108 protein-coding genes and 1 riboswitch (2 of these 109 only partly in view) are annotated in these 115,343 nt (G+C 37.0%); of the genes, 52 read left to right on the forward strand and 56 right to left on the reverse strand.

The window, feature by feature from the left end:
• Both ASG21_RS07845 and ASG21_RS07850 read left to right on the forward strand, forming a co-directional pair.
• Positions 1-605, forward strand: the 3' portion of a protein-coding gene (locus ASG21_RS07845; RefSeq protein ID WP_047445419.1) for an Mrp/NBP35 family ATP-binding protein. It extends 499 nt beyond the left edge of the window; only the last 605 of its 1,104 coding nucleotides appear in the window; the start codon falls outside the window, past its left edge; the stop codon is at positions 603-605.
• Positions 606-647: 42 nt separating this feature from the next.
• On the forward strand, positions 648-896 hold the full coding sequence (locus ASG21_RS07850; RefSeq protein WP_056077944.1) for a NifU family protein: 249 nt from the start codon (positions 648-650) through the stop codon (positions 894-896).
• A 206-nt stretch (positions 897-1,102) separates the two neighbouring features.
• Here the strand turns inward: ASG21_RS07850 and ASG21_RS07855 are convergent, their stop codons facing one another.
• From ASG21_RS07855 to ppk1, 7 genes are all read right to left on the reverse strand, one after another.
• Positions 1,103-1,636 carry an alpha/beta hydrolase gene (locus ASG21_RS07855; RefSeq protein WP_056077947.1) on the reverse strand — a complete coding sequence of 178 codons (534 nt, stop codon included), beginning with the start codon at positions 1,634-1,636 and terminating at the stop codon, positions 1,103-1,105.
• Between the two features lie 491 nt (positions 1,637-2,127).
• Positions 2,128-5,181 carry a choice-of-anchor I family protein gene (locus tag ASG21_RS07860; RefSeq protein WP_056077950.1) on the reverse strand — a complete coding sequence of 1,018 codons (3,054 nt, stop codon included), beginning with the start codon at positions 5,179-5,181 and terminating at the stop codon, positions 2,128-2,130.
• Positions 5,182-5,334: 153 nt separating this feature from the next.
• Positions 5,335-5,775: a hypothetical protein gene (locus ASG21_RS07865; protein WP_056077953.1), complete on the reverse strand. Its 441-nt coding sequence runs from the start codon at positions 5,773-5,775 to the stop codon at positions 5,335-5,337.
• A gap of 4 nt (positions 5,776-5,779) precedes the next feature.
• Positions 5,780-6,355, reverse strand: a complete 576-nt coding sequence (locus ASG21_RS07870; protein ID WP_056077954.1) for a Panacea domain-containing protein — start codon at positions 6,353-6,355, stop codon at positions 5,780-5,782.
• A gap of 107 nt (positions 6,356-6,462) precedes the next feature.
• Positions 6,463-6,933: a hypothetical protein gene (locus ASG21_RS07875; protein WP_056077958.1), complete on the reverse strand. Its 471-nt coding sequence runs from the start codon at positions 6,931-6,933 to the stop codon at positions 6,463-6,465.
• A gap of 31 nt (positions 6,934-6,964) precedes the next feature.
• Positions 6,965-7,849, reverse strand: a complete 885-nt coding sequence (locus ASG21_RS07880) for an exopolyphosphatase (protein ID WP_056077961.1) — start codon at positions 7,847-7,849, stop codon at positions 6,965-6,967.
• A gap of 125 nt (positions 7,850-7,974) precedes the next feature.
• Positions 7,975-10,047, reverse strand: coding sequence for a polyphosphate kinase 1 (ppk1, locus tag ASG21_RS07885; protein WP_056077964.1), 2,073 nt, complete (start codon positions 10,045-10,047; stop codon positions 7,975-7,977).
• A 672-nt stretch (positions 10,048-10,719) separates the two neighbouring features.
• On the opposite strand from ppk1, the gene dnaK reads away from it, so the two are divergent.
• Positions 10,720-12,600, forward strand: a complete 1,881-nt coding sequence (dnaK, locus tag ASG21_RS07890) for a molecular chaperone DnaK (RefSeq protein WP_056077966.1) — start codon at positions 10,720-10,722, stop codon at positions 12,598-12,600.
• A gap of 201 nt (positions 12,601-12,801) precedes the next feature.
• Here dnaK and ASG21_RS07895 read toward each other — a convergent pair whose 3' ends face one another.
• From ASG21_RS07895 to ASG21_RS07910, 4 genes are all read right to left on the reverse strand, one after another.
• Positions 12,802-13,671 (reverse strand): helix-turn-helix domain-containing protein, encoded by an 870-nt coding sequence (locus ASG21_RS07895; RefSeq protein ID WP_128414249.1) that lies wholly within the window; start codon positions 13,669-13,671, stop codon positions 12,802-12,804.
• A gap of 86 nt (positions 13,672-13,757) precedes the next feature.
• Positions 13,758-14,873, reverse strand: a complete 1,116-nt coding sequence (locus ASG21_RS07900; RefSeq protein WP_056077971.1) for an alanine/ornithine racemase family PLP-dependent enzyme — start codon at positions 14,871-14,873, stop codon at positions 13,758-13,760.
• 1 nt (position 14,874) lies between these two features.
• Positions 14,875-15,321, reverse strand: coding sequence for a GNAT family N-acetyltransferase (locus ASG21_RS07905; protein WP_056077973.1), 447 nt, complete (start codon positions 15,319-15,321; stop codon positions 14,875-14,877).
• A 9-nt stretch (positions 15,322-15,330) separates the two neighbouring features.
• On the reverse strand, positions 15,331-16,236 hold the full coding sequence (locus ASG21_RS07910) for a universal stress protein (protein WP_056077976.1): 906 nt from the start codon (positions 16,234-16,236) through the stop codon (positions 15,331-15,333).
• A 387-nt stretch (positions 16,237-16,623) separates the two neighbouring features.
• Here ASG21_RS07910 and ASG21_RS07915 point away from each other — a divergent pair, with 387 nt between their 5' ends.
• The 4 genes from ASG21_RS07915 to ASG21_RS07930 all read left to right on the forward strand — a co-directional run bounded on the left by ASG21_RS07915 (position 16,624) and on the right by ASG21_RS07930 (position 20,374).
• A complete protein-coding gene (locus ASG21_RS07915; protein ID WP_056077980.1) occupies positions 16,624-17,727 on the forward strand; it encodes an acyl-CoA desaturase in 1,104 nt (367 codons plus the stop codon).
• A gap of 156 nt (positions 17,728-17,883) precedes the next feature.
• A complete protein-coding gene (locus tag ASG21_RS07920; RefSeq protein WP_056077982.1) occupies positions 17,884-19,062 on the forward strand; it encodes an acyl-CoA dehydrogenase family protein in 1,179 nt (392 codons plus the stop codon).
• A 2-nt stretch (positions 19,063-19,064) separates the two neighbouring features.
• Positions 19,065-19,790, forward strand: a complete 726-nt coding sequence (locus ASG21_RS07925; protein WP_056077984.1) for a PIG-L family deacetylase — start codon at positions 19,065-19,067, stop codon at positions 19,788-19,790.
• Positions 19,790-20,374: a class I SAM-dependent methyltransferase gene (locus ASG21_RS07930; RefSeq protein ID WP_056077987.1), complete on the forward strand. Its 585-nt coding sequence runs from the start codon at positions 19,790-19,792 to the stop codon at positions 20,372-20,374. Before ASG21_RS07925 ends, ASG21_RS07930 begins: the two co-directional genes overlap by 1 nt.
• On the opposite strand, the gene ASG21_RS07935 is transcribed toward ASG21_RS07930, so the two are convergent.
• Entirely contained in the window at positions 20,344-21,525 is a 1,182-nt protein-coding gene (locus ASG21_RS07935) for a glycosyltransferase family A protein (protein ID WP_056077990.1), read from the reverse strand. The genes ASG21_RS07930 and ASG21_RS07935 overlap by 31 nt on opposite strands.
• 243 nt (positions 21,526-21,768) lie before the next feature.
• Here ASG21_RS07935 and ASG21_RS07940 point away from each other — a divergent pair, with 243 nt between their 5' ends.
• The 3 genes from ASG21_RS07940 to ASG21_RS07950 all read left to right on the forward strand — a co-directional run bounded on the left by ASG21_RS07940 (position 21,769) and on the right by ASG21_RS07950 (position 25,184).
• Positions 21,769-22,194, forward strand: a complete 426-nt coding sequence (locus ASG21_RS07940) for a hypothetical protein (protein ID WP_206743169.1) — start codon at positions 21,769-21,771, stop codon at positions 22,192-22,194.
• 519 nt (positions 22,195-22,713) lie between these two features.
• Entirely contained in the window at positions 22,714-23,622 is a 909-nt protein-coding gene (locus ASG21_RS07945; protein ID WP_056077995.1) for an ABC transporter ATP-binding protein, read from the forward strand.
• Positions 23,619-25,184 (forward strand): ABC transporter permease/substrate-binding protein, encoded by a 1,566-nt coding sequence (locus ASG21_RS07950; RefSeq protein WP_056077998.1) that lies wholly within the window; start codon positions 23,619-23,621, stop codon positions 25,182-25,184. The genes ASG21_RS07945 and ASG21_RS07950 overlap by 4 nt, the downstream gene beginning before the upstream one ends.
• 106 nt (positions 25,185-25,290) lie before the next feature.
• On the opposite strand, the gene ASG21_RS07955 is transcribed toward ASG21_RS07950, so the two are convergent.
• Complete coding sequence (locus ASG21_RS07955) at positions 25,291-26,142, reverse strand: phosphatase PAP2 family protein (protein ID WP_056078002.1); 852 nt, start codon at positions 26,140-26,142, stop codon at positions 25,291-25,293.
• A gap of 690 nt (positions 26,143-26,832) precedes the next feature.
• Here ASG21_RS07955 and ASG21_RS07960 point away from each other — a divergent pair.
• The 3 genes from ASG21_RS07960 to ASG21_RS07970 all read left to right on the forward strand — a co-directional run bounded on the left by ASG21_RS07960 (position 26,833) and on the right by ASG21_RS07970 (position 31,891).
• Positions 26,833-29,727 (forward strand): TonB-dependent receptor, encoded by a 2,895-nt coding sequence (locus ASG21_RS07960; RefSeq protein WP_056078005.1) that lies wholly within the window; start codon positions 26,833-26,835, stop codon positions 29,725-29,727.
• 12 nt (positions 29,728-29,739) lie between these two features.
• Positions 29,740-31,275, forward strand: coding sequence for a RagB/SusD family nutrient uptake outer membrane protein (locus ASG21_RS07965; protein WP_056078007.1), 1,536 nt, complete (start codon positions 29,740-29,742; stop codon positions 31,273-31,275).
• A 115-nt stretch (positions 31,276-31,390) separates the two neighbouring features.
• A complete protein-coding gene (locus ASG21_RS07970; RefSeq protein WP_056078009.1) occupies positions 31,391-31,891 on the forward strand; it encodes an SgcJ/EcaC family oxidoreductase in 501 nt (166 codons plus the stop codon).
• 7 nt (positions 31,892-31,898) lie between these two features.
• Here the strand turns inward: ASG21_RS07970 and ASG21_RS07975 are convergent, their stop codons facing one another.
• Complete coding sequence (locus ASG21_RS07975) at positions 31,899-32,537, reverse strand: hypothetical protein (protein ID WP_056078012.1); 639 nt, start codon at positions 32,535-32,537, stop codon at positions 31,899-31,901.
• 120 nt (positions 32,538-32,657) lie between these two features.
• Here ASG21_RS07975 and ASG21_RS07980 point away from each other — a divergent pair, with 120 nt between their 5' ends.
• Together ASG21_RS07980 and ASG21_RS07985 are read left to right on the forward strand one after the other, a co-directional pair.
• A complete protein-coding gene (locus ASG21_RS07980) occupies positions 32,658-33,149 on the forward strand; it encodes a cupin domain-containing protein (RefSeq protein ID WP_241773475.1) in 492 nt (163 codons plus the stop codon).
• A gap of 753 nt (positions 33,150-33,902) precedes the next feature.
• Positions 33,903-35,600 (forward strand): helix-turn-helix domain-containing protein, encoded by a 1,698-nt coding sequence (locus ASG21_RS07985; RefSeq protein ID WP_157844522.1) that lies wholly within the window; start codon positions 33,903-33,905, stop codon positions 35,598-35,600.
• 122 nt (positions 35,601-35,722) lie between these two features.
• On the opposite strand, the gene ASG21_RS07990 is transcribed toward ASG21_RS07985, so the two are convergent.
• Complete coding sequence (locus tag ASG21_RS07990; RefSeq protein ID WP_199767873.1) at positions 35,723-35,974, reverse strand: nuclear transport factor 2 family protein; 252 nt, start codon at positions 35,972-35,974, stop codon at positions 35,723-35,725.
• 255 nt (positions 35,975-36,229) lie between these two features.
• Between ASG21_RS07990 and ASG21_RS07995 the strand changes: the two genes are divergently transcribed.
• The 4 genes from ASG21_RS07995 to ASG21_RS08010 all read left to right on the forward strand — a co-directional run bounded on the left by ASG21_RS07995 (position 36,230) and on the right by ASG21_RS08010 (position 40,092).
• Positions 36,230-36,916, forward strand: coding sequence for a hypothetical protein (locus ASG21_RS07995; RefSeq protein ID WP_128414251.1), 687 nt, complete (start codon positions 36,230-36,232; stop codon positions 36,914-36,916).
• Between the two features lie 137 nt (positions 36,917-37,053).
• A complete protein-coding gene (locus ASG21_RS08000; protein ID WP_082482398.1) occupies positions 37,054-38,109 on the forward strand; it encodes a serine hydrolase domain-containing protein in 1,056 nt (351 codons plus the stop codon).
• 24 nt (positions 38,110-38,133) lie between these two features.
• Positions 38,134-38,955: a prolyl oligopeptidase family serine peptidase gene (locus ASG21_RS08005; protein ID WP_206743170.1), complete on the forward strand. Its 822-nt coding sequence runs from the start codon at positions 38,134-38,136 to the stop codon at positions 38,953-38,955.
• Positions 38,956-38,973: 18 nt separating this feature from the next.
• Positions 38,974-40,092, forward strand: a complete 1,119-nt coding sequence (locus ASG21_RS08010) for a lactonase family protein (protein ID WP_056078027.1) — start codon at positions 38,974-38,976, stop codon at positions 40,090-40,092.
• Between the two features lie 86 nt (positions 40,093-40,178).
• On the opposite strand, the gene ASG21_RS08015 is transcribed toward ASG21_RS08010, so the two are convergent.
• A complete protein-coding gene (locus tag ASG21_RS08015) occupies positions 40,179-40,577 on the reverse strand; it encodes a hypothetical protein (RefSeq protein ID WP_056078030.1) in 399 nt (132 codons plus the stop codon).
• 347 nt (positions 40,578-40,924) lie between these two features.
• On the opposite strand from ASG21_RS08015, the gene ASG21_RS08020 reads away from it, so the two are divergent.
• From ASG21_RS08020 to ASG21_RS08050, 7 genes are all read left to right on the forward strand, one after another.
• Entirely contained in the window at positions 40,925-41,938 is a 1,014-nt protein-coding gene (locus tag ASG21_RS08020; protein WP_056078033.1) for a nucleoid-associated protein, read from the forward strand.
• A 222-nt stretch (positions 41,939-42,160) separates the two neighbouring features.
• Positions 42,161-44,368 carry an ATP-binding protein gene (locus tag ASG21_RS08025; protein ID WP_056078036.1) on the forward strand — a complete coding sequence of 736 codons (2,208 nt, stop codon included), beginning with the start codon at positions 42,161-42,163 and terminating at the stop codon, positions 44,366-44,368.
• A gap of 20 nt (positions 44,369-44,388) precedes the next feature.
• Positions 44,389-44,940, forward strand: coding sequence for a biliverdin-producing heme oxygenase (locus ASG21_RS08030; RefSeq protein ID WP_056078038.1), 552 nt, complete (start codon positions 44,389-44,391; stop codon positions 44,938-44,940).
• A gap of 110 nt (positions 44,941-45,050) precedes the next feature.
• Complete coding sequence (locus tag ASG21_RS08035) at positions 45,051-45,977, forward strand: malate dehydrogenase (RefSeq protein WP_056078041.1); 927 nt, start codon at positions 45,051-45,053, stop codon at positions 45,975-45,977.
• A gap of 122 nt (positions 45,978-46,099) precedes the next feature.
• Positions 46,100-46,975 carry a helix-turn-helix domain-containing protein gene (locus tag ASG21_RS08040; RefSeq protein ID WP_056078044.1) on the forward strand — a complete coding sequence of 292 codons (876 nt, stop codon included), beginning with the start codon at positions 46,100-46,102 and terminating at the stop codon, positions 46,973-46,975.
• 918 nt (positions 46,976-47,893) lie between these two features.
• Positions 47,894-50,044: a thrombospondin type 3 repeat-containing protein gene (locus ASG21_RS08045; protein ID WP_157844523.1), complete on the forward strand. Its 2,151-nt coding sequence runs from the start codon at positions 47,894-47,896 to the stop codon at positions 50,042-50,044.
• A 59-nt stretch (positions 50,045-50,103) separates the two neighbouring features.
• On the forward strand, positions 50,104-50,640 hold the full coding sequence (locus tag ASG21_RS08050; protein ID WP_056078051.1) for a hypothetical protein: 537 nt from the start codon (positions 50,104-50,106) through the stop codon (positions 50,638-50,640).
• Between the two features lie 86 nt (positions 50,641-50,726).
• Here ASG21_RS08050 and ASG21_RS08055 read toward each other — a convergent pair whose 3' ends face one another.
• The 4 genes from ASG21_RS08055 to ASG21_RS08070 all read right to left on the reverse strand — a co-directional run bounded on the left by ASG21_RS08055 (position 50,727) and on the right by ASG21_RS08070 (position 53,869).
• Positions 50,727-51,116 (reverse strand): RidA family protein, encoded by a 390-nt coding sequence (locus ASG21_RS08055; RefSeq protein ID WP_056078053.1) that lies wholly within the window; start codon positions 51,114-51,116, stop codon positions 50,727-50,729.
• Between the two features lie 72 nt (positions 51,117-51,188).
• Positions 51,189-51,767: a Crp/Fnr family transcriptional regulator gene (locus ASG21_RS08060; protein WP_056078056.1), complete on the reverse strand. Its 579-nt coding sequence runs from the start codon at positions 51,765-51,767 to the stop codon at positions 51,189-51,191.
• A 223-nt stretch (positions 51,768-51,990) separates the two neighbouring features.
• The gene (locus ASG21_RS08065) at positions 51,991-52,788 is read right to left on the reverse strand and encodes a hypothetical protein (RefSeq protein WP_128414252.1); all 798 of its coding nucleotides are present in this window, start codon (positions 52,786-52,788) and stop codon (positions 51,991-51,993) included.
• A gap of 172 nt (positions 52,789-52,960) precedes the next feature.
• Positions 52,961-53,869 carry an NAD(P)/FAD-dependent oxidoreductase gene (locus ASG21_RS08070; RefSeq protein WP_056078062.1) on the reverse strand — a complete coding sequence of 303 codons (909 nt, stop codon included), beginning with the start codon at positions 53,867-53,869 and terminating at the stop codon, positions 52,961-52,963.
• Between the two features lie 82 nt (positions 53,870-53,951).
• Here ASG21_RS08070 and ASG21_RS08075 point away from each other — a divergent pair, with 82 nt between their 5' ends.
• Entirely contained in the window at positions 53,952-54,326 is a 375-nt protein-coding gene (locus ASG21_RS08075; RefSeq protein ID WP_056078065.1) for a transcriptional repressor, read from the forward strand.
• Positions 54,327-54,351: 25 nt separating this feature from the next.
• On the opposite strand, the gene ASG21_RS08080 is transcribed toward ASG21_RS08075, so the two are convergent.
• Positions 54,352-55,413, reverse strand: a complete 1,062-nt coding sequence (locus ASG21_RS08080) for a tetratricopeptide repeat protein (RefSeq protein WP_056078069.1) — start codon at positions 55,411-55,413, stop codon at positions 54,352-54,354.
• Between the two features lie 250 nt (positions 55,414-55,663).
• Here ASG21_RS08080 and pafA point away from each other — a divergent pair, with 250 nt between their 5' ends.
• The 3 genes from pafA (at position 55,664) to ASG21_RS08095 (ending at position 60,546) form a co-directional block, all read left to right on the forward strand.
• Complete coding sequence (pafA, locus tag ASG21_RS08085; protein ID WP_056082246.1) at positions 55,664-57,307, forward strand: alkaline phosphatase PafA; 1,644 nt, start codon at positions 55,664-55,666, stop codon at positions 57,305-57,307.
• Between the two features lie 101 nt (positions 57,308-57,408).
• Positions 57,409-58,314, forward strand: a complete 906-nt coding sequence (locus tag ASG21_RS08090; protein ID WP_056082247.1) for an ABC transporter ATP-binding protein — start codon at positions 57,409-57,411, stop codon at positions 58,312-58,314.
• Between the two features lie 3 nt (positions 58,315-58,317).
• Positions 58,318-60,546 carry an ABC transporter permease gene (locus ASG21_RS08095; protein ID WP_056078072.1) on the forward strand — a complete coding sequence of 743 codons (2,229 nt, stop codon included), beginning with the start codon at positions 58,318-58,320 and terminating at the stop codon, positions 60,544-60,546.
• Positions 60,547-60,619: 73 nt separating this feature from the next.
• Here the strand turns inward: ASG21_RS08095 and ASG21_RS08100 are convergent, their stop codons facing one another.
• From ASG21_RS08100 to ASG21_RS08120, 5 genes are all read right to left on the reverse strand, one after another.
• Positions 60,620-60,934 carry a barstar family protein gene (locus ASG21_RS08100; protein ID WP_056078075.1) on the reverse strand — a complete coding sequence of 105 codons (315 nt, stop codon included), beginning with the start codon at positions 60,932-60,934 and terminating at the stop codon, positions 60,620-60,622.
• 41 nt (positions 60,935-60,975) lie between these two features.
• Positions 60,976-61,587, reverse strand: coding sequence for a matrixin family metalloprotease (locus ASG21_RS08105; RefSeq protein ID WP_128414253.1), 612 nt, complete (start codon positions 61,585-61,587; stop codon positions 60,976-60,978).
• Positions 61,574-62,059 carry a ribonuclease domain-containing protein gene (locus tag ASG21_RS08110; RefSeq protein WP_056078081.1) on the reverse strand — a complete coding sequence of 162 codons (486 nt, stop codon included), beginning with the start codon at positions 62,057-62,059 and terminating at the stop codon, positions 61,574-61,576. Before ASG21_RS08110 ends, ASG21_RS08105 begins: the two co-directional genes overlap by 14 nt.
• Before the next feature lie 107 nt (positions 62,060-62,166).
• A complete protein-coding gene (nadE, locus tag ASG21_RS08115) occupies positions 62,167-62,958 on the reverse strand; it encodes an NAD(+) synthase (RefSeq protein ID WP_056078084.1) in 792 nt (263 codons plus the stop codon).
• 11 nt (positions 62,959-62,969) lie between these two features.
• Positions 62,970-63,500: a GNAT family N-acetyltransferase gene (locus ASG21_RS08120; RefSeq protein WP_056078087.1), complete on the reverse strand. Its 531-nt coding sequence runs from the start codon at positions 63,498-63,500 to the stop codon at positions 62,970-62,972.
• A gap of 43 nt (positions 63,501-63,543) precedes the next feature.
• Between ASG21_RS08120 and ASG21_RS08125 the strand changes: the two genes are divergently transcribed.
• The 8 genes from ASG21_RS08125 (at position 63,544) to ASG21_RS08160 (ending at position 70,524) form a co-directional block, all read left to right on the forward strand.
• Entirely contained in the window at positions 63,544-64,530 is a 987-nt protein-coding gene (locus tag ASG21_RS08125; protein ID WP_056078090.1) for a hypothetical protein, read from the forward strand.
• 75 nt (positions 64,531-64,605) lie between these two features.
• Complete coding sequence (gene gldC / locus ASG21_RS08130) at positions 64,606-64,932, forward strand: gliding motility protein GldC (RefSeq protein ID WP_056078094.1); 327 nt, start codon at positions 64,606-64,608, stop codon at positions 64,930-64,932.
• Positions 64,933-65,059: 127 nt separating this feature from the next.
• Positions 65,060-66,199: a cystathionine gamma-synthase gene (locus tag ASG21_RS08135; RefSeq protein WP_056078097.1), complete on the forward strand. Its 1,140-nt coding sequence runs from the start codon at positions 65,060-65,062 to the stop codon at positions 66,197-66,199.
• 60 nt (positions 66,200-66,259) lie between these two features.
• A complete protein-coding gene (locus tag ASG21_RS08140; RefSeq protein ID WP_056082249.1) occupies positions 66,260-66,706 on the forward strand; it encodes a GNAT family N-acetyltransferase in 447 nt (148 codons plus the stop codon).
• Between the two features lie 115 nt (positions 66,707-66,821).
• Positions 66,822-67,325 (forward strand): DinB family protein, encoded by a 504-nt coding sequence (locus ASG21_RS08145; protein ID WP_056078100.1) that lies wholly within the window; start codon positions 66,822-66,824, stop codon positions 67,323-67,325.
• 243 nt (positions 67,326-67,568) lie between these two features.
• Positions 67,569-67,997 carry an IS200/IS605 family transposase gene (gene tnpA / locus ASG21_RS08150; RefSeq protein WP_056078103.1) on the forward strand — a complete coding sequence of 143 codons (429 nt, stop codon included), beginning with the start codon at positions 67,569-67,571 and terminating at the stop codon, positions 67,995-67,997.
• A 65-nt stretch (positions 67,998-68,062) separates the two neighbouring features.
• Positions 68,063-68,611 (forward strand): L-threonylcarbamoyladenylate synthase, encoded by a 549-nt coding sequence (locus ASG21_RS08155; protein WP_056078106.1) that lies wholly within the window; start codon positions 68,063-68,065, stop codon positions 68,609-68,611.
• A gap of 491 nt (positions 68,612-69,102) precedes the next feature.
• Positions 69,103-70,524: an HD domain-containing protein gene (locus ASG21_RS08160; RefSeq protein ID WP_056078108.1), complete on the forward strand. Its 1,422-nt coding sequence runs from the start codon at positions 69,103-69,105 to the stop codon at positions 70,522-70,524.
• A gap of 90 nt (positions 70,525-70,614) precedes the next feature.
• On the opposite strand, the gene ASG21_RS08165 is transcribed toward ASG21_RS08160, so the two are convergent.
• The 5 genes from ASG21_RS08165 to cdd form a co-directional block, all read right to left on the reverse strand.
• Positions 70,615-71,625 carry a T9SS type A sorting domain-containing protein gene (locus tag ASG21_RS08165; protein ID WP_082482399.1) on the reverse strand — a complete coding sequence of 337 codons (1,011 nt, stop codon included), beginning with the start codon at positions 71,623-71,625 and terminating at the stop codon, positions 70,615-70,617.
• Positions 71,626-71,639: 14 nt separating this feature from the next.
• Positions 71,640-72,929, reverse strand: a complete 1,290-nt coding sequence (locus ASG21_RS08170; protein ID WP_056078114.1) for a DUF5074 domain-containing protein — start codon at positions 72,927-72,929, stop codon at positions 71,640-71,642.
• A gap of 39 nt (positions 72,930-72,968) precedes the next feature.
• Positions 72,969-74,093, reverse strand: coding sequence for a DUF5074 domain-containing protein (locus ASG21_RS08175; RefSeq protein WP_056078117.1), 1,125 nt, complete (start codon positions 74,091-74,093; stop codon positions 72,969-72,971).
• A 15-nt stretch (positions 74,094-74,108) separates the two neighbouring features.
• Entirely contained in the window at positions 74,109-76,130 is a 2,022-nt protein-coding gene (locus ASG21_RS08180) for a TonB-dependent receptor (RefSeq protein WP_056078121.1), read from the reverse strand.
• Positions 76,131-76,246: 116 nt separating this feature from the next.
• Positions 76,247-76,392, reverse strand: a riboswitch (cobalamin riboswitch).
• 38 nt (positions 76,393-76,430) lie between these two features.
• A complete protein-coding gene (cdd, locus tag ASG21_RS08185; RefSeq protein ID WP_056078124.1) occupies positions 76,431-76,913 on the reverse strand; it encodes a cytidine deaminase in 483 nt (160 codons plus the stop codon).
• Positions 76,914-77,391: 478 nt separating this feature from the next.
• Here cdd and ASG21_RS08190 point away from each other — a divergent pair, with 478 nt between their 5' ends.
• The 4 genes from ASG21_RS08190 to ASG21_RS08205 all read left to right on the forward strand — a co-directional run bounded on the left by ASG21_RS08190 (position 77,392) and on the right by ASG21_RS08205 (position 79,596).
• Positions 77,392-78,438, forward strand: coding sequence for an NADH:flavin oxidoreductase/NADH oxidase (locus tag ASG21_RS08190; protein WP_056078126.1), 1,047 nt, complete (start codon positions 77,392-77,394; stop codon positions 78,436-78,438).
• Between the two features lie 53 nt (positions 78,439-78,491).
• The gene (locus ASG21_RS08195) at positions 78,492-78,770 is read left to right on the forward strand and encodes a DUF2752 domain-containing protein (protein ID WP_056078130.1); all 279 of its coding nucleotides are present in this window, start codon (positions 78,492-78,494) and stop codon (positions 78,768-78,770) included.
• Between the two features lie 17 nt (positions 78,771-78,787).
• A complete protein-coding gene (locus ASG21_RS08200; RefSeq protein ID WP_056078133.1) occupies positions 78,788-79,114 on the forward strand; it encodes a CCC motif membrane protein in 327 nt (108 codons plus the stop codon).
• A 149-nt stretch (positions 79,115-79,263) separates the two neighbouring features.
• Entirely contained in the window at positions 79,264-79,596 is a 333-nt protein-coding gene (locus ASG21_RS08205; protein ID WP_056078135.1) for a CCC motif membrane protein, read from the forward strand.
• Between the two features lie 54 nt (positions 79,597-79,650).
• On the opposite strand, the gene ASG21_RS08210 is transcribed toward ASG21_RS08205, so the two are convergent.
• Positions 79,651-80,010, reverse strand: coding sequence for a helix-turn-helix domain-containing protein (locus tag ASG21_RS08210; RefSeq protein WP_056078138.1), 360 nt, complete (start codon positions 80,008-80,010; stop codon positions 79,651-79,653).
• Between the two features lie 284 nt (positions 80,011-80,294).
• On the opposite strand from ASG21_RS08210, the gene ASG21_RS08215 reads away from it, so the two are divergent.
• Complete coding sequence (locus ASG21_RS08215) at positions 80,295-81,359, forward strand: NADH:flavin oxidoreductase (RefSeq protein WP_056078142.1); 1,065 nt, start codon at positions 80,295-80,297, stop codon at positions 81,357-81,359.
• A 357-nt stretch (positions 81,360-81,716) separates the two neighbouring features.
• Positions 81,717-82,073, forward strand: a complete 357-nt coding sequence (locus ASG21_RS08220; RefSeq protein WP_056078146.1) for a hypothetical protein — start codon at positions 81,717-81,719, stop codon at positions 82,071-82,073.
• 97 nt (positions 82,074-82,170) lie between these two features.
• On the opposite strand, the gene ASG21_RS08225 is transcribed toward ASG21_RS08220, so the two are convergent.
• Positions 82,171-82,500 (reverse strand): hypothetical protein, encoded by a 330-nt coding sequence (locus ASG21_RS08225; protein ID WP_056078149.1) that lies wholly within the window; start codon positions 82,498-82,500, stop codon positions 82,171-82,173.
• A gap of 410 nt (positions 82,501-82,910) precedes the next feature.
• Here ASG21_RS08225 and egtD point away from each other — a divergent pair, with 410 nt between their 5' ends.
• Both egtD and egtB read left to right on the forward strand, forming a co-directional pair.
• Positions 82,911-83,888, forward strand: coding sequence for an L-histidine N(alpha)-methyltransferase (gene egtD / locus ASG21_RS08230; RefSeq protein ID WP_056078152.1), 978 nt, complete (start codon positions 82,911-82,913; stop codon positions 83,886-83,888).
• 16 nt (positions 83,889-83,904) lie between these two features.
• A complete protein-coding gene (gene egtB, locus ASG21_RS08235; protein ID WP_056078155.1) occupies positions 83,905-85,095 on the forward strand; it encodes an ergothioneine biosynthesis protein EgtB in 1,191 nt (396 codons plus the stop codon).
• Positions 85,096-85,252: 157 nt separating this feature from the next.
• On the opposite strand, the gene ASG21_RS08240 is transcribed toward egtB, so the two are convergent.
• The 3 genes from ASG21_RS08240 to ASG21_RS08250 all read right to left on the reverse strand — a co-directional run bounded on the left by ASG21_RS08240 (position 85,253) and on the right by ASG21_RS08250 (position 89,509).
• Positions 85,253-86,362 (reverse strand): PAS domain-containing sensor histidine kinase, encoded by a 1,110-nt coding sequence (locus ASG21_RS08240; protein WP_056078157.1) that lies wholly within the window; start codon positions 86,360-86,362, stop codon positions 85,253-85,255.
• Positions 86,355-87,149: an alpha/beta hydrolase gene (locus tag ASG21_RS08245; RefSeq protein WP_056078160.1), complete on the reverse strand. Its 795-nt coding sequence runs from the start codon at positions 87,147-87,149 to the stop codon at positions 86,355-86,357. The genes ASG21_RS08240 and ASG21_RS08245 overlap by 8 nt, the downstream gene beginning before the upstream one ends.
• Before the next feature lie 356 nt (positions 87,150-87,505).
• Entirely contained in the window at positions 87,506-89,509 is a 2,004-nt protein-coding gene (locus ASG21_RS08250) for a BCCT family transporter (protein ID WP_082482400.1), read from the reverse strand.
• A gap of 747 nt (positions 89,510-90,256) precedes the next feature.
• Between ASG21_RS08250 and ASG21_RS08255 the strand changes: the two genes are divergently transcribed.
• Positions 90,257-90,490, forward strand: coding sequence for a hypothetical protein (locus ASG21_RS08255; RefSeq protein ID WP_056078166.1), 234 nt, complete (start codon positions 90,257-90,259; stop codon positions 90,488-90,490).
• A gap of 891 nt (positions 90,491-91,381) precedes the next feature.
• Here ASG21_RS08255 and ASG21_RS08260 read toward each other — a convergent pair.
• The 3 genes from ASG21_RS08260 to ASG21_RS20045 all read right to left on the reverse strand — a co-directional run bounded on the left by ASG21_RS08260 (position 91,382) and on the right by ASG21_RS20045 (position 93,981).
• On the reverse strand, positions 91,382-91,657 hold the full coding sequence (locus ASG21_RS08260) for a DUF1294 domain-containing protein (protein WP_157844524.1): 276 nt from the start codon (positions 91,655-91,657) through the stop codon (positions 91,382-91,384).
• A 350-nt stretch (positions 91,658-92,007) separates the two neighbouring features.
• On the reverse strand, positions 92,008-93,630 hold the full coding sequence (locus tag ASG21_RS08265; protein ID WP_056078170.1) for a hypothetical protein: 1,623 nt from the start codon (positions 93,628-93,630) through the stop codon (positions 92,008-92,010).
• A gap of 144 nt (positions 93,631-93,774) precedes the next feature.
• Positions 93,775-93,981, reverse strand: a complete 207-nt coding sequence (locus ASG21_RS20045; protein ID WP_128414254.1) for a hypothetical protein — start codon at positions 93,979-93,981, stop codon at positions 93,775-93,777.
• 135 nt (positions 93,982-94,116) lie between these two features.
• Here ASG21_RS20045 and ASG21_RS08270 point away from each other — a divergent pair, with 135 nt between their 5' ends.
• The gene (locus ASG21_RS08270) at positions 94,117-94,518 is read left to right on the forward strand and encodes a helix-turn-helix transcriptional regulator (RefSeq protein ID WP_056078175.1); all 402 of its coding nucleotides are present in this window, start codon (positions 94,117-94,119) and stop codon (positions 94,516-94,518) included.
• A 36-nt stretch (positions 94,519-94,554) separates the two neighbouring features.
• On the opposite strand, the gene ASG21_RS20330 is transcribed toward ASG21_RS08270, so the two are convergent.
• The 16 genes from ASG21_RS20330 to ASG21_RS08340 all read right to left on the reverse strand — a co-directional run bounded on the left by ASG21_RS20330 (position 94,555) and on the right by ASG21_RS08340 (position 112,203).
• Positions 94,555-94,695, reverse strand: a complete 141-nt coding sequence (locus tag ASG21_RS20330; protein ID WP_185113720.1) for a hypothetical protein — start codon at positions 94,693-94,695, stop codon at positions 94,555-94,557.
• Between the two features lie 26 nt (positions 94,696-94,721).
• Complete coding sequence (locus ASG21_RS20680; protein ID WP_277814177.1) at positions 94,722-94,850, reverse strand: hypothetical protein; 129 nt, start codon at positions 94,848-94,850, stop codon at positions 94,722-94,724.
• 179 nt (positions 94,851-95,029) lie between these two features.
• The gene (locus tag ASG21_RS08275) at positions 95,030-95,788 is read right to left on the reverse strand and encodes a response regulator (protein WP_056078178.1); all 759 of its coding nucleotides are present in this window, start codon (positions 95,786-95,788) and stop codon (positions 95,030-95,032) included.
• A gap of 23 nt (positions 95,789-95,811) precedes the next feature.
• On the reverse strand, positions 95,812-98,844 hold the full coding sequence (locus ASG21_RS08280) for a DEAD/DEAH box helicase family protein (protein ID WP_056078181.1): 3,033 nt from the start codon (positions 98,842-98,844) through the stop codon (positions 95,812-95,814).
• The gene (locus ASG21_RS20420) at positions 98,828-99,598 is read right to left on the reverse strand and encodes an HNH endonuclease family protein (RefSeq protein WP_199767874.1); all 771 of its coding nucleotides are present in this window, start codon (positions 99,596-99,598) and stop codon (positions 98,828-98,830) included. Before ASG21_RS20420 ends, ASG21_RS08280 begins: the two co-directional genes overlap by 17 nt.
• Before the next feature lie 101 nt (positions 99,599-99,699).
• A complete protein-coding gene (locus tag ASG21_RS20425) occupies positions 99,700-100,653 on the reverse strand; it encodes a DUF262 domain-containing protein (RefSeq protein ID WP_199767875.1) in 954 nt (317 codons plus the stop codon).
• Positions 100,653-101,435: a DUF6615 family protein gene (locus ASG21_RS08290; RefSeq protein WP_056078184.1), complete on the reverse strand. Its 783-nt coding sequence runs from the start codon at positions 101,433-101,435 to the stop codon at positions 100,653-100,655. Before ASG21_RS08290 ends, ASG21_RS20425 begins: the two co-directional genes overlap by 1 nt.
• A gap of 24 nt (positions 101,436-101,459) precedes the next feature.
• Positions 101,460-102,533, reverse strand: coding sequence for a DUF4917 family protein (locus ASG21_RS08295; protein ID WP_056078187.1), 1,074 nt, complete (start codon positions 102,531-102,533; stop codon positions 101,460-101,462).
• 30 nt (positions 102,534-102,563) lie between these two features.
• Positions 102,564-103,292: a hypothetical protein gene (locus ASG21_RS20430; protein WP_199767876.1), complete on the reverse strand. Its 729-nt coding sequence runs from the start codon at positions 103,290-103,292 to the stop codon at positions 102,564-102,566.
• A 12-nt stretch (positions 103,293-103,304) separates the two neighbouring features.
• The gene (locus ASG21_RS08305) at positions 103,305-104,591 is read right to left on the reverse strand and encodes a restriction endonuclease subunit S (protein ID WP_056078189.1); all 1,287 of its coding nucleotides are present in this window, start codon (positions 104,589-104,591) and stop codon (positions 103,305-103,307) included.
• A 3-nt stretch (positions 104,592-104,594) separates the two neighbouring features.
• Positions 104,595-106,946: a class I SAM-dependent DNA methyltransferase gene (locus tag ASG21_RS08310; RefSeq protein WP_056078192.1), complete on the reverse strand. Its 2,352-nt coding sequence runs from the start codon at positions 106,944-106,946 to the stop codon at positions 104,595-104,597.
• A gap of 52 nt (positions 106,947-106,998) precedes the next feature.
• Entirely contained in the window at positions 106,999-107,253 is a 255-nt protein-coding gene (locus ASG21_RS08315) for a hypothetical protein (RefSeq protein WP_056078197.1), read from the reverse strand.
• Between the two features lie 78 nt (positions 107,254-107,331).
• Positions 107,332-108,225 carry an exonuclease domain-containing protein gene (locus ASG21_RS08320; RefSeq protein ID WP_056078200.1) on the reverse strand — a complete coding sequence of 298 codons (894 nt, stop codon included), beginning with the start codon at positions 108,223-108,225 and terminating at the stop codon, positions 107,332-107,334.
• Between the two features lie 108 nt (positions 108,226-108,333).
• On the reverse strand, positions 108,334-108,663 hold the full coding sequence (locus ASG21_RS08325; protein ID WP_185113721.1) for a hypothetical protein: 330 nt from the start codon (positions 108,661-108,663) through the stop codon (positions 108,334-108,336).
• Between the two features lie 98 nt (positions 108,664-108,761).
• Positions 108,762-109,019 (reverse strand): hypothetical protein, encoded by a 258-nt coding sequence (locus ASG21_RS08330; protein WP_128414255.1) that lies wholly within the window; start codon positions 109,017-109,019, stop codon positions 108,762-108,764.
• Positions 109,020-110,523: 1,504 nt separating this feature from the next.
• A complete protein-coding gene (locus tag ASG21_RS08340; protein ID WP_056078209.1) occupies positions 110,524-112,203 on the reverse strand; it encodes a DKNYY domain-containing protein in 1,680 nt (559 codons plus the stop codon).
• Positions 112,204-112,512: 309 nt separating this feature from the next.
• Between ASG21_RS08340 and ASG21_RS08345 the strand changes: the two genes are divergently transcribed.
• Both ASG21_RS08345 and ASG21_RS08350 read left to right on the forward strand, forming a co-directional pair.
• Complete coding sequence (locus ASG21_RS08345) at positions 112,513-113,040, forward strand: hypothetical protein (protein WP_056078211.1); 528 nt, start codon at positions 112,513-112,515, stop codon at positions 113,038-113,040.
• Between the two features lie 53 nt (positions 113,041-113,093).
• Positions 113,094-113,549 carry a hypothetical protein gene (locus tag ASG21_RS08350; RefSeq protein WP_056078214.1) on the forward strand — a complete coding sequence of 152 codons (456 nt, stop codon included), beginning with the start codon at positions 113,094-113,096 and terminating at the stop codon, positions 113,547-113,549.
• A gap of 225 nt (positions 113,550-113,774) precedes the next feature.
• Here ASG21_RS08350 and ASG21_RS08355 read toward each other — a convergent pair whose 3' ends face one another.
• Entirely contained in the window at positions 113,775-114,026 is a 252-nt protein-coding gene (locus ASG21_RS08355) for a hypothetical protein (RefSeq protein WP_128414256.1), read from the reverse strand.
• A gap of 639 nt (positions 114,027-114,665) precedes the next feature.
• Between ASG21_RS08355 and ASG21_RS20215 the strand changes: the two genes are divergently transcribed.
• Both ASG21_RS20215 and ASG21_RS08360 read left to right on the forward strand, forming a co-directional pair.
• Entirely contained in the window at positions 114,666-114,824 is a 159-nt protein-coding gene (locus ASG21_RS20215; RefSeq protein ID WP_157844525.1) for a hypothetical protein, read from the forward strand.
• A gap of 161 nt (positions 114,825-114,985) precedes the next feature.
• On the forward strand, positions 114,986-115,343 hold the beginning of the coding sequence (locus ASG21_RS08360) for a TonB-dependent receptor (RefSeq protein ID WP_056078219.1). Its footprint extends 1,976 nt past the window's final position; the window shows 358 of its 2,334 coding nt (coding positions 1-358); it begins with the start codon at positions 114,986-114,988; its stop codon lies beyond the right edge, outside the window.

Raw genomic sequence — 115,343 nt, forward strand, 5'->3', positions numbered from 1 at the left:
TGCTTTCCATCGGATATTTTTCAGGTGCTAACCAGGCAGTAGTCTGGAGAGGTCCAATGGCTTCAAAAGCATTGAACCAAATGATCAGAGATGCAGCTTGGGGAGAACTGGATTTCTTACTAATTGACCTTCCTCCGGGAACTGGAGATATCCATTTATCTATCATTCAGGAAGTTCCGGTAACGGGAGCGGTGATCGTAAGTACGCCTCAACACGTTGCTTTGGCGGATGTGAGAAAAGGAATTGCCATGTTCAATATGGAAAGTATCAACATTCCGGTTCTTGGACTGATAGAAAATATGGCTTATTTTACGCCGGAAGAATTACCTGACAATAAATATTATATCTTTGGAAATCAGGGAGCGCAATATCTGGCAGATGATTTAAATATTCCTGTGTTGGGAGAAATTCCGTTGATCCAGAGCATCAGAGAGGCTGGAGATGTGGGAAGACCTGCAGCACTTCAGGAAAATTCAAAAATTGCAGAAATTTATACAGAAACTGCGAGAAAAATGGTAGAGAGCTTAGTAGAAAGAAACAAATTTCTACCGCCTACAGAAGCCGTGAAAATCACGACAATGGCAGGTTGCTCGCCAAAAAAATAATTAATCAAATTTCAAAATATTTTTTGAAAAGCAAACCCAAATATGGAGACAAATACAACACACGAAGAAACTGTAACTAAGGTAATGGAAGCTCTTGAAAGCATTCGTCCGTTTTTGAACAAAGACGGCGGCGATATCGAGCTTTTGGATGTGAAAGATAATACCGTTTTTGTAAAACTTCTGGGAAACTGTTCAGGTTGCTCTCTTAATTTCTCAACTTTGAAATTAGGGGTAGAAAACACCATTAAGCAACACGCTCCCGAAATTGAAAAGGTAGTGAATGTAGAATAAAAAATACGACGATATATTTTTTAAAGACAGACTTTTTAGGTCTGTCTTTTTTGTTTTAAAATGTTGAACGCGCAACCTTGTCAAGGTTAATCTGCAAGGTGATGGTAACCTTGACAAGGTTTATATTGAATAATAGCTTCAAATATCAATAGGAATGGGCTTTAGCCCGTTTTCTAATTGCTCATTCAAATGGCTTTAGCCAAAATTTATATTTTAGAACTAATGTATGACTCAATCTCAGCAAGGCTTTCATGGAATTTTTCCAGTCGGTGATTGTCATCCACTTCAATTAATTTTACATTATTTAAATCTTTTTCAAAAAGCCAGTTCTGACCTAAAACCGAGTCTTTTTTAGTAGCAATTATCAAAGCATTTTCAGGATTATCAAATTTCTGTAGTTGAGGAATCAATGTTTCTGGAAATTCAAAATCTGCAACTCGTTCGTCAATATTCAGAAGCGGACTGCTTAAAATCAAAATTGAATTTTTGTCCTTCTGTGATCTTCTTTCACGAAGTTGATAAGCGAAATTTGCTCCGGTAGAATCTCCTACTAAGATTGGATTATCAATATTTTCCAATTTCAATTCTGCTTCATCGAGAAGTTCGGAAATGTTGCTGTCGTTTTTCCATTCAATAAAATCGTAATTGAATTGGTTTTTAAAATAGTCCTTTAGATTGATAAATTTTCTGGAGTGCTGGTCTGAGCCGAGACCGTGGATGTAGAGGAGAGTGGGTTTCACGATACGTTATAGATTTTATTAAATTTAAATTTAAAAATACAAAAATTTTCAGATAGAAAAGAGGCTCTATTGTATTTAAAAAACACATAAGATAGTTTTATTCTGACTCCGAAAACCTAGTCAGAGTTTTTCTTTTATGCTTAATTTTCACGTGCTTAATTTTTTGGTTTTTCTCACCTATTTTTCCAAGATTTATCTCAATAGTAAATTATCCTGACAAGTTTTTTTCGGGTAACAAAAAGTGCAGTGTTTAATTTTTTTTAATAGAATTTTGCTTTTTAACGAGCATAGAGCGATCATATAGCAATGATATACCGATCATAGAGACGTAATAGGGTTTAAATCTTTTAAATTTAAGAACTGTTTAACTTTTTTTGATAGCTGAAATTTTTTAAGATAACCTTGACAAGGTTGATTCGCAACTAATTTTTAATCAAACAAAAAAGCCCCGAAAAATTTCAGGGCTTCAACAAAATCAAATATGAAAATTTTTACTTTACAATAACTCTTTTTACTTCACCTTCTGAAGTCTTAATTAAATAAACTCCGGTGTTAAGTTTTGAAGTGTCGATGGTTAAGGCAGATTTTTCTTTGCCAAGAAGTTTGCCGCTCATATCGTAGAGTTCATAACCCTGAGCTCTGTTGAAATACAGAGTATTTCCTTTGTTCACAGGATTTGGGAAGATATTGAAAGTTGCTTTTTCAGTTTTTACTTCACCTGTAGATAATGTTGGTGAAAGGGCAACTTCGTACATCGATAATGTCCCACTGATCTCGTTGGCAACGATGACGTAGGCTTTTCCGTTGGTCATATTGGCGGCAGGAATGAAAGTGATTCCTTCCGGACCGTTGTCGCCACCAAATGCAGACGTGGATCTTGAATGTTTGTAATCAACAAACGTTACGTTGTTCGGATCTGTCACGTTGTAGACCATCACGCCTCCGGTTCTTTCCAGAGTGATGAATGCGAAAGTCTGTCCGTTGATGGTTCCCAATGTAACGCCTTCCGGCTCAGGACCTTTTGCTCGGCTTCGGGTTTTGGCTCCGTTGGCTTCGTTATCGGCATTGAAAATCAATGGATGGTAGGCTGCGGTGTGTCTTTCAAACTGATCTCCGCTGTCGAAAACGATTTGTTTCGTATCTGCATTGAAAATCGAGAATGATCTGGCTCCCAAAGCATGGATTTCTTCGAAATCTGCGTCTCCATCGGTGTTTCCATTTACATTCGTTACTCTGAATCTTCCTAAATTATGTGAAGCTTTTAGAATCGAAGCATTTGGAAACAGGGTTGAATCTAAAGTATATCCATTTGCTCCAACGGTTGTTCTTTCGCTGAATCCGCCAAGATCTTTTTCATCACCTTCATTGGCTGTAACCAGATAATTGGTGTTTCCAATTTTGTATGAAGCCATTGCATCCGGATTGTAGTACGCTTTCACAGGCCAGTTGGCAATTAAAACTTCGCCGTTATTGTCCGAAGCATCGAAGCCGTTTCCTGGAAGACTCATATCTTTTTTACCTAATCCCCAAATTCCGGTTAACGCTTTTGTCGCTAAATTAACTTCAATAACCGCATTGTTTTCCTGACATGAAACCCATGCTTTCTGGCTGTCCGGACTGATCGCGATATATTCAGGTTCAAGATCCTGAGCCAAAGTGCTGGTCGATTTTACTTTTCTTCCTCCGGTCGCAGCTAAAGTAGCTTCCTGTCCGTTAAACTGAGTAAATCCAAGTGTTGTTACATTCGTCTGCGTCAAAGCCTGAATTCCAGCAACCGTTAAGGTAGGCACATCAATAATACTGATTGAACCTTCCGGATCTACCGTGTACGCATCGTTCGGTTCGCCCTCGTTTGCGGTCATTACTTTTGTTCCATCTGGCGTGAAAGTGATCATATCTGGTAAAACCCCAACATTAAGTTGCTTCAAAAACACGCCGTTGATGTCAAAAAATACAACCGAACCATTTCCTTGTGGATTTGTTCCGTTTGGAGAAGCAACTGCAATAATTCCGTTCTTTACAGCGATGCTTGTAATTCCACCATAAGGAGCCATGTTGATGGTTTGAATAACCGTTGGTGCATTAGGATTTGAGAAATTTATGATATCAAAAACGTCTGTTAAAGAACTGATGGTAAAAAGTCTTTGAGTGGCAGCATCATGAACTACAATTTCTGTGGAACTTGTGCTGTTTCCTGAAGGATCGAAACTTCCGATGTAATTTAATGAAATTTGATTGGAAGGAACCGGTGCCGCTTTATCGTTATCAATAATATAAATGGTAGCATTGGCATCGCCAGTAATTGTTGTACCAACCGGATTTTCAAGTCCAACAACAAAATATTCAGCCTGCTGTTCTTCCAAAGTATCGTCGGTAATTGGAATATTAACGGTAACGCTTGTCGTGGAAGGTGTAATGTTGATGGTTTGATTAGCCAACGTAAAATCACTGCTGCTGGCAGTATTGAATGAAACAGGTTTTACCACTAAATTGACGGTTGCGTTTGAAGGATTGTTAACGTTGATTTTAAAAGCTAACGTTCCCGCATTTTCATTGACTTTAATTAAGTTTTTCTCCAATGCAATGCTCGTTCCTGCCGTAGTAAAAGTACTTGAAGTCGCTGCTGTTACCGCATTGTCGCTAGTATCTTCAACAAGATTTGGTTTTAAAGCTAAATAATAAGCCTGATTCGGAACCAAACCTGCAGTTGGAATTATCGTGATTGCATTGTTCGCAAAAGTTGTAGTGAAAGGAACTACTGCTCCGATAGCATTGTTTAATTTTAATTCAACCAAGCTCTGAGCGTTGGCAGACGTGATTGCAGAATTGTCGATCAATCTTACATTTTCATTGAATGTGATCGTAGGATTTACTGTTGTCGACGCATTGTTCACGTTATTTGCCGGCAAATACGCAACAGAAGGAGGAGTCGTATCAACACCACCTGCTGGTGTGGCATCTACCGTGAAATTATCAAATCTGTTGTTTCCTACGGCGCCTCCTGAGCCAGCTGCAAATTCGACTTTCAGTTTAAAATTAGGATTATTTGAAACTCCCGCAATTGCAGAAAAATCTAAAGTCGTTAATGTAGGTGCACCATCCGGCGGAGAAACAGTCTGGAAAGTCTGATAAGTTGTTCCGTTGGTAGAGTATGACCATGTTTGAGTTCCCGCTCCGGATCCTGATCTTCTGGTGATGAATTTTACAATTACATTATTATAACCCGTTGTAGGAATATTAAATTGTAAATTTCCAAAAGTTGGATAGTTGTATCTCAAATGCGTACCGATTGGATCGCTGTTTCTTGCATTTTCTGCAGTGAAATTCTGCCCAGTTCCGTTTGCAAAATCTACAAAGGTGTTGGGTAAACTTGTCGACGCAGTAATTGATCCTGCTAAAAGGGTAGAAGTGGGAGCCAATATGGCTGCTTCCGATGTACTGTTATTAAAGTTCCAGTAGTGAACCAATGTGGTCTGTGCAGTCAGCGCACCGTGAAACAATGCGGCAATAGGCAGTAAACCTCTCAAAAGGTATTTGTTCCTCATTTTTACAATTTATTATTTGTGCAAAAATGAACGTTACAGGTTGTGAGGGTTTTACGGGAAGGTTATGAAATGGTTAAATGTTTTGGTCAAAAAGTAGGTAGTTTTAAATTATTGTTAAAACCTTGAGAAATATTTCATAATAAATCAATTGATTTACAGCAAATTCCTATATTTTCTTTTTACAGATCTGGAATTTTTGAAACACTCTCTTAATTCTTCAAATAATGCCGACTTCATCTCACCCCAAATAATATAATCACTTCCTTCATTAGGATATAATTCCTTCATTTCAGAAATTTGATAGTCGTCAATCTGATGTCCGTAAAGGTAAGTTGTAAAATCAAAATGTTTACCGCAATTTGTGACCTGCTGTTTAATGGAAATTACAAAACAATTTAAATTAATATCTGATAATTCGATACATCCACTATCAACAGTAGAATTTTCAGGAATAGTATCTTTTCTGGTCGGAAGAGATGCTATAATGCTTTTTTCGCCATCACATTTTAGCACCACATAATATTTAGGCTTAGCCAAATTTCCATTTTTAAAATAAAATGGATCAAAATAAATAATATGACCTTCCTGAAACATTTACTTAATTTGTTTCAATATAATCAGAATAAATTTCCTTTTTTCGCTCATCATGAGCGATCAATTCGCTCATATCGATCAGATACTCAGTATTATTTATTATTTCCTTTTCTAGTAGGTCGAGTACATTTTTATCTTTAGCAGTATTATGCCAAGGAGCATTAATTCTGTGAGTGTAAGATATCAATTCTTTTGCAGACTTATTTCCAAATTTTTCAACCACAAAATTCATCAAATCAATATCATTATCAGAAAATTCATCATCATTAAATTCTATAATTGGGGTTACAAAATTAATCCCATCATCATTATTCTTCTCAATGTAATTTTCTAAAAGCTTCGGTTCTGATGACAAGTCTATAAACAACTCCTCAGATACGGGTCCAAATTTCCAGACTTTATATTTCAGATTTAAGAAAGGAATTCCGCTTTTTTTGATAGAAATTTCGTCTAAAATATAAAGTAATTTTAAAAGCTTAGTTTTGGAAAGGTGTGGTATTTTTTGACTTAGATACACAACAGTATTGCCAATTTTTTCAAGTTGATTCTTACTAAATTTTATGTATGCAGCTGTATTCATTAATTTGCAAAGTTAAATAATAAACTTTTCTAACGAAAATTTTAGCACTCAGATTATCTATAATTTAAAAATAATGCATTCTTCATATTATAGAATACAAATTTGATTTACCATTCCCTCCACTCCTCAGTAATATCTTCATTAGGTTTGCTATAACCTTTCTTCACGCTTTCAAAAATCATTATTTCTGCAATTAGCTCACGTTCAGAAGTCTCAATCAGCCCAGAATTACATTTTTCATTGAGTCTATTCAGTTTTTCGATAGAATTTTTTACAGTATTCATTCCTGCATCTTTCGAAGTTGAAATAGAAAGTTCTGAAATATATTCTTCAAGAATTTTTAAACATTCCTCCACATCAGTTTTTGTGTAGGAAGGACTTGCAACTTCCATATAGTCAAGCATCGATTTCTTGAGAAGAGCAATTTTATCTTTTTGACTTAGTTTCTCATACAGATTTTTCTCATTCATTATTTCGGTTTGCTTTTGTAGAGATTGTGTCTTCTTATCTTGTCCTTCACAAGAATTTGTCGTAAGAATGATTGCTGTAAAAAAAGTTATAAGTCCAAATTTCATCATTTTAAAATGTTTTTAACGTCGAATATTCTTTTTATTCCTCCCCCGAAACCCTCTCATAAATATTATGAATCAACCCATCCGCTACAGAAATTTTCGGAACAAAAATCTTGTTGATGTCCGCCCAGTGCATTACAAAATTGTAGATTTTAAGGGCGTGAACCAAAACATCCGCTCTGTCCTGTCTGAAGCCGTATTTGGTCATTCTTTCCTCAACCGTTAGTTCGTTGAATTCTTTGTAAGCCTTCTTAAGGTAAGCAATAGACATGGGTTTTCCGTCTTTGGTTTTGCTCATCGAGAACACTTTGTTGATGTTTCCGCCGGAACCGATGGCTACAATCTGTTTTTTGCTGCTGATGTTGGCCTTGATTTCCTCTTTCATTTCCTTCCAGTTGTCGTCTGTCACGAGATTGTTAAGAAGTCGGATGGTTCCGATGTTGAAAGATTTTTCGTAGACCATTTTATCATTTTCGTAGAATGTTAATTCGGTAGAACCACCGCCAACGTCTACATAAAGATAGGCAAAATCTTTGTCAAGACCTTCTGCGACGTGATTTTCGTACACCAGAGTTGCTTCTTCGTCACCGGAAATAATTTCAATGGAAAGATCAGCGTAATTTTTTACTTTTTCAATAATTTCCTTGCCGTTTTCAGCATCACGCATCGCGCTGGTGGCACAGGCTCTGTAATGTTCAACTTTATACACTTTCATCAGATCACTGAAAATTTTCATTGAATCCAGGACCATTTGTTCACGCTCGTCACCAATTTTTCCAAGGGTGAACACATCCATTCCCAATCGCAGAGGAATACGAAGGAGATTTAATTTAATAAATTCCGGTTTTCCGTTTTGAATTTTCACCTCGTTGATTAAAAGTCGGGCTGCATTACTTCCTATGTCTATCGCTGCAATGATCATGTTCTTGATTGTGTATTTTATTGAATTTCAGTCAATTAATTAAAAATAAAAGATTTATAAAAACCGAATGTACAAAAATATTTTTGTCTGTTGTGATTTATAAGGCTAAAAAACCTTTGCAGAAGCTATTTTCCACCCGTTTTTGCTTTCAGATATTTGTAGGTTTCAATCTGTGAACGGCATTCTTTTTCACCGTTACTGATGTATTCATTGCTTAATTTTTTATCTAAAATTCTTGCTTTTACATTATCGCTCAGCTGAATGTCAAGTATATCTTTCAGTTCTTTCTTGAGGTTTTTGTCTGTGATTTTTGCCGCAGCTTCAATTCGGTAATCCAGGTTTCGGTTCATCCAGTCGGCAGAAGAAATGTAAATGTCTTCAGCGCCTTTGTTGTAGAAATACATCACTCTAGCGTGTTCCAAATATTCGTCTACAATGCTGATGGCTTTTATTTTTTCTTTAAAATCCTTTTGATTAATGGCACAGTAAATTCCACGTACAATGATTTTAATAACCACTCCGGCGGCGGCGGCCTCGTAAAGTTTGGTGATCAATGCACGGTCACTTACTGAGTTGGCTTTAATGATCATCTGCGCTTTTCTTCCTGCTTTTGCTTCTTCAATTTCTTTATCAATATGATGTACAATTTTTTCACGCATAAACTGCGGACAAACCATCAGATTCTTGCAGGTTTTCAGTACAGAAAGATAATCGTCTTTAGGTTTCTTCAGTACTGTAAAGACTTTGTTGATATCTGCCATAATGCCTCTGTCAGAAGTCATAATCAAATGGTCCCCATAGATTCTGGCTGTTTTTTCATTGAAATTTCCAGTGCTGACAAATCCGTATTGTAATGTTTTATTATGAACACGTTTTTTAATAATACAAAGTTTAGCATGAACTTTTTTATCAGGAATTCCTATTAAAACAGTGATTCCTTCCGGCTCAAACATTTCTTTCCATTTTAAATTGGATTCTTCATCAAATCTTGCCTGAAGCTCGAGCATTACCGTCACTTCTTTGCCGTTTCTCGCAGCATAAATTAAAGCATTGCTAATTTTTGAGTTGCTCGCCAATCGGTACGCTGTAATCTGAATAGATTTCACATCAGGATCCATCGCTGCTTCACGCAAAAGGTCGATGACAGGCGTATATGTGTGGTATGGGAAACTCAAAAGAACATCGTGTTTCAGAATAACATCGGTTACTCTTTCGCCATGCTCAAAAGCTTGGTGCGTAAATGAAGTTCGCTCAACCGGCTTTTTATAGTATTCAAAAACATCAGGAAAATCCATAAAATGTTTAAAATTATGAATCTTTCCTCCAGGAATGATGCTGTCTTTTTTGCTTAAATTTAATTTTCGGATCAGCAATTCAAGCATTGCCTTATCCATGTCTTTATCGAAAACAAAACGGGTAGGTTTGCCTTTCCGTCTGTTTTTCAGTCCTTTTTCTATTTTTTCGGCAAAATTGGTTTTGATGTCGTTATCAATATCCATTTCTGCATCTTTGGTCACTTTAAAAGAGTTGGCAGAAAACTCATCATATCCAAAGTAAGAGAATATATGTGGAAGATTGAAAGTAATGACATCTTCCAACAGCATGACATTTTTTTCTTCTAGATCTTCCGTCGGAAGAAGTACAAACCTTCCCACAAAACGCGATGGAATTTCAATAATTGCGTAATTGCTGCGGTAGTTCCAGTCTTTTTTTCTCATGGCAACACCAAGATATAGACTCTTGTCTCTTAGATAAGGCATCGGCGTGTTTTCATGAAGAAGGATCGGAATTACATTGGATTCCACCACTTCATCAAAATATTGCCTCACAAAATTCTTCTGAATGGCAGTCAGATTTTTTGAAGTTTTAATGAAAACCTTCTGTTCTGCCATTTCAACCTGAATTTTTTTCCACGTCCTGTCGAAATCTGCCTGTTGAGTAATCACAATCTCATTTATTCTCTGAAGAATTTTTGACGGGGGCTGATAAAATGATTCGGCTATTACTTTTTCCTTGAAATCCATCGCACGTTTCAGTCCGGCAACGCGCACTCTGAAAAACTCATCAAGATTGTTTGAGAAAATCCCTAAAAAACGAATTCTGAGGTGTAGAGGCACGTTTTCGTCCATTGCTTCCTGTAAAACTCTTTCGTTAAATGCTAACCATGTAACATCTCTGGGATTAAAATGTAAAGACATATTTGTGTATAAAATTTCTCAAAAATACTAATAAAACCAGTCTTTTTTTTGATTCTTAAGTTAATTCTTAATTAAATTTTTAGTTGAAGAAAAATGAATCTATGGGTGGAAGTTTTTTATATTTTTTTTGTTGGTTCAGACATGAGGATAGATAAGTTTTTTTTGTATTGTGTTTTAGGGAGACAATGGCATTTCAGTGAGCTGAGAATACGAAGTTTTTTGATTAACTCTTTGTGGAATCGACAGTAAGCAAGCTTTAAAAAAAGAGGCTTCGACAGGCTCAGCCTGACACGTGATAAATGCTTATCTCGATTTATATATTATTTTGATCTACAAACGATAAGAATTAGCGCTGTCACGCTGAGCCTGTCGAAGCGTTTTCACGAGGAAAAAATTAAGTTTAAATCCAAAAAAATTCAACAGTAATAAAATTTTAGTTTAAATATTATCGAAACTTTAAAGATTTAATAATAAAGTGAAATATCTTGTCTTTCTTGTGCTAAGAAAACAGTTTCATCACTGTCATTTTAAGTCAAATCTATTTAAAAGTTGTCTGAATTTAAATTTAAAAAATCCAAAACTGTCAATTTGTCATAAAAATTCCCATGGTACAGATATTGAGAAAGTGAGAGTGTTATTACAATTTAAAAAATTAGAAAAAATATAAATATTATGAGTAAAATAATCGGAATCGATTTAGGTACAACAAACTCTTGTGTTGCCGTAATGGAAGGTAAAGACGCTGTTGTAATCCCTAACGCAGAAGGTAAAAGAACAACGCCATCTATCGTGGCTTTCACAGAAGATGGAGAAAGAAAAGTAGGTGATCCTGCTAAAAGACAGGCGGTAACCAACCCGAAGAAAACTGTTTATTCTATCAAAAGATTCATCGGTACACACTTTAAGGAAGATGCGAAAGAAATTTCAAGAGTTCCTTACGAAGTGGTTGCAGGACCAAACGATACTGTAAAAGTAAAAATCGACGACAGAGAATATACACCACAGGAAATTTCAGCAATGACCCTTCAGAAAATGAAGAAAACTGCTGAAGATTACTTAGGTCAGGAAGTAACAAGAGCGGTAATCACTGTTCCTGCTTACTTCAACGATGCTCAGAGACAGGCTACAAAAGAAGCTGGTGAAATCGCCGGTCTTACAGTAGAAAGAATTATCAACGAGCCTACAGCAGCTGCTTTGGCTTACGGTATGGATAAAGCTCACAAAGATCAAAAAATCGCAGTGTACGACTTAGGTGGTGGTACTTTCGATATCTCAATCCTTGATTTGGGAGACGGTGTATTCGAAGTATTATCTACAAACGGTGATACGCACTTAGGAGGTGATGACTTTGATGATGTAATTATCAACTGGATGGCTGATGAGTTTAAATCTGAAGAGGGTGTAGATCTTAAAGGTGACGCAATTGCTTTACAAAGATTAAAAGAAGCTGCTGAAAAAGCGAAAATTGAATTATCAGCTTCTGCTCAAACTGAAATCAACCTTCCTTATATTACAGCTACAGCTACAGGTCCTAAGCACTTGGTGAAGACTTTAACTAAAGCTAAATTCGAGCAGTTATCTGCAGATTTGGTAAGAAGATCTATGGAGCCTGTTGCCAAAGCATTGAAAGATGCAGGTTTATCTACTTCAGATATTGACGAAGTAATCTTGGTAGGTGGTTCTACAAGAATCCCGATCATTCAGGAAGAAGTTGAGAAATTCTTCGGTAAAAAACCATCAAAAGGAGTTAACCCGGATGAGGTTGTTGCAATCGGAGCGGCTATTCAGGGTGGAGTTTTAACCGGAGACGTGACAGACGTACTTTTATTAGACGTTACGCCACTTTCTTTAGGTATTGAAACTATGGGTTCTGTATTTACTAAATTGATTGATGCAAATACAACAATCCCAACCAAGAAATCTGAAGTATTCTCTACAGCTTCTGACAACCAGCCAGCTGTGAGCATCAGAGTAGGACAGGGTGAAAGACCAATGTTTAACGACAACAAAGAAATCGGTAGATTTGATTTAACAGATATTCCACCGGCACAAAGAGGGGTTCCTCAGATCGAAGTTACTTTCGATATTGATGCGAACGGTATCCTTAGCGTTTCTGCAAAAGATAAAGGAACAGGAAAAGAGCAGTCTATCAAAATTCAGGCTTCTTCAGGTCTTTCTGACGAGGAAATCGAAAGAATGAAGAGAGAAGCTCAGGAAAACTCTGCAGAAGATGCAAAAAGAAAAGAAGAAGTTGAAATCTTCAACAAAGCTGACGGATTGATCTTCCAGACTGAAAAGCAGTTGAAAGAATTCGGTGAGAAATTATCTGCTGACAAAAAAGCAGCCATCGAAACTGCTCACTCAGAATTGAAAACTGCTTACGAAGCTAAAAATGGAGAAGAAGTAAAAGCTAAAACAGAAGCTTTAGATGCAGCATGGATGGCCGCTTCAGAAGAAATGTATGCTCAAGGTCAGGGTGCTGACGCAGGAGCTCAGGATAATGCAGGTGGAGCAGAAGATGTACAGGATGCAGATTTTGAAGAAGTGAAATAATTATTGATTGATATTAATCAATAAAACATATAAAACCGCTACGGACGAATGTCTGTAGCGGTTTTTCTTTTTTGGTCTGAATTTTTGAAGCCAAAATCCACTTTTGCTTATTGTTTACATGTTCTCAGAATGGTATTAGGCAGTGTGTGTTTTACATTACTCATCAGTTTTTATTTTAAAAATTGGTTTAGAATTATAATCTCAGGATTTTAGTGAACGGTATCTTGCGGGTGCATAAGCAGTAGCAGACTTAAAATATTTCCCAAAATGAGAATTATCGCTGAAGCCCAATTCGTAAGATATTTCTGTAACGGAAAGTGTAGTGTGAAGCAACAGTCTCTCAGCCTCCAGAATGACTCTGTTTTTGATGAACCGGCCTGCCGGAATATCAAGATTTTCTTTAATCAGTACATTGAGATAATTAGCAGTGATATTCAGTTTTTCAGCATATTGTGAAGTCGTTTTTAATTCTTTGAAATGACGGTTAACCAAATTACTGAAATTCTCTACAATCTGTTTTTTGTGGTCAACAGACCGTTCAATTTTGTTTTTTTTGTCGGAACTGCGTATATATTTTAGAACAAATACTTTGAGCAGGAGACAGATAATTTCTTTCCTTAAAAATTTACTTTTTAAATACTCTGTCTGGAGCTCTTCAAATGTTCTGCCGAGATCTGCAAAATGTTCTTCAGACAAGACTATGTAAGGTGATACGTCGCTGAGGGCGTTATCACTTTTAATCACTTTGTTTCCGGTATAGACATAATTGTAAAACGACCGTGTAAACATCAAAACATATCCTTTATCACAGTGAATATTGTTAAAATGATACACCTGATTGTAATTGATAAAAAAGAACTTTTGAGCTTTTACATCAAATTCCTGACGATCGATAATGATTAAACCTTCAGCATTGTCGAAAAGTAAAAAGCAGTAAAATTTATTTTTAATATGCGAGTCTGAATGCAAATTCTCAACAAATTCTTCGAATTGCAGGATCATAAACTCATTTCGCAGGGCAGAATGGGTTTTGAGTTTGCTTAAAGTCAGTGACTCAATGTTGTGATTCAAAATTTTTAATGTTTATGTTTTAAAATGGATACATAAAAAATACCACAATTGTTATTGCGGTATTTCTTTATAAATTTTGATAAAATTTAGTTGCTGTTTTCCAGTATTTTAAATTGACGGGCATTGATTTTATGCTCAACAACCTTGTCAATGTATTCTGAATTCATCGCCCGCAGAACGGCCATATAATTCATACTGAAATCGATGGTGTCTCCCACGTGATAATCGCATTCGTTAGTCGCAAGATCCAGAATCATCATATCTGAACTTGCCCCAATAATTTCAATTCCTGAAGAAAGTGGCTCGATATGTCTGATATCAACATCAAGAATTCCAACATCAACAATAGCTCGAAAAGAAGTCTTGCCTTTTTTCCTGTCATCGTGCTGAGGGATTTCCCCTGTCAGGTTGGTTCCTGCCTTGCCGGCTGGAATCATAGGTTTTTCTACAATTTCAATGATTTCCGCAGTCAGTTTAAACACATCATGATACATTCCGCTGATCACCGAATCATTGTAAACATCTGTTCCGAAGAACAAAGTTTCGCCAACTCTGAAATGATTAATTCCTTCGGGAATTTTATCTTTAAAAATAAGCGGAATAGTTACTGATGAACCTGCCGATATAAAAGGAATTTTTGTCTGATGGATTTCTTCGGTAATTTCTTTAAAACGGTTGAGTTTGATCAGTTTTTTTTCATCCGGAAGTATTCCGTTGAGACAGTTGAGGTTGGTACCAATTCCCACAATTTCTATGTTTGGAATTTTTTTTGCCTCGCCATAGAACTGCGGAAGATTTTTAGCCATGATTCCTTCTCTTAATTCTCCCATTTCCACCATGATCACAATTTTGTGAATCTTTTTTAGTTTTGAAGCTTCTTCAGACAGCCCTTTGATGGTATCAAGCTCAGTATTAAAACTCACATCTGCGTATTTTACGATGCTTTCGGCTAATCTTTTTGCGGGTGGTTTTATATAAACCGTTTGTGTTTTGGATGAAATCTCTTTGATGTGACGCAAATTGGTCAAACGTGAATCGCAGACTTCCTTGCCACAGATTTTCAAAAGGCATTTCAGAAACTTTTCATTTCCGCAGAGCAGTTTTGCAACAACAGCCCATTCAATATGGTGTTCTTTGAAAAGCTGATTAAGATAATTATAGTTGTGATGTAATTTACTGGTATTTAAAGTGATATATGACATTTTATTTTTTTAACCGCATTTCAAGATATTTACTGGAGAATCCCAGCTTTCTGTATAAATGTATTGCCGGATTTTCCGGTTCACAGTGGAGTGCGATATCTCCCTGTGAAGATTCAATAGCCTGTTGCATCAATTTTTTTCCTATTCCCTGACCCCGCACATTTTTATCGGTAGCGATGTAAACGAGGATGTTTTCAGGGATGTAGCCGCCCATGCCTGTTTTATTAACGACGACGGCACCTGCCAGCTGATCTGTTTTTTCATCACGTGCTGTGATGATAAGTCCGCCGGGTTTGTTGTTAAGTCCTAGCGAATAGCTGACAGCGTCCGAAATATCTTTTTCCGGATCACCGTACTGATCAAGATGCTCAAAAAGAAACTGAACGATCTCCTCTTTTTCGTTGGCGTTGGTTCTGTTTTCATCTGAATATTTTTGTATTGTTATCATAAAATTCTGTTATCCCGGATGCGGCAGTGTAATATCAAGACCAATCTGATCCTGTGAAAAGTTTTTGCTCAGTTTTCTGTTTTTAAGAAACAGCAAAGGCACATCCGTGTAATTAATAATCTGTTTGAAAAAATTTTCCGAGAAAAATGACTTCCAGCTATCTTCATCTTTATAATTAAGAATGATAATATCTGCACTGTCATCCTCCGAAAATTTTGAAATCTGCGTTGCTTTGTTTCTTGTCAGTAGAAACTGAGAATCATAGTCCTGCGATTTTATGGCAATATTAGTTTTGGCGCGTTGATATGCCTCCTTAATTTTCACTACATCCTCATCGTTACTGATTCCCAAAAGACTTATTATGCCTTTGTTTCTTTTGGCAATGGCAATGGAAAGCTCAATTTTATCTGCTAAATCTTCCAGTACGCGAACCGGAACAAGGATTTTGTCGAATGAGTGTTTTTTACAGTTTTCCGGCACGAGTAAAACCGAGCAGTTGGCATCGGTTAAGATTTGATAGGATAAAGATCCCAAAACGAGCTGTACAAAATTCTGCTGTCCCGAACTCCCACAGATAACAAGATCTGCTTTTTCAGAGTAAATTACTCCGTTTATCCCATTCAATAAACGGTCATTTGTGATGATTGATTTTATTTTCAGAGTAGGAAATTGCGCTTTTAAAGAAAGTTCAAGTTCCTTTACCAACATCTGTATTTTTTGATAATTATCGCTGATGGTTTCAGTACCCACGACCTGTAATCCGGTGCGGTCAATGATCGCGTGACTGGTGATATTGTGGAATAAGATGATCTCTGCTTTATGTCGGGCAGCAATGTGTACAGCCATTTCTACTGCATTACGTGATTTCGCGGTGAAATCAACTGCCACTAATATTGTACTGATTAAGTTCTGCATTTTGGTGTGAATAATAATTCAAAAGTGAGGATGCAAAGTTAGAGTGTACCATTTTGAAATCATGTCAGAAATGAATGCGGTTATGGTATATTTTATCTTTTTATATTTTTATGGAAAAGTAGATCAATCAGTTTTTAAAAATGAAAAATTTATTTAAGAAAATATTCATAACTGACATTTCTAGAATATAAATATAAGTTCAAAAAATTATAGTATGGCACTTTTAATCTTAAACTGAATTACAGGAAACTGTAATAGGGAACAATTATTGCAGGTATCTAAATATGTTCCGGTAGCCTGCCGGTGTTTTTTAATCTTCTCCTTATTCCAACTTCCGGTTTTAGCATATCTGTTTGTTCGCGAAAAGTTGATCAAATACGATATCTTATGACTCAAAAAGTTAAATTCTCATCTACATCCAATTCCCGTTTTTATGCGACTGTCAGAGGCCGTGTAGATTTATTTTTCAGCCAGCAGAATTTAAGTCAGCATGCAAATGCATCAATGTGGCAAAAAACAGCGTTCTTTTTAACAGGTTTCGTCGGGATCTATATTGTGATAATTTCAGGATTGACACCGCTGTGGGCACTGCTTCCGCTTTCTGTGCTGTTAGGAATGTTCAGTGCATTTGTTGGTTTTAATGTCTGCCATGATGCGATTCACGGTTCGCTTTCCGGTAATAAAAAGGTGAATAAATTCTTTGGTTTTATCTTTAATCTTATCGGAGCCAATCCGTATGTATGGAGTATTACCCACAATGTGGTTCATCATACATACACTAATATTCCCGGTCATGACGAAGATATTATTGTGGCACCGGGCTTAATCAGGATTGCTGAAGAAGATAAGGTGAATTCCATCCAGCGGTATCAGCACTGGTACGCGTTTCCACTATACAGCCTTGCTTCTTTGTCTTGGGTGTTCCGTAAAGATTATCTCAAGTTTTTTCAAAAGAAAATTGGTGCCCATCAGAGCAAACATCCCAAACTGGAATATTTCAATTTATTTTTTTACAAGGCACTTTACTATTTCCTGTTTATCATTTTACCGCTTTTGGTTCTTGATGTAAGCTGGTGGCAGTTTCTGATAGGCTTTCTGCTTTTACATATTGCTGAAGGTCTTACGATGGGACTTGTGTTTCAGCTTGCTCACGTAGTTGAAGGTACAGATTTCCCGCTACCGAACGAAAAGGGACAAATGGAAGAAGCATGGGCAGAGCACCAAATGCGTACAACAGCAAATTTTGCCACAGACAATAAACTTGCGGCATTCTTTCTTGGCGGACTGAACAGACAGATTGAGCATCATTTATTTCCCAAAGTCTGCCACATACATTACGGAGATATTTCTGAGATCGTAAAGGAAACAGCCCTGGAGTTCAATTTACCTTACAATGAAAATAAGAGTTTTGGATCTGCACTGCGTTCCCATTTTGTAACACTGAAAAGATTTGGCAAGCAAGCCCACAGTAAAATATCAGTAGGTGTCTGATTTTATTTTAAAAAAAAGCTGAATTATCTTTACGTTGAATTTTGAGCAGTTTCAAAATTATTTTAGGCTGCCGCTGAAACTTTCTTTTTTAGAAACCAATTCAAATGGTGGCAGTTTTGCTTGTTCTGTAAAAACACCGAATTATAAATCAAAAGTTTGAAAAATAAATACATTAAAAAAAATAAATCCAGATTGGCAGAATTGGTTATTTCTGCTCAGATCATTGGTGAATCCTCTCTGGCTGAAGCTGCTGAAACCGATTCTGTAAATTTTTTTCCCAAAGAAACATTAGAGAAACTGAAATCTGCAAAACTTTTGACAGCAAGTGTTTCCAGGGAATTTGGCGGGCAGGATTTAGGTCTTAAACCCGGAACCAATTTGGCTTTACTTAACATCCTGAAAAATATCGGACGGGGAAATCTGGTGATGGGAAGAGTATTGGAAGGTCATATTAATGCACAGATTCTGATCAGTCAGTTTGGTAACGACAGGCAAAAAAAGACTTTCGCCAAAGACGCTTTTGATGGCAGACTTTTCGGCGTCTGGAATACTCAGGCTCAAGACGGCACCTCTTTATCTAAGGTCAAAAAAGATATGTATCATCTCACTGGGTCAAAAACTTTTGCAACCGGTACAGATTATGTTTCAAGACCCATCGTGACTGCTGCAAGAAAAGATGGATCGTGGCAGATGTGTGTTGTTCCGCTGGATGAACTCAGTACATCAAGTGATTCCAGCTGGTGGAACCCCATGGGCATGAAAGCGAGCAGAAGTTTTAAAATGACATTTTTTAAAACGCAAATTCCAAAAATAAATCTGTTGGGATCTGCTGGTGAATATTATCAGCAGCCCGGTTTCAGCGGTGGTGCAATACGGTTTGCGGCAGTTCAGCTTGGTGCGGCAGAGCAGCTTTTAGATGAAACAAGAAAATATCTTAAAAGTCTTAACAGAATGGATGATCCTTCTCAGAAAATGCGGTTGGGACAAATGGCTATTGCTGTGGAATCAGGAAATCAGTGGTTGAATGCAGCCGCTTTAAAACTTGACAGATATATGGAAAAGCCGGCTGTGAGTGAGGGAGAAAGCTTTATCATTTATGCCAATATGATGCGGAGTGCAGTTGAGCAGATCTGTACTGATGTGATGAATTTATGTCAGAAATGTGTTGGTGCACGGGGTCTCAACAAACCCTATCATTTTGAACGGATTATCCGTGATCTCAGCACCTATCTCCGTCAGCCCGCACCTGATGCGGCATTGGCTGATGTCGGCAGACATGTTTTGCAGTCAGATATCAGTGCAGGTGAAATCTGGAATTTAAATTTAAATAAATAGAAATGAATCAAATCAATTTTGAAAATATACCGTTGGCACCGGAACAGTGTGTAACAGGTTTCGGAACTACTCTGATTGTAGCACCGCATGCAGATGACGAAAGTCTGGGTTGTGGTGGAGTAATTTCACTGCTTCGTAAATTTGGACAGACGGTTTATATTCTCCTGCTCAGCGACGGTACGTTATCGCATCCGAACAGCAGGGAATATCCGGCTGAAGAACTGAGAGATTTACGTGAGAAAGAACTGCTTGATGCAGCCGAAATTTTAGGTGTCCCAGCTGAAAACATTATATTTTGCAGATATCCTGACAGAAATGTGCCCTCAATCAATCACGAAGGATTTGAAAATGCTGTTAAAAGTATTTCGAAAATGATGGCTATGATTCAACCGCAGAGTATTTTTGTTCCCTGGCGGAGAGACCCGCACCCTGATCATCGGGCGGCCTTTCAACTGATTGATGCTTCAGAAACGGCAAATGCAAAAATATATGAATACCCGATCTGGCTCAGGGAATTGGGTCAGAACGGAGATGAACCGACCACAGATGAGTCAATGCCATTTCGATTAAATATCAGCAGTGTGCTTGCCAAAAAAAATGAAGCGGTTTCACAACACCGATCTCAGATCAGCGGCATCATCAGCGATGATCCCGAAGGATTTCAGCTTTCTCAGGATATGCTTGACCAGTTTAATGTTCCTTATGAAACTTTTTTTATATCAAAATAATGAACGAGAAAAAATCTTTAGACTCAGAATACTTCAAAATGGTCTACGACGCCAACGAAGATCCATGGAATTTTGAAACCAGCGAATATGAGGCGAAAAAGTATGCAGCAACCATAGCAGCGCTTCCACAGAAACACTATGAAAAAGCCCTGGAAATAGGCTGCTCAATTGGCGTTCTTACGAAGATGCTCGCTGAAAAAAGCAGTGATCTTCTTGCAACAGATGTGTCGCAGAAGGCTTTGGATATTGCAGAAAAAAGGTGTGAAAATTTAGAAAATGTCAGATTTGAAAAAATGAGTTTCCCTCAGGAGCTTCCTGATGATATTTATGATCTGATTATGCTTTCGGAAGTTGCCTATTATTTGTCACCAGATGATTGGGAAGTGGCGATTGAAAGTCTGTATGACAGATTACAGCAGGGTGGAAATGTAGCTCTGGTTCATTGGTTGCCTGTAGTACATGACTACCCGCAAACCGGCGACGAAGTACATGAAACATTTGAAAAGCTGATGAGTAACAGAATGAAAAATGTATTTTCAGACAGGGCAGAAACTTATAGAATGGACGTCTGGGCTAAATCATAATCAGAGTATTCCTGAACCATTTTCTGTAAATCTTTAATTGCGTTGTCAATATGTACAGGTGGAAATCTTTTTCTGCCTGTAGCCTGTTTCAGCTGCATCACTTTTTTATGCCATTCACCAAAATAAGTGGTCTGAAGAAAAGATTTATAAATCTCCCCGTTGACAGTTAATTCAGGATTAATTTCTTTCATCGATCTTTTAAAATCTGATTCCGTCAAATTTTTCATTCTCCACAAAGTCATCAGATCTCTTTTTTCAGTAAGTCTGCTGATGATGGATGCGCCTGATTCCACAAAATAATCATCCACATGGTTTCCTAAGTTTTTCCAGACATTCAGCTGATAAGATAAGCCAATTTCCGTCCGGCCCACACATCTTGCAGAGGTATAAACTTTGACATCGTGACTGTGACGTACTCTTGCATCGACGCCTTTCAGTATTTCAAAAAACGCACAGTCTTCGAGATGATCGACTACAGGAACGCCACCTGATCTCGTATAACAATCTGTTGTGATGGCAAAGCTTCCGTTAAAATGCTGATGATGTCTCGGATTTGGATCATTATTACAGTTCATTATTTTTCCTTCCAGCTCGGCAATTAAAAGATGATATTTTTCGTCCCTGAAATGGTGAAGTAGTGTAAATTCATCCAATGCTGAGAGCTCGCTATCTGACAGTAAAATTCTGCCGCCAACTGCTTCAGCACCATTTTCAATTTCCTGATGTGTCTGTGCAATCCAGTCTGGCGCTACCATCGTATCACCATCGGTTGTCATAATCAGTCCACCGCCGTTTTTAGAGAGTCTCAGAAAAGCACATTCCATTAATTTTCTTCTTACATAACCAATATTGGCCTGTGCAGGAAGCAATTTAACTTCATCAAGATAAATTTTAAGATTCGGATGGTTTTTCTGAAACTGTTTAATATAATCCACAGAGTTGTCTGTACAGTTATTGGCCAGAACGAGGATTTCAAATTTTTCGGGATCAAGTGCTCTTCCTTTCAAATCTACCTGCTCAGCAAATGACGTGAGTGTTTTTAAAATATAGTTTTCCTCATCTTTCACCGGAATTACAATACATGATTTCACATCCGGAGAAATTTCAAGTCCTGAAAAAAAATCATGGTGATGTTCTGTGGGATTTTTCATATATTAATCTTGGTTATCAGGTGTTTTACTTTTCAGAAAAATGATTTACGGCGGAATTAATGTTTATTAATTTATAAATAGAAAAATAATTACGTAAGTTTCCCGAAAAGTTGGATTTGAGTTAGATATTTGCAATTCCAATACCAATCACCGTTATTAAACAGTTGTGAAGGAAGTTTTCTGATATTTAAATTGAATATTGGTCTTCTTCTGAATGAATTTATTTTCAAATCTAAAAAAATCATGATTAATATTAAAAGTAAACGTGAAAAAATGAATGCCGTATTTACCAAGCATCATCTCAGAGGATTGCCTTTTGATGCGGTTATTCATCACTTCAGCGAGAAAGATCAGAATGAGCATATTCACGATCATCCTTTCAGTTTTACATCCCATATTTTAAAAGGAAGTTACGTGGAAAGAATTTACGAAATATTTGAAGACGGTACCTACACCACTTCGGTACATCACCGTAAAGAAGGAACTTCACATTATGTTTCGGCATTCACCATCCATGAAATTATCGAATTGCCTGAAGGAGAATGTTTTACGCTGATCAGACCGTACGAAAGAGAAAAGGAGACTTATTTCTACCGTTTTGAGGAAGGAAAGATTTACGCAAGACGCTGGAACCAACGTAAATTCAGGGATTTTGAACCCGGTAAGTAGTTTGGTACTTAGACAGTGACAAATCTGATTTTTAATTCATATTAAATGTTGAAATAGATTTAGAACCTGTTTAAAAATGATTTTAAACAAATTTTCAAGTGATTTTTCTTTTACCCAACCCTAAAGGATGGAAAATGCCTTGAAAATTTCATCATAATTAACTCCCTTTAGGATTGGAAATTAATTTTGATGAAATTTAAACAGGCTCTTCAGCTTTAATGAGACTTGCTATTGTTAAGGAAAAAAAGTACAGCAAAAAGATTAAAAAGATCGGATGAATCAATTTGACTGATTAAATTAAATCCTCCGTTCGTTAAAAAATCAGTAAAAGAGGCGGCAAGATAGTTGTATTGAAGTAGTCTGAAAATTTGACGCATAAATTTAAAGTGGCTATAAATCACAAGGCGTAAAATTCGCAGATTGATCACTTCCGTTGTAATATTTCGGACGGTTTGAACAGCAATCCAAAAAACTTAAGTCTTACATGACGGTAAAATCTTTCAGGCTAAATGATATTCTATGATAAAAGTTGAATCAGTTTCCAAATATTTTGGCGGAAAGCCAGCCGTTGATCATATTTCCTTTCAGGCAAATGATAAGGAAATTCTGGTGCTTTTAGGAACCAGCGGATGCGGGAAAACGACAACCCTGAAAATGGTTAACCGCCTTATAGAAGCCGATTCCGGAAATATTTTGATTGACGGAAAAAATATCCGTGACCAAAAAGCAGAAGATCTGAGGATGGGAATTGGATTTGTGATGCAGAATTCTGGATTATTTCCTCATTATACCGTTAAAGAAAACATTGCAACCGTTCCAAATCTTTTGAAATGGGACAAAAAGAAAACCGAAAGCCGGACTCACGAACTTTTATCCAAATTAAATCTTTCACCCGATATTCTTTCCCGTTTTCCTCATGAACTAAGTGGCGGCCAGCAGCAGCGGGTAGGAATCGCCAGAGCATTAATAGCAGATTCTCCGATTTTACTGATGGATGAACCCTTCGGAGCTCTCGATAATATTACGAAAGCTGATATTCACTCTGAATTTAAATCTTTGGAAGAACTGAAAAATAAAACAATAATTCTTGTCACCCACGATGTACAGGAGGCTTTTGAACTCGGTCACAGGATCTGTCTGATGGATAAAGGTAAAATCATTCAAACCGGAACGCCCAAAGAAATGCTTTATCATCCAAAAAATGATTTCGTGAGAGACTTTTTCGCGGCAAACCGACTGTTGCTGGAGTATAAAGTCACGGTTTTAAAAGATTTATTTCCTGTGCTTTCGGATTTTAATACGGAATTTTCTGAAGATTCAAATGTCTGGAATATTTTGCAGAATCTAAGTTCCGACAGACAAAATACAGTTGCTTACGAGAGAATCACGAAGGCATTCAACGATTACCGAAAACTGCAGACCGTATGAAGCAGCAAAGTCTTTGGCAGTTTGTTTCCGAACAGCACGAAAAATTACTCACCCAAATCACACAGCATTTGGGACTTACATTTTTGTCGCTGCTTTTGGCAGTTATTGTCGGTTTGCCACTGGCAATTCTGATCGCCCGGAAAAGAAAATTATCGGGTTCGGTTCTAGGCGTTGCTGGAATTCTGCAGACCATTCCAAGTATTGCGCTGTTGGGATTTATGATTCCGGCATTTGGAATTGGTGCCACTCCGGCCATTGTTGCACTGTTGATTTACGCACTTTTACCAATTATCAGAAATACTTACACTGGAATTACGGGGGTGAATCCGGCAGTCATAGAAGCAGCAAAAGCAATGGGAATGAACCGGAAACAACTGCTTTTCAAAGTAGAATTGCCTCTGGCTATGCCCGTCATTATTGCCGGAATCAGAACTGCGGCCGTCATAAATGTCGGCGTTGCAACTTTAGCGTCATTTGTTGCAGCAGGCGGTTTGGGAGAATTTATTTTTGGAGGAATTTCCTTAAACAATACCAACATGATTCTCGCCGGCGCAATTCCGGCGGCACTTTTAGCTGTTTTGCTGGATAAAACAATTGCTGTTTTTCAAAAAATAAAATATCAGGATCTTCGAAAATTCTGGTATGTTTTTCCTCTGCTGTTGATGATTATTGGTGCCGGTTACTGGTTTGATACTAAAACTGATACTGTGCTGAAAGCTGGTTTTACACCTGAGTTTATGGGAAGACAGGATGGTGATCTCGGTTTGCGTTCCGTTTATAGTCTGAATGTAAGTCCAAAAGTTGTGAATGATGCGGTGATGTACAAAGCGGTTTATGAAGGTGAGCTCGATTTAATCAGCGGCTATTCAACTGATGGAAGAATTAAGGCTTTTGATTTGGTTGTTTTGGAAGATGAAAGGAAGATTTTTCCTCCTTATTTTGCTGCGCCTGTTATTAAAAAAGAGACTTTAAGCAAATTCCCTGATCTTGAAAAAACACTGGATTTACTTGCCGGAAAATTTAATGATTCAATTATGACAGATTTAAATTACCGCTCAGATCATCTCAACCAGACACCTGAAGAAATTGCAAAGGATTTTTTAATTAAAAACAATTTGTTCAAAGACCCACAAAACGGAAATAGGGGAACGGTAAGAATTGGCTCCAAGATTTTTGGCGAACAGTATATTCTCACAGAGATTTACAGAATGCTGATCGAAGGCTACACCAGCTACAAAGTGGAGACAAAAACAGGATTGGGCGGAACGAAAATCTGCTTTGATGCTCTGATGAACGACGCCATCGATTTTTATCCAGAATATACAGGAACCGGACTTTTGGTTTTACTGAAAACTGATGAAAAAACACTTTCTGCCGTTACCAAAAGTGCAGAAGATACATACGATTATGTCAATTCAGAATTTCAGAAACAGTATGGAATTCGATGGCTGAAACCGCTTGGATTTAATAATTCCTATGCCTTGATTATGCGGAAAAAACAGGCAGATGAACTGAAAATAAAAAGTATTTCTGACCTTAAAAATTATCTCGATTCAAAATAGATCATTTACACAGCTGGTTATCAGTAATCGATTCATAGAGATTATGAAAGTGATCTCTGTGTCTGTGTTTTCAGATTTTCGGTTAAATTTTAAAATTGAAAATCACCTATTCTTTAGTGGAAGATCTGCTGTTCTGTTTTAATGTCAGGACAAGTAATGACAGTGGGTTGCTGCCATTTTTTGTGTAGCAGTGACCTGCAGTAAATGTTACCGAGGCAGGAAAAAAGAATATAAGTGCCTTGAGACCAACGTAATTATACAGCAAAAAAGTTCCCAAAATCAATATCCAGCCTGCGAGAAAATAATAATTTGCTAATCTGATATTTTTGTATTTAGAATCATTTTTTCTTGTAGGAATAATTATAAAACTGAGATGTGCGAGTACAGCACCCGTCAGAATATCTATACAGTGATGCTGATACGTTGTAAGTGTAGAAATACCCATTAGAATCAGTGAGATCATAAAGAAAAATCTCCATTTGGAAACTTCTTTAAATACTGACCAAAAGACAAACGCAAAGGCGATATGTAAAGATGGAGATTGGTTGAATGGAGAGTCAAATTGTTTTAAAAAAGAAAATGGCAGGTTTAAAAAAGTATTGGAAACTTCAGGTTTTATAAATGAAAATCGGAGCGGAAACATGACAAAACATAATCCTGCAATTAAAATTACAAACAGCATCCTCAACGTTAAAATTTTCAGTTGGATTCCACTTCTGCAACAGAAAAATACAAGGCAGAAAAACAATCCACCAGCCATATAAGGAACGATCGTCCACGGAATAAACGGCATTGATCTTTCAAAATCGAAAATAAACGAGGGAACTTGGCCAATATTTGAAGCATACCAAGTGCAGATATTGTATATAATCATGAACACAATAGTACAGAAAGTTAAGGCATATGCCTGCTGTCGAATTTGTTTTTCCCTGTCAGTCATCAGTTTTCCATAAATCATTAAACGAAATTTGATATCAATAGAAACTGCTTAAATATTTATCATTTTCCAGCAGAAGACTGTTCATTTGTAAATAATAGGCATTTTTTAAATTCCTGAAAGCAGTTTCTCTAACGAATTTTTTTTAAGTTTTTATACTATTTAAACTTAAAAAACAATCGCTGGATTTATCAGAGTTTTCATTATTCAAATCTCTTACCAAGTTTCAGTAAATTACAGTTGACAATCATTTGAAACGTCAGATATAAAGTTTCACTCTGATGTTAAACCATATTCATGGATAATTTAATGAAAAGATTGCAGTCACCATTTTGCTACAGTAGAACTGCGAACCAATGAATAGGACTTTTCATAATATTTAAACAGGATTTTATGTATCTACAATATTAAATATCAATCCTCAGATGAAAACCTGGGGATTTTTTTTGTTTACATATGAAGCATTTTTTAACACAATATTCTGATTTATGCAAATTAAATAATTGTTAACTGTAGTAATAATGAGTGAATTATGAATATTTCTATTCATTGAGATTTGGGCAGGTAACTGCAGGACAGCTGAAATTAATGATAACAATACTTTTAGAAAAGCAAAATATGAGAAATATCATGTTATTTCAATTTAACCTTTTTTCAGTTTTAATTTTCAGGAAAACTAAATGTAAATAATTATAATCCACCAAACAGAGAATGAAGAAATCCATCGTAGCTTTAGGTATCTTATTCAGTACCACAGGTTTGATATTCGCACAGGAAAAAGACAGTATTGCAAATCCCGGCAACAAGACAAAAGATATTGAAGAAGTTGTTGTAATTGCTTACGGTTCACAAAAGAAAGGCGAAGTGACAGGTGCCGTAGGAAAGGTAAATGTTGAAAGTTTTAAAGACCGTCCTATTGCAAGAGTCGATCAGGCTTTAACGGGACAGATTGCCGGTGTTAAAACACGTTCCACCACAGGAAAACCAGGCGAACCTCTGGAAATCAGGGTTCGTGGTACCGCATCAATTTCGGCAAACAATTCACCTGTTTATGTAGTGGATGGAATGGTAGTAGACGATATTGCCAATATTTCTCCTGATGATGTGCAATCGATTGACGTGCTTAAAGATGCCGCTTCCACAGCAATGTACGGATCCCGTGGTTCCAATGGTGTTGTGATTGTGACCACAAAAAAAGGAATGTCTGGCAAGCCTTCTTTCAGCTATTCCCAATATTACGGAGTTCAGACTATTGAGAAAAAGCTGGATATCATGACGAGCACAGAGTGGATCGATTATGTGTCGGAAGCCATCAACAAAAGATGGGTTTCGCTTGCTCCGGGACATTCAGCGTCGGACAGTTATGCTGTGAGAGCAAGTTATTTTAATCTCGCAAACACTACCAATTATAATCTTGCCAATATTACAGCAATGGTAGATCCGCGATGGGGAACTGATCAGGTGGCATATATTGACTGGCAGGATGCGTTTTACCGTCCGGCAGCGATCCAAAATTACCAGCTGGCAGTGAGAGGTGGAAACAAAAATGTAAAATATGCTATTTCAGGAGCTTATTTTGATCAGGAAGGTTTGGCACTGAATACCGGATTCAACAGATTTAATTTAAGCGCAGTAGTAGACGTTAATATTTCTGATAAATGGAAAATGGGAATCTCGTTAAGACCAAGCTACTCCAAAAGTTATGGTGCTGCCGTTGACGGTAAAGACAACGAGGCCCACAAAATGCTTTCCATGGTTCCTGTAGCAGAATTATCGGCAGGACTTTACACCAATTTCTGGAAAAATGAAAGATACAGATGGGCAGGTTCTACAGTAAGCCCGATTGGGGTCTTAGAAAATACAACAAACAATACCAACGAATTCCGTTTGCTGTCTTCATTGTATATGTCTTACGACATTGCACCGGGTTTAAACTTTAAAATTTCCGGAGGAGCAACTAACAATTTTAATATTAATAACGGTTACACACCAACATTTAATTTAGTGACCAACATTCCCGGGCAGGTGAGTATTGCAAGCAGGAGAACTGTGAATTACAACAGGTATCTGGGTGAAGCATTGTTGGATTACAAGAAAAAATTCGGAGATCACAGTATTGCCGCCATTGCCGGGTACAGTGCAGAAAATTACAGAACAACATCTCAGTACAACAGAAACAGAGGTTTTGCCAATGACGACTTAAAAACATTCAACTTTACGCAGTCTGCATCGGTTCTTAATTCAGAATATACAGCTTCAGAATGGATGTTGATTTCTATGTTTGGCCGTGTAAATTACGATTACAAAAAGAAATATATGTTGTCTGCGAGTATCCGTAGAGATGGTTCTTCAAGATTTGGCTGGAACAACCTCTGGGGAACATTTGCCGCATTCGGTGGAGCATGGAAGATTGATGAAGAAAACTTCCTGAAAGACCAAAACTGGCTGAGCAATTTAAAATTAAGATACAGCTGGGGTGAAAACGGAAATAACTCAATTGGTGAATACCGTGCGTTCGGAACACTTTCAGGCGGAAACTACTCATTTGGAGGGGCTTTGTCAAATGGTTTAATTCCAAACACAATTCCTAATCCCAATTTGACCTGGGAGAAAACGCAGTCTTCAGATTTCGGTTTTGAATTCGGACTGTTCAACAGAATCAATTTCACAGCAGATTATTATATTAAAAAAACCAACGATCTTCTACTGCAGCAACCTATTCCTTCTTTAACAGGATATACAACCATGTGGAAAAATGTAGGCTCGGTTGAAAACAGAGGTCTTGAACTTGATTTAAGTACAAAAAATTTAACTGGTGCCTTCACGTGGAATACTTCAGGAAATATTGCATTCAATAACAACAAAGTTTTACAGCTTGGAAGTTCAAATGCACCTATTTATACTGGTTTCAGTAATTTAACAAATATCATTCAGGTAGGGCAGGAATTAAATTCTTTCTATCTGTATGATGCTATCGGCGTTCTTTCGTCAGCAGATATTGCCAATGCAGCTGTTGCAAAAACCAGTGGAGCAATTGCAGGAGATGTGAAATACAAGGATTTCAATGGTGATGGTAAAATTGATGAGAATGACCGTCATATCATCGGAAGTCCGGTTCCGGATTATTACTGGGGACTTACAAATACTTTTTCTTACAAGAATTTCGATCTTTCGGTATTCTTTCAGGGTCAGAAAGGTGGATACAGCTACGCACTTTTAGGCCGTGCAATCGACAGACCTGGAATGGGAACCACTACCAACGTTATGGGGAACTGGGCAAACCGCTGGCGTTCTGATGCTGAGCCTGGTGACGGGAAAACACCAAGACTTGACGGTACCACAGGAAGTCTACTGGATACAAGATGGTTATACGACGCCACTTATATTCAGTTGAAAAACATTACTTTAGGCTATAATTTTGATCAGGATCTGGTAAGCAAACTGAAAATTTCCAATCTGAGACTTTATGTAAGTCTGGAAAATGTGTGGAGAAAAGATAATTATTACGGTGGATACAATCCTGAATCTGTACAGTCAGACGGTACCGATTACGGTGCATATCCTAATGCCAAGGTTTATATGATGGGCTTAAACTTCAATTTCTAAAAAAAAATTAAAATGAAAACAAACAGAAAATATACATCACTTTTAAAATTTAATACAAAAACCATAGGTAAAGCATTGATTTTTGGAGCGCTAACACTGGGAACAGTAAGCTGTGAAGATGATTTGATGCTTGAGCCCGAAAACAACATTACACAGACTTCTTTCTATACCACAGAGCTGCAGATTCAGCAGGCACTTTCAGGTGTTTATTCTGCGATGATCAACGCGTCTTCGAGAGGTGGTTATGATGTGAATTTTTATCTTTTGGCATCGGAAGTCCGTTCAAATAATTTTACAGCACTTTCACAAAACGGAAACAGAGATTACTACGCAATCAACCGTTTTCAGGACACTTCATCTACGGAAGAAATGGAAGTTCTCTGGGAAGATGCTTATCAGCAGATCAATTATGCCAATAATATTTTAGCAAGAATTGATGAGGTTCCCTTTGCCAGCAATACTGTGAAGGAACAGTACAGATCTGAAACCAAATTTCTGAGAGCTTACGCTTATTTTGAACTGATGCGTTGTTTCGGGAAAGTTCCGTTGGTTCAGAAACCTGTAAGTCCTGAGGAAGCAGTTACTATTCCGAGAACAGACTTAGCAACACTTTATAATTTCGTCACATCAGAAATCGAAGCTTCAGTTGCCGGATTGAAAGCCATACATGATAACGCCAACAAAGGCCGTATCACAAAATCTGCTGCTCATGCGATGTTGGGAAGAATTTACCTTACAGGATCAGGTTTTCCTTTAAACAATAGCTCTTATGTAGCCAAAGCGAAAGCACATCTTTCTACAGTGATTCTCGGAGAAGGGCAGTTTGTGACTTTTGCACCTAACTACGCAGATCTTTTTAAAAGCGTGAATGATAATAAATACCATATTTTTGAAATTCAGCATATCGGCGGAGGTCTGTCGCAGGGTTCTTATCTTCCAAGTTACGTTTCCCCGAACTTTGGTTCGGCAGATCCGTTTTTCAATGCTCAGGGCAGTCTGTACACTTCTAATGAACTGGGTGTTTCTCAGTCATTAATCAGCAGTTATGAGCCGGGAGATTTGCGTTTTCCGTTAACCATAAAAACCAGTTTTATCGCAACCAACGGTCAGACTGAAAATTCCAATTTCTTCGTAAAATTCCGTGAAAAAGGGATTGCTTTAAGTAACCGTTACGACTGGCCAATCAATTTCCCGATTATCAGATACGCAGATGTACTTTTAATGTATGCGGAAATTTTAAATTCTGAGGGAAATACAGGTCAGGCGGTTGGTCATTTAAACAGAATCCGTCAGAGAGCAGGTCTGGCGCCACTTTCTTCCTCAATTTCAGCTGCTGATTTTACCACAGCGCTTCGTAAGGAAAGAAGAGTTGAGTTTGCCGGAGAAGGTATCTACTGGCACGATTTGGTTCGTTGGAACACAGGGGTTGCGGTGATCAATCAGGCAGCAGCACAGTTGAATTACAATTTTACAATTACGACCAACGATTATCTGTATCAGGTTCCTTTATCTCAGATTCAGGTAGCAGGATACGATCAGAATCCTTAAAATATTTTTTCATACTTAAATTGATGATCCCTTCGTTTTTTAACGGGGGGATTTTTTTTAAATAAATCAGTTTAAATTAATTAGCTTTGAGACAGTAACCAAAACAATAATTAAAATGAAAAATCTAAAAAATCTTTTCTCTGTACTTTTTCTGGTAACAGGCTTTTTATGCTTTTCCCAAAGCGATGAAAAGGAAATTCAGACTCAGGTTTCGAAAATGGTTTCCGACTGGAATACCCATGAATTCAAAAATATGGACTCATACATGACCGAAGATGTAGAATGGGTGAACATCGTGGGAATGCACTGGAAAGGACGAAATGAAGTGAAAGCTGCGCATCAGGGAAACTTCAGTGCTTTCTTTAAAGGAGTTCCGTTTACGCAGAAAAATTTACAAATCCGTTTTATTACAAAAGATGTAGCTGTGGCTATTTTAGTCAGTAGTGTTAGAGAATTTTTTCCACCGGATGGCATAGATCATGGAAATAACAGAATGCCGGCAAGTGACGATATCCTCACTTTGGTTCTTGTGAAAAAGAAAGGAAAATGGTTGATTTCTTCCGGACAAAATACAGTGGTAGATGCCCGTGCTGCCAATAATAATCCTGCTAAATAGTTTAACTTCAATCGTAGTTTATTTGTAATTTGTCATCCTTCCAATGATTTTTAATTTCCTCAAGGTAATTTAATTTTTGAGGAATGAATTGTTTATCAATTTTATCAAATTCAGATATCAGATCTTCAATCGGTTTGCTATCAAAATTTTCGTAATATTTAATTTGATCTTCAGAATAAAAGTCTGTTAATTTTTGATTTTTAATATTATTTTTCATCTCTAGATACCATTTGTAATTTTTTAATTGAGAAATGAAAAGCCCTCTGATATTACTCAGTGCCATATCTTGTTTCGAGACCACATGACCAATCATTATTTTATATTCTAGAGGAAATTTAGAATAATATCTGTACAGTTGAATTATTCTGCTGTCATTTCTAGAAATTAATTCTAAAATTGAATTTACTCTGACAAATGTATTTCCGTTTAAAGCGAGGTAAAATAGTTCGTCGTTAGTTGCTTTTTCAGAGACTTCATTAAACATGTCATAAAGTTTTGAATATCCTTCCCGATCATAATTTTCAAGAAGAATAATTTTGAAATATTGATGATCTATCGGTTCAATGATATCTTTTAATTCATTACGCAGCTGAGCAGAAAAAAATAATATCTGAAATATAAACAAAATTGTAAATCTAATTTCCATAGATGAAGTATAATAGAGTTCTAAATATACATTTTTTTTAAAGAAACGATCATAATGGAGGTGTGAGTTTGAATCATAATTTTTAAATTGTAGAATCAAAACCAATCAAAAAAGAGTAAAATGAAAAAAACAGGTGCTACAACTTTAGGAATTTTAACCCTTCTTACTTTTTCATGTCAGGAAAAGAGCGTTCAGAACAAAGAAAATCAATTAGCCGAAAAACAGGAAATGCTGTTTCCAAAAGGCGAGAAAGTTCCCAATGATAAATTCACAGGAACTGTTTATCAGGCGATTCTAAGCGATGAAGGAACCCGTGTGAGCAATGTTACTTTTGAACCGAACGGACGCACCAACTGGCACAATCATCCCGGCGGACAGACACTTTTGGTGACCGATGGAACAGGATATCACCAGGAAGAAGGAAAACCTTTGCAGAAGATTAAAAAAGGAGACGTCATAAAAATCGGACAAAACGTGAAACACTGGCACGGCGGAACCGAATCTGAGTCAATGACGCACGTCGCTGTAAGCATCGATCACGAAAAAAATCCATCGCAGTGGTTTGAAGCCGTTGGCGAGGAAGAATTTAAAAATGAAATTTCGAAAAAATAAAGATTTGAAAGTGGTGTAAAACAAAAAAAGATAAGGATCACCGGAAAGATTCTTTTCAAGGACAGCGGGCTTCTCAGAGGCCTGCCAAGATAACTGGAAGTCACCATCCTTTAGTTAAATCTTTTAATGATCCATATCTGTTTAAAAGTTTTCATTAATTCTGACTTAATGAAAAGCACCGTTATTTTTTTTGCTCAGACTTTTCTGTGTGAAAAGCTGGCTGACAGATCAGTTTTCTATTTAAATGTTTTTGTGTTTTATAGTTTAGGAAAAGAAGATCTTTCAGGTAATTTTATTTTGAAAAATTACATTTTAAAATAAACGGCTTGGCATTTTTCATGTCAAAAAAGACATGAGATAGAATACCAAAAATAAAATAAAATCACTCATTTCATCATTTACATGGTTATCAGTTTTACTGATCTCAAAAACTTTTTAAACAATTTTTGAGAATATAATTCGTTTCTATTATTTGTGTAATTGTTCTCCTGCTAATCTTGATGAATTGTAAAGAATCAGTAAGGCTGAATTAATTTTATGCTAAATTAGAAAGAGTACTGCACCGGTGCAATCGAATGCAGGTCAGAATATAAAATTGTAACGGATGAATTTTTAAATTTTTTACCAAAAATTTTATTAGATAATTAATAATCAATGAATTATGCAAGTCTTGATTTTGTCACTTTTTCGCTTCCATCATTTGATTTTAGGTTTAAAATCAGTATTTTTGTAACACACTTTTTCAAAATAAGAATGCCAAAGAAAGTTTTAGGTCTTATATTTTTTCTCATCTATACTGTTTTTCATTCGCAGGCCTATTATGACGAATTGAGAAATAAATACTGGGAATTTGAGGAAAATGATCAGAGGGCTTTTACCTATGTTAATCTCTACATCAAATCTGCAAAAAAAGATAAAAATTACAGTGAACTTTTTCAGGCCTACAATGATGCCATAAGATATTCTCCTGATAAAAAACTTCAGTACGCAGACAGCGGTGTTACTGCTGCAAAACTTTCACAAAAATCTGATATTATTGGCAACGCCTATCTGGCAAAAGGAAGCGTCTATTATTTCACTCACCGGAAATTTAAACCTGCCTTACATGAATATTTGAAGGCTTACAAATACCTCGAAAATTCTGATGACTCTTTTTTAAAGCACCGCAATTTATATTATATTGGTGTGGTAAAAAGTTATCTGGGCTACTACAAAGAGGCAGCAGATATTTTTAAGGAAAGTATTACCTTTTTTAAGGCCAATACTACACCAGACAACCATCCTAACCTTATTTTCAATAACCGGAAAGGATATTTGAATGCTCTGCATCAACTTATTGTTTGTGAACAGGCGACTGGAGATTACAAAAATGCAGTAATTCATACCGCTCAGGGTTTAAAAGAAACTCCCACAACAAATGATTTTGAGCAGGAGCGGAGTTATTTTTACAAAACAAAAGGCATCAACGAAATTTATCTGAAAAATTATTCTGAAGCCATCAGCGATTTCAATAGATCTCTTATCGGTTTAAAAAAAGTAAATGATTTTTCCTGGATTTCAGCAATTTACTATTATTCTGGATTAAGTTACAGGAATAAAGGTGATTTGCAAGAAGCTGTAAATCAGTACAAAGCTGTAGATTCGATATTTAAAAAGCATCATTTTATTTTTCCGCAAACAAGAAAAAATTATGAAGAGCTGATTGATTATTACAAAAAGGAAAATAATCCCCAGCAGGAATTGTACTATACAAAACAGCTTCTGAAGGTAGACAGCGTTTTGACGAATGATTTTAAATACCTTGCCAACCGCATTCACAGAGAGTATGATACCAAATCTCTGCTTCAGGCACAGGCAAATCTGGAGAATAAAAACAGTTTCAGCGAAAAGCTGGTCATTATACTGTCGGTTGCCTTACTGATTTTAGGTGGACTGGTTTTTTACTGGTTTAAAAGAAAAAAGGATCTTCAGAAAAAGTACAATCAGATTCTTACTGAGCTTGATTCTGTGAAGCCTGAGGTGGTACAGATTGAAGAAAAAAACATAGAAAAAACTTCAAAACTTGATCCGGCTGTAATCAAAACTTTGAAGGACAAATTCCGGGAATTTGAAAAGAGCAAAAGATTTCTCGAAAAAGGAGTTACGGCAGGAAAACTGGCTGCGGAATTTGAGACCAATGCCACCTACTTTTCTCAGTTTGTGAGTGAATTTAAAGACAGTAATTTCAATACCTATCTTAATAATCTCAGGATAAAATATGCCGTAGACCAAATTTATAACCATAAAGAATGGCGCAAATATTCAGTTGAAGATATTGCTTTGGCCTGTGGATTCAGCAACAGACAGAGTTTTTCCAATTTCTTTTATGAACAGAACGGAATGCGACCCGCCGAGTTTCTTAAGAAAAGAAATGATGAAATTCAGGCTGAAAAAAACGGTCTTCAAACCTAAGTTTTGCCTCGCATTTTATGTTTTTTTAATTTTAATCTTCATAAAGAATGAAAGTTTTAATTAAAAAGTTGGTGAAATTTTTGGAAAAAAGTCCCTTATAAGTCAGCTTACTGTTTTTAAAATCATCTCGCTGTAACAAATGCTTTCAACTCTGCCATTTTGCCGTTTTCGAATCTCCAGAGATCACAGTAATCGTAATCTTTCCACGCACTTTCATTTTCCCAAAGGCTGATTTTTCCCATTACTGCGACGTAATTTCCTTCAGCAATGATCAGTCGGGTATCAAAATGGGGCGGTTTTTTATACGCATCAGCGATATATTTTCGGACTTCGTCTTTACCGGATAAAGTCTGGTCTCCCACGAAAGTCCACATTGTATTTTCTGTGAGATAAGATAAAATTCTTCGTGATTACCCTCTGAGACCGCTGCATTGGCATTTTTCAATATTGTTTTATTGTCCATGATGTCAACTTTATTGATTTAAAACTCTTCCTGAAGTTTTAACCAACCGATTCAAACAGTGTACCGCTGAAAATGAAATTAGATTTTAATTAAATTGAAGATACTCTTAAATTACTCGATTTGAATCATCTGTTTTTTTACTTTTACCGCATTAATTTAGATGAAAATGAAATCAATACTTACAATATTCCTTCTTCTGTCTTTGCTGATGATCAGTTGCAACAGCAAAAGCAGTGAAATTCCCGAAATTTCAAAAGGTAAAATTGATCAGAAATGGTATTACGAAAACGAAACCATGAAATTCAAATTTCAGCTTCCCCGCAACTGGAATTTCGCAGACAGCAAACATCCGATGACGAATTATATTCCGATGAATCAGGATTTGACACAGGATATTTTAGGAACTGACAGAATTAAAATAGAAAAAACTTTTAATCTAATGGATGAATCGTCCATCTATCAGCTTTTTTCAGTTTCAAAAAATAGAACAGAAGATATCCGAACCGGTAACAGGAAAGGAGATCTGGGTTTTGCTGTTGTTTCTTCACAGACAGGAAACGCTGATGAGGATATAACAGCTGCTCAAAAAGAAATTCAGAAGCAGTTGAAAGACAGTCCGGAAGCCTTAAAAATCAATGAAAAGAATTTATCTTCAACAGAAATTTTATTATTTGGTAAAGACAAAATTCCGTATTTTAAATTCACACATACTGACATCAGCGGAAATCCTGCCGGAAACAGACTGTATGCATTCAAAAATTACGGTAACTATAATCTGATTGTTTTAATTACGTATTTTTCTGAAAATGAATTAGATGAGATTAAGGACGTCCTGAAGACCATCGAAAATTAAAAAGAAGTATCCGCTTTTTAAAATTCAGAACTAAACAGCTGTGGATAACTTTTTTCTCATTTTGTTGAATAAAAATTTAAATTTATCATGTCTTAAATTCTCTTATTTTTCAAAACTAAAATTATTTCAGTCCACAAATGAAACACTTTTGCAGGCTCGCAATCATTCTCGTTGCGATGATTTTCACCTCATGCCATTCATCTGCTCAGCAGAAAGATGATTATTCAGCAAAAATCGACAGCTTAGTACACCTTAAAACGCCAAGATCTTTCAACGGCGTTATCTACATTCAACAAAACGGCAAACAAAAATACTCCAAAGCATTTGGTTTCTCCAATTTTATTAAAAAGACACCGCTGAAAATCTCAGACCGGTTTTCAACCATGTCGGTCGCCAAACAGATCACAGCAACACTGATTTTACAGGAAGTTGAAAAAGGAAAAATTGATTTAAAAGTTCCCATCCGTAAATATTTACCCGATTTTCAATATTCTTGGGCAGATAGCGTTACCGTTCATCAGTTGTTGAATCACACCAGCGGTTTGTACAGCGATAATCTAAAACCAAATCTGAAACTTGCGTCGGGAACGGAATTCAGTTATTCAAATATTGGCTATTCTGTGGCAGGAATGGTTTTGGAAAAACAAAGCGGTAAAAAATTCGAAGATCTGGTAACCGCTTTATTCAAAAAATGCAGAATGAATAACAGTTTTTATCCAAATGAAGCGAACAGTAAACTTTTGGTAAAAGGTCACACGATCAGAAAAGACGGGACTTTCAGGCTCAATGAAAAATCGGAATTTGATACTGATTATTATTTTGGAAGTCATCTTATTGTCACCGCTCCCGATCTTGCAAAATGGAATGAAGCCCTGCACAACGGAAAATTGCTGAAACCTGCGACTTATAAACTGATGACCAATTATTCCATCACTGCAACGCATCAGGTTTTTAGTGAAAATCCGATTGGATACGGATATGGCTTAAGGATCAATGATAAAGCTGATGTTTACGAAATCGGGCATACCGGTTTTCATCCGGCCGAAGGTTTCACGGCTGTTAATTTATATTACCCCAAAACCAAAACAAGCGTAATCATCATGGAAAATGTGGGGAATGAAAACTTTGACATCGCGTACTTTTATGAGCAGGAAATCAGAAAAATTATTAAAAAAAGCAAGCTGTTAAAATAGATGAAAACAAAATTTAATTGTTTATTGTCAGCGTTTGCAATCGCTTTGCTATTTTCCTGCTGCTCCCGGAAAATAAACTACGGCACAAAAACCGATATTCACGACAAAGCAGATTCTGCAAAGTCTTTAGCAAAAATCAAGCACATCAAAAGTCTCAGTTTTTCAGATTTTAAAGAAGGTAAATTTGCAAATGGAAGAATTGCTGTAAACTACCGTTTTTTAAAACCGAAGAGTATTGAACAGACTCAAAAATGTCCGTTGGTTCTGGTGTTTCACGGTTCCGGGGCGATTGGGACAAATAATACTTCGCAAATGGGCGTTTTGGCTAAAATGTGGCTTCTTCCGGAAAACAGAGACAAATATCCGATGTACGTTTTGGCTCCTCAGTTTCCTGACCGGTCGTCGAATTACCATTTGGATCAGAAACGGAATGTGCTGGCTTCACAATCCAGTGAATATCTGGATTTGGTTTTAAACTCACTGGATTCATTTATTGAAAAAGAAAATATTGACAGAAGCAGAATTTATGTGATGGGATTTTCGATGGGTGGCTCTACAACGTCCAATGCCATTTCCAACCGGCCTGACCTTTTCGCTGCGGCAATCAATATTTCGGGCGTTTCGCAATTTGCTAGAATTGATCATCTGAAAAATCTATCGATCTGGATGGTTCACGGAAGTCTGGATACAGAAAATTCTATCAAAAGCAATTTTCAGTTCTTCGGAGAATTAAAAAACAGCAAAAATATTTTCTTCTGGGAATTTAAAGATAGGTACCACAACAATATTCTGTCTGCAGAACTGATTGACGAAATCCCAAAATGGCTGATGAAACAGCACAGATAAACTCTAAAAAAATCACATTTGAAATCACTATTATTCCTATTCTTACTATTCATTTGCTCAAATTCGTTTGCGCAAAAAACTTTCGTCTTTTTAGGCTCGTTCAATTGGGACAGAGAGAAGGAAGGACTTTTTGTATATGAATTGGATACGGTTAACGGGAATTTGTCAAAAGCAGCTGCAGTTAAGAATATTCGCAATCCGTCTTTTCTGACCTTATCGCCTGATGGGAAATACATTTTTGCAGTTACAGACAGCAAAACAGAAAATGACGGAAGTGTCAGCAGTTTTAAATTTAATCCTGAAAATAAATCTCTGACTTTCATTAATAATCAAAAAAGTGGTGGCGAAAATCCGGTTTACCTCACTGTGCACAAAGATGGAAAATGGCTTGTAAATGGAAATTATACCGAGGGAAGTGTTTCTGTTTATCCAATTTCGGAAGACGGAAAAATTCATCCTTTCGTTCAGAATTTTCAGTTTTCAGAAGGGAGTGTAAATAAGAAAAGACAGGACCGGTCGCATATTCATTCGGTGGTATTTTCGCCGGATCTCAATCATATTTTTCTGCCTGATTTAGGTGCAGATAAAATCAGGTGCTATCAGTTTAAAAAAGATCAGAGCAGGCCTTTGGAAACCTGTCAGGAGCCTTTTATCAAAACCGCTTTAGGAAATGGCCCGAGGCATTTTACATTTCATCCGAACGGAAAATTTGCTTATCTGATCGAGGAAATGGGAGGTGCAGTAAGTGTTTATCAATACAGCGAAGGAACGCTAAAAAATATTCAGCGGATTGATACGCATTCTGAAAAATTGAAGACAGATTTTGAAAGCTCAGACATTCACATTTCGCCTGACATAAAATTTCTGTACGCTTCAAACCGTGGAGCTGAAAATAATATTGCCATTTTTAAAGTAGAAAATGACGGAACTTTGAAAGCAGTGGGCTATCAACCTACGAAAGGCAGACATCCAAGGACTTTTGGAATCGATGAGACTGGAAAATTCGTTGTTGTAGCCAATACCGGAACAGGAACGGTTGTGGTTTTTAGAAGAAATTCTGCAACCGGATTACTGAAAAAAGTAGGTAAGAAAATTAAAATTGAAAATGTCTCTACAGTACAGATCAGACAGTACTAAGAAATTCAGCAGTTACAGGAAACATACTAATAAGAGAAAATCCCGAAGCACAGCCACGGGATTTTTCAAGATAATATAGATGTAATTTAGTGTCTTTTAAATAATATTTCATCCATTTTGGTCTGCTTCACGTATATTTTCTGAAAATTGACGGGCATGTACTGGTATAAAATATTCCACTGATGTAAGTCTGTCTGCTTTTTAAAACTTCGGAAAGATCTTACAAAGAGATTCTCAATGATCTGCTGTACGGTGCTCGTCCCGTTGCGGTAGATCCAGTCCATCATTTTGATGTTGTGATTTACAATATTGATTTTTGATTCCTGTAAAAGATTTTTAAGGTGATTTACAGTCGCCTGAATTACCCCTGCGAAGTTATCCTGTGCAGAAAGTTGCACAATTTCCTTCTGAATGGTAGGATAAAATATTTTTAAATGTTCAATTGCAGCATTTTCATTAATGGTCTTAATATCCATCTTCTCCATAATTTAAAATTTTTAGACATTCTGAAACTATCTAAAACTGTACCAGAATTTAGGTGTGACAAATATGTTCTCTATAAAATATAATTTTATTATCCGAAATTCAATTTTCTCTAAATAGTTTATTGATGATACTTACGGAAATTTTATTTATCACATTGTAAAGATTTATAGGTTTTGTTCTAGCAATAGTTGCGACAATTTTCAGCTTTTTATGTAATGAAATTATTGTATTCTGTAATGAAATTGACAACAATGTTTTATTGAATTTTTTTTGTCTAAAGTAAACTGTTATTTTGTCGCATTTAATTTTCAGATTAAATATATTTGCAGTCCATAAAAAATCATTGATGTTTACAAAAATTGTTGTCCACAGAGTAGGAAATAAAATCAACGGAGAATCGCTTATTCTGTCACAGGAAGAGCTTGAACTGGATGAAGGAACGGTAGAGATGCTTGAAAATTATTTCTTAGGTTCTTTTAAAACTGAAGAAACCTATCAGTTTTACAGTGATACTTATCTGGTTAATAATCCCGTATTCAGTGCGGTCTCGGAGATTTTTGATGATAAAAGCAAGTTTCTCTGGGAAGCCGAGAATATAGCGAAACATCTCTTCGAGGCAGCAGAAAACCCACGAGTTCAGGGTGGAGAATTATTCATTGTTTTCTTCGAAGATGAAAGGGAAGGCGATGAAAAAGTAGATAAAATCGGAATTTTTAAAACCGAAAAAAGAGATTCTTTCCTGAAAATATTTCCTAAAAATGAAACTTTTGAGCTTGAAAAAGATCAGGGAATCAGCCTTTCAAAAATTGATAAAGCAGCCTTGATTTACAACAATGGAAAAGAAAACGGATACGTACTATCAGTTGTCGACAACAACAAAAACGGTGATATGTATTACTGGTTTGAAGATTTTCTGAAAGTAAAGCAGCGCGATGACGAATATTTCCACACTCAGGAAGCGCTGATGGTTTATAAGGATTACATCACCAAGCAACTTCCGCAGGAATTTGAGGTTTCAAAGGCGGATCAGGCAGATTTTCTGAATCAGTCTATCAACTTTTTTAAGGAAAAAGAGGAATTTAAATTAGACGATTTTACGGCAGAAGTTTTAAAGGACGAGCATGTGATCGAAAGTTTTAATAATTTTAAAACCGATTATGAGCAGGAAATGCAGATCAACATTGCTGAAGAATTTCCCATCAGTGAAGCTGCTGTGAAAAAAACTCAGAGACATTTTAAAAGTATCATTAAGCTTGATAAAAATTTCCATATTTACATTCACGGCGACCGTAAAATGCTTGAGCAGGGGCAGGATGAGAAAGGGAAATATTATATGCTGTATTTTGACAAAGAGGTATAACCTGCGTTTAATGTATTTAGAGTGAGGAATTTGCGAAGATATTAGATTACATTTGCTTAAAAAGTATGATAATTAATTTATTGTTTAAATTTTAGAAAAAATATCAAAAGTTTTATAACAAATTTTAACTTATATTAAAATTCCTTTTTATTTATCAAACCCAATCTCAATCATAAATGTAAGAGATTTATTTTGGTTATATTTGATACCTTAATTATTGATATGAATTTCATAGAATGTCACGAAGAGCCCATTCACATACCAGGGCACGTACAAAGTTTTGGATACCTTATTGGCGTTTGCTCGGTATCTGAGACGATTAATTTCTGCAGTGAAAACATCTCTGAAATTTTCGATATTTCCAGTGCTGAGGCACTTTTAGGTAAAAAGATTTCAGATTTTCCCGGCATTTTCAATTTGCTTTCAGAGTCTGAAATCTACAGTTCTGTAAGTGAGTATACGAAAAGGGAAAATGAAACTTACTTTGATAAAATTTGTATAGATCAAAAGAAATACCACTTTTCACTTTTTAGAAACGGTTTTAATATTTTTCTTGAATTTGAGAAAGTAATTGATAATCCGAATAAAAGAATTACCAATAAGTACGATAATTTTTATATTATAGACAACGATCAGGGAATTTGGGATCAGCTGCTCAATACACTTTCCAACATCATAAATTATGACCGTATGATGGTCTATAAATTTATGGATGACGGATCCGGCAAGGTGATTTCAGAAATTAACAATGGAGTTTTGGAGAGTTATTCCGGCTTACATTATCCCGAGCACGATATCCCGAGACAGGCGAGAGAGCTTTATCTGAAAAAAAGAAAGAGAATTTTCAGTAATGCTTATGCAGAGCCTGTTCCCATTATCAGCAAAATAGATTCTCCTATCAATCTTACGTATGCCAGTGCAAGAGCGATGTCGCCTATTCACGGGCAGTATGTGAAAAATTCAGGAGCTTCATCAAGTTTCAGCATCTCAATTATTATTGATGATAAACTCTGGGGTTTGGTGACCTGCCAAAACAAAGAAGCAAAACACATTGATCTTGAAGACCGTGTGCAGGCCGGTATTTTTACCGTGCTGGCATCTAACGCCTATGCCTCATTCAAATCTAAAAAAGATCTTGAATACCGTCTTGATCTTGATGTAAAACTTTCATTTTTAAAAGCTGAATTTTTAAAATACAATACCCTTTTTGAAAGTCTGGCTTCCAATAAAAGGGAACTGCGGAATTTGCCTAAAGCAGATGGTTTCGCAGTAATTTCTGATGCGGATAAAATTACCGACGGTGTAGTTCCTTCTTACGAAACGATTCAGAAAATTGTGGACTGGGCGTATGATAACACATCCGACAATATTTTTATAAGCAGCAGTTTTTTAAAAGATTACGGGACAGAGTTAGGCCTCGATAGTAGTGCTGCCGGGGTAATCATATACTTTGTTGAAAGAAGTAAAAATGAAATCCTGATCTGGTTCAGAAAAGAATTTGACGAACACATCAACTGGGCAGGAAATCCTGAAAAGAAAATTGAAGTTTTATCTTTAAACGGAATCGACAGAAAAACGGTTTCGCCACGCACATCATTTCAGGTATTTACCGAAAATATTATCGGAAGCTCGAAACGGTGGAGCTCAAAAAGTGATATTGCAGTGAAGTCCATCAGAGATTTGATCTTAGGTACCTCGCACAAGCAGTACATCATGATCAAAAAGCTGAATGATCAGCTTAAAAAAGTAAATGAGGAGCTTGACAGTTTCTCGTACACGATTTCGCATGATTTGGGAACACCTCTTACTGTGATGAAACTCAACGCTCAGATGCTTCTTAAAAGTCTGGTTAATGCGGATGAGAAAGATAAAAAGAAGATTCAGTCTATCATCGGTGAGATCGATAATATGGCAGAAATGATGCAGAATGTTCTTCAGCTCAGCCGTGCAAAACACAGCGAGATTCTTCTTGAGAAAATTGAGACAGAAAGCACCATTGAAAAGATTACTGAAAATGCAAAGATGACTTACAATACGCCTCACAGCACGGTTGTAATAAAAGAATGCCCTGAGGTTCTGGCAGACCGCACTATGCTTCATCAGGTTTTCCTGAATATCATCAATAATGCAATAAAATATTCTTCAGGCAATGAAAAACCTTTTATTGAAATTGAAGGTTCAGACAACGGAGACTATATCATTTACCGTATCAAAGACAATGGAATAGGCATTCCCGAGACAGAAAAACATAAAATGTTTAAAATCTTCAACAGAATGGACAATGCCAAAAAGTTTAAAGGAAATGGTGTAGGGCTGTCTATTGTACACAGAATCATGAACAGACTGGGTGGTAATGTTGATTATGAAAGTACAAATGAGGGAACCTGTTTTATTTTAACGTTTCAAAAGCCTAAATTTGCTGAAATATAAATCTTTTAGCAAATTATAAAATGGTTTCAGAGTATCTAAAACAAAACACAGCAGATCTTCACGACGCTGCCGAAAAATTATTCAGTTCAGACAAAATTTTCAACAAAACTTTTACTTTTGATGATTACAAAAAGATTATCAGAAATAATTATCTGATGCTTTTAAATTCTGAAAATCAAATTATCGATAGCCTTTCCGGTCATTTCTCTGAAAAACTTCAGCTGGATCAGCGTAAAAAATTATCTGTAATTGAAAAAGATTTATCAAGTCTTTCTATTGAGAATGAGAAACCGCAGCAGAGTGTTGAGATTTCAAATCACAATGAAGCGCTGGGCATGCTATACGTAATTGAAGGTTCTACTTTAGGCGGCAACGTAATTGCAAAGCAGCTTTCAAAAACTGAAGGTTTCGAGAATGTAACTTTCAATTTTTTTGGATGCTATAAAGAGAATACAGGATTAATGTGGAAGAATTTCAAAGAAGTTCTGGATACTGAAGTAAAGGAAGAAAGCTATGACGAGGTTCTTGCAGGAGCTAAAAAGCTGTACACACTATTATTAAACATTAATTAATTTTCTTAAATTATAATTAAAATTCCCGAAAGATTGCTCAATTTTTCGGGAATTTGTACATTTGGGAAGCAAAAATTTAAACTAACAGATAAATAATAAATAATTAAATTATGAAAGTAACCGTAGTAGGTGCAGGTGCAGTAGGAGCAAGTTGTGCAGAATACATCGCAATGAAAGACTTCTGTTCGGAAGTGGTTTTAGTAGATATCAAAGAAGGTTTTGCTGAAGGAAAAGCAATGGATCTGATGCAGACAGCATCTCTGAACGGATTTGATACAAAAATTACAGGTACAACAGGAGATTACAGCAAAACAGCAGGTTCTCATGTAGCAGTAATCACTTCCGGTATCCCAAGAAAACCGGGAATGACTAGAGAAGAACTGATCGGTATCAACGCAGGAATCGTGAAAGAAGTTACTGAAAACTTAGTAAAACATTCTCCGGAAGTAATCATTATCGTGGTTTCAAACCCAATGGATACGATGGCTTATCTGGTACACAAAACTTCCGGTCTTCCTAAGCACAAAATCATCGGTATGGGTGGTGCATTAGATTCAGCGAGATTCAAATACAGATTGGCAGAAGCTCTTGAGGCGCCGATTTCTGATGTAGACGGTATGGTGATCGCTGCACACAGTGATACGGGTATGCTTCCGCTTTTGAGTAAGGCTACAAGAAACGGTGTTCCTGTATCTGAGTTCTTAAACGACGATCAGCAGAAATATGTAATTGAAGAAACTAAAGTGGGTGGAGCTACGCTTACAAAACTTTTAGGAACTTCAGCTTGGTATGCTCCGGGAGCGGCAGTTTCTGTGATGGTTCAGGCAATTGCATGTGACCAGAAAAAAATGATTCCCTGTTCATTAATGTTAGACGGAGAATACGGAGAATCTGATATCTGTCTTGGTGTTCCGGCTATCATTGGAGCCAACGGAGTTGAAAAAATTGTAAATATTACTCTAACAGCTGAAGAGCAGGCGAAATTTGCTGAAGCTGCACAGGCAGTAAGAGAAGTAAATGGAGATTTAAAGTTCTAATCGCCATTTGCCAAAATAAATGAAAAAAATTCGGTGCACCGCTGTGTGTACCGAATTTTTTTATGTTTAATCCAAAATTATTCTTTATATTTATTTACACAAATCAAAAATAAGAATTGCCAATGTACGAAGTTACTGATCAGCTGAAGAAGATGGGCTTTAGTGTGAATCATATTAAACGGATTATTGAACGCAATAATGGCAATACCAATATCAACACTCAGGAATATTTCTGTATCTTCATAGCATTAGACGGCTTCGAAATCGATGTGCAGGGACGTAATTTTAAGGTAAATGCAGAAAGTATGCTCTTTGTAGGACCTCATAAGGAAATTTCTGTAAGTGATGTGGAAGGTAAAGATATTTATGCGATTGTCTTTTCATCAGCATTTTACGAACAGAGTTCCACGGATTCGTTACTGCTGAATTCTACACTGTTTTTTAATTTTGAATCTGATGTTTTTACAGCGCCTCTCATCACAGATAAAGATATTGTAGAGAAGTTTATTATCGAGAGATTGCTCAGGTTTTACGAAAAAGGTGAGACACTTTACATATCTGCGGCTCACAACACAGTGAAAGCCTTTATTCTGGATGCCATGCTTTTTGCGGAAGATAAGCAGATTGAGATTACGGATAATCTGGACTATGTTTCATGTGTCAACAGATTCAGAGTGATTTTGCAGCGCGATTTTAAGGAATATAAAATAGTTTCATACTATGCAAAAACGCTTAATACTACTTCCAGAAAACTCACGGAAATGACCGAATTTGTAACCGGAAAAACAGCAAAGCAGGTCATCACCGAAAAAGTGATTGCAGAATGCTACAAACTGTTAAAATACAGCGGATTCACCATCTCGGAAATTTCTTACCGTCTGGGGTTTTCAAATGAAGGAAATTTCACCCATTTTATTAAGAAACATACCGGTAAAAATCCAAGTGAAATAAAAAATTCCGCAAATTCTTCTGTTATAAAACTTACCAATTCCTATTAGTCAAAACAAATTTCCAAGTTGTATAAGTCTTAGTCTTAAATTTTTTCTGTAATTAAATTTCCTATCTTACTGATAAATTACAACCGATTTTCCTGAATATACTCAAGATTATTCCGAAGATCTACTTTCTTATAATCATCCTGCCAATCAATGTTTACAGAAATTTAAAACAAATTTAATATGCAGTGAATATTGATTCTTGTTTTCCCTCATTTTAATAAAGTAATATCCAAATGATGAAATTGTTTTAATATTCATTTGAAATGTTTAAATTTTTTAAAATATTTCTACTGTTAACAGAGAATTTTATTTGATAAGATAAAATGCAATATATGAAAGTCAAATTGAAATAAAAAAAATTACAATTAATTTTTCTTTTTTTACAAATTGATATGACCTGAGCCACAGTAAATTTGCACCCGAAATAAAACACATTTTTTTGATAAAATTATTCTTATTGTTGCATAAAATACAATAGAATAAATTTGTCTTTAGGAACATCAGAAATTTTTTTCTAAATTTTTAAAAGTCATTTTTACCGGTATTTTTAAACTGTCTTTATGGTTTCCTAACACAAGACCAGACTGCACAGGTAGCAATAGGTACTTCAATGAATGATACACTTTAAAAAAAAGAAAGAAAAATGTTACACTACCTGCAAAAAAATTCTGCGCTGAGCAATTCCTGCTGATTGATCTTCTAATCACAGCCCCCCAAACACTAAGCTATTAAATTCCGTTATTGACCATACACCTGCTTCGGCCTGCTGTAGGGCAATCCAGTGATTTTAATTTTAAATATGAATACAATTTTTTCCTCAGGGAAAATCTTGTAAGCATATCTTTTTGACAAAATCCTGCTTTTTTAAACTCAAAAACTGACTGTACTCAAAAGTACCGTCACAGAAAATCTATGCTTATGAATAAAATTAATTTTATACTCTATCTGCTTGTTTTTGTGCTTTCCGGCGCAAATATGAATGCCCAAACTGTCTTTTTTGAAGACTTTGGTACCGCTACCACCAGACAGACCTCACCTTATATGCCGTCTGGTAGTTTCTCCTACGGAGCACCATACAATGCGGCTTCAAATACCAGCTATGATGTTTACATGATCAATGATAACCATTATGCTGTGATTGCTCCCGGATACATTAAGTCTCAGATCAGACCCAACGTCAGTGAGTATTATTTCTGGACCGCCGCTCACAATGCGACGGGAAATGATGCAAACGGTACCACACCACAAAATACGGTAGTCAGAGATATGTCCGGAACGCAAAATGGTGCAGTGATGGTTGTAAATGCCGGGAGTACGCTCAACAGTTTTTACGAAAGAAATGCAACGGTAGAATTAGGACAGACGTATAAAGTTTCTTTTAATACTTACGTGGTCAACAGTCCGATAGATATCAGTCTAGTTTTAAAAGACGTGGCCACCGGAAGTATTTTGGGGACTATTAATTCAGGATATGTCAACAGTGCAAACACCGGTGGAAACTGGGGAAATGCATATGAACTTTATTTCAGAATGCCTGCCGCCTCATCGACATGTATGGGAAATCAGATTCAGGTTTCTCTTCGGAATAATCTTTCACAAAATGCCAATAATGATTTTTATCTAGATAATATTAGACTTGAAAAGGTTTCAAACACACCTCAAAATACCATTATTCTGTCATGTCCTTCAAGCGGAACTTTAGATTCTGACAACGACGGAATTGCTGATATCTGTGACCTGGATGATGACAACGACGGAATTCTGGATATTTTTGAAAATGCATGTGTTCTTGCAGGACAGACTGTAAGAATAGGATACATTCCGAACTCCAGAGATTTAGACACAGACAAAGGGTATACCTTCGATGGACAGTACATGAGCGGATCGGGAGCGCTGAAACTTACAAACTCCGCAAATTTCGGATCGTCAGGAACTGTGAAAGCCAATATTGTTCTCGTTCCAATGACAGGAACAATCACAAAAGCTTCTATCGTAAATGCAAATTTAAATGCAATATTTTTAGGTGGAATAGATAATTCAGTTGATTCATACCTGTCTGCTGCAGAACTGAATGCCATCAAAGACTGGTCAGACGATGCGCTGCAAAACTTTGTGGTGGTTACTCAGGTTCAGGCAAAAGCCTGGGGTGCAACGATTACACAGGGCAACGTAAATCCTGATAAGCCGACTTCTTACGGATCTGCATCACCTATTTTTAACGGACCTTTCGGTACAATTACACAGTTTGAACAGGCAGGCACCTATCAGGCTTATTTCAACAGCATCAATTCCGTCTGTTCGCCACAACCTTTGGCGATGGACAACAGCAACAGAGCGGTAATGTATATTGATGGCCTTTACAATGATCTTATTATTGCAGATGTTGATATTCTTACCAATCCGGGTGGAAACAATGTAAGTAATGGCGGAAATATTACGTCAAACGGAGACAGGCTTTTCGCCAACATCTGGGCGTTTGTTGTACAGCAGTCTTTCTGTGGAGATCTGGATTCTGATAATGACGGAATTCCAAACAGATTAGATTTAAATTCTGACGACGATACCTGTTTTGATGCAATTGAAGGTGATGAAAATGTAATTTATTCACAGATTGACTCCAACGGGAGGCTGCTTGGAGGCGTAAACGCCAATGGAGTTCCCCTCGTGGTGAATGCGGGTGGAGCTGCTGATATTGGTGGTGATGAAGGCCAGGGAATTGGAGTTTCTCAGAATAAATTACTTGACGGATGCTCATGCTATAAAAACTCTGTCATTACTCAGCCGGGTCTTGCAACGAATTCAGGAATTACCTCACTTCAAAGAGCCGGTGCAAACAACGGAAACTGGCCAATGGTAAGAAAAGGAGCATGGACTGCACTGGAATCAAAAACGAAAGGATTTGTACCGAACAGACTTACCACACAACAGATTGCCAATATTCCTCCCGCGAATCTGATTGAAGGGATGATGGTTTACAACATCAGTTTAGACTGTCTTCAAATTAATACAGACGGAACGGCCAGTGGCTGGAAGTGTTTTAAAACACAAACCTGTCCGGATCTTCTCTAAACAGATCAGAAGAAAATCTAAAAGCATACACACAGAAAAAAAAAGAAAAAAAGAAAAAAATGAGAATTTTATTAACGCTCAGTCTTGCACTGACCACAATTTTTACGCAGGCTCAGGTTGCCATCGGAAAGCCTGCCGTCACCAATAATTCTGTTTCGCTGGAATTTGGTAATGACCAAAACAGAGGAATGATTTTACCTTGGGTAACCGATGCAAACACTTTGACCAGTTCTGCTAACGGAACGATGGTGTATGATCTCACTACACTTAAAGTGAAAGTAAAATATGCTGCTGGCTGGAAAGATCTTTCGGTAGACACCACAGGAAAAACAACTGATCCTGTAAGCGGAATCAACGGAATTACCATTCAAACTGCTGCTTCAGAAGCTGCTGATGCCAAAGTAAGTATCGGTACACCAAGTTCGACGCCCGGTATTTTGGTTTTGGAAGACAGCAATAAAGCGATGATTTTACCGAAAGTTGCGAATCCGCAAACCAACATTATCAATCCGTCTCCCGGAATGATGGTTTATGACACCACAAAAAAAGTCCTGGCGGTTTTTAACGGAACGGTTTGGTCTTTTTGGAAGGCATAATATTCAGAATAGCAAAAAAGGCTGTCACAGTAATGAAGTGACAGTCTTTTTTGTTTAATTCAGATAAATGTGGGTATTTGTAAGATTTACTTAACAACCGTTGCTTCCATTTCCACTTTCAGCGTTTCAAACAAAGTTTTAACTTCGATTACGGTGCTTGCCTGCTGAATTCCGTGTTTTGTAATCCAGCTTTGCCAGATATCAAAGTTTTCAAAAAATGCAGGATGATCTGTTGTAAAAACATTTAACCTCACAATGTTTTTCAATTCAAAATCTGCTTTTAAAATAACCTTTTCAAGATTTTCCAGAGTTTTGGTGATTTGCGTTCTCATGTCGGCATCGCTCGTTATTCCATTTTCGTCGATTGCTGTTTGTCCTGAAACGTAAAGCGTGCTCTGAACATTTTTGACTTCCACAGCCTGTGCGTAATTTCTGTCGTCCTGCCATGTCCACGGATTGATGATTCTTTTTTCCATGTTGAAATATTTAAATTTATTAATGGAACAAAGTTCGGCAGTGTGAGAAAATATAAGCTGTGACCTACATCACTATTTTAAACCGGATTCTAAGTACAGTCTGCTCAATGTCTCTCTGGAAACGCCAAGATAGGAGGCTAGCACGGTTTTAGGTAAACGCTGAATAAGAATAGGGTAGTATCTCAGAAACTGTTCGTATCTCTCTTTTGCACTCATCGTCATCAGAGAAAGTATTCTTCTTTGGTTTGAAATATGCCCGCCAATCGCTTTTTTCAGGAAAAATTCAGTCATTTTTGGGACTTCTGTCAACAACCGTTGATAATTATCAAATGAAAGTTTCAAAACTAAAGTATCTTCCAGACACTGTAGCGACTGAGTCGCTTTAGTCTGAGTATAAAAAGCAGCATAGTCGCTTTCCCACCAGTCTTCCATGGAAAACGAAATGATGTGTTCTTTAGCCTCAGCATCAGTATAAAAAAGCTTCAGAAGACCTGAAATAATGAAATACACATGATCAACCTGAGCATTTTCACTGATGATCATTTCACGTTTTTTGAAATGCTGCTCTTTGAAAAATGAACATGCTTTTTCCAAATCATTCTCAGATAGATCAATTATTTTTTGGATATGAGTTTTGAGAATTTCTATCATTTATTCATGATTCACAATAATGAAAGTCTTTTTGTCATTCCGAAGAATTTAAACTGTTATCACAGCTGAAAAATTCTTTCAGAATGATAAAAATGGTGCTGAAGAATAAATCATTTCTGATTGCATATATTCACAGAATAAAATCTACAAAAATGAAACTTTGTTAACTGTATTATTTCTTATTTCTTGCTTCTAAAAAAAATGGTCAAAAAATATTTACAGTTTAATTGGTAAATTGTATTTGATTGTTGACGTAGTTGAAAGTCCAGCTTCGTGTAGAAAAATCATACAAATTTCCAAAAACATCATAAGATTTACTTTCATAAAATCTGTAATTGTTTTGAGAAAGTGATCTGTTGAAAATCTCTTCAAACAACATCAGTTTTTTGGTTGGATTTGGCGAATTGTCATAGTCTTTAAAAAGTTGAACAGTTCTGATTTTACCTGAAAAATCAACCTGCCATGTTTGGCTTACAGCATTAAACACATAAGGTCTGCTTACAATACTGTCTATATTTCCAGCGGAATTGTAGTAATATTTAGTGTCAGAGACAGGAACCTTTTTCTTTTTAAATGATTGCACAACTTTTTCGTTGTTGTAAAAATACTCGATTGTATCATTTACATATGGATCTATGTTGATTTTCTTGACAATTTTGCCGTTTTGGGTTTTGTAAATGGTTTTTAATTGGTCCGTAGAATAAGGCAGTGAAAGCTTCACGGTCAGTGATATCTCATTATTTCCGTAGACAACTTCTTCATAATAATTATTTGAAAATGTATAACCGAAACCCGTTGATGCCGGAAGAGCTAACAGCCCTCCTTCACGCTTTATTGGGCGGTTTTGATTGTCGTATTGAATGGTAACTTTCTCACCGGTACTTCCGGGCAGAATATTGCTGGGATAGTGCATATATCTTAACTGGTAAGCTTCAAAATTTGGTGCATTATTGAGTAACTGAACTTCTTCAGGGTCGTTTGTCTGACAGGAAATTGCAAATATTAAGCAAAGTACTGACATTATCAATCCTTTGATGTGCCTTTGATTATTCATAGTTTATTTTACTGTAAAAGTAGAATAAATATTTTTGAATATTTCACGATTTGATTGGGATATCCAGAAAAAGTTGTAGACAGTACTGAAGAATTTCAAATTGAATTAAAGATAGATAAGTATTTTATTGTTTTTAATTTTAAAAACGATCCGTCACCAACTCGGCATTCACCATGGCACCAGCAGCATTTCCTGTATAAACGGCATTGGCAACTGAACGCATCATGCTGGAATTATCACCACACGCAAGCAATCCAACAACATTTGTCTTCTGGAACTGATCGACTTTGATGTGACCCATTTCCGTCATTTCGCAACCCAGAGATTCCGCAATTTTTGAATGTTGAGTGAAAGGAGAAGGGCCATAAACCACATCAAAGTTTACAACTTTGCCATCAGATAAAATCAGACTTTCGACCATTCCGTTCTGATGTTTCAGTTCTTCAATTTCAGTTTCGACGATCTGTATTTTATTTTTTTCTAATTTTTCCCGTTGGACCTCGGTGAAATCAGCTTTTCCACGCGTAAAAACTGTAAGATTGTTTGTAAGATTACTTACCAAAGAAATAATATGAAAACCACGGTCTCCATTGGCAATTATTCCCGTTTTTTTTCCTCTGTATTCATAACCATGGCAATACGGGCAGTGAATCAGTGATATTCCCCAGGATTCTTTGAAACCTTTAATGTCCGGAACTTCGTCAGAAATTCCGGTAGCAACGATCAGTTTTTTAGAATTAAATTTTTGACCATCTTCTGACGTAATTTCAAATCCTAAATCTGTCTTTTGAGCTGAAATGGCTTTTCCATCATAAAACTGTATTGTCTCATATTCCTGAACTTGACTTTTCGCTAAAGTTGAAATTTCTTTAGGTGTTTTTCCATCCTGAGTCAGGAAATTTTGAGAATGTGGCGTCTGTTCGTTACACGGTTTTCCGCTGTCAATCACCAAAACGTTTCGGAGCGAACGTCCCAAAGCCATTGCTGCAGAAAGTCCGGCATAGCTTCCGCCAATGATAATAACTTCGAATAAATCAGAATGTTTCATAAGTAATAGTTTTAATTCTCTTTAAATTCTTGTCAAAGTTAAAATAAATTTTTATTATTGCAACACAATCGCATTAATAAAAATGAAAAGAAGAAGTACACCCAGCAAAGAAGCCATTCTGAATGTGTTGTCAGATTCAAAAAAGGCAATGAGTCAGGATGCTATACTGAAAAAAGTTTCTCTGGATATGGACAGAGCTACAGTTTACCGTGTACTGAACCGTTTCTGCGAAGACGGAATTCTCCACAGAATCGTTGCCGAAGACGGAAAACAGTATTTTGCGGTCTGTATTAAATGTGAAAAAAAGAAGCTGTTAGACCATCATTTTCATTTCAGATGCATAAAATGTGAAACGATAGAATGTTTGCCGGTTGCTGTGCAGTTTTCTCTGGAAAAAGGGTATGCGGTTGAAAGTGTTAATTGTGTGTTGACGGGAGTTTGTAGAGATTGTGCGTGAAATATACTCCAAAATGCTACCTGATTTACTCAGAGATAAAAACACCTTGTTGATTCATTTCTAAACTGTTTTCCGGCTCGGTATACCAATCGACAAATTTCTTGTATTCTGCATTATTTGCGGCTTGCCATGCATCAAATCCCTGCTCATCACCAATTTGAAAGAGATAGTGATTGTAAGCATTAAAGATCTTGTTATCTTCCATCTTTTTTTGATACTCAATCAGAACGTTCGGATAGTTTTTAATATCTCGTACATAATATTCTTTAAGAAATCTCTCTCTGATTTTAGCAAAAGATGCAAGATTAAAGCTATCGTGACCTATGACTGACAGAACTAAATTTTTCTCAAAAATCATGCAGTAAGGTAGCTTCTTGTTATCCAATTCAGATACGTCTACTTGTACTGATTTACATAGAGCTACCTGTATTTCATTGCTGTTTGTAAATTTTATAGCTGCTTTATATGTATCAAAAAGCATTTTACTAATTTCTCTAGTACGCTCTGTCGTTCTCTCGAGATTTACGAAGATTTCACCATAAATAAGTCCTTTCATTGTGTTTTGAGAATTCATATAAAGTCTTCCTGCTCTGTAATAATTTGACGGATAATTTGGCTCCACACGCATTCCTTTTTCATAAGATGCGATTGCCTCATCGTATTTTTTCTCAAACTCAAAAACAACACCGCGCTCCAGATAGAGTCTTCCGGCATTCGGAAATTTTTTTAAACCTTCATCATAGGTGGCAATGGCCTTCTCAGGTTTTTCAAGATAATCATAATTGTTTCCCAGCAGCTGATAGTAATCGGCGCTGAGGTTTTCGTAATTTTTGATTTTTAGGAGTTGATCTATTGCCTTGTCGTATTGTTTATTATAGGTGTAAGCTAACGCAATTTCATATGGATAGGTATATTCTTTTGAGTCAATTTTCTCGCATTCTCTAAGCATGACTATGGCTTCATTATATTTTTGTTCATCAATCAATTTTACAGCATCATAAACTTTTTCACATTTAAAGGTTTTCTTTTGAGCATGGATGTAACCGAAACTGAAAATCAGAATACAATAGATAAGTTCTTTTTTCATGGAAATAAATGGATTTAGTTTTAAGTAAATATCTAAATTATTCTTTGAACTTTTAATATTTTTTTTCAATTTATTTATAATATTTTTTCTTTCAACTGAGAGATTTTTGAATGAAAGGAGGCAATTTAAATATCATGTAAAATTTTCAGCAATGATCATATTGAATTTTCATCAAAAAAAATTCATCGGAATTTCACACACCAAAACTTTCAAAACACTTAAATTTGTCACCGTTAAAAAAAGTTATTTAATGTTTAGGAAAATTTCAATTGCTGCAGTTACTCTCATTTCTTTAATAACGGTAAATGCACAGAAAAATAAGAAGTCTCAGTTAGAAAAACCGAAACTGGTAGTCGGTCTGGTGATTGACCAGATGAGGTGGGATTATCTGTACCGTTTTTATGATAAGTACGGAGAAGATGGTTTTAAAAGAATGCTGAATAAAGGTTTTTCGTTCAATAATGTGATGATTCCTTATGTTCCGACGGTTACTGCGATTGGACATACCACCATTTACACAGGTTCTGTACCTTCAATTCACGGTATTGCCGGAAATGACTGGACAGACAAAGCAACCGGAAAAAATGTTTACTGTACAGCAGATACCGAAGTAAAAGGTGTGGGAACCAATGATAAAATCGGTGGTCATTCCCCGAAAAATCTCTGGAGTACAACCATCACAGATCAACTGAGAATTTCCAGTAATTTTCAGTCAAAAGTAGTTGGTGTTTCGCTGAAAGACAGAGCTTCCATTCTGCCTGCAGGTCATAATCCGACCGGAGCTTTCTGGTTTGATGAAACCAACGGAAATTTTGTGACAAGTACTTATTATATGACCAGTTTGCCTGACTGGGTAAATAAATTTAACGATCAGAAATTGGCTGAAAAACTGGTTGCCAACGGATGGAATACGCTGTTGCCAATCAGCGAATACACAGAAAGTACGAGAGATGATGTTCCCTGGGAAAAGCCTGTTGGAACAGCCAAATCTCCAACTTTCCCTTACAACAATCTTGCAGCAGATTATGCTGTAAACAAAGGCGTTTTAAGAACGACACCTTTCGGAAATACCTATACTTTGAAGTTTGCTGAAGCTGCTATCGACGGCTATCAGCTGGGTGCAGATCAGATCACAGATTTTCTTGCCATCAACGTTGCATCTACCGATTATGTTGGTCACGCTTACGGACCGAACGCAATTGAAGTGGAAGATACGTACCTGAGACTTGATATAGAACTGGCGAATTTCTTTAAAATGCTTGATCAAAAAGTAGGGAAGGGCGATTATCTTGTTTTCCTTTCGGCAGATCACGGCGGCGCTCACGCAGAAGGTTACATGAAAGAAAATAAAATGCTGACCGGCTTTTTTGATGACGGTATGGAAAAAAACTTAGGTGCCGAACTGGAAACAAAATATGCCGCAAGCAAACTTATTTTGGGAATCGATAATTATCAGATTTATCTTGATCATCAGTTAATCAAAGATAAGAAACTGGATGAAGCTGCCATTAAAAAAAGTATTATCGAAAATTTAAACAAAGATCCCCGTGTTTTGTATGCGGTTGATTTGAAAGATGTTGCCAACGCACCGATTCCGGAGCCTATTAAAACGAGAGTGGTTAATGGTTACAACTGGCAGCGAAGCGGTGATATTCAGATTGTTTCCCACGATGGAATGCTTCCGAATTATGCTAAAAAAGGAACCACACACAGTGTCTGGAATTCTTATGATGCTCATATTCCTCTAATTTTTATGGGTTGGAAAGTTCCTCACGGTGAAAGCAATGCTTCACATTTTATGACAGATATTGCACCGACCATTGCACAGTTTTTAAGAATTGAAAACCCGAGTGGTAACGTCGGACAACCTTTGATGGAAGTTTTAGGAAAATAAATTTTTTAAAAATAAAATTGAAATGCGCTTACATTGTATGCGCATTTTTTTGTTTGCTATGTAACATCTCAGTGAAATTTAATACCTATCCAAAAAAAACTATGGACAACATTATAGAAATCAAGAATCTCAATTTTGGTTTCGACAGTCAGAAACTTATTCTGAAAAATGTCAATTTAAAAGTTCCAAAAGGATCAATCTATGGATTTTTGGGAGCAAATGGTGCCGGTAAATCCACTACAATGCGCCTGATTATGGGACTTTTTAATGATGAAAACAATGCAGTAAAAGTGTTTAATGAGAATGTTTCTGACATCTATCCCAGAGCTTTACAGAATATTGGCTCACTCATCGATTATCCGGCTTTCTATGATCACCTTTCGGGCTACGATAATCTGAAAATCGTATGCATCATCAAAAAACTGAATCCTAAAACAATCGATGAAGTTTTAGAAACTGTCGGCCTTTCTCATGCCCGAAATATTAAAATGAAAAAGTATTCTCTGGGCATGAAGCAGAGACTCGCCATTGCTTTGGCGTTGATCAGTAATCCTGAACTTCTGGTATTGGATGAGCCTGTAAACGGACTTGATCCCAATGGAATGCTGGAAGTGCGGGAACTTCTCATCAAACTCAATCGTGAACAGGGCGTGACCATTTTTATTTCAAGTCATCTATTGTTGGAAATTGATAAAATGGTAACTCATCTAGGAATTATTTCAAATGGCGAAATAAAATTCGAAGGAAGTAAAGAAGAACTGAATGACCTGTATAAATTCCAAAAAACAAAATTCCAATTGAATGACGCTGAGAAATTTAACGAAATTTTAAAAACAAAATACGAAACCGAACTCAAATCTGAGAACGAAATTGCTATCGTAACCAATTCGCAAATGGAAATCGCAGCGATCAATACGCTCTTAGTCAACAGCGGTGCTCAGATTTTTCAAATTTCAGCAGCAGGAGGTCTTGAAGAATGGTTTATGGAAATTACAAAACAAAACTAAAACATGAATACAGAATTTAAATATATAAAAACCGCATTTGCCGCAGAATGGCTCAAAACAAAAAATCTGGGACTCCTCATTTTAGCAGTAATCTTTGCCGTTTTACTTCCGGCTCTGAGTATTTTTATTCAGATTTTTAATGAGGCTTCAAGAAAATATGATGGTGTGGTTACTACAACCACGCAGGATTCTCTGGGAGACAGCGTAGGACCTTTCGGAACTTTCTTTATGCTGCTTTTCATCATTATTGCCGCGACCAGAATTGCACAGACCGATCATAAGAATAATGGATGGACATTTTTAGAAACCCAGCCTTTAAGCAAATTGAGTATTTACACAGGGAAATTTCTGGTGCTTGTAGCTCTTACAACAATATCTCTAGTGGTATTTTTCGTGGCAACAGTTTTGGAAGGTTATCTTGCTCAGGCATTATTTCCACAGGAAAACTTAAAATATTCTATCGATTTGTACTGGGTGTTTCAGACTTTTGCTAGGTTGTTTGTGCTGAGTTTGGGAATTATTTCTCTGCAGATGATGTTGTCGGTCATTATACCAGGTTTTGTATGGCCTTTTGTCATCGGCTTTGTAGGCTTCGTTGTAAATGTAGTGGCTAGAATCAGAAAAGAAACCTATGATTATTCTCCCTATAATAATTTAGATACTGCGCTGTCGTATAATGATTCTTATCAACTGAATCACTTTTTTGGTTATACTGAATACCTGAGCCTGTTTTGGACAGTTTTGTTTTTCGTGACAGGATATATTTGGTACAGCAGAAGAGGTTATAAAAATGCTTTTCTAAGAAATAAGACCACGATAATTAAAACAATCGTAGGAATTGCCGTATTTGCTGGAATTTACTTTCTGATTACAAAGCCATTTTATCCGCAGAAAAATTCGGATTTAACTTCAATCGAAGGAAGTATTGCTGCTCCTAATACCATTAAAACGGTTAAAATTATTTCTAAAGAACTCCACGAGCCTTTAGCGGAAATCCCTGTAAAAGACGGAAAATTCTCATGGAAATCTAAAAAAAATGTGGATCTGGCTTCTTATATTTTAATTGTGGACAAAAAGCAGTATCCCTTTGTGCTGTCAAAAGGTGATGATATCTTTTTTAATATTAAGACAGATCCGAAACATTTTGTAGTCACCCTGAAAGGAACGCGAAAAGCCGAAGATCAGTATATTATTTCAACAGCTCAGAAATTCTCAATGTTTTATTCATTTGTGGTGGCAGATAAGCAATATACCAATGAACCGGATAAATTTTATGATGCAGCTCAGGAAGAATGGGAAGACGGCGAGAAGTATTTAAGAAAGTACAGAACAAAAGAAAATATTTATTTTTCAGATGACTTCAGAAAATTTCAGGAGCAGATAAATGCAGTTAAACTTCTGAATGCCATATATGATTATCAGAAGATGACATCTTTTACAGATAAAAAATTTACACCGCCTGCAGATTTAATGAACGAGCTTCAGCAGATTGTGAAAAAACCAGTTTCTATGTTGCTGTCTAGCGAAGAATATAAAAACTGGAAGATCAAAGGATTTCTTCCGAAAGAAGGATCAAAAAATCCTGACAGCATTGTCTTTGTAAAACTTTCACAGATGCCTAAAGGTCTTGAAAAAGATCAGCTGCTGTCGTTTCAGATGTTGAAGATGATGAATCTTATAAAAGATGAAAATCAACGCGTTGAACTTTTTAAGAACAAATTTTCTGAATTTCAGAATCCGAAATATCCGAGGTATTTGGGCAGTGAACTGCAGATTATCAACAACCAGCAGAAAGGAAAACCTTTTCCGGTGATAGCTTTTGAAGATCAGTCAGGGAAGAAAGTTAATTTAGATAAATTTAAAGGTAAATGTGTGATTCTGGATCTTTGGGCAACCTGGTGTGAACCGTGTCGTGAAACATCTCCGGTTTTCGAATATCAGGCTAATAAATATTCTTATAATGATAAAATCGTATTTCTTTCTGCGAGCATCGATGCCGATAAAAATAAATGGAAACTTGATCTGAAGAATAAAAAATCTGCTGTTGTGCAATGGTGGATTTCGGATCCGAATGTTCTGAATAACTTAGGAGTAGCAGGAATTCCGCGCTTTATGATGATAGATCCTCAGGGAAAAATGTATAATGCCAATCTACCGAGACCGGACGAAACGAATTTCCAGAATATCATTGATGAAATTTCTGAAAACGATGATGTAATGATTAATTTTTAATCGAAATCTCACTTAAATTAAAAGCCGTCTCACTTTGATGTAGAGACGGCTTTTTCAATTTTAAATATTTTAATTAGTGCTCGGTTTCTTCGTCAGCTTCTCCTTCTTCATCGTCGTACTGCTCCAGATAGTAGGCAAAAGAGAAATCTTCCACATCATCTTCCACATCTTCTAAAGTAGTTAATAAATCTTCAAAAATTTCAAGCTGATCGACGCTCATATTGACAAATTCTAAGTGGAGAGGAAGTTTCAGTTCGCCCGAAATCACATCCGAAAGTGCATCCAGATTATCTCCAAAATGTGCAGGAAGTTCTAGCTTTTCTTTAAGCTGAGTATAAAAATCTTCGTAATCCCCAAGATCTGCGAAGTCGATGTATGTAGTGTTCATAGTTTAATTTAAATTTAATGCAAATGTATGAGTTTATCAATTTAATTGAACTTCCAGTTTTTAGTTTTAAGAAAATCCCTGCATTTATTGCAGAAATCAGTTTCCTCATCGGTTGGATTTTTTCCTTCTGCGTCTCTCATAAAGCAGGATTTTTCAGGACAGTGTTTCAGACCCTGTGTATGCCCGATTTCATGGATAGCCACTTTGAAAAACTGTTCGTTTTTATTGTCTTTATTTAATCTGAAATTTGATGCGACACAGGATTTCCCCGGTTGATAGCCTAATCCCATAACTCCAAAATCTATCACAGATCCCTTCGTTGAGCTGATATCATTTGTTGTTAAGCCAATTTTTACGAATCCCTTTTCAGTGTTTTGGCTTAAACTTTTAATGATTGAATCTGCTCTGTACCGATTTCTTTCTTTATAATAAGCTTCTTTCGGTAGCTCGATGGGTTCAAGAACTTTTACGTGCGGATAAATCTTTTTAATCTGGTCAGTAACAAATTTTGTCGTTTCCGAATTCATATCTTTAAAAGGCTGAACCAAAATAACTGCCTCTCTATTATTTTCAATAAGATTTGCCTTTTTATCGCTGCATGAAAACATTAGTAAAAATAATAATCCTGCCAGCAACCAATTATTTCTCCTCAAAACTTTTATAATGATCTTTCGTTAAATATACTTCACCTTTTTTGGTGAAAACAATCCGGTCGCCGTTTCTGTTTCCGCAGTTGTAATTCACGTCGGCTTCAAAATATTTTTTACCTTTAGGAAGTTTTCCTTCACGGTTTCCAAAGTGATCTCCGCCAATGGCTTTTCCCGGCAGAACGTCACAGAGATTTCCCTGCGAAGGATTCCAACCCTGTTTCTTTGCTTCGTTTTTAGTTAAATAATAATCTGGAAGCTGATGATTTTTTTTGACAAAATCAATAACGGTGTTTTCAGCCGTCAATTGATCAATTGAAAGTGTTTTGTCAACTTTTTCAGCTGAATTTTGTCCGGCATTTTCAGTTTGAACCGGAGCTTTCTTCTCTGCGATAAATGTATTATAAATGTACATCGCAGACATCCCGAAAAGAAGTCCCATGCAGGCAAAAAGTATCGAACGTGTTTTGGAATTCATTGTTTATATGTCAATAGTTAATCTAACTTCGTTAGTCAATAGTCAAGTAATAGTCCTAATTGCAAAAATTCACAACTGACAATTCACTTGCATAGCAAAATTCACTTTTACAGTCTCCATTCTTCCGGAATATCACATACCGGAATCGGGTTGATTTTATGCTGGGCAGCTCGGTTCATTCTGCTGAAAATTTTAAAAACTTCCAGATCTCTTCCGCTGTAGTCGTTTTCTGTTTTCGTTCCCCATTCTTTTTGAATTTTTTCCAGTTCGGGATAGGTTGCACCAATCTGCATTTCGTCGGTTCTTTCAGCATCCCAAAGTCCGTCTGTAGGAATAGCTTCCTGAATGTTTTTAACTAAATTTAAAGCTTTTGCCAATGCATAAACTTCAGTTTTATAAAGGTCAGCGATAGGAGAGATATCGACCCCGCCGTCGCCATATTTTGTATAAAAACCAATTCCGAAATCTTCAACTTTATTTCCTGTTCCGCACACCAAAAGTCCGTTGATTTGACCGTAATAATATAAAGTCAGCATTCTCAAACGTGATCTTGTGTTGGCAAAAGCCAGTTTTTCGTTTGGAAATTCATCATCATGCACATCAAAAGTTTTGTACAGTTCCTCAAAAGCAGGGGTAAGATTTACGGACATCGCTTCCACATTGGGGAATTTAGATTTTAAATCATTCATGTGTTCCCAGGCACGGTTTACTTGATCTTCCTTTTGACGGATCGGCATTTCGATCAACAGAGTCTTTAAGCCGGTCATCGCTGCCAAAGTAGAAACCACTCCGGAATCTACACCTCCGGAAACTCCCAAAACATAACCTTTTACTCCTGATTTTTCGGCATAATCTTTTAGCCACTGTACGATATGATCAATTACTTTCTGTGTCTGCATATTTATTTTTATTATTTAAAGTTTTCTTTTTTTAGTTCATACCAGAAGCATTGGTCGCCTTCATCGGTGAACGTTTCTTTTTCTTCAAAACCCAGCTTTCTCAGAACATGATTGGATGCATCGTTCTCCACATCGGCGTATGCAAAAATGATATTGAGTTTCATTTCATTGAAACCAAAATTCAAAACTGCGATCGAAGTTTCCGTGGCATAACCTTTTCCCCAGTAGTCAGGGGTGAAACGGTAGCCAAGATCGTGAATATTCTGATGATTATTGATTTCTTTAATCAGTTTTAAGCCACTCCAGCCGATTAGTTTTCCGTCTTCTTTTCTGATGACCGCCCAGCGGCCGATTCCGTTTTCTGTATATTGTTTCCGGATGCTTTCGATCATTTCTGCACTTTGGCTGATGTCGGTAAGAGGTTTTATTCCCACATATTTTACCACTTCAGGATTGCTGTCCATTGCAAAAAACGCTTCGGCATCTTCAGAAATTATTTCTCTGAGGATAAGTCTTTCGGTCTCAATGAATATTTTTGCCATTAATTTTACTTATTTTTGTAAACTTAAATTTCATGTAAAAATAATGAAGATTTTTAGAATTGCGGCAGTTTCATGCCTTTTAGTTTTAGCTTTAAATTCATGTAAAAAAGAACAGGAAGCACAATGGAAGGTAGAAATCACCAAGCCTGCTGAGAAAGTTTCCATGACAGATATTTCAAAGGAATTTTTTGATCCTAAAGTTTCTCTCGAGCAGTTTCAGGCAAAATTCCCTTGGTTTCAGGGAAGTGTTCCCAATGAAGATTTTATTAAAAGAAGAACTGATCCTCAGGAAATTAAACTGTATCAGGAAGCCGCTTCAAAAATCGATCAGGCAAAACTGGAGAAAGATTTTAATGACCTTTTTTCACACATCAAATATTATTTTCCTGAATTTAAAACTCCAAAGGTTTTTTTATTTTCATCTTCACTGCAGATGATTCAGGATCCGATTTTATATGATGAAAAGACTAATTTTCTTTTTATAGACATCACAGGATTTATGGGTTTTAAAAATCCCAATTACAAAGGATTGGAGCTTTATTTTCAAAAATCAATGAACCCGGACAATATCGTTCCGAAAGTTTCAAGAATTTTTGCCGAAAAGATTGTTCCTTTTTCAACTGATCATCAGAAATTTGTCGATTTGATGCTCTACAGTGGAAAAGTGATGATGCTTCAGGATGCTTTCCTGCCCGAAACACCGGATTATCTGAAAATGGATTACACGAAAGAGCAGTACGACTGGGCAAAAAACAATGAAGCCAATGTCTATAATTATTTTGTGGAAAGTAATCTTATTTTTGGCGACGATCACCGTTTGGTGGAAAGATTTATCAACCCAGGACCGTTCTCAAAATTTTATACAGAAATCGACAACGAATCTTCTCCTATGATCGGAGTTTTCACAGGATGGCAAATCTGCAAATCCTATTTCAGCAAAAATCCGGAAACAAAACTGACGGATTTTATTAAAAAAGATGCCACCCAGATTTTTAACGAAGCGGGTTACACGCCGAAGTTTGAGGAGTAGGGAAGATGGAAGCGGGAAGAACGGAGATGGAAAGGATAATTTAAATTGAAAAATAAATATTAGAAAAATAGAGAAATGAGAAAGACTCAGATTACAATAGATGTTGAGCTGGATGAAAACCACGTCCCTGAAAACATCACATGGAACGCTGAAGATGGCGGAATACAGAAACAGGATACGAAAGCCTTTATGATTTCCGTATGGGACGAAAAAGCTAAAGAAGCTTTAAGAATTGACCTGTGGACAAAAGAAATGCCTGTAGACCAGATGAAAATGTTTATGCACCAGATTTTTGTTTCTATGGGAAGTACGTACCAGAGAGCAACCGGCGAAGATGATGTTGCAGAATGGATCGAGCAGATGGCAGAGGAATTTGCAATCAAATCAGCGATAAAAATGTAAAAAAATCTTTGGCTTATGGCAAATGGCGAATGGCTTTTTGCTGAGAGATCAAAGTAAAGTATAAATAGATTGTAGCAGTTAGCTGTAAAGCTAAATGCCAAAAGCAATAAGCTAAAAGCAAAATATTATGAATTTCAATACAAAAGTTATACACGGAGGACAACACCACGAATCTGCAACAGGTTCTGTGAATGTTCCTGTTTTTTTAACATCCACTTTCGCACAGAAAAGTCCGGGTGTGCATTCAGGATATGAATATTCAAGAGCGGCAAACCCTACAAGACAGGCTTTGGAAGACTCTTTGGCAAGCATCGAAAACGGAGCGAGAGGTTTGGCTTTCGGTTCAGGATTAGCTGCTATCGACTGTGTTTTAAAATTATTAAATCCTGGCGACGAAGTGGTTGCTGTGGACGATTTATACGGTGGAACTTACAGAATGTTCACCAGACTTTTTGAAAAGTACCAGTTGAAATTTACTTTAGTGAATTTTGATGATGCTTCAAAAATCGCAGACGTAATTACAGATAAAACCAAATTAATCTGGGTGGAAACTCCAACCAACCCATTGATGAAACTGGTTGACATCAAAGCAGTGGTGGAAATTGCAAAAGGAAAAGATATTCTGGTTGCCGTTGATAATACATTCGCAACACCATATCTTCAAAGACCAATCGATTTGGGAGCAGATATCGTAATGCACTCAGCGACAAAATATTTAGGTGGTCACTCAGATGTAATTGCTGGAGCTTTGATTGCTAAAGATGCTGAACTGGGAGAAAAACTTCACTTCATTCAGTTTGCAAGCGGTGGCATTTTGGGACCTCACGATTCTTATTTGGTTTTAAGAGGAATTAAAACACTGGCATTAAGAGTTCAGAGACATTCAGAAAACGGAATGGCAGTAGCTAAATATCTTGAATCTCATCCGGCAGTTGCGCAGGTAATTTACCCAGGATTGGAATCTCATCCTCAATACGAGCTGGCAAAAGCTCAGATGAAAGATTTCGGAGGAATGGTTTCTTTTACATTCAAATCCGGGAAAAAAGAAGATGCGATTAAGTTTTTAGAAAAAGTTAGAGTCTTTACTCTGGCTGAATCTTTAGGTGGAGTGGAATCTTTGGCCAATCATCCGGCATTGATGACTCACGCTTCCATTCCTGCAGAAAAACGTGCAGAGTTGGGAATTACCGACGACCTGGTTCGTCTCAGCGTTGGGATCGAAGATGCAGAAGATTTGATTGCAGATTTGGAGAAAGCATTCTCTTAAAATAATACCTTATCAACATCCGTCTCACAGCGGATGTTTGTTTTTAAATTAAATTTTAAAATGAAAAACACAAGAAAGGCTACCATTCAGGATCTACCTCAATTGGCCGAACTGTTTGATCAGTACAGGATTTTTTATCACAAAGAATCAGATATTTCTGCAGCTGAAAATTTTTTAAAGGAAAGAATAAAGAACAGAGATTCTGAAATTTTTGTTGCTGAAAGTGGAGGTCAGTTGGTTGGCTTTGTACAACTGTATCCATTGTTTTCCTCAACAAGAATGAAACGGTATTGGCTGTTAAATGATCTGTTCGTTAACGAAAATTCTCGTGGAAAAGGTTTTTCAAAAGAATTAATTGAAGAAGCCAAAGAACTTGCAAAATCAACAAACTCTGCAGGTATTCTCCTCGAAACCGGAAAATCAAACGACATCGGAAATAAACTCTACGCATCTTGCGGATTTGAAATCTACGATGAGGTGAATTTTTACGAATGGAAAATTTCATAATCTAACAATTTACCAATGTATCAGTTTACCAATTTTTTGATTGTTACATTGCTTAACTGATAGATTGTTACATTAAAATATTACTCATTACCAATTACTCATTACCCATATTAAGATGACAGATTTCGAAAAATACATTCAGAGATATTTAGATTTAATTCCATCAGAAAACTGGCTGGAAGAATTGAAACTGGTTGGTGAAAAAACCGTTTCCCTGTATTCTTATTTGACTGAAGAGCAATCTAAATTTGCGTACGCAGAAGGAAAATGGACTTTAAAGGAAGTGCTTTTGCATCTTTCAGACACAGAGAGAGTTTTTCAGTATCGGATTCTGGCATTTGCTAGAGGTGAAAAATCGGAATTATCTGGTTTTGATGAAGAAAGTTATGCAGCCCATTCCTTTGCGAATGAGAGAAGTTTAGAGTCCTTGTTGAAGGAATATCAACTGGTAAGAAATTCTTCTCTGATTTTGTTGGAAACATTAAATCCTACAATATTGAATAATATCGGAACTGCTAATGGAAACCAAATTTCTGTAGAAACGATTTCTAAATTAATTGTTGGACATAATATTCATCATTTGAACGTGGTGGAGGAGAGATATTTGCCGGAATTGTAAAGGGCAGATATTTTCTGATATTCAGGAATAGAAGGATTTGAATTTGTTTTAAGCAATTCTATCAATACCGATGGGCTTCAGCCTTTTTTTCGGAATCATCTCAAATTTTATAAGTGCGTTTTATCAAAATGTATTTTCAATATTGGATCAGTAGGAACGGGCTTTAGCCCGTTTTTTATGTAAATATTTCATTGGCTTTAGCCAAAATCTAAAATTTTTATAATTTTGATAAAAACAACACAAATGCCTTTTATCAAAATTTATATTCATCTTGTATTTTCTACGTCAGAACGAACCCCATTTTTAAATACATTAGATTTAAGAGTCAAAATATGGAAACATATCAAAGAAAATGCTTCTACAAAGGGAATTTTTATTGACATGGTCAATGGTTACTCGGATCATTGTCATTGTCTTATTTCTTTAGGATCAGATCAGAATATAGAGAAAATTGTGCAGTTGATTAAAGGTGAGAGCTCTCATTGGATTAATAAAAATCAATTAACGAGAGAACGATTTTGTTGGCAGGATGAATATTTTGCGGTTTCAGTTTCAGAATCGAAAGTAGAGTTAGTAAGAAATTATATTAAAAATCAGGAAAAGCATCATCAGCATAAAAGTTTTGCAGATGAATATCAAGAGTTTATTGAAAAGTATAACTTTAAAATGTAAGTTTTGGCTAAAGCCGAATGAATGCTTAATTTTGAAGGCGGGCTAAAGCCCGCCCCTATTGAATTATGGAAAACATCATCAATATATTAAAATCCGGCGGCACTATCCTTTACCCGACAGATACCATCTGGGGAATCGGTTGTGATGCCACAAACATAGACGCCATCAATAAAATTTTCGACATCAAGAAGCGCGAAAAAAACAAATCCATGATTATTCTGGTGGAAACCGAGAAGAGATTGCAGGATTTGGTTGACGTTCCGGAAATGGCGTGGGAAATTATGGATTTAAGTGAAAAACCGGTGACGTTGGTTTATCAAAACCCGAAAGGTTTGCCGAAAGAATTGCTGGCCGAAGACGGAAGCATAGGAATTCGTCTCGTAAAAGATCTGTACTGTAAAAAGCTGATTACAAAACTGAATAAGCCTTTAGTATCTACCTCAGCCAATTTCAGTGGCGAAAAAAGTCCGTTGAAATTTTCTGATATTTCTCCTGAAATTATTGATTTGGTGGATTATGCAGTGGAAGAAAACAGAGAAAAAGTCTCAGAATATTCAGGCTCTTCCGTGATAAAAATATGGAGTGATAATCGTGTAAAAGTTTTGAGAGAGTGATGTAATATCGCACAGATTTCACGGATTTTCACTGATTTTTATTCGTTATTTTTTAAAATTTAATCATTAATTTTTTTTCGATGTACCCGGAGAATGTAGTTTATCAGAAAATTGTAAATAAACGGTGTCATGCTGAGCCCGTCGAAGCCTTCAAACTTATGTGCTCCAAATATTTTTAAAGTATTACGCTTAAAACTTATTCTTACGTAATCCTTAGACAAACTCAGGATTAAAGTGGTGAACATCTATCGATCAACGGTGTCAGGCTGAGCCTGTCGAAGCCTTCAAACTTATGTGTTCTAAATATTCTCAAAGTATTAAACTTAAACTCATGTGACTCATGTGTCAAAAAAATCTTTTGTGACTTTTGTGGTTTAAAAAAATACATTTAATGTAAATATTTATCTTTGCAAAATTATAAGCGATGTCTGAACTCAGTATTTAAATTGGTCAAGCATCCATCATCTCACATCCAACATCCAGCATAAAAAATGTTCATCAACCTCAATCAAAATCAAAACCTCAAACTTTTCAAAATTATTTCTGAAGTCGCTGCAGCCAACAACCAATCAGTGTACATCGTTGGTGGTTTTGTGCGCGATCTTTTAATGAAAAGAAAAGCTTCAACGGATATTGATTTTGTGACCGAGCAGAGTGGAATTGAACTGGCTCAAAATGTAGGAAAGGAAATTGATCCCAAGATGAATGTTTCGGTGTTTAAAACATACGGAACGGCGATGATCAGATACAAAGATCTCGAACTGGAATTTGTAGGCGCAAGAAAAGAAAGCTATACCGAAGACAGCCGTAAACCGGAAGTGGAGGGCGGTACGATTGAAGATGATCAGAAAAGAAGAGATTTCACCATCAATGCGATGGCAATTTCTTTAAATAAAGATAATTTCGGGGAACTGATCGATCCTTTTGACGGAATCGGTGATCTTCAGAAGGAAATACTGAGAACACCTTTAGAACCTGCTCAAACGTATTCTGATGATCCGTTAAGAATGATGAGGGCGGTACGTTTTGCATCAACTTTAAATTTTACCATTGAAGAAAATTCGTTGGAAGCCATAAGACAGGAAGCGGAAAGAATCAAAATTGTTTCTATGGAAAGAATTATGGTTGAGTTTAACAAAATTATGCTTTCTGAAAAGCCTTCTGTCGGTTTGAAATTAATGGAAGAAACAGGTTTAATGAAATTAATTATTCCTGAACTTATTGATTTGAAAGGCGTTGAAGAAGTAGAAGGTCAAACACACAAAGACAATTTTTACCACACGTTGGAAGTGGTTGATAATATTTCCGAAAATACAGATAACCTTTGGCTTCGTTGGGCAGCATTGCTTCACGACATTGGAAAAGCTCCGACAAAGAAATTTGTAGACGGAACGGGCTGGACTTTCCATGGGCACGAGTTTTTAGGTTCGAAAATGGTGAAAACCTTATTTCAGAAACTGAAATTACCTTTGAATGCTGATATGAAATACGTTCAGAAGATGGTGAAACTGTCGTCACGTCCGATTGCACTGGTAACGGATGATGCTTCAGATTCTGCATTGAGAAGACTTTTGTTTGATGCCGGCGAAGATCTGGAAGATCTGTTTACGCTTTGTAAAGCGGATATCACAACGAAAAACTCAAGAAAGCAGGAAAGATTTAAGAAAAATTTCCAGTATGTTGCAGTGAAAATCAAGGAGGTTGAAGAAAAAGATCAGGTAAGAAATTTCCAGCCACCAATTTCCGGAGAAGAAATTATGGAAATGTTTAACCTGAAACCTGGTAGAGAAATAGGAATTTTAAAGGAAAAAGTAAAAGAAGCCATTCTGGAAGGCGAGATTGGCAATGACAGTGAGGAAGCACGAAACTTCGTGATTGCTGAGGCCGAAAAATTAGGACTTAAACCTGAATAGATTTAGTTTTAATCTAAAACTTATCAATACAAAAAACCTCTTTCAAAATCAATTGAAAGAGGTTTTGTTATTTTAAAAAGTTTGGTCACTTTACTTTGAAACAATCAGTTTCAGATTCTGTTTACCATTTTCAGTTTCAAACTGTACAATATAATTTCCTGTTTTTAATTCAGAAATATTGACCGTTTTATCAACAGTTTTTGCCTGTTTTACTAAAGCTCCGGTGATACTGTAGATTTTCACCAAAACTTCTTTGTCTGTATTGATTTTAATGAAATCTGTCGCAGGATTAGGATACAAACTAATCTTAACTGGTGCTTTCTGATTTTCAGCAGTTGCCAGAACAGCGGTGTATTCATTAATTACTCCAACGGCATTCAAATCAAAACCTGATGATGCAAAAGGAGTAGGGAACGGGTCAATCGCTACATTTCCGTAACTGTCAAATGTTCTGTATCCTTCAACATTGCTTCCTACAACATCAATAATTTTTACATGAGTAATCTGAGATTTATTTAAAAGCGGATTATCAGGAATATCACTGATGTCAAAAGGAGTTCCGAAGCCTGAAATATACTTTCCTGCAAAATTATTCAGATACGTTGCATCCATTGTTGCAAAGCCAGGTCCGCCCGCATCAGGCGCATTCTGCACATAATCTGCAGGATACTGATTGTGAGAAGGGAACCGGAAAAAGTTGATTCCGTCTGAACTCACTTCCACAAAAGCGAGCTCTAAGAATGCTTTTCCGGTTTGGTTAGACATAAACCCGTTTTCAAAAACTGCAAAATCAAATCCGCTGTCGTTGGTAATTGGTTTTGCAAAAGTAAGAACTGCCGTTCCGCCGTCACCAAGACAGACCACAGAACTGTTGGGTGCACCGATAGCGCTGTCAGGAGCTCCAACTGATGCATAAGCTGTCTGTGAACCGTTAATTTGTTGCAAACCACGTACAACAGTTGCTCCCGTTGCCCACGATTTAAAAAGCGTACTGTTAGCCGGAATTGCTGTTGTTCCCGCAACATTGGCTTGTGGAGGATAAGTCTGAGCCATCAAAAAATGAGCAGATAGAAACGCAGCTGCGAAGAATATATTTTTCATTTTATTTCTTTAGATTATTTAATGATGAATTTTTCACTTGTCTGAATGTTTTTTCCTGAAATCTGAATAATGTAGTTTCCTTTATTTAAACCTGAAACCGTAATTCCGTTTTGGTAAACACCGGATTTAACGATTCTTCCTGAAAGATCAACGATTTTAAACTGAGCTCCGTCAGCATTTTTCACGTAAAGAACATCTGAAACCGGGTTTGGATAGATTGAAATATTATTTGTGAATTTCGCTGCATCAGAAACAGAGAGATTACCCGGAGTGAATACGTTTTTATAAACATTGTTTGTGCCACCTGTTGTGGTAAATGTATTCAACAGCGTTCCTGTCTGATTATAAACATTGACTGTAGATGTCGGACCAAAATCTGTGTTGGCCTGGAAAATTTTACCGTCTATCGCCGAAAAACCATAGAAGTCTCCATAGCTTCCACTTGGCGTTGTTGTGAAAAGTGGAGTACTGCTGAATGTAAGCAGGTCTGTATCTAAAGAATACACATTGCTTTGTGTAACTCCCGCAATGAAAAGTTTTGTTCCTTCCGAAGTAAATTTTAATGCTTCATACTGCGAAGGAGGTTGAATGGCTGCATTTGTAATGCTTGCCGCCACTGTGTCTGTAGCAGTATTGATTTTATAAACTGTAGATCCTGCCGAGGTTGTACATAAGGCAAAAATATCATTTCCAATTACAGTAATCGCTTGCAGACCGCTGCTGAGAGTAATGGTTTTAACAATTGTGTTTGTAGTAGGATCGATTACATCAATACTGTTTCCTGCTCTGTAAGAAGACTTATTCACATAAACTTTCCCGTTTACAGTAACAATTTCTTCAGGATCCTGACTTAACGGAATGTTTGTTATAAAAGCTAAGGTATTGGCATCATGAACTGATACATGCTGTGCCGTTTGCGATCCCCAGTTACTGGTATAAATTTTTCCGCTGGCTATTGTAGTATATCTTGGCTGAGAAATATTATTGGTGATTACAGCAGATTTTACAAAACTCGCTCTGTCGGCTACAACAACTTTGTCTGAATTATTTAAAACTAAATAAGACTTGTCTCCACTGAAATAGATAGACTGTAAAACATCACCTAAGACTTCACCGTTATTGGCTAAACTGTAAATGTTATTGGTAACGTTGTTATTAGCATCAATATATGAAATGCTTGCGTTAGATTGATTGTAAACTCCTTCGTTGGACACAATATATCCATTAGAGTACTGTGCAGACATCAATGCGAATCCTGCCACTGTAAAGCTCAGTCTTAAAAATTTAGAGTAAAATTGTTTCATTTTTGAATTATTTGATTGAATTATTATGTTGATTTAAAATTATTTATATAAAAAGGTTAAATGTCCCGGGATATCGCCGGTCTGTACTTTCCATTTCAGTTTCCCGAATTTGTTGTAGCAGAAAAGTTCGCCGGATGAAGTGTAATCTTTGGCATCGCCAATGAAAATATCTCCGTTCTCGCGGTTCGCAGCTATACCGTAAGGAATTACAATTTGAGACTGAGTTCCGTCTGTGATGAAATTGCTGCTCGTTTGTGCGAAAGTATCGGTATTGATAATTCCGTAACCGCTGGATGTTCCACTTGATGTATATTCATAACTGAAATAGTACAGCCTGTTTTCAATAATAGAAAAATCACTGATGGGTAGATTTATTTCTTTAACAACCTGATCGTTCTGTGGATTTAAAACATAGGTTTTAGCAGGAATATTTCCGAAATTTCCTCTTGAAGTCACCCAGAGCTTTCCGGTATCGTCCTTTTTAATTTTACTTAAATTGATGGCAACAGGAATTTTTTTTATCTCGGTAAAAGTATTCAGATCAATGACAGAAACCGTGTTGTCATAATCGGGATAGCTGTAGCCCCCGGAATTGGCAACGTATAATTTGTCGCCTACCACTTCAAGTTCATCCGGCTGTTTCCCAACGTCAACCTGACCTACGATTTGCAGAGTATTTACATCTACTTTCACCACATAACCAGGCTGCGAGACGCCTACCGCACCTCCATAAGACGTGATATAAGCATAGTTGCCATGAAAATTGATGTACCTGCAGTTTGGAATTTTTATCTCGCCGATGTGTTTTGCTGTTTTGGCATCCATCACTTCAACAAAATTGGAAAGATTGATTACTGCATACAGTTTATCCTTATATACTTTAATGTCATTTCCAACATCTCCAAGGCTGTTGACAACGGTTGGGTTCTGGGCATTGTAATAATTTTTGGTGAAAGCTCCGGTAGAATAATCAAAGAAATCTATTGACGCTTTATTGCTGCCCATATTTCCCTCATTTAACACGTAAAGCCCTTTAATATTGATATTTTCAGGCTCCTGAACTCCCGAAACCGTCGCTCCGTAATTGATATAATCGTAATCTTCTCTACAAGAATGAATGCCAAGAATTAAAAGAAAAGCTAAAAGTATCTGTATATTTTTCATTTTTAAATTCTGCTTTTAAAAGTTAACTCTCAAATTAACCCTGTAATTTCTCCCCGGCATCGGATAATTTTTAATGACGCTGTAGTTTTGGTCTAAAAGATTATTCACCTCAAGTCCGAGTCTGAATTTCCAGCCCTTAAGTTTAAATTCACGTGTACCCGAAATATCACTGCTGTACCACGGCTGCTCATAGTTTTCAGGAATATTTTCGGACATATTGTAGCGTTCGCCAACGTAAATGTAGCTGTAATTCAGCTGCCAGTCTTTGTAGGTGATTCCCAGAAGCATGCTTCCGTTGTGCTTTGCAGTATACGGAATCTGATTTCTGTAATAGGATGTGATGTTGGATTTTGTAATGTTTAAAGCCTCTGTAAAAGTGTAGGTAAATCGGCTGCTGAATAACAGATTTTGCGAAAGCAACCAGATGGCCTGTGCCGAAACGTCTGCGCCTTTTATTTCAACCTCACCCAGATTCGTCATCGTCCAGCGGAATTGTTGCCCTTTCGGATATGCGATAATTTTGTCCCGAACTCTGTTGTAATAGGCATCAGCGATGATATTGATATTCTGTAAAACGCCTGTTTCAAAATCTTTATTAAAGGTAAAACCTACATCATACTGATTGGTAAATTCAGGTCTCAGTTGCGAACTTCCAACTTCTGCATAATACAAGTCATTAAAAGTCGGCATTCTGAAAATTCTTTTATAGAAACCATGTAATTTAAAGTCTGCGGCAAATGGCTGATAGGATGCGAAAACAGTCGGTGTAAACTCTGAACGGTTTTGAGGAACGGAAAACGTCGTGTTTTCAATTTTTTCCTGAACAAAAGTTCCCAAAACACTTCCCTGAATTTTAAATTTATTAAAATCAAACTGTGTCGCCAATGCAATCAGTTCTGTATGTCTTTGCGGATAGGCAAACTGCCTCAGATTTGAATCTAAAGTATTGTACTGATAATCTGCGGAAAGATTGATCTTCCAGAATTTATACGGTGAATACTGTTGTGCTGTAGAAATATAGAATTCCTGTTGCTTATAAACATTGTCAATAAATAGAGGCGTTCCGCCCGGATTATCATTGTAATATCTTGTATAATCATCAGCAAATTTAGAATTGATCTGAAACTTATATCTGGATGAAATTTCTTTTTCAAAACTTCCCTGCACAAAAAAGTTTTTATCCCATTGTCTGCTTGAAGAAATATCCCCATTTCTGATGATGGCACCCGGAACACCTCGCTCAGAATCGTAATAGTAACCTTTGAGTTTCCAAATTCCGTTATTGATTTTCCCGAAAACACCAGCTTCTGCACGAAGAGCTTCGATGTCGCCGTTTTCTCTTATTCCGCTTCGTTCCCAGCCCAGACTTCCGTCCGGCAATGCCACTTTTTGATGAAATTTATATCGTCCGTGTCCTGTAAGATATTCCGTATTTAAAGAAATACTGATGTTATCCGTCAATTTCTGCTCTAATAAAATGGAAGGATTTACCACACCAAAAGAACCCGAACGGTAGTTGAAATTAACATTGGTCTTTTTTGAATTGATAAAAACAGGCGTTCTGCTTCGCAAATAAATAGATCCCGAAGAACCAAAATCTTTCGCCGCCTGAAAAATTTCGCTTTTCTGTCCGTTATAAAGTGAGATGGATTCTAAATTATCCAGTGAAAATCTTCCAAGATCAACGGTTCCGTTTTGAGCATTGCCAATAGGAATTCCATCATAGAAAACCCCAACATGCTGCGTTCCCATTGCACGGATATTTACCGTTTTCATGCCACCGATTCCGCCGTAATCCTTAATCTGAATTCCGGAAAAATACCGTACAGCATCTGCCACAGAAGTACTGTTGAGTTTTTCGAGTTCTGCTCCCGAGAGTTTTTGTGAAGAAATAACCCCGGTCTCCTGACGCTTTCTGTTGAAAATAATATCGCGGATTACGGTCGTTTCAATACTGTCTGACGCTGTCTTTTGTGCAAAAACAGATGTAGGTACAGCTAGCATTACCAGCAGGGCAGAAGAGTAAAAATATTTCATTCAGTTTAAATAAAATCCGGAAGAATCGTTCTGAATGAATAGATAGAAGGTAATAACCTGTTTTGCGCAATGCAAAAAGGGAAAAGGACCGACTGCGCTTCATTCCACGAAAGCTTCATCAAAAAAATGCTTTAGAAAGGTATCTGACTTATATTTCTGAATTTCTTAGAAATACTTACAGTAGCGGGTCTGCTTCGGATTTACACCGAATTCCCTTTTTTAAAACGTTGCAAATTTAAGCTTTTAAATAAGAACTGACAATGAGAAATTAATAATTTAAGAATGACTTTTTTACAGAATCTATAAAAAGCTGGAATCAAAATAAAAAGGCAACAGATCTTTTACTGAGCTGACCTTGTAAATCTCATCGGTAACGCTTGCAAAATAGATTTCAATATTCTGGTTCTGTTTCGTTTCGTACTCCATCAGACTCTGACGGCAGTTGCCACATGGTGGAATAGGAGGTGTTTTACTGGAAGATTCCCGTGGACCACCCACAACGAAGATTTTGCTGATTTTCTCATCCGTAAAATTGGCTGCAACCCAATAGACAGCAGTTCGCTCAGCACAAAGTCCGGAAGGAAACGCGGCATTCTCCTGATTGTTGCCTGAAAATATTTCACCATTTTCAAGAAGCACGGCACAGCCAACCAAAAAATCGGAGTAGGGAGCATAGGCGTTTTCTCTTGCTTTTTTCGCCGTTTCCAAAAGGGAAATTTCGGTTTCATTCAGCTCGTTTTTTGCTGTAAAATGCTCGAAATGGATCTGAAAATCTTTTTTCATTCAAATTAAATAAAGGGAGCTAAAAGTAAAACAATTTCCAACGGTGACAAAATTTGTTTTTTCTAACCTTCTTGGAATTTAGATTTAAGTTTTTAATATGACTGATATTCAATTGATTAAAATTGACTTTGGAAACGGAGGCGTTAAAAAATTTAAAAAAAATTCCGTTAAGAAATTTCCACTGTTTGAGTGGCGGCAAAAATGTCTTTTAAAAAGATTAGTCTTCTTTCCGCCCGAGTTTTGGAAATTTTAGGAATTTATTTGAAATTTTAGCCGAGTTTGACTTCGTCGAATCAAGGATTTCCAAGTCTTGAACTTTTGGTTCTTTTGCTTCAAGGCAAAAGAACAGATAATCATCACTTATTTTAAAGGATGATAATATTTCGTTAAGCAGTCTTGTTCTTGGTCTAATCTTTTAATAACCTTCCCCAAATTTCACTCTTATTTCGTACTTTTAAATTTTTAAAACAAAAACTTCATGTTATACACACCGATCAACTTCAGAAATGTAGAACTTAAAAACCGCTGGGTAATGTCGCCAATGTGCATGTACAGCAGCGATAACGGACTTGCCAATGACTTTCATTTCGTGCATTATGTAAGCCGTGCTCAAGGCGGAACCGGATTAATCTTTGTAGAAGCCACTGCCATAGAACCAAAAGGACGAATCACCAATCACTGCATGGGAATCTGGAATGATGAACAGGCAAATGCGTTGAAAAGAATCGTTGATTTCGTACATAAGAATACAGAATCCAAAATTGGAATTCAGCTGGCACACGCGGGCAGAAAAGGTTCTACATGGGAAAACAAGCAGATTTCGCTTGAAGAAGGTTGGGAAACACTGGCTCCAAGCCCGATCCCGTATCACCCGACTGAGAGAATTCCTCATGTCTTAAGTGTAGAAGAAATAAAAGAGCAGGTTCAGAATTTTAAAGCTGCAGCCAAAAAAGCTGTAGATGCAGGCTTCGATGTCATAGAAATTCATGCTGCTCACGGTTACCTCGTTCATCAGTTTCTGTCGCCGCTATCCAATACCAGAACAGATGAATACGGCGGAAGTTTTGAAAACAGAAGCCGTTTCCTGCTTGAAATAGTAGATGCTGTCAATGAAGAATTGAACGAGAATGTAGCACTTTTCGTAAGAATTTCAGGAACGGAATATGCGGAAAACGGTTGGGATATCAACGACAGTGTAGCGCTTGCAAAAGTTCTGAAAGATCACAATGTTGATTTAGTAGATGTTTCAAGCGGTGGAAATATCCATGGGGCAAAAATAGAGGTGAAGCCAATGTATCAGGTTCATCTGGCAGGTCAGGTGAAAAAAGAAGCTGATGTAAAAACCGGAACTGTTGGATTAATTACCAGCGCAGAGCAGGCAGAATACATCATGCAGCAAAATGATGCAGACCTTATATTTGTGGCGAGAGAAATTCTCAGAAATCCGTTTTTGGCAGTACAGAGTTCGTTTTCAGCAAATAAAGAATGCTTCTTTCCACACCAATACCTCCGCGCAAAACTGTAATTAAAAAGAATTACTTCCATCCTTAACCTCAGCCTCAACCTTAACCTCCAAAAATGAAAATAGAAGACTACATGCTGTCCTGCCCAAGCAAGAAATTTCTCGGAATAGAATGTTTCGGATGTGGTACACAGAGGGCGATTGTGCTGGTTTTTCAGGGGAGGTTTGTGGAAGCATTTCACATGTTTCCCGCGGTGTACACGGTTTTGCTCTTTTTCATAACGGTAATTCTCACATTTGTAGACCGGAAAAGAAACTACGGAAATATCTTAGTTATTTTAGGAATACTTAATGCACTAATCATGGTAATTTCTTATTTTTATAAACGAATTTAAACTATCACAAATAAATTATGGAACAACAAAAATTACCAAACGCTACTACGGTACTTGTTTTAGGCATTGTATCTATCGTAGGAACCTGCTGCTGTTCAGGTCTTGTAGGCATTATCTGTGGATTAATCGGGATGAATTTATACAACAAAGACAAAGTGTTGTATGATCAAAATCCTGCTGTCTACACAGATTTTCAAAATCTTAATACCGGTAGGATTTTATCCATTATCGGCTTAGTTTTAGGAGCTATTCAGGTTCTTTACTTTGTATATATTCTTGCTACAGTTGGCTGGGATGGATACATGGAGCAGATGCGTGGAATCACCAACATGGGAAGAGGCTGAAATTAAATTAACAACTTTACCGAAAGGCCGCGTCATTGCGGTCTTTCTTTTGATATAACAGCAAAAATTTAATATCATCAAAACTTCTGCATATCTGAAACTACAGTTGCAGATACAGCTCAATAAAAAAAATTAAACATTAATAAATTATGAATCAACAAAGTTTACCCAATGCTACGGCGGTGCTGGTATTAGGAATTTTATCGCTTGTAGCATGCTTTTGCTACGGAATCCCAGGGATCATCTGTGGCGTAATCGCACTGGTTTTGTACAGCAAGGATAAAAAACTGTACATGGCAAATCCGCAACTGTACAATAACTACAGCAACCTGAATACAGGAAGAATTTTAGCAATTATTGGAGTTGTTTTAGGCGTGCTTTTCCTGGCATTTATGATTTGGTACATTTCGCTGATCGGTTTTGAAGCACTTTCAGATCCGGAATTACTGAAAGAGAGAATGGAAGAATTACAAAACAGATAAAAACCTTTCTACAATTAAAAAGACCGCTCATTCCGAGCGGTCTTGCTTTTTCAGTCAGGCTGTAGCAATACAGTCTTTATCGAATTTTTTATCCTTATCCTGGTACTTTGCTTCCCATTCCTCAAGCTGAAACATAATGGGCAGCAGAGCCAGACCTTTTTCAGTAAGCGAATATTCCACCCTTGGAGGGATTTCTTTAAATTCCTCACGAATCACCAGACCATCGGTTTCCATTTCTCTCAGCTGGTCGGTAAGCACTTTTCTGGAAATCACATTGATTCTCGCCGCCAGTTCACCAAAACGCAGTTTCCGGTCTTTAATAACGAGCACAATAATGGGTTTCCACTTGCTTCCCAATGCCGCCATCGCCTTCCCAAGCGGACAGCTGTAGGCCATCAGTTCATTTTTTTTCATAATAATTCGATTTAAGTTTAGTTTTTTAGTTGTTGTATTAGTAGAGCATTTCACTTAATAGTTACAATTTTTCTCAATTAAAAGTATGATAATGAAAAGCTTAAATATGAACTTACAATGTAGAGCTTTTTTATTCATTAATCATTATTTCATACCGATAATTGAGGGTTACCTCAAAGTTACTATCAAATGTTACTGCAAAGTTACCACTTTTTTATATTGAAAGATACAAATACGAACTATTATTAGTTACTTTGTGTAACAATTAGATAACAGTAACGAAAATGAGCATACAATCATTATTTAAACCATTTACATACAGGAATTTAGAATTGAAAAACAGAATCGTAATGGCTCCCATGACCAGAGCGCAGTCAGACAACGGAGTTCCTACACAACAGATCGCTGACTATTACGCGAGAAGGGCAGAAGCTGAGGTAGGACTGATTCTTTCTGAAGGAACAGTAATCGACAGACCAGCTTCAAAAAATATTCAGAACATCCCGGATTTTTACGGAACTGAAGCGTTGAACGGCTGGAAAAATGTCATTGATGCCGTACATGAGAATGGCGGAAAAATGGGACCTCAGATTTGGCATGTGGGAGATACCAGAAGTTCTGAAGATTATCCTTTGGTAGAAATGGAAAAAGCTTCCACAATGACTTTGGAAGATATTAAAGATACCATCACCAAGTTTGCAGAATCTGCTAAGGCTGCGAAGGATTTAGGCTTTGATGTTTTGGAAATCCATGGTGCTCACGGGTATTTGATTGACCAGTTTTTCTGGGAAGGTACCAACACGAGAACCGATGAATATGGTGGAAAAACAATTGCAGAAAGAAACCGTTTTGCGGTAGACGTTGTAAAAGCAATCAGGACAGCAGTTGGTGAAGATTTTACCATTATTCTGAGACTTTCTCAGTGGAAGCAGCAGGATTACACAGCAAGAATTGCCAACACGCCTGAAGAAATGGAAGAATGGCTTTTGCCTTTACGCGATGCGGGTGTTGATATTTTCCACTGTTCGCAAAGACGTTTTTGGGAAGAGGAATTTGAAGGTTCTGATTTGAATTTTGCAGGCTGGGCAAAGAAAATTACAGGTCAGCCCACGATTACTGTAGGTTCTGTAGGTCTTGACGGTGATTTCATGAAAGCTTTCGCTGGAGAAGGAACTGAAAAGAAAACCGATTTTACTGAACTGACCCGCAGACTGGAAAGGGGCGATTTCGACTTGGTAGCAGTTGGAAGAGCAATACTTCAGGATCCGGAATGGGTTTTAAAAATTAAAGACAATAAAACAGATGAGCTGGAAAATTTCTCGGCAGAAAGTCTTGCTGTTTTATATTAAACAACAGTAAATATTGATTTGTTAGATCAAAAGAACATATAATTTACCTATTTATTTTTTTCTAAACAACGCGGTTTTCATTATCTGAAAGCTGCGTTGTTCTTTTATTAGACATGATTAAATAATTAAAGTCAGGAATTTTAAGTCTTCTTAATATTAGGAGAACTGGGCTTTAGCCCTTTTTATCCAATGACAGATAAACTTTTAAAACCAAGTAATTACAAATTACGGACATTCATTTAAAATTTAATTAATCCATAATTTGAAACAAAAAACCAAATACAATACGCCTACTATTATTTAAATTATTCAATAATCACAATTGTCTACATTTGCATTCATTAATTTTCAAAAAAAATGACAGTTCACGATTTAGTTGGAAGCTACACGATTCAAGGTAGTAATCAGGTGATGGAAGATGATTTTACTTATCAGGGAATTTTAACTTTAAACCTTGACGAAAATAACCGCATCAGTGCAGAATGGATGATCGGCGAACATGTTCAGACCGGGAAAGGTTTTTTTAAAGACAATATTCTTGTTATCAATTTCCAGTATGAATCTGAAGAAAATGAGATTTTTAAAGGAGTTGCTGTCTACCGGTGCATGAATGAGAATATTCTGGATGGATTTTGGTCTGAAAAGCACGGCGATCCACGCTATTTAGGAAGTGAATATTGTGTTAGAATCAGTAATTCAAAATATTTAAACTAATCTGAAAAATCAATTGAAACTTAATTTCGACTAAAAAAAACATTGGCTTTCGATATTCCGAAAGCCAATGTTCTTAGTAAAAAATAATCTGTATCGTTTATCTGTGTCTTACACCACGCTGATGGTAGTCAACCTGTGGATTGGGAGCATCATGATTTTTAAAATCTGATTTAATTTTTGCCGGATCAAAATGTCCGTGGGTATCTTCTATACTTTGCGCAGGCGTTTGGTATTTGATCTCCTTACCGTTTTTGAAATACTGGTTGTCAACAGTACGGTAGATCTGATTTTCAGAATAAGTGTTTCCATCCGGTGCTGTAAAAGTTTTCGGAGCCTGTGGTTTCTTTTTTCGGAATCCAAGTACCGTAATTCCACCTACCACTACTGCTGCTGCGATGCCTAGTGCGAATTTCGCTGGTGTTTTCATATTGATTTGATTTTGGGGATAAACACACAAATTGCTTGCCAAGAAATTGAAAGGCGACGTTGAGGTAACGCCAATCAGTTTTTAAGATTGTATTAGACAATGTTTCATCAACACATTTTGGAACTGAAACATTACCCTCAATTCTTTTTAAAATCATCCAAATAGCTGACAGAATTTTAATGTCGAAAGACTCAGAATTTTCGTGTTATCTAAATTAAAAGCATTACCTCCCGATAATTTTCAAATTCAACCCTCACAACGCCAACATCATTGCGAGCGAAGCACCCCGCACCCCGCACCCCGCATCCCGCACCACGCACCCGCACCTTCCAACACACATACCACATTTACAAATTCATTCCACCCTCGGCAAGATACTTGCATTGAAAAATAAACCAAATCAAATTATTATGAATGCACCTTGCGAACCGGCGACTCTCACTGAGAATTGCACTTCGCAGACTTTCCTGAAAGATGTTATTGAAGGCTTGTCTGCTCATCCCAAAAAACTCTCTTCCAAATATTTTTACGACAAAAACGGTGACCGCCTTTTTCAGCAGATTATGGCAATGCCTGAATATTACCTTACCCAGTGTGAACTGGATATTTTTAAGAATAAAACTGAGGAACTGGTTTCTGCCATTGGTTTTTCCACACCTTTTGATCTGATCGAACTGGGCGCCGGAGATGCAATGAAATCATCATACCTTTTGGAGCATCTTTGTACTCTCGACTGCGATTTCAGCTATATGCCGATTGATATTTCAGGAAATATACTTTCGGTTCTGAAGGAAAATCTTTCCGAAAAAATTCCTTCACTGAATATTATTCCTCTGGAAGGCGATTATTTTGATATGCTTGATAAAGCGACACGCCTTTCAGACAGAAGAAAAGTCGTTCTTTTTCTCGGTGGAAATATAGGAAATATGCCACCTGAAGAAGCTTTACAGTTTTGCATGGAATTGAGAAAAAGACTCACTCCTGGTGATCTTTTAATTACTGGATTTGATCTTAAAAAAAATCCACACACGGTACTGGCAGCTTATAACGACGAAACCGGAATCACCGCTTCATTCAATTTAAATTTACTTAAAAGAATGAACCGTGAGCTGGATGCGGACTTTGATTTGGATAAATTTAAACATTATCAGACCTATGACCCTGTATCAGGAGCCTGCAGAAGTTTTCTGGTCAGTCTTGAGGCACAGAAAATCCATATCGGTAATCACATGATCAGTTTTAAAGAAAACGAACTCATCGATATGGAGATTTCACAGAAATTTTCTCCCGAAGATATTCAGAATCTGGCTAAAGAATCGTGGTTCAGAATTGTAAATGAAATTAAGGATTCTAAAGAATGGTTTGTAGATTCAATCTGGACTGTATAATTTAAAACTAAACGCAATGGAAACGAAAACCGCACCTGAAAACAGAATATTTAACCTTACAGCTTCGGAGCGATTTACTCAAATCAGAAACCGGTCAATGGAAATCTGCAGACCTTTGGAAACTGAAGATTACGTAGTGCAGCCCGTGGTAGATGTAAGTCCGCCGAAATGGCATTTAGGTCACACCACCTGGTTTTTTGAAACCTTTCTGTTGCAGCCTCATTTTCCGGATTATAAAGTTTTTGACGAACAGTACAATTTTGTATTCAACAGCTATTATGAAACATTAGGAGCAAGGGTAATCCGCACCGACAGAGGAAATTTAAGCCGCCCATCGGTAGCCGATGTGTTCAGATACCGTGAATATGTAGACCGTCACATGAACGACTTTCTCGAAAGTAGCTTTTTTACATCTGAACTGGCTGATTTGGTCGAGTTAGGTTTAAACCACGAAGAGCAGCATCAGGAATTACTGGTAACCGATATCAAATATATTTTAGGACACAATCCGCTTTTTCCTGCCTACACGAACGATCAGGTTTCAGAAAAACGGACTGAAGCGCCTGTAGAAATGATTTCTTTCTCTGAAGGAGTATATGAAATTGGCTTTAAAGGCGAAGGTTTCTGCTTCGATAACGAATTGGGCAGACATAAAGTGTATCTGAACGATTATAAAATTTCTACCGAACCGGTTACCAACCGGGAATACCTCGAATTTATGAACGCTGGCGGTTATGAAGATTTCAGACACTGGCACGCAGAAGGCTGGGACTGGGTAAAAATGACAAACGCTCAGTCACCGCTGTACTGGCACAAAGTAGATGGAGTCTGGATGAATTATACCTTCAACGGTTTGCAGGAAATTGACCTGTCTGAACCGGTTTGTCACATCAGTTTCTTTGAAGCTTCAGCATTTGCATCATGGAAGGGAATGAGACTTCCCACCGAAGCAGAGTGGGAGGTAGCTTCTGACCATTTCGACTGGGGAAGACGTTGGGAATGGACTAATTCTGCCTATCTTCCGTATCCTGGATTTAAAAAAGAAGCCGGAGCAGTAGGAGAGTATAATGGTAAATTTATGGTCAATCAGATGGTTCTCCGCGGAGCTTCAGAAGCCACCCCGCCCGACCACAGCCGCAAAACCTACCGTAATTTTTTCCCGACCAATCTGAAATGGCAGTTCACCGGAATCAGACTGGCAAAATAATAAACACTCAAAATTCTTACAATATCCTCAACCCCAAATCCATCCATCATCACAGGCAATGCCAATCAACCGTATCTCGTACCCTCAAACTAACCAACATAATATTTTGGTTGCTACAACGGCACCCCGCATCTCGTACCCTCAAACTCTCAAACTCCTACAATTCCACCCGCATCGTAAAGCAGGTAAAATCATCATCCGAACGTACAGAAAGTACACCGCTGTGTGCTTTGGCTATTTCTGAAGAGATGTAAAGTCCCAGTCCCAAACCGTTTTGATTGGAGTCTGTGCCCTCACGGTGGAAAGGATTGAAAAGATTGCCTATCGCTTCTTCATTAATTTTCCGTCCCTGATTGGTGACAGAAATTTGCCAGAATTTTTCTGCAGTCTCAGCGTTGATGAGTACCGGAGTATCAGATGAACCATGGGTTATTGCATTAGCGAGAAGATTGGAAACCAATTGTGAAATCCGGCCGGGATCACATTCTATGGTTGTACTGATTTTAAAATCAGATTCAATAATTCTGTCCGGTACAGAAACTTTCAGTTCGCTGCTCACTTCATTCAGCAGCTGTTCAAGATCCACGGTGGTTTGGGTAACTGTGATTCCGCCTCCCAGCCTGCCACGGGCAAGATCCATAATATTGTTGATCATTTCATACATTCTTCTTGAACTGGAATGTACAATGTTCATCAGCTTTCTGTCACGCTCACTCAGTTCAGATCTTGTGAGAAGCTGTGCAGCACTCATAATTCCACCGAGGGGATTCCGGAGATCATGACCCAGCACAGCAATAAACTGCTCCCGGATAACTGCCTGCTGCTGCTCTGTATCTAAGTTCTTTTCTGCAAGCTTTTTAGCCATCTGAAGATTTTCCTCATACAGACGTCTGTCCGTTGCCTGAAAAAGTGTGAACCGGAAAAAGAGGGGTTTATTATTTTCGTCTTTTCTCTCGTAGCCGTTGATGTAAACGGGAATTCTGCCCTTGCCGGTATCTGTGAGTTCTACAGAAACTTCGTCAAAATGTCCCTGTATACGCAGTAAAGGCCAGAGGTGGGTTTCAAAATAAATTCTGCCGCCAACTGCAAGAAGGTCAGAAAAGCGTTTTCCAGCCAATTGGTCGGGCGTGCTGTTGAGCCATTTGGCTGCACGGGAGTTGATTCGTGTGATTTTCCCATTGGCGTCTGCGATGACAAATCCGCACAGTGAAGATTCAAAAAAGTCTTCAAAATCCTCAGAAAAATTACTTGATGGAATATCAGTCATTTAAAAAATCTCTTATCGCTTTGGTTGTTTCTTCGGGAGCACTGAGATTGGGGCAATGCCCTGTCGCATCCATCACTACCAGAGTACTTCCAACCATTTTTTTATGCATATATTGGCCAACCTCTACCGGTGCGATAACGTCGTTGCTGCATTGAAGTATGACAACAGGAATCTCTGAATCACCGAGCAGATCGCGTTTATCCGTTAAAAATGTTGTGCGGGCAAAGTGTTTTGCTATTTCAGGATCTGTTTTGCAGAAACTGTTGGTCAGTTCCTGTGCGAGTTCTCCTCTCTCAGGATTTCCCATAATCACGGGAGCTATTGTTGCTGACCATCCCAGGTGATTGTCATTCATTGAACCTAGAAGCTCATCAATTTCCAATCTGCTGAAGCCGCCTACATAATCTTCATCGTTGATGTAGGAAGGAGAGGGGGAAACCATGACCAGTTTTGTAAAAACGCCTGGAGCCATTTTTGAGGCTATCAGACCCATAATGGCACTTACGGAATGTCCTACAAATACGGCATCCGAGATTTTAAGCTCCTGTGCAATTTCTACAATATCTTCAGCGTAGCCTTCAAGGCGGCTGTATTTTGAAAAAGAATAGGAAGAAAGATCTGAGTTTCCTGCACCTACGTGATCAAAAAGCACAGTGGTATATTTTTCCTCAAAAGCGGGTGAAACATAACGCCACATATTCTGGTCACAGCCGAAACCGTGGGCAAAGAAAATTACATTCTCTCCGCTTCCTTTTATTGTGACATTATTTCTTTTGAGAACGCTCATAGAGTATAGTTTCTGCAAATCTACTCAATTAAATCTGAAATATTTATTAATTCTCAGATTCATAAAGATTTACATGACCACGCCCCAGCATCCCATTTTCCCCACAATCCAAGCAAAAGATCAATCTACCCGGTCACTGATCACAATTTGAAAATTGTCATCCACACCAAACACCAACACCAACACTCCGCATCCCGCATCCTAAGACCCTCACACCCTCACACCCTAAAACCCTCAAACTCTCAAACCGAATAACTCACTACATATCACCCATCACTCACCCCGCATCCCGCACCCCGCACCCTACAACTCTCAAACCCTCAAACCCAAACCCTCATACCCATCCGCATCCCCCGTCACTTAAACCTGTGATTGGCATCACTGCTGATAAATATACTGTTTTTCTCCTCTGATATTATATCAATAAACCTTTCGTAATGCTTCAGGACGTCGGAGATCAGTTCATTTTTTGTAAACAGTTTTACATCATAGCCTTCTCTGTTGTCACCAAAATAAGATTTCGGAAAATAAACACGGTTTTCTTCAGAATCAGGAAGATTTTCTTCGTTTAAAAGAAATTCAGATATAATTTTCGACTCACTTTTAACACCATAGATGAAATTGTTGATGAGGTCATATTTTATTTCGATTTCAAGTTTTTTAGGCTGTTCTTCGGAATTTATTCTCGCTTCAATTCCGTTGGCTGAAAATTCTGTCAACAGATCTTCAAAAGCTTCTCTTGCTGTGGTTTCGATATAAAGGTCTGCAGAAGCAGAATCATTGAATGACACAATCTGTTTCAGACGCTCTTTCCAGTGTTCACCGGACCATGGAACAGTGGTACTTGAAAAATTTCTTTCGTAATAATTTTTATCAATCATCAGCGCTTTGATGAGACTTACAATAAAAAGGAGCATAATCACTGAAAAGGGAAGGGCGGTGATGAGAGTCATGCTCTGTAAAGCGGCGAGTCCACCGGCATTTAAAAGCATCAGTGCGAGAACGGATAGAAGAATTCCCCATCCTGCAGTCTGCCATTTCGGTGATATTCTTGCGTTTTTGGTAGCGATATTATTCATCACAAATATGCCGCTGTCGGCAGAAGTAACGAAGAAAATCAGAATAATGAGGATTACAAATATGCTCATCACATCTGTAAAAGGCAGGTATTCGAGGAATTTAAACATCAGTCCGTCAGCATCACTGGCCATTTGGCTAAGCTGTCCCTCTGCGGCATTCATGTCCAGCCAGATGGCGCTGTTTCCGAAGACAGACATCCAGATAAAATTAAATAAAGTAGGAATAATCAGTACTGCGGATACAAATTCTCTGATTGTACGGCCTTTGGAAATCCTCGCGATGAATAAACCAACGTATGGCGACCATGAAATCCACCATGCCCAGTACAGAATCGTCCAGTCATAAAACCAGGTCTGGGTATTTTCTTCGTAGACGTGGGTATTAAAAGTGAGGGAGAAAAAACTGTTGAGGTAGGTGCCTATACCTTCTGTAAAACTTCCGATCAGATAAACGGTAGGTCCGGTAATTAAAACAAAGAGGAGGAGAATTACCACCGCAATAATGTTGATTTTACTCAGGAGTTTTACCCCTTTATCCAGTCCGCTCACAGCAGAAAGAACCGAAAGCGTGACAAGAACGGCAACAATAACGGCCTGATAGATAAAACCCGTTTCCGGCAGAATACCCATTTTCACCAGTCCGGAATTAATCTGAACCACACCAAATCCGAGCGTAGTAGTGATTCCGAAAAAAGTACTGCACAACGCAAAAATGTCAATTACATTTCCCCATTTTCCTTTAATTTTATCTTTAAGTAAAGGATAAAAACAGCTGCGGAGCGACAGAGGCAACCGGTAGCGGTAAGAGAAATAGGCCAGCGCAAGACCTACGACCCCATAAATTGCCCAGGCATGAACGCCCCAGTGGAAAAAGGTGTAGAGCTGTGCATTCTGAGCCCGCTCTATGGGAGGTTTACCTGCAAAAATACCGTTAGAATAATGCTGCATAGGTTCAGCAACGCTGAAATACATCAGTCCAATTCCCATTCCGGCTGCAAAAAGCATAGACAGCCATGAGAAAAATGAATAATCCGGCTTGCTGTCATTTCTGCCAAGACGGATATTTCCGTATTTGCCGGTCATAATGTAAACCAGAAAAATCACGAAAATGGTAACTGCCCAGACATAAATCCAGTTCAGATTTACAAAAATAAATCCTTTCACTACGGTTAGAAGAGCCTCCGTCAGGCGTGGATAGATTGCGGAAATCAGGCAGATTCCCACGATAAAGATAAGACTTGGAATGGTAATTCCATGCTTCAGGGTAGTTCTCAGTTTCATGCTTTTTGGTGTGTTTATGAAATATAAATGTAAGCTAAAAATAGATTCATGTGTAAAAAAAAGGTGGCTCAGTCCGCCGGAGTGTACACTTGCAAATATTGGACAAAAATGTTTTTACGGTAATTTCGCTTTAATGGAAACTAAATACCGATACAGATTCTATACTTACAGACTGTTTTAGACTTGATGAGGTACAAGATTCTGTAATTCTAATACTAAAAAATGATATTGATCTGAAGATTTAAATTTTAATTATTTGCTGTACAATCCCGAAGACATCACAAAGTATAAGACTAAAACTGACTTTTCGAGTCTAACTAAAAATTATGCACCAACAGCCATATGAGATTCTAATGTAGACATTATATATTCTTATTAAAACATTTAAATTCATTCAGAATGACAAAGAAACGGTAAGTAAATTATTGATTTAAATACATGTTCTTTTTTTATGATAAAGCCAGCATTCATTTTATCGCTCCGGAGGACTATCAACAGATTAAAGATACAGCAGTTCAGATTCATTCAGAATGACAAACATATTGGTACAAATTACTTTATAGCTATAGCCGAATGACAAATTTACGATAATGACAACAGTCCATTTCAATACTCCTTCAGCATATTTTCAGTAAATCACAGCAGAATTTAATATGCTGTGAATAATTTTTAGAAAAGTATACCACATTTGTGCAATTTGCCCAGTACGGGCACAGTTCTTGATACTTTCACCGCAAACCACTCACAATGTATACTTACGATCAATTTCTTGAACTCGACAGCGAGTCTCAGCTTGCCTTTGTGCAGAAAGAAGGCACAATTATTCTTGAACAGAAATGCTCTTACTTCCATTCCATCCTTTACGGACTGGGAAGTTTTGATGTAGAACTTGTTGATGATCTTGCAACCGGAAAGGTGAAGATTAAGCGCACTTATTGCAGTCCGGTTCATTACAGTAACCGTCCCGCATTTTACAAATAGACACCAACCCAATATTTTATATGAAAAACAGGCTGCCTGCAAAGGTTGCCTGTTTTGTTTTATACATCACTGCTCAGCATCAATGGTATTGTGCTGGCGTAGGAAACACTAAGTCTGCAAGCAACGTCACTTCGAGTAGGTTTTTGCAGAAAAACCGTATAGATAAGTTGTTGTTTGACAAAGTTTCGTCTGTTCACTGGTTCTCGATACATTTTTCTCCGCTCTGCTGCGAAAAACACTCGAACTGACGGAGAAAACACTCAGTCGCGAAAACAGCGTCACTTCGGGTAGGTTTTTGCAGAAAACCGTATCGGGAAGTTATTGTTTGACAAAAGTTTTCGTTTGCTCACTGGTTCCCGATAAATTTTCTCCGTTTCACTCAGAAAAACACCCGAACTGACGTAGGAAATACTCAGTCGCCAAGTAGCGTCACTTCGGGTAGGTTTTTGCAGAAAACCGTATTGAGAAGTTGTTGTTTAACAAAACAGTCATCTGTTCACTGGTTCTCGATACATTTTTCTCCGCTTTGCTGCGAAAAGCACTCGAACTGACGGAAAAAACACTCTAGCCAAGTAGCGTCACTTCGAGTAGGTTTTTGAAAAAAACCGTTTAGAGAAGTTGTCGTTTAACAAAAGTTTCGTTCGTTCACTGGTTCTCGATACATCCCGATTGCCATCGGGACACTCGAACTGACGGGTGATCTCGAGGTCGTGAAAACAGCGTCACTTCGAGTAGGTTTTGACAAAACCGTATCGAGAAGTTGTTGTTCTACAAAACTGTAGTCTATCCATCGGCAGATAAAATGGTAGAGTAGTATGAGAAAATGCTGTAGCAGTCAAAAGAAAGGGTCGACAAGCTGCAACACGTTTTCGAAAAAGGTAAAAAACGCACTCACCGCTGATCCGTCAGATGTTCCTTCAAAAGAAAAATAAGAGCCAACTGTACTGCAACTACCATTACCAGCTTCAGGATAAATGTTTTTTTGGCGTATTTGTGTCTGAAAAAAGTCATCCCGATAAGGGCACCAAAAGTACCTCCCAAAAAAGTAAGCATCAGCAAAACACTTTCAGCGAGTCTTGGCCTGCCTTTTCTTGCCAGTCTCTTATCCCAACCAAACGCAAGAAAGGTGAGGAGGGTCATGATGAGGAGGAAATATTTTAAAGCCATAGGATGCTGTTGAGGTTGCAAGATAGGTAATTGAAAGTATTGAAACATGCATAAATGCAAATTTGTTTAACACAGAAAAACCTGAGTTTTTGCTCAGGTTCTATAAATATTAATTATTTCTTTCTTTCTTTAACACTGTTTATAGCAAATCATAAAGCAAATCAGAAGTTGTATCAGAATGGTAATAATGTAGTAATATTTTCAGGGCATTCAGTCGCACTATCTACGCTTTATCTATGCTTTATCTATGCTTTATCTGCGGCTTATTCCCGGGTTATGTTTTTGGCTTCGATTTTAAGATTCAGCAGTTTGAAAAAGAATTATACGTAACGGGGTTTATTAAAAGAATTTTATTTATTCTGCAGACCTTTTTCTTCGATCTTGTTTCTGATAACATCCATCATCGAATGCAATATTTCGTCCATAATGAGTAGCTTTTCTTCTGCATAATGATCAATATTGTCGGTAAATTTTAATCCGTTATCGATTGTTCTGTAGAAGTTGCTGTTTATTTTTGAGAATAGAAATTCAATTTTCTCTATAGACGGCTCTGCAAATACACAAAGTTTCCAACTGCTGAATGCAGAGAGGTGATGTGGCATGTAGGAATGTAATGCACCATAGAGAAAGATTCTCATAGCACGCATGAAGCAGTTGGCGAAGACCGATATGAAACCGTGACGGTTATCATTTTCGATATTTGTACGCATAGAAAAATATTGGGCTATATACCCCTGCAAAGCATTGTAGTATAAATCCATATCACCATACTCAACCGTGTATGGCTCTTCCCAGTGAATTTCCGGATGCATTGAATCTGAAGAATAGATTCTGTTCTGCCCGGTCATGACCGAACGCATCAGATGCTGGTAATTAAAAAGATTTTCCTGAACAGAAATTCTGCTGTGACTCAGAATAACTACTTTTACGGCATGATTTGTTTTCTTTTCTACTGCATCCTGCAACTGAAGAATTTTAGCATTTCCAATACCTTCGCCAATCAATAAAAGGTAATATAATGTCGTGCGGACTTTGTTTTCGCAAGTAGAGCCTTTATGGAAAAGAAATATCTCTTCAGGATCAGCCATTTTCCGGATCGTTTCAACAGTTATCTTCAGGTTTTTATCTTCAATCGGCATTTCAGAAGCAGATGCTACTGTACTCAAAGCAGGGCGAACGGACTTTAACATGCCTTTCAGTTCTTCAAAGCGGAGTTCAATGATTTGATATAACTGAAGTTCCAGATTTTGGATAGCTGAGTATAATTCAGTTCTGATGAACATTTCATCACAGCTTTCCGCTGCTTCCACGGCAGATTCCAGTTTTGAAATCAGATAGTAGGTATGTCCGTTTTTCTTTACCATCAATTTTTGTAACACGGGAATATATGGAAGCAGATTCTTTAATCTGATATGCAGATTTTCATGATTACTCCTTGTTCCTGTAAAGACATATTCAAGATAATCCAGATCATGCTCAATTAATTTGATATAAGTGAGATAGGCACTGATAGGGGTATGCAGTTGATAAAACCTTTTGGCTTCCGAAATAAGAATATCATGATCGTGAAAAAATAACTCCTGAAATGATCTGTATTTTTTTAAAATCTTGCTTTCACTGATGTTGTTTTTGAAAAAGTCCTTTAAATCATCTTTTGAGTAAACCAATAATATGGGATGACAATAATAGGTAACCAACGGATATCCTTTTCGCAACTGATATTGCACTCTGGATACGTAAGACACGTAAATCCTTATTTTTGCTTCAGACAGTGCTATTGCCACCCAGTCTTTCTCGCGGAGTTTCTCAGCATCCTTATCTGTATGGGTGATGATGTAAAACGTTTCAAATCCTGACGGGTCTTTTGGGTGATAGTATATCTGTAACACTGTGTAGTTCATGCAGGCCTGTTCCAGGTGATCCTTTATTTTTGGATTCTGAAGAGCAATGGTGATTTTGTTTTTTGTTTCCATTTTGGTTTTTTTTATGATTATGGAACAAATTTCATGAGGGCTGACGTACTATTCAAGTTTTCAGGTGGATATTATAGTTTTGATTTTGGATAATTTAGGGATGGGCGGTAAGCCGATTGCTTTTCCCGGTGAGGTAGACAATTGCTAGGGTAGAGGTTTGGATTTCGGATGCCATTCCCGATACAATTTTCTTTCGCTGTGCTGCAGAAAATCACTCGAATTGACGGTGTGATTGCCTTCCTTTTTTTCCTGAATTTCAAAGGATGTCACTTCGAGTAACGCAGCGAAGCGGAGTGTATCGAGAAGTTTGTGATAGGAGGATAAAATTTGCCGGGCAGAAAAGTGTAGCATACAGCGAGGGATATTTTATTCTAAATATGAATAATATAGTCACGGAATCAGGATTTTTACCGGATTATTTTTTAACTTTACTCTTTCGAATACTGTAGAATTGGCTTATTTTTGAGCCGTTAAATATAAAAACACATGGAACAGAAAATACATCAGGGACGCAACGTAAAACGCTTTAGAGAAATGCTTGGGATTAAGCAGGAAGCCCTGGCTTATGACTTAGGCGAAGAGTGGAACCAAAAGAAAATCTCTCTGCTTGAACAAAAAGATGTGATTGAAGACCCTCTGCTTCAAAAAATAGCTGAAGTACTGAAAATTCCTGTTGAAGCTTTTCAGAATTTTGATGAAGAGTCTGCTATAAATGTAATTGCAAATACATTTAATAATCATGATCATTCAAGTCCGCAATTTGCAAGTATTATCAACAATTCTCCTACATTCAATCCATTAGATAAGATGGTTGAATTATATGAAAGAATGCTAGAACAGCAGAGGGAAATGATTGAGAAATTGGAGAAACTGATTGAGAATAAATAATAAATCCTGAGATTACTCTCAGGATTTCTCATAAAGTTATTTTCTATTTCTGTTAGTATTCAGCTGTTTACCTCGGTTTCCTTGATTTTGGTCGTACTGTCGGTTGGTTCCTGAACTTCCCCTGTTGGCATTTTGCATATTGGCAGCGTTATTTTTCGGTGTTATTTTTTCTGACATAATTTTTGTTTTTTAATGGATAATGACTACTTCTTTCTTGGCTTTAAGTTTCCTCTTCCTTTGCCTGAGGGTTTACCCGTTGTACTTGGTCCATTCGGAACAACAGGTTTTGATGATGGTGAAGCTGGCTTTGCAGCAAGTTTTGAATGACTCATAATATTTAAATTATTTGTTTAAAATTTCCTACTCTTTCTGCTTTTCGGATACCGCATTTTAATTTTTTGTCGACACCACACATTCATCAAAATAAAATCCAGAAAACAAAAAAAATACGCTTCCGGAAACAACAGCGGAAGCGTAATAATAAAAGCGTTTTTTTGAGGAATGACAGCGGTTAACCAAACATCTTTCTTATGACAGGTTGGTAATTTTCTGACACTTTCAGGTGCTGACATTTTGTCTTCTCAATATCATCAAAAATGCTGATCTCTATACATTCAGTCTTGGAATGATACTTTTTGATGTATCTTCTGTTGACTCTGAAAGACTTGTGAATGGTTACAAACTGGGATTTTAACAGTCCCTTGTCTTCCATCTTTGAGAATGAAAAATCGATCAGATTCGCCGGCTTTCTGTTAATAAAATGAATCTGCTTATTATTCGATTCCGAACCTGCCATTTTATCAGTACACAGGTATACAATATCTTCAATGCGAATTTTATTATTTTTCGTTTTGTTGAAATCTAAAAGCACATATTGCGGGGGAGAAAAGTAGCTTACCTCCTGCAGAAATCTTCTGAAGCTTTTTACAAACTGTTCTTCACTGAATGGTTTGGTAATATGGTCAACGCAGATTTCGGCATCGCGTTTCAGGTTTTCTATGTCTTTAATATAGTCTTTTGTTTCTCCGATAAACACGACAGGTATTCGAAGTTCCTGCGCTACATCTAGACCATTCATAGAACTATGTAATAGCACTAGATCTGTTACTAATATTTCAGGATGCGTTTTCTCTACCTCATCCAAAAAGTGATCTGAATTTTGGCTTTTTACTATAATTTCTACGTTTGGAAAACTACTGAGGTATGATGTGAGTTTTTCCAGCTGTCTGGAGTTGTCTTCTAAAAGGGCGATGCGGTAAGTGTGATTCATAGTAATTTTCTAATCAATTTAAATTATCTCACATTCACTACCTGCTTAATTGTATTATAAAAGGCCTGATAGAAAGATGGGTCTTGCGCGTATAATTTATACAGCTCTAATTCCTGTTTTCTCTGCTGCGACATAACATCATCCAGTATTTTCTTCAGAGCTAATTCTCTGTTTTGGTCATCTGCATTTTGAGCAACTTTCATATTAAAATCAGGATGTGCCTGTACAGATTTGCTTAAAGAAATAAATTTTACTCTCTGATCTTCCGGCGTAGCTTCCCAACCCTGAAACCATTTCTCATTAAATCCACTGATGATATTTTCCAATTCATCTTTTTCTTCTTCTCCGTGTGCACCACGCACATTAGGGTTTTGTGGGTCAACCTGTGTTTCAGAGTCATCAAGAGAAATTTGAGTATTTAGTTTTACTCTTTCTAAACCGTATGTCGATAAATCTACTGATTCAAGTAATTTATCAAGCGCATCAATTTGTGGATCCTCAATTTTTAGTTTTGGAATCAGAAACTTTAAAAACCAGAATAATTTTTCCCAACCTGTAAAATCGAAGTCTATTGGAAGTATTGCCGCAATTTGTCCATATATCTTAACAAACTGTTTTGCCTTGATTTTATAATCTGCTTTGGCTTTCTCCTCTAATTCTAAATCTGAAACAAAACGTTGCGCTGCCACATCGATTATCGGACTTAGAAACTGAGCATCCACTTTATTAAAGTACTTCTCATTAAAATCTTCAACTTCCGAGTGCTCGTAAATTCCTGAATCATCCAGACTGTCTTTTAATTCGTGGAGAACGTTGATATCTGTTGCACCGCTTAGTGTTGTTGAGGTGTAAAAAGGATCGAACGAAGTTTGTATATCTTCCACTGTATTAAAGAAATCCAGTACAAAGAGGTCTTCGGTTTTTTTAGCCAGCTTGTTGGCAGAACGGTTCAATCTTGATAAAGTTTGCACCGCCAATACACCCTGTAGTTTTTTGTCCACATACATTGCAGAAAGTTTCGGTTGGTCAAATCCGGTGAGGTATTTATTGGCAACCACCAGCATTCTGTATTCGTCTTCATCAAATTTATCCTTGGTTTCGCTTTCCGGAAAGCCATTCATTTGGGCTTCGGTGTATTCAATACCATCCACTTCTTTTGCGCCTGAGAAGGCGATGACGATTTTAAAAGGATTTCCTCTGCCATTCAGCAATTGTTGCAATGCCTGATAATAACGGATAGCAGATTCTATACTTTGGGTGACAACCATCGCTTTGGCTTTACCTTTTAGCTTTTTTGTATTCACAACAGAAGAAGTAAAATGGTCCAGCATTATTTCAGCTTTCGTGCCTACCGTTTGCTTATGTTTTTCTACGTAAGCTCTTAATTTTTTCTGCGCTTTGGAAGTATCAAATAATGGATTATCCTCAATTGATTTTTCAATTTCATAGTAACTCCTGTACGTTGTGTAGTTAGCTAAAACATCGAGAATAAATCCTTCTTCAATCGCCTGTTTCATCGAATACAAATGAAAAGGCTTGAAAGAGCCATCTTCCTGTTTTACCCCAAATTTCTCCAGCGTATTATTTTTTGGTGTAGCTGTAAAAGCAAAATAAGAGGCATTCTTAGTCATCTTTCTGGCTTTCATCGCTTCAAGGATTTTATCCTGATAATCTACTGCATCTGAATCTTCACCTTTATTTCCAATGGCTTCATTCAGCTTGTCGGCAGAACTTCCCGACTGCGAACTGTGCGCTTCATCTACAATTACAGCAAACTGTTTACTGCTCATATCAGCGATGCCTTCAATAATAAAAGGAAATTTCTGAATCGTTGTGATAATAATTCTTTTACCGTTTTCCAAAGCTGATTTCAAATCGGAAGATCTGTATGCAGGAGCAACGATATTTTTAACTTCTGAAAATTCTTTGATATTATCACGAAGTTGCTTATCCAACAATCGTCTGTCAGTCACCACAATCACAGAATCAAACAAAGGCTGATTGGTATTTTTGCTTCCTGCAACAACTTCACTTTCAGGATAGGCTTCTATCAACTGATAAGCAAGCCACGTAATGGAATTGGACTTGCCAGAACCTGCACTGTGCTGGATAAGATAGGTTTCTCCAGCACCTTTTTGAGTGCTGTCTTTTATCAGTCTTCGCACTACATCCAGCTGATGGTAACGCGGAAAGAATAAAGTTTTTTTGCTCAGTGCATCATTTTCTGCACCATCAAACCTTACAAAATGCTGAATGATATTGGCAATACTTTCTCTTCGCAAAACACCCTGCCAAAAGTAAGAAGTCTTATGTCCGAAAGGATTGGGCGGATTTCCTTTCCCAAAATTATTGCCCAGATTAAACGGCAGGAAAAAAGTATTTGCTCCGTCCAGTTTGGTGGTCATATAAATTTCATCGGTATCCACTGCAAAATGCACAATACATCTTCCGAAATTCAGCAATGGCTGGGTAATATCACGCTTGTACTTATATTGGTCTACACCGTGCACTTTCGCATTCTGTCCAGTCCAGTGATTTTTCAATTCTATGGTTGAAATAGGAATGCCATTGATGAAAATCACCATATCGATTTCTTCCAGCGGATTGGCAACCGAATATTTTAATTGTCGGGTGACGCTGAACTGGTTGCTCTCAAAGTTATCTTTGATGCTCTGACTGCTGTTCTGCAAAGGAGCCACATAAAACAAAGTGAAATGCGCATCATCTACCGCCAAACCTTTGCGAAGCAGACGCAAAATACCATACTTTTTTACCAGCTTATCATAGCGGTCAAGTACTTTTATTTTCCAATCCGACTGGCGTTTGAGTTTTTCTAATTCCTCTTTTTGCGTGGTTTCCAGAAAATCCCAAAAACGCACTTCATCCAACGCATATTTTGCATTGAAATCTGCCTGATAACCAATGCGATAACCATTACTGCTATATGGTTCATTTGGTTCGGAAACCAATCCGCTTTTTATAGCTTCTGTCGAAATACCGCAGAGTGCTTTTTCTATGGCAGTTTCGAGGGCGAGTTCGTTAGTTTGACTTTTCATTATGATTTATAGGCTTATTATTAAACTTCCAAGTTTCAAAAACTAAATTTAGTAACTTCTCCTGTCTTTGATTTATAGATTCTTTGTCCCATTTTTTAAATTCGAAACCGTAATCATTTTTAAATCTATTTAAAGCAGTATTGGCACCTATCTGAAATTCATCATCCAATAGTTGAGTAGAAATAATTCCAGAATTTTTATATTCATTCTGTTTTTTTTCAAACCAATCGCTGTTCAAATCGTTGAAGTTATTGACTGCCTGATTTATCGTTGACTCAAGCAGAGTAACGTTCCCTAAACGATATACATAACTAGAATAATCGTGTTTACTTTCAAATTCCTCAGTTAAAACTTCATTTTTTGGAGTTTGAGGTAGTATATGTTCAAGTTGTAAATTATACAGATAATCTTTTCCTTTAATCGGAAAATTAGATTTTGATAGTATTGTATTCTCAATCATTCCCAATATATATCTTTCTCTATAAAGCGGACTATAATGATAATGAGTTAAAGTTGGAAATTTAACTAAAAATTCACCTAACCTTTCTTTGATATAAGGTACCATATTTTGTTCAATAACTTCTGCAACTTCATCAACAGTGTTTTTATTTCGGAGTTTTATTGCCCATCTGGTAAATTGATTTTCATTGTTTTTAGCCTGAATCCCTAAACTCACACTGTAAAAAAAGAAACTTTCTATTTGCTTGCCCAAATATTCTATAACATCTGTAGTTGCACCTTCATTAAGCGCCATCAATAGAATTAGATGTTGTCTCGATTTATATTTATTAATAAATCCTATGTTGGTAATATTAGGATATTCTCCACCGTCTTTTATTAACTCAGTTGCAATGACTAAATCAGATACCTTTTAGACATTTTTTTTAATTCCTTGGCGAAAATAAGTGGCTGAGTTTCATATTTAGTATCATTTTTACCTTTCTCAGATAAAAACCATTTGTAAATATCATCTTCTCTTAAAATTCCATCATAATATCTGGACATTAAAAAATACCTGAGAAATCGTAAAGGTGTATTGTCTTCTTTACATTTTTGTAGATTGTGAACTATTTCTTTCCATATATCTTTAATATGATTAAAATCGGCAGGTTTGGCTTTACTAAACAAAAGATTTTTTACCAAATCCATTGCATTGAGTCCAGCTCCCCTTTGATTTATTGTTTCGAAAATCTTTAATGCACTACTTAGATTTTCTGATTCGATTAGAACTAATTCTATTTTAGTAAGAAAATATTTTGCATAGTTGGTTATTGACTCAACGCTATCATTTAAATAAGTTTCTAAATGATTCTTGATTTTGTAATAGGCTTGCTCCATCTTAATAATCGAAGGAGACTTCAAATCAGTGAAATCTGTTTTAGAAATTAATGATTCCAAATAACCTTTACTTTCTTCATACTGCAATTCTAATCGCATTTGAGTTTCATCACTATCCATATCAAAATCGGATAGAAGTTCCTCAATATTTTTAAGATATTGCTCTTGTTTTCTATCTAAATCAACCCCTTGTAATAAATCTCGAAAGGCACATAAAGTAAGAATTATTGTAGTCAGTCTTTGCTGTCCATCAATAACATCAAATTTTTCTTTATTGGCCACAATTATTATTGATCCGATAAAGTAACCTTTTTGTTTTGTTACATCTTCATCATATTCATTATCGATATCTATTAGAAACTGTTCTACCTGATCTTCTGGTTTCCAAACATATTCTCTTTGATAATCTGGAACGATGAAGAAATAATCCTTTAATTTTGATATACTTTTAACTTGTGCGTCTATTTCCATTATCTATAAGTTCTTTTTACTATTATTCTATAATCTGGTTTCCAATCTGTTTTTTCACACGCTGTGACTATTCTGTTATCAGTGTAGAAAAATTCATTATCTGCTTTTCTTTCTTGTTCTATTTTTTCCAATTTTAAATAAACACTTGAATCTTCTATTTCTTGTAAAGAAAATTTAGTTTCTGAATGATTATGGCAACATACTAAAACTCGCCAAGGCTGAGAATGTGTAATATGAAAATCTGTAAATTCAGGAAGCCTTTTATTTTCATAAATATTTTTAACAATCAACGGTCTCACAATTGAACAACCAAGCTGTCGTTCATTATATTCTCTAGAGCACTTATCTCTTCCACGATGTGAAAAACTATCAAGACCATTATAAAAAAGATAATAAGGAATTGCTCCAAAATTTTCTAGTTCAGTTAATAATTCCCATTGCTGTTTTTCTTTTTGAGCATAGAAAAGAGAATGATATTTTCTATCTTTTTTCAAAAGTTTTGCTTGTAAAGGATACCAAATATATTGATCAATTTCAGTTTCAACAAACAAATCGATATCACTACCTGTAATAGATTCTTTGTAACCTGCTCTCGCATAAACATCAAAATTATTTAGATAATAATAACGATGATATTCAACAATATCAGCTATAATATCATTCGTGATTCCCTCTTCTTTATCGTTTAAACCTAAAGAGTGTTTCCGACAGATTCGCCTCCAAATCTTATCTGCTATTTCTTCAAAAAGTTGACATCGATGAGACATTGCTAGATAACTCATAGTTATTTATAATTCGTTTGAAAATTACCTCCAAATATTAGCAGTCTGTGCATTGTAAACATTCACTTTACAATCAAATTTATCCTGAATATTTTTGATATGTTCTAAATCTGCTTCAGAATAAACTCCTATATAAATACTAAATAATTTTTCACCCGATTGCGCGCCACGCAATGCTGCTTTATTTACAGCATCAATGATGTGCTCATCATATTCACCGAAATTGAAACCGAAAGAAATTAGTGAACCTGTAATCTTAGACAAGCTTTCATAGCAGAAGGTTAGATACCTGTTGTGATATATGTGGTTTAGTTTTTCATCTCCATTTCCTGCTGTCACAAATATTGGATATTCTTTATTATCCATTCGTTCTTTGATGTTAGCCAGCAGATATTTACTATTTCTGTAAACTTCTTTTTCTATTTCTGTTCCTGTATCAAAAATAGGAAGGGTTCCGTGCAAATAATAAACGGTTTGCTCTTCTTTATACTTACCCCACAAAAGGTCTCCAAATTCAGCATCTTCTCCTCTTCGAGTTTCAACAGGATTTAAATGTTCTCTACCAAAACCATCTATTGAACTATGCGGATTGTTTCTCATTAAAATCCAATATAAAAGCAAATCGTAATTTGTCGAAAAGACTTTACCTCCATTAGATAAATATTCTTGTAAAAAATTATAACAGGTTTCGCTTTCTTTATCTGGTACAGCAAAGACGTGTTCAGGATGAAGAAAACTAACCGCTTCGATAAGACTTTCTTGTAAACGTCGATTAGCATCTTCTAAAGCTTTGACCATATCGCCTGTGTCATCAAATGCTTTTGCCATTTCTATAAAATTATCAAGCTGTCTCATTACCAATTCAAAATTCTTTGTATTGATAACTTCAAATAATTTTGATAAAGTTTCATCTTCTAATTTTTCAATAAAATCATAAAGCGCATTATAAGAAAATATTTTATGATCGTAAGCCATACTAAAACCATTTCCCATTATTAAATGCTTAGGATAAGGTCTTTGATTTAGTTTTTTAATCACTGATTGATAATCTTGTAAATCATCAAATCTGAAATCTTTAGGAATGTTGTCTTTTGCCATAAGTTAATTATTGTTTCTTGGTTATCATTTTTAGTTTATATACTTTCCCAATATCCTTCTAATAATCTTTTCATCCTCTACTCTATTCCGCAACAATCGTTTTCCTTTGGTATGTCCAAATTCCGAATAATCAAATTCAATTAAATCCAAACCATTTTGAGGAATCACGGTTCTCCGAAATTCATCATATCTCTTTCGCTGTTCACCTCTTGAAATACCGGAAGCAGTAATTCTTTTATCAAAGAATTTTACTTCTTCGCTGTGTTGCTTTTCCCGATATTCAATCACTAATTTCAGTGTAGGATAGTAAATATCAACTGGCAGTTTTGTTCCTGTATCTCCCCTTAGAAAATCAAAACGATGCTGGCGCAAACCTTTTAAATTTAAAATCTCATCACAGATATTGAGGATATAAGCTTCATCACTGTTGGCTCGTTTATTTACAACAATCTTGTCCTGAACTACAATTTCCTTCTTTTCTGTCTTAGGCAAAATCGTTGTACCTTTCATCCTTACGAAAAACCAATTCGTATTTGTTGCTTTCCTTTCGGCGATTAGGTTGGGTAATAGATGTAATTGATTCTTTTCATCAAGCTCTCTTAATATTTTCCTGATAGGCAATCCGTTTTTTTGGTCTTGCACAAAAATATTAGCCTTAATGAAATATGGCATCATATCCTTTGCGGGAATCAATGAAACAGAAGGATTTTTGACAAAATAATCTTCCACAACTTTTTGAATGTGTTTGAGTTTCTCCATAGTATTATCCTCTCAACTCACCCTCACTTTCCCCGTCACCACATTATCTATCAGCACCGTTTTATACTCTTTCAGCTTTTCTATTTCCCTTTGCTTGAGCAAAATTGCTTTGGAGATTTTTTCCTCTATTTCTTCTAAATATGCAACAATTTGAGTTTGCTCTTTTAAATCGGGTAAAATTATTTTTAACAATCCCAATTTACTTGCTTTTATTCCTTTGGCAGTAGAACCTGTTCCTTCACTCTGTACCTTATTTTGAAAATAAGTAGAAGCAAATGAATAGTTTACAAATTTATGGATTGCTTTCTTTTTATTAAATCGGAATTTTATGATACGTTGTGCTATTGCCACATTTTCATCATCAACCATTGCAGATTCTCCCAATGGAGCTTCCATTGTAAATAAAATATCACCTATCTTAGGTAAACCTCGCGACATTATATTGTGATAATCTTTTTCAGTAACATACTCTTTGGAAACTTCGTAATTAATAAATCCTTTTTTTATGTTTCTTGTAGTTACTAGAAAAATTCCATTTTCTACTTTCTCCGGAGTTTTACCTCTATAATCAACTCTTGATGAAATTTTTGTAATTGAAATCACCTCCCAATGCTCCGGAATTTCCCCAATCCAATCCACACCGCTGTCTTTGAGTTTGACGGAATCATCCAAACCTTTGGTAACTGCCTTTTGAATGAGGATTTGGCGGCGTTCTTTCAGCAGTTCTATTTCTTTTTGCTTGTTGGCAATCGTTTGGTCTATTTTGGCGGTTTTGTCATCAAGAAATGAAACAATTTTAAATTGTTCTTCGATTCGAGGTATTGGAAAATAAAAGTTATTGAAATTTTCAGATGGAAATCTCCACCTTCCTAACATAGACACGCCTTGTCCGTGAGCATAAAAAACTTTGTTAGTATAGCATAATTGTAATAAAATTAAAAGGTATGTTTTACTGCAATCATTCCTTATTAAATCAAAAACTCTGTAATCAGGGCTTATAACCCCATCAAAATTTGATAAGTCTACCCATCCAGTTAATAAGTCCATATGATTCATCGCAAAATCATTAACATAACAGAATTGATATTTAGCATAATCCATTGCTAACTGTCCTTCGCCGCTTGTTACATCCTTGATTTTTATTCCTCGTTGAGTTATTGACAACACATCAAACCCTTCACTTCCTGCTATTCTTTTTAAAATTTTAAAAATATATTTCAATTTTATAACTTTCCAATGCTCCGGAATCTCCCCAATCCAATCCACACCGCTGTCTTTATATATTTCGTATCGCTGCATCGTCTAAAAATTTAAGATTTCAGCCAGCAATCCGTCGCCTTCCTGTTCCAGCGCCAAAATGTCTTTGGTCACTTCCTCCAGACTGCGCAATGGGGCAGGCTGGTAAAAATATTTATTGAAGCTCAGCTCATAACCAATCTTTACAGAGTCCAGAGCAATCCAACTTTCTTCGGCATAGGGCTTTACTTCTCTTAAGAAATAATCCTGTATGTTTTCTTTCAGTGGGATGCTTTCGCTGTCGCGCAAATCGCTTTCAGTTTCATATACTGTGTATTCGCCTTTTTTGTCTGTAGAAAAATAGCCATAATAAGGCAGGTCTTTTTCTTTACAGCCTAAAAACTCCAGCAAATCTGCCAGTTTCTGACCATTCAGTTTTTCTGTTTTTTTCACCACTTTGTCGGCTTCCTCATCATACCAGCTTACGGTGTCCAAAATTTGTTTTTTCTCCGAAGCAGACAGTTTGGTTTTATCGAGTTTTAACACTTCATCTACCTTGCTGCCAAACTCATTGAAGTTGTTATAAACTTCCGTCCCCAAAACTTCCATCAGGCGAACCGCCGTTTGGTACAGGGCATCCTGTTTTTCCCAGTTTTCTTTTTTCAAAAAGGCAGAAAGCTGTTTCGCATTGATGTTGAGGTCCTGCTTTTCGGCAAGGTCTTCAATTTCTTTTTTATGTTTTTCCAAACCTGCATATACTTCCATTCCGTATTTCTCATACAGTTCTTTGGAAAACACAGGTTGTGTCTTATCCCATTTCAAGGCTTCAATTCTCTCCTCGGTAAACTGTGATTTCAACCTTTTCGGTCTTTCGATATTGACTTTGTAATAGCCAAAATCAGCATTTTCAAAAACCTTGCTTCCAATATTTCCGGTGTCTTTTTTATCCAGTGTTGAAAGCTGTAAATAACAGTGGAGAATTTCCTGAATGTGCTGTTTCGTCAGTTCACAGTTTTTATTACCGAGGTTTTTTCTGAGTTTCTGATACATTTCACTGGCATCAATCAACTGTACTTTTCCTTTGCGGTTAGCGGGTTTGTTGTTGCTCAGAATCCAGATGTACGTGGTAATACCCGTGTTGTAAAAAATATTATTTGGCAACTGGATAATCACATCCAGCAAATCGTTTTCAATAATGTAGCGTCTGATATTGCTTTCACCACCACCTGCATCACCTGTAAACAGACTCGAACCGTTGTGTACCGAAGCAATTCGGCTTCCGATGGTATTTCTATTGTTAATGGTTTTCATTTTATCTACCATTTCCATCAGGAAGAGCAATTGTCCGTCGGAAGAACGTGGCACTGCATCGGCATCTTCTTCTTCGCCCCAGTAATTTTTCAGTTTAATGAGAAAACGGTTGTCGATAACATCTTTTCCATCTTTGATGTATTTCTGTTCACTCGCCCAGCTTTTTCCATACGGCGGATTCGACAGCATAAAATCGAATTTCGTTCCGGCAAATTCATCCGTAGAAAGTGTTGAACCCACTTTGATGTGTTCAGGGTCTTTCCCTTTAATCATCATATCCGACTTACAGATGGCGTAGGTTTCATCATTCACTTCCTTCCCGAAAAGATACACGGAAGTATTGGTTGCTTTAATTTCGCCCTCTTCATCGGTAATGAACAGTTCAGATTCCGTCAGCATTCCACCCGTTCCGCAGGCAGGGTCATAAATGGTAATCACCGATGGGATTTTATCTTTGATCGGGTCAAAAACCATATGCGTCATCAGGTCGATCACTTCTCTCGGCGTGTAGTGTTCTCCGGCTTCTTCATTATTTTCTTCATTAAATTTCCGAATCAGTTCCTCAAAAACGTACCCCATACCCAAATTGGTTAATGCAGGAATTTTTCTTCCGGCAGTATCCAGTTTTTCAAAAGGCGTCAGATTGATATCCGGCGATGTGAATTTCTCCAGAACATCCAGCAATACATCTTTATTCGCCATATGTTTGATTTGTGCCCGAAGCTTGAACATCTCAATAATTTCCTGCACATTGGCGCTGAAACCATTCAGATAATCCTCAAAATTCCCCAGCAAAATCTGCTGGCTGTTCGTCGCCGAACTGTGAAGGCTTTGCAATGTCCATTCGCTGGTATTGTAAAAAACATATTTGGAAGCAGCGGTCATTCCTTTGTCGTCCCATTCGGTAAATTTCATTGTTTCCTTCTGGAAAACGACTTCCTCTAAAACGTGTTGTTTGGTAGGTTCCAGCAAAGCATCCAGTCTTCGCAAAACAACCATTGGCAGGATGACATCCCTATATTTTCCTCTTACGTAGACGTCTCTCAGGCAGTCATCTGCAATACTCCAGATGAAGGAGACAAGTTTATTGTGTACAGCGTGGTTCATTTAAATATTTATCATTATAAAAGCACTTCAATTCCGGTGCTGTTGTAGTTTGTTAATCTTTACTGTCCTGCCACATCTGCACCCATTCTTCAAAATAAGCACGCAGACTGTCAGAAGTCTTAATATAATACTTTACGGGATCATTAGCAAACGATTTGAGTTCTATTCCCTGAGTGTCTTCATTAAAAATTGGGAGAAGAATATTGTTCAGTTCAAAAATAAGATAACCTCCCTTTTTCAGAAACTCCATATGAATGGCTTTTACTTCGAGAAGGTCGATGGCGATACCGCCGTCATGCATGATCATAGCTTGGTTTTATGTTTACTTTTCAAAGATAATTAAAAATTCATTTTCACCATTGTGGGAAAGTTTAAAATAAAGTGTTTATCCATTCATAAACTCTTTAATCAACCCCAATAATTCCTCCTCATTCATCACCGCAATACTCAAGGCACTAATCTTCTCCATTTTCTTGGGTCCGGCACCCGTTCCCACCAGTACCAGATCAGTATTTTTAGAAATGCTGGTGTTAATGTCTGCACCGCAGTCAAATAAAATCTGGGCTAATTTATTCCGCTGTTTTGGGAAGGCAGAAAACTCTCCGGTAATCACCACTTTTTTTGAATGGAAATAATGATTTTCATATTTGGGTTGAGCGGTAGGATAAATTAATGAAGAATCAATCTTTTTAGATGAAAAAGTGTCGGTGAAAAAATCTGTTTTTGAACGCTCTTCCCTGATTTTATGATCAGGTGTAAAACGGCTGTTCAGCTTAAAAAACTGATTCATCTTCAGGAAAATAAATCCACAGACTTCAGCATCGTACTGCGCATTGTGATGCAGGTTTTCGCTGAAATCCAGACTCAACATTTCCGCTACGGTTGACAGTTTATGATTCTTGAGATACGGAAAAAGCTGTTGAGAAAGCTGTAAAGTACAGACGCCGTGATACTGGGATGCAGCTATTCCATAAAAACGAAACAGACTTTCCAAAATCGGGAACTCCACACTGCAGCCATTGTGTGCCACTACAGTCTGACCCTCTATATATTGCCTGATTTCATCCCACACTTCCGGAAATGTTGGAGCATCACATGTATCATGTGCACTAATCCCATGAATAGAGGTGTGTAGTGCCAGATATTCATTTCCGGGTGGCTGAACCAGATAATGTCCGGAAAAGATGAGCTGTTCATCTTCAAATACAGCAATTCCGATACTGCAGACGGAACAGGAATCATTGTTGGCTTTTTCAAAGTCTATGGAGGTAAATTTCATCGCTCAGTTTTCAGTTTTTTCAAATGTAAATAAAAAAACAGCAATACTTTTACGGGAATCCCCATTTACGGTAAATCTTTTAAAATTTACATCAGAAATGAAAGTGAGTTAAAATCTGTTGGGTTTAAAATCAACAGGCAATTCGAGGTTGATGACGTAAGCTGTAAATTGGGTCCATATCCCGAGCCATTCCTGGTAATGCAGTTCCAGGTCTGTTAGGTCCTCAAAATACTGGGTGATAGAGGCGTTGCTGTAAGATTTGTCTTCAAATATACCGCTGCCCGCTGTGGTCTCTACACTGCGTATCATATTGTGAAATTCAAAGACAAGTTTGCCGTCATGTCCGCTTATTTCCTTTTTTACAGCTTTCAGATTAAAAAGATTGAGTGCAATACCGCCGTGGTCGTAGATCATAATAGTAGTTTTAAAGTGTGACATGTAAACATTAGTGAACATGGTATTCAATGATCCATCGCTAATCCTGTATTGAGAAATGTTTCTGAAGACTTTCATTAAGATGGTCAGTTCTGTAACCGTCAGTTCAGAAGAAATTCAGCCCATACCTGAATCCAGGTGTTGAAGCTGTCCTGCAGCTCCAGCACATCATCATAATACTGGGAAACGGGCTCATTCCTGTAAGAACGCTCCATCAGTTTCCCGTTTTCAGAGTCTTCCTCATACACGATCGCATTATTAAATTCAAATATAAGATATCCGCCCTCCCCGGCATGCTCCATTCGGAGAGCCTTCAAATCATAGAATGAGATGGCAATACCATTGTGATGATGTATCATAATTCAGAAAAATGATGGAAAATAAAAAAAGACTTTGCAAAACGTGGGAATACCATGATAAGATTTGCGGGAAATATCTGTTTTCATATCTGTGTTATTTAAGATAAAGATATTAAAATAATTAATTCCACAGAGAATAATAACTTTGGTAAAACAACCACAAGACTACCTCCGCCTCTTCAGGTGTTTTTCACAGCGCAGATGATATAATGTAAGGGGAACCAATGAACGAACGGAAACTTTGTAAAACAACAACTTCTCGATAAGGTTTTCTCCAAAAACCTACTCGAAGTGACGCCAAATTCACGATAGTAAAATCCTTCCGTCAGTTCGAGTGTTTTTCGCAGCAGAGCGGAGAAAAATGTATCGAGAACGAGTGAACAATCGATACTTTAGTAAAATAACAACTTCTCGATACGGGTTTCTCCAAAAACTTACTCGAAGTGACGCCACCATTCACGATGGTAAATCCCTCCGTCAGTTCGAGTGTTTTTCGCAGCAGAGCGGAGAAAAATGTATCGAGAACCAGTGAATAAACAAAACTTTCGTAAAAAAAAACTAACCAAAGCTGGCAGAAAACCATATAAACAAAAAACCATAGTCGAAGCGCCACCCTTTAGGGCCGGGGGAAAGCGCGCAACGAAACTTTGTAAAACAACAACTTCTCGATACGGTTTTCTCAAAAACCTACTCGAAGTGACGCCAAATTCACGATAGTAAAATCCCTCCGTCAGTTCGAGTGTTTTTCGCAGCGCAGCGGAGAAAAATGTATCGAGAACCAGTGTACAAACGATACTTTAGTAAAAAAACAACTAAGCAAAGGTATCTTCAAAAGCTGGCAGAAAACCATATAAACAATAAACCATAATCGAAGCGCCACCCTTTAGGACTGGGGGAAAGCGCTAGCCAAAAGTTTGTTAAACAAACTAAACTTTTGTAAAACAACAACTTCCCGATACCGTTTTCTCCAAAAACCTACTCGAAGTGACGCCACATTCACGATAGTAAAATCCCTCCGTCAGTTCGAGTGTTTTTCACGGCGCAGCGGAGAAAAATGTTTCGAGAACCAGTGAATAAACAAAACTTTTGTAAAAAAACAACTAAGCAAAGGTATCTTCAAAAGCTGACAGAAAAACCATATAAACAAAAAACCAAAGTCGAAGCGCCACCCTTTAGGACCAGGGGAAAGCGCTAGCCAAACGTTTTGTTACAGTTTTTTCAAAACTTACTCGAAGTGACGCCACATCCACGATAGTAAAATCCTTCCGTCAGTTCGAGTGTTTTTCGCAGCAGAGCGTAGAAAAATGTATCGGGAACCAGTGAACAAACGAAAACTTTGTAAAACAACAACTTCCCGATACGGTTTTCTCCAAAAACCTACTCGAAGTAGATCACATGCTGTCTCAAATAGGCCTTTTCCGAAACAAAAAGTAAATAAAAGATCATATCAATTCACTATCAATCGCATGACTTCTCAGTTCCTTCTGAAGTTCTCTGATGTAACTCAAGACTTACTTTCAGACTCAGAGACAAGAGTCAGTCGGGATGAGAATAGAAAATTCCTGCTTCTTTTTCCATTCTTCTGTACCATCTGCATTTTTCCGCTGTAACCACCAACTCTGGAATTGGTTTTAACACAACTGAAAACCACTTTGTCAATATCTCCGATGGGATATTTTTTGAAGAGCAGATTGTTGATAATCAGGTATCCATCTTTAATAAAGAATGGATGCACTTTTACATTACGGAAAAGAAATGAAATTACATAAACCAAAACCACAGCAACCGGAATCATCCAGTAGGATTGGTACCAGGCATGATCACTCTCCGTTATGGCTTTCAGAATGGTTTCTCCCTTAGGCGCAGTAATTTTGTTGTCTCTGATGAGATTTCTGATGGCGTCTGTACTTAAACTCCCTGCATCCGCCATAAATTTAACAGTTGGCATATCTTTAATCTCATAAACTGCTGAGGGAATCAACTGTGAGCTTCCAAGGTCATCGAAATAGAAGTAACGGTTGCCGACCTGCCATATACTGCCCTTGTAAGAATCAGGATGGCTGATCTTTTTGAAGTCGGAAGCCTGAACGCCTTCCAGTTGCAGGAGTAGGGTAGTTCTGCTTTGTAAGCCTCTGTTTCGGCGCCAGTATTCTTCTGCCTTTAGAAAGTATACTTTGTTGCCACTGGTAAATACGTCAGGAGCGATCTCCTGAAATTGGTTATCTGCAAACGGATTATCGCCTGCACGCTCTGCCTTTTCTGTTTCAGTATTGTAAAAATAAAGACCTTTTTTGGAAACGAACAGGACCTGGTAAGCGTGTTTTAGATTCATTCCCAGCAGTCTGTACGGGGCTTTGGAATCATCAAACGGTATCCCGTTTACATAGACCATTCCGTTTTTTGAATCAATCAGAAAAGCACTTCTGGAAGGGATGTCACCTTCAACATCAATCTGTTGAATGGTTTCATTGTACTGAACAGGCAATAGAGAATTTTGAAAATAAACATTTTTGCCGTCTGTAAAATAGCTGTCACTTTCCCGCACGTCACCGTCCCGGTAATGAGTCTTGATGGGACGGATTGCCGACGGATCGGCGTTCTTCATTTCTATGCCCTTGAAAAATGCAGTGCTGTTATTCACCGCCAGAGCAAAACCGGATTTAGACTGATAAATTTTACCTTCGGGCATTTTCACAAATGGATACCAGTAATTCTGAGGTTTGCCGGACAGTCCCAGACTCTGACCCATCTTTCCAATAATAAATCCCACCACACTCAGATTATCATTGTTTTCAGAGTTTCTTGCACAGTGGTAAGTCGTCTCACCATCACTGTAATAATTGTTGCCTAAAGACTTCAGTTTTTTAGGATCAAGTCCCTTCATGATGATGTTTCCTGCATAAACATGTTGGTCATCAAAGCCAATATGAGAATCCTGATAAGTATCCTGAAAAGTTTGAAAGCTGTCAGGATTGGCATCGCTCAACTCATAGTAGCCATTACTTGGTACCATTGCATAAATCTTCCCTTCGAATAATGTGAAAACGCCATTAAGGTCTCTTTTATCAGAACCGTAGCTTATCGGATCACCCTTTTCTGAAAAAAGGGAGAGAAATAATGCAAACATCATCAGAAAAATAAAAGCCAGAATGCCATAAATTAAAAACCGGAATCTGTACACCATTTGAGTATTTTATAATTTGTTTTCTAGGTATCAAACGACCCGCCAAATTATCAATAATAAGGGAATTGATTCAAATCAAATTCTCAGATCAGCTCTCATGTATCTTACTCCACAGAAATCCGTGCGTTTTAGAAACTTCTTCGAATAAATTATTATGCAGTTAAATAAACACCGTCGGAATTACATCATTACCTATTGCTCATTACTCATTACTCATTACTCATTGCTCATCACTCATTACCCATTATCAATTACCCATTTAAAATCCTTGGCTGTACTTTTGCATCAACAACAATAAAACCCTACACTATGAAAAATGTACTGTTCGTTATTTCCCTTGTAAGCAGTTCTTTTGCTTATGGGCAGAAAAAGAAACCTGCCAGAGCAATCCCACCTCCTCCAATTGTACAAAAAGAGATTGCAGAACCGCCACAAAGCCTGTCCATTCAGGACGATTCCAAAAAATGTTTTGTGTATGTGAGTGAAGTTGCAAAAGATTCTGTGGTCGTTGTCACCGAAAATCTGCTGGAGTATTTCCCGTCGGGAAGGAATGCGAGAATAATCACCACAACCTACCAGTATGATTCCAAACTGAAAAAACAGTCAAACGGCTCAGGCGAAATGCTTGCCCAAACCCAACAGCTGCAGTTTATCGAAGGTAAGTACACCATCGAAAAAGGAACATTGACTGTGATACCTGACAAAAAAGATAAATTTGACACCCGCCGGTTTAAGGTCGTATACAAGCCTGATACACAGACTGTCATTAACTTAAAAGATGAACAGAACCATCTTTACAAAAAAGGGAAATGTATCGAACCAATGATCAGTTTATAAACATGATGCTGTAATGATTCTTCTAATATCTTAAGTTCAAAATAGACTGACTTATGGGAAAACTGCTTCTAAAATATTGGATCATCAATGTCCTTTTCAGTCTGAGCCTTTTTATCCTGTACAGATTACTGATTTCTGAAAAGAACTATCCCGACAGCAATGGTCTGGATTTTCTCTTTAATATCTTGGATATCTTAGTGAACCTTGGATTTTCACTTATCTTTCTCATTCTGCTGCCGGTCTGCTCGCTAACTTTTTTCCTGAATTTAACTGTTAAAATAAGAAAACAATTTTACCTCTCACTGCTGACATTCACTGCAATTCCGGCTGGAGTTCTCATCTATGTTCTGACTGCATTTATGGACACATCTGTGTCCGGAACTTCCTTACTGACAACTGCATCGATTTTAACCATGGTCTACTTGATTTTTACTTCTATTCAGTTTCGGGTGTTCAGAAAAAGACAGCTTTCATTAGCTGAGAGCGACAAATCTCCAGGGCTTTTTTAAGATCTTAAATAGGAACATTTAAAACTGCAATAACAAAAAAAATAAAGAATCATCAGCAACATTGTGATTAATCGCACTGCATCCATAAGTGTCCCGTCAGTCCAAGTGTTTTTCGCAGCGCAGCGTATAAAAATGTATCGGGAACCAGTGAATAAACAAAACTTTGTAAAACAACAACTTCTCGATACGGTTTTCTCCAAAAACCTACCCGAAGTGACGCTACATTCACGATAATACAAATTCCTCCGTCAGTTCGAGTGTTTTTCGCAGCGCAGCGTAGAAAAATGTATCGGGAACCAGTAAATAAACGAAACTTTGTAAAAAAACAACTTCTCGATACGGTTTTCTCCAAAAAACTACTCGAACTGACGCCACCATCAAGACGTCAATTCCTACCGTCAGTTCAAGTGTTTTTCGCAGCGCAGCGTAGAAAAATGTATCGAGAACCAGTGAACCAACAAAACTTTTGTAAACCAACAATTAACCAAAGGTATCTTCAAAAGCTGGCAGAAAGCCACATAAATAAAAAACCAAAGTCAAAGCGCCATCCTTTAGTGCCCTGGGAAAGCACGGCCCTAATGTTCTGTATTACAGGTTAAATAACAATTGTTCCACTGCAGTTCAGGTGTCCCGATGCAATTTGGGATGTATTGAGAACTGAAAAAATAACTGTTGATACATTCTGAAAACGTATCACAGTTGCTAAATTTTTTTGATTAATCTCCAGAAATAATTTATAAACTTATGTCATTAATGCTCATCGCAGGCTTTCTCTTAAATTTTAAATCCAAGTAATTCATTTTTTAAAAGTAAACTTGCTGAACAGCAGGAAAGCAAAGAAATTAAAATGAAAATCCCCCGGTCTGTTTCCAAACGGAGGGATTTTGCTATAAGAAAGTGATAAAGTGTGGTGTTGTATTTTTCTATCGGGTAGTTTGCAAGTATTATGCCTAAAATAATATTTAAACTAAATTTTTAGATTTAATTTGATAAAGTGGCCGCTAGCTCTTTAACAAAAGTATATTCTTCCAACAGAAATACCAACTTCCAATCAGGATTTGGTTTAAAACGGTACGGTTTTAGTTTAAAAAAAATTACTAACCAACACACCAAAATATGCAATCCTTTACAAACTCTGATCAGTCGATCTCAAGCATGACAAAAGAAATTGAACGCCAAAAAGCACTTAAAGTTCTTGAAAAAGCAAAAAGTATAAAGAGAAAAGTGGTATTTCTGCCACGTGGCGCCTCCGGAAGTGTGAATCCCGCCATCTAAAACTTTATTAAAACACGAAAAACTGCATCGCGCAGTTTTTTTTTGTTTTAATACAAACTTAATTTTCAATCGGAAGAAAAATTCTCTGTGAGCCAATGATCTCCGTGGCAGAAGGTGTTGATGAGTATAATTTCAATATCTTTACATCGTAAATCATTTTAATGCAGACATCATCCTTTAAAATTGCAACTTCTGTTGCTGCAATCTGTTTCAGTACAGTCGTTTTTGCCCAGCAGAATTATTCGGTGAGCGGAACGGTAAAAGATCAGAAAAACGGCGAATTGCTGATCGGAGTTTCCGTAAAAGTAGCTGAAGATCCCAGCATTTCAGTCATGGCAAACGAATACGGTTTCTATTCTCTGTCCCTTCCAAAGGGTTCTTATACGTTACTTGTTTCCAATCCAGGCTTTAAAGATTTTCAGCAGAGCATTACAGTTGAGAATGATTTGAAGCTGAACATTCAGCTAGGTCAGGAAGGCGACGAAAAAACATCACAGATTGATGAAGTGGTCATCTCGG

The organism is Chryseobacterium sp. Leaf394, assembly GCF_001424105.1.
Classification (GTDB): Bacteria; Bacteroidota; Bacteroidia; order Flavobacteriales; family Weeksellaceae; genus Chryseobacterium.

Coding starts and splice junctions, on each gene's coding strand:
- ASG21_RS08080 (WP_056078069.1), bottom strand. CDS start 55,413: ATGAAAAAAGAACTTATCTATTGTATTCTGATTTTCAGTTTCGGTTAC.
- ASG21_RS08175 (WP_056078117.1), bottom strand. CDS start 74,093: ATGAAAAATATACAGATACTTTTAGCTTTTCTTTTAATTCTTGGCATT.
- ASG21_RS08155 (WP_056078106.1), top strand. CDS start 68,063: ATGGAAAACATCATCAATATATTAAAATCCGGCGGCACTATCCTTTAC.
- ASG21_RS20215 (WP_157844525.1), top strand. CDS start 114,666: ATGCAATCCTTTACAAACTCTGATCAGTCGATCTCAAGCATGACAAAA.
- ASG21_RS07990 (WP_199767873.1), bottom strand. CDS start 35,974: ATGTGGACTTTCGTGGGAGACCAGACTTTATCCGGTAAAGACGAAGTC.
- ASG21_RS08270 (WP_056078175.1), top strand. CDS start 94,117: ATGGAACAGAAAATACATCAGGGACGCAACGTAAAACGCTTTAGAGAA.
- ASG21_RS08280 (WP_056078181.1), bottom strand. CDS start 98,844: ATGAAAAGTCAAACTAACGAACTCGCCCTCGAAACTGCCATAGAAAAA.
- ASG21_RS08215 (WP_056078142.1), top strand. CDS start 80,295: ATGAGCATACAATCATTATTTAAACCATTTACATACAGGAATTTAGAA.
- ASG21_RS08250 (WP_082482400.1), bottom strand. CDS start 89,509: ATGAAACTGAGAACTACCCTGAAGCATGGAATTACCATTCCAAGTCTT.
- ASG21_RS07985 (WP_157844522.1), top strand. CDS start 33,903: ATGCCAAAGAAAGTTTTAGGTCTTATATTTTTTCTCATCTATACTGTT.
- ASG21_RS08325 (WP_185113721.1), bottom strand. CDS start 108,663: ATGTCACACTTTAAAACTACTATTATGATCTACGACCACGGCGGTATT.
- ASG21_RS08180 (WP_056078121.1), bottom strand. CDS start 76,130: ATGAAATATTTTTACTCTTCTGCCCTGCTGGTAATGCTAGCTGTACCT.
- ASG21_RS20680 (WP_277814177.1), bottom strand. CDS start 94,850: ATGAGTCATTCAAAACTTGCTGCAAAGCCAGCTTCACCATCATCAAAA.
- ASG21_RS08075 (WP_056078065.1), top strand. CDS start 53,952: ATGAAAAGAAGAAGTACACCCAGCAAAGAAGCCATTCTGAATGTGTTG.
- ASG21_RS08305 (WP_056078189.1), bottom strand. CDS start 104,591: ATGCAGCGATACGAAATATATAAAGACAGCGGTGTGGATTGGATTGGG.
- ASG21_RS08195 (WP_056078130.1), top strand. CDS start 78,492: ATGAAAATAGAAGACTACATGCTGTCCTGCCCAAGCAAGAAATTTCTC.
- ASG21_RS08170 (WP_056078114.1), bottom strand. CDS start 72,929: ATGAAACAATTTTACTCTAAATTTTTAAGACTGAGCTTTACAGTGGCA.
- ASG21_RS08210 (WP_056078138.1), bottom strand. CDS start 80,010: ATGAAAAAAAATGAACTGATGGCCTACAGCTGTCCGCTTGGGAAGGCG.
- ASG21_RS08220 (WP_056078146.1), top strand. CDS start 81,717: ATGACAGTTCACGATTTAGTTGGAAGCTACACGATTCAAGGTAGTAAT.
- ASG21_RS08290 (WP_056078184.1), bottom strand. CDS start 101,435: ATGAGTTATCTAGCAATGTCTCATCGATGTCAACTTTTTGAAGAAATA.
- ASG21_RS20330 (WP_185113720.1), bottom strand. CDS start 94,695: ATGTCAGAAAAAATAACACCGAAAAATAACGCTGCCAATATGCAAAAT.
- gldC (WP_056078094.1), top strand. CDS start 64,606: ATGAGAAAGACTCAGATTACAATAGATGTTGAGCTGGATGAAAACCAC.
- ASG21_RS07900 (WP_056077971.1), bottom strand. CDS start 14,873: ATGTCATATATCACTTTAAATACCAGTAAATTACATCACAACTATAAT.
- ASG21_RS08160 (WP_056078108.1), top strand. CDS start 69,103: ATGTTCATCAACCTCAATCAAAATCAAAACCTCAAACTTTTCAAAATT.
- ASG21_RS08065 (WP_128414252.1), bottom strand. CDS start 52,788: ATGTCAGTACTTTGCTTAATATTTGCAATTTCCTGTCAGACAAACGAC.
- ASG21_RS08245 (WP_056078160.1), bottom strand. CDS start 87,149: ATGAGCGTTCTCAAAAGAAATAATGTCACAATAAAAGGAAGCGGAGAG.
- ASG21_RS20420 (WP_199767874.1), bottom strand. CDS start 99,598: ATGGCGCTTAATGAAGGTGCAACTACAGATGTTATAGAATATTTGGGC.
- ASG21_RS20425 (WP_199767875.1), bottom strand. CDS start 100,653: ATGGAAATAGACGCACAAGTTAAAAGTATATCAAAATTAAAGGATTAT.
- ASG21_RS08050 (WP_056078051.1), top strand. CDS start 50,104: ATGAGAATTTTATTAACGCTCAGTCTTGCACTGACCACAATTTTTACG.
- ASG21_RS08135 (WP_056078097.1), top strand. CDS start 65,060: ATGAATTTCAATACAAAAGTTATACACGGAGGACAACACCACGAATCT.
- ASG21_RS08035 (WP_056078041.1), top strand. CDS start 45,051: ATGAAAGTAACCGTAGTAGGTGCAGGTGCAGTAGGAGCAAGTTGTGCA.
- pafA (WP_056082246.1), top strand. CDS start 55,664: ATGTTTAGGAAAATTTCAATTGCTGCAGTTACTCTCATTTCTTTAATA.
- dnaK (WP_056077966.1), top strand. CDS start 10,720: ATGAGTAAAATAATCGGAATCGATTTAGGTACAACAAACTCTTGTGTT.
- ASG21_RS08015 (WP_056078030.1), bottom strand. CDS start 40,577: ATGGAGAAGATGGATATTAAGACCATTAATGAAAATGCTGCAATTGAA.
- ASG21_RS07935 (WP_056077990.1), bottom strand. CDS start 21,525: ATGAAAAATCCCACAGAACATCACCATGATTTTTTTTCAGGACTTGAA.
- ASG21_RS08165 (WP_082482399.1), bottom strand. CDS start 71,625: ATGAAAAATATATTCTTCGCAGCTGCGTTTCTATCTGCTCATTTTTTG.
- ASG21_RS07925 (WP_056077984.1), top strand. CDS start 19,065: ATGAATCAAATCAATTTTGAAAATATACCGTTGGCACCGGAACAGTGT.
- ASG21_RS08095 (WP_056078072.1), top strand. CDS start 58,318: ATGAATACAGAATTTAAATATATAAAAACCGCATTTGCCGCAGAATGG.
- ASG21_RS08240 (WP_056078157.1), bottom strand. CDS start 86,362: ATGACTGATATTCCATCAAGTAATTTTTCTGAGGATTTTGAAGACTTT.
- ASG21_RS08260 (WP_157844524.1), bottom strand. CDS start 91,657: ATGGCTTTAAAATATTTCCTCCTCATCATGACCCTCCTCACCTTTCTT.
- ASG21_RS08145 (WP_056078100.1), top strand. CDS start 66,822: ATGACAGATTTCGAAAAATACATTCAGAGATATTTAGATTTAATTCCA.
- ppk1 (WP_056077964.1), bottom strand. CDS start 10,047: ATGTCTTTACATTTTAATCCCAGAGATGTTACATGGTTAGCATTTAAC.
- ASG21_RS08340 (WP_056078209.1), bottom strand. CDS start 112,203: ATGGTGTACAGATTCCGGTTTTTAATTTATGGCATTCTGGCTTTTATT.
- ASG21_RS07940 (WP_206743169.1), top strand. CDS start 21,769: ATGATTAATATTAAAAGTAAACGTGAAAAAATGAATGCCGTATTTACC.
- ASG21_RS07860 (WP_056077950.1), bottom strand. CDS start 5,181: ATGAGGAACAAATACCTTTTGAGAGGTTTACTGCCTATTGCCGCATTG.
- ASG21_RS07875 (WP_056077958.1), bottom strand. CDS start 6,933: ATGATGAAATTTGGACTTATAACTTTTTTTACAGCAATCATTCTTACG.
- ASG21_RS07910 (WP_056077976.1), bottom strand. CDS start 16,236: ATGCAGAACTTAATCAGTACAATATTAGTGGCAGTTGATTTCACCGCG.
- ASG21_RS07865 (WP_056077953.1), bottom strand. CDS start 5,775: ATGTTTCAGGAAGGTCATATTATTTATTTTGATCCATTTTATTTTAAA.
- egtB (WP_056078155.1), top strand. CDS start 83,905: ATGGAAACGAAAACCGCACCTGAAAACAGAATATTTAACCTTACAGCT.
- ASG21_RS08350 (WP_056078214.1), top strand. CDS start 113,094: ATGGGAAAACTGCTTCTAAAATATTGGATCATCAATGTCCTTTTCAGT.
- ASG21_RS08310 (WP_056078192.1), bottom strand. CDS start 106,946: ATGAACCACGCTGTACACAATAAACTTGTCTCCTTCATCTGGAGTATT.
- ASG21_RS08125 (WP_056078090.1), top strand. CDS start 63,544: ATGAAGATTTTTAGAATTGCGGCAGTTTCATGCCTTTTAGTTTTAGCT.
- ASG21_RS07960 (WP_056078005.1), top strand. CDS start 26,833: ATGAAGAAATCCATCGTAGCTTTAGGTATCTTATTCAGTACCACAGGT.
- egtD (WP_056078152.1), top strand. CDS start 82,911: ATGAATGCACCTTGCGAACCGGCGACTCTCACTGAGAATTGCACTTCG.
- ASG21_RS08320 (WP_056078200.1), bottom strand. CDS start 108,225: ATGAAATTTACCTCCATAGACTTTGAAAAAGCCAACAATGATTCCTGT.
- ASG21_RS20430 (WP_199767876.1), bottom strand. CDS start 103,292: ATGGAGAAACTCAAACACATTCAAAAAGTTGTGGAAGATTATTTTGTC.
- ASG21_RS08070 (WP_056078062.1), bottom strand. CDS start 53,869: ATGAAACATTCTGATTTATTCGAAGTTATTATCATTGGCGGAAGCTAT.
- ASG21_RS08020 (WP_056078033.1), top strand. CDS start 40,925: ATGTTTACAAAAATTGTTGTCCACAGAGTAGGAAATAAAATCAACGGA.
- ASG21_RS08060 (WP_056078056.1), bottom strand. CDS start 51,767: ATGATAGAAATTCTCAAAACTCATATCCAAAAAATAATTGATCTATCT.
- ASG21_RS07965 (WP_056078007.1), top strand. CDS start 29,740: ATGAAAACAAACAGAAAATATACATCACTTTTAAAATTTAATACAAAA.
- ASG21_RS08190 (WP_056078126.1), top strand. CDS start 77,392: ATGTTATACACACCGATCAACTTCAGAAATGTAGAACTTAAAAACCGC.
- ASG21_RS08255 (WP_056078166.1), top strand. CDS start 90,257: ATGTATACTTACGATCAATTTCTTGAACTCGACAGCGAGTCTCAGCTT.
- ASG21_RS07930 (WP_056077987.1), top strand. CDS start 19,790: ATGAACGAGAAAAAATCTTTAGACTCAGAATACTTCAAAATGGTCTAC.
- nadE (WP_056078084.1), bottom strand. CDS start 62,958: ATGCAGACACAGAAAGTAATTGATCATATCGTACAGTGGCTAAAAGAT.
- ASG21_RS08140 (WP_056082249.1), top strand. CDS start 66,260: ATGAAAAACACAAGAAAGGCTACCATTCAGGATCTACCTCAATTGGCC.
- ASG21_RS07980 (WP_241773475.1), top strand. CDS start 32,658: ATGAAAAAAACAGGTGCTACAACTTTAGGAATTTTAACCCTTCTTACT.
- ASG21_RS08000 (WP_082482398.1), top strand. CDS start 37,054: ATGAAACACTTTTGCAGGCTCGCAATCATTCTCGTTGCGATGATTTTC.
- ASG21_RS07955 (WP_056078002.1), bottom strand. CDS start 26,142: ATGATTTATGGAAAACTGATGACTGACAGGGAAAAACAAATTCGACAG.
- ASG21_RS08330 (WP_128414255.1), bottom strand. CDS start 109,019: ATGATACATCATCACAATGGTATTGCCATCTCATTCTATGATTTGAAG.
- tnpA (WP_056078103.1), top strand. CDS start 67,569: ATGCCTTTTATCAAAATTTATATTCATCTTGTATTTTCTACGTCAGAA.
- ASG21_RS07945 (WP_056077995.1), top strand. CDS start 22,714: ATGATAAAAGTTGAATCAGTTTCCAAATATTTTGGCGGAAAGCCAGCC.
- ASG21_RS08275 (WP_056078178.1), bottom strand. CDS start 95,788: ATGAATCACACTTACCGCATCGCCCTTTTAGAAGACAACTCCAGACAG.
- cdd (WP_056078124.1), bottom strand. CDS start 76,913: ATGAAAAAAGATTTTCAGATCCATTTCGAGCATTTTACAGCAAAAAAC.
- ASG21_RS07905 (WP_056077973.1), bottom strand. CDS start 15,321: ATGATAACAATACAAAAATATTCAGATGAAAACAGAACCAACGCCAAC.
- ASG21_RS07995 (WP_128414251.1), top strand. CDS start 36,230: ATGAAATCAATACTTACAATATTCCTTCTTCTGTCTTTGCTGATGATC.
- ASG21_RS07870 (WP_056077954.1), bottom strand. CDS start 6,355: ATGAATACAGCTGCATACATAAAATTTAGTAAGAATCAACTTGAAAAA.
- ASG21_RS07975 (WP_056078012.1), bottom strand. CDS start 32,537: ATGGAAATTAGATTTACAATTTTGTTTATATTTCAGATATTATTTTTT.
- ASG21_RS08100 (WP_056078075.1), bottom strand. CDS start 60,934: ATGAACACTACATACATCGACTTCGCAGATCTTGGGGATTACGAAGAT.
- ASG21_RS20045 (WP_128414254.1), bottom strand. CDS start 93,981: ATGCTACACTTTTCTGCCCGGCAAATTTTATCCTCCTATCACAAACTT.
- ASG21_RS08110 (WP_056078081.1), bottom strand. CDS start 62,059: ATGAATTCCAAAACACGTTCGATACTTTTTGCCTGCATGGGACTTCTT.
- ASG21_RS08205 (WP_056078135.1), top strand. CDS start 79,264: ATGAATCAACAAAGTTTACCCAATGCTACGGCGGTGCTGGTATTAGGA.
- ASG21_RS08040 (WP_056078044.1), top strand. CDS start 46,100: ATGTACGAAGTTACTGATCAGCTGAAGAAGATGGGCTTTAGTGTGAAT.
- ASG21_RS07970 (WP_056078009.1), top strand. CDS start 31,391: ATGAAAAATCTAAAAAATCTTTTCTCTGTACTTTTTCTGGTAACAGGC.
- ASG21_RS07850 (WP_056077944.1), top strand. CDS start 648: ATGGAGACAAATACAACACACGAAGAAACTGTAACTAAGGTAATGGAA.
- ASG21_RS08090 (WP_056082247.1), top strand. CDS start 57,409: ATGGACAACATTATAGAAATCAAGAATCTCAATTTTGGTTTCGACAGT.
- ASG21_RS08265 (WP_056078170.1), bottom strand. CDS start 93,630: ATGGAAACAAAAAACAAAATCACCATTGCTCTTCAGAATCCAAAAATA.
- ASG21_RS08225 (WP_056078149.1), bottom strand. CDS start 82,500: ATGAAAACACCAGCGAAATTCGCACTAGGCATCGCAGCAGCAGTAGTG.
- ASG21_RS08120 (WP_056078087.1), bottom strand. CDS start 63,500: ATGGCAAAAATATTCATTGAGACCGAAAGACTTATCCTCAGAGAAATA.
- ASG21_RS08045 (WP_157844523.1), top strand. CDS start 47,894: ATGAATAAAATTAATTTTATACTCTATCTGCTTGTTTTTGTGCTTTCC.
- ASG21_RS07950 (WP_056077998.1), top strand. CDS start 23,619: ATGAAGCAGCAAAGTCTTTGGCAGTTTGTTTCCGAACAGCACGAAAAA.
- ASG21_RS07880 (WP_056077961.1), bottom strand. CDS start 7,849: ATGATCATTGCAGCGATAGACATAGGAAGTAATGCAGCCCGACTTTTA.
- ASG21_RS07915 (WP_056077980.1), top strand. CDS start 16,624: ATGACTCAAAAAGTTAAATTCTCATCTACATCCAATTCCCGTTTTTAT.
- ASG21_RS08295 (WP_056078187.1), bottom strand. CDS start 102,533: ATGGCAAAAGACAACATTCCTAAAGATTTCAGATTTGATGATTTACAA.
- ASG21_RS08025 (WP_056078036.1), top strand. CDS start 42,161: ATGAATTTCATAGAATGTCACGAAGAGCCCATTCACATACCAGGGCAC.
- ASG21_RS08200 (WP_056078133.1), top strand. CDS start 78,788: ATGGAACAACAAAAATTACCAAACGCTACTACGGTACTTGTTTTAGGC.
- ASG21_RS08345 (WP_056078211.1), top strand. CDS start 112,513: ATGAAAAATGTACTGTTCGTTATTTCCCTTGTAAGCAGTTCTTTTGCT.
- ASG21_RS08315 (WP_056078197.1), bottom strand. CDS start 107,253: ATGATCATGCATGACGGCGGTATCGCCATCGACCTTCTCGAAGTAAAA.
- ASG21_RS08030 (WP_056078038.1), top strand. CDS start 44,389: ATGGTTTCAGAGTATCTAAAACAAAACACAGCAGATCTTCACGACGCT.
- ASG21_RS08055 (WP_056078053.1), bottom strand. CDS start 51,116: ATGGAAAAAAGAATCATCAATCCGTGGACATGGCAGGACGACAGAAAT.